Source organism: Shewanella hanedai, from assembly GCF_007197645.1.
Classification (GTDB): Bacteria; Pseudomonadota; Gammaproteobacteria; order Enterobacterales; family Shewanellaceae; genus Shewanella; species Shewanella hanedai.
Genome location: NZ_VKGK01000013.1, coordinates 1 through 115,343 on the forward strand (window position 1 = coordinate 1; position 115,343 = coordinate 115,343).

At 43.2% G+C, this 115,343-nt stretch carries 93 protein-coding genes (1 of these 93 running past the window's edge); 66 read left to right on the top strand and 27 right to left on the bottom strand.

Annotated features, from left to right (window positions below; all coding sequences use genetic code 11):
• The first annotated feature begins 815 nt into the window (after positions 1-815).
• Positions 816-3,440, top strand: coding sequence for a TonB-dependent receptor plug domain-containing protein (locus FN961_RS11890; RefSeq protein ID WP_144040397.1), 2,625 nt, complete (start codon positions 816-818; stop codon positions 3,438-3,440).
• 96 nt (positions 3,441-3,536) lie between these two features.
• On the opposite strand, the gene FN961_RS11895 is transcribed toward FN961_RS11890, so the two are convergent.
• The gene (locus tag FN961_RS11895; protein WP_144040398.1) at positions 3,537-3,893 is read right to left on the bottom strand and encodes a TraR/DksA C4-type zinc finger protein; all 357 of its coding nucleotides are present in this window, start codon (positions 3,891-3,893) and stop codon (positions 3,537-3,539) included.
• Positions 3,894-4,055: 162 nt separating this feature from the next.
• The gene (gene dusC / locus FN961_RS11900) at positions 4,056-4,994 is read right to left on the bottom strand and encodes a tRNA dihydrouridine(16) synthase DusC (protein WP_144040399.1); all 939 of its coding nucleotides are present in this window, start codon (positions 4,992-4,994) and stop codon (positions 4,056-4,058) included.
• Between the two features lie 296 nt (positions 4,995-5,290).
• On the opposite strand from dusC, the gene FN961_RS11905 reads away from it, so the two are divergent.
• The 12 genes from FN961_RS11905 to FN961_RS11960 all read left to right on the top strand — a co-directional run bounded on the left by FN961_RS11905 (position 5,291) and on the right by FN961_RS11960 (position 18,304).
• Positions 5,291-5,707, top strand: coding sequence for an HvfA family oxazolone/thioamide-modified RiPP metallophore (locus FN961_RS11905; RefSeq protein ID WP_144040400.1), 417 nt, complete (start codon positions 5,291-5,293; stop codon positions 5,705-5,707).
• Positions 5,708-5,850: 143 nt separating this feature from the next.
• Positions 5,851-6,687, top strand: a complete 837-nt coding sequence (locus FN961_RS11910) for an HvfB family MNIO-type RiPP peptide maturase (RefSeq protein ID WP_144040401.1) — start codon at positions 5,851-5,853, stop codon at positions 6,685-6,687.
• Positions 6,687-7,448, top strand: coding sequence for an HvfC family RiPP maturation protein (locus FN961_RS11915; RefSeq protein ID WP_144040491.1), 762 nt, complete (start codon positions 6,687-6,689; stop codon positions 7,446-7,448). The genes FN961_RS11910 and FN961_RS11915 overlap by 1 nt, the downstream gene beginning before the upstream one ends.
• A gap of 353 nt (positions 7,449-7,801) precedes the next feature.
• Entirely contained in the window at positions 7,802-8,170 is a 369-nt protein-coding gene (locus FN961_RS11920; protein ID WP_144040402.1) for a YbaN family protein, read from the top strand.
• A 186-nt stretch (positions 8,171-8,356) separates the two neighbouring features.
• Complete coding sequence (gene apt / locus FN961_RS11925) at positions 8,357-8,902, top strand: adenine phosphoribosyltransferase (RefSeq protein WP_144040403.1); 546 nt, start codon at positions 8,357-8,359, stop codon at positions 8,900-8,902.
• Positions 8,903-9,011: 109 nt separating this feature from the next.
• A complete protein-coding gene (dnaX, locus tag FN961_RS11930; RefSeq protein ID WP_144040404.1) occupies positions 9,012-11,741 on the top strand; it encodes a DNA polymerase III subunit gamma/tau in 2,730 nt (909 codons plus the stop codon).
• An 84-nt stretch (positions 11,742-11,825) separates the two neighbouring features.
• A complete protein-coding gene (locus FN961_RS11935) occupies positions 11,826-12,155 on the top strand; it encodes a YbaB/EbfC family nucleoid-associated protein (RefSeq protein WP_144040405.1) in 330 nt (109 codons plus the stop codon).
• A gap of 12 nt (positions 12,156-12,167) precedes the next feature.
• On the top strand, positions 12,168-12,767 hold the full coding sequence (recR, locus tag FN961_RS11940) for a recombination mediator RecR (RefSeq protein WP_144040406.1): 600 nt from the start codon (positions 12,168-12,170) through the stop codon (positions 12,765-12,767).
• Positions 12,768-12,963: 196 nt separating this feature from the next.
• Positions 12,964-14,880 (top strand): molecular chaperone HtpG, encoded by a 1,917-nt coding sequence (htpG, locus tag FN961_RS11945; RefSeq protein WP_144040407.1) that lies wholly within the window; start codon positions 12,964-12,966, stop codon positions 14,878-14,880.
• Positions 14,881-14,963: 83 nt separating this feature from the next.
• Positions 14,964-15,809, top strand: a complete 846-nt coding sequence (locus FN961_RS11950) for a tetratricopeptide repeat protein (protein WP_144040408.1) — start codon at positions 14,964-14,966, stop codon at positions 15,807-15,809.
• 197 nt (positions 15,810-16,006) lie between these two features.
• Positions 16,007-16,651 (top strand): adenylate kinase, encoded by a 645-nt coding sequence (gene adk, locus FN961_RS11955; protein ID WP_144040409.1) that lies wholly within the window; start codon positions 16,007-16,009, stop codon positions 16,649-16,651.
• 348 nt (positions 16,652-16,999) lie between these two features.
• A complete protein-coding gene (locus FN961_RS11960; protein ID WP_144040410.1) occupies positions 17,000-18,304 on the top strand; it encodes an inosine/guanosine kinase in 1,305 nt (434 codons plus the stop codon).
• A 79-nt stretch (positions 18,305-18,383) separates the two neighbouring features.
• Here the strand turns inward: FN961_RS11960 and FN961_RS11965 are convergent, their stop codons facing one another.
• Positions 18,384-19,694, bottom strand: a complete 1,311-nt coding sequence (locus FN961_RS11965) for a dicarboxylate/amino acid:cation symporter (RefSeq protein WP_144040411.1) — start codon at positions 19,692-19,694, stop codon at positions 18,384-18,386.
• Between the two features lie 215 nt (positions 19,695-19,909).
• Here FN961_RS11965 and FN961_RS11970 point away from each other — a divergent pair, with 215 nt between their 5' ends.
• Complete coding sequence (locus FN961_RS11970; protein WP_144040412.1) at positions 19,910-22,336, top strand: Ig-like domain-containing protein; 2,427 nt, start codon at positions 19,910-19,912, stop codon at positions 22,334-22,336.
• A gap of 93 nt (positions 22,337-22,429) precedes the next feature.
• Here the strand turns inward: FN961_RS11970 and astB are convergent, their stop codons facing one another.
• Entirely contained in the window at positions 22,430-23,767 is a 1,338-nt protein-coding gene (astB, locus tag FN961_RS11975) for an N-succinylarginine dihydrolase (protein ID WP_144040413.1), read from the bottom strand.
• Between the two features lie 390 nt (positions 23,768-24,157).
• On the opposite strand from astB, the gene topA reads away from it, so the two are divergent.
• The gene (gene topA / locus FN961_RS11980) at positions 24,158-26,854 is read left to right on the top strand and encodes a type I DNA topoisomerase (RefSeq protein ID WP_144040414.1); all 2,697 of its coding nucleotides are present in this window, start codon (positions 24,158-24,160) and stop codon (positions 26,852-26,854) included.
• Positions 26,855-27,122: 268 nt separating this feature from the next.
• Here topA and FN961_RS11985 read toward each other — a convergent pair whose 3' ends face one another.
• Positions 27,123-27,902, bottom strand: a complete 780-nt coding sequence (locus FN961_RS11985) for a hypothetical protein (RefSeq protein WP_144040415.1) — start codon at positions 27,900-27,902, stop codon at positions 27,123-27,125.
• Positions 27,903-28,128: 226 nt separating this feature from the next.
• On the opposite strand from FN961_RS11985, the gene cysB reads away from it, so the two are divergent.
• Complete coding sequence (gene cysB / locus FN961_RS11990) at positions 28,129-29,103, top strand: HTH-type transcriptional regulator CysB (protein WP_144040416.1); 975 nt, start codon at positions 28,129-28,131, stop codon at positions 29,101-29,103.
• Positions 29,104-29,179: 76 nt separating this feature from the next.
• Here cysB and FN961_RS11995 read toward each other — a convergent pair whose 3' ends face one another.
• A complete protein-coding gene (locus FN961_RS11995; protein ID WP_144040417.1) occupies positions 29,180-30,556 on the bottom strand; it encodes an L-serine ammonia-lyase in 1,377 nt (458 codons plus the stop codon).
• A gap of 328 nt (positions 30,557-30,884) precedes the next feature.
• On the opposite strand from FN961_RS11995, the gene nagZ reads away from it, so the two are divergent.
• The 3 genes from nagZ to FN961_RS12010 all read left to right on the top strand — a co-directional run bounded on the left by nagZ (position 30,885) and on the right by FN961_RS12010 (position 33,303).
• Complete coding sequence (gene nagZ, locus FN961_RS12000) at positions 30,885-31,898, top strand: beta-N-acetylhexosaminidase (protein ID WP_144040418.1); 1,014 nt, start codon at positions 30,885-30,887, stop codon at positions 31,896-31,898.
• Between the two features lie 92 nt (positions 31,899-31,990).
• The gene (gene ycfP, locus FN961_RS12005) at positions 31,991-32,530 is read left to right on the top strand and encodes an alpha/beta hydrolase YcfP (protein ID WP_144040419.1); all 540 of its coding nucleotides are present in this window, start codon (positions 31,991-31,993) and stop codon (positions 32,528-32,530) included.
• 497 nt (positions 32,531-33,027) lie between these two features.
• Complete coding sequence (locus FN961_RS12010) at positions 33,028-33,303, top strand: acylphosphatase (protein WP_144040492.1); 276 nt, start codon at positions 33,028-33,030, stop codon at positions 33,301-33,303.
• Here FN961_RS12010 and FN961_RS12015 read toward each other — a convergent pair.
• From FN961_RS12015 to FN961_RS12025, 3 genes are all read right to left on the bottom strand, one after another.
• Positions 33,300-34,226 carry a peptidoglycan binding protein CsiV gene (locus tag FN961_RS12015; protein ID WP_144040420.1) on the bottom strand — a complete coding sequence of 309 codons (927 nt, stop codon included), beginning with the start codon at positions 34,224-34,226 and terminating at the stop codon, positions 33,300-33,302. The genes FN961_RS12010 and FN961_RS12015 overlap by 4 nt on opposite strands.
• Before the next feature lies 1 nt (position 34,227).
• Positions 34,228-37,701, bottom strand: a complete 3,474-nt coding sequence (gene mfd / locus FN961_RS12020; protein WP_144040421.1) for a transcription-repair coupling factor — start codon at positions 37,699-37,701, stop codon at positions 34,228-34,230.
• A 75-nt stretch (positions 37,702-37,776) separates the two neighbouring features.
• Positions 37,777-38,358: a hypothetical protein gene (locus FN961_RS12025; protein ID WP_144040422.1), complete on the bottom strand. Its 582-nt coding sequence runs from the start codon at positions 38,356-38,358 to the stop codon at positions 37,777-37,779.
• Positions 38,359-38,455: 97 nt separating this feature from the next.
• On the opposite strand from FN961_RS12025, the gene FN961_RS12030 reads away from it, so the two are divergent.
• The 4 genes from FN961_RS12030 (at position 38,456) to FN961_RS12045 (ending at position 42,298) form a co-directional block, all read left to right on the top strand.
• Complete coding sequence (locus tag FN961_RS12030; protein WP_144040493.1) at positions 38,456-39,688, top strand: lipoprotein-releasing ABC transporter permease subunit; 1,233 nt, start codon at positions 38,456-38,458, stop codon at positions 39,686-39,688.
• A 95-nt stretch (positions 39,689-39,783) separates the two neighbouring features.
• On the top strand, positions 39,784-40,494 hold the full coding sequence (lolD, locus tag FN961_RS12035; RefSeq protein ID WP_144040423.1) for a lipoprotein-releasing ABC transporter ATP-binding protein LolD: 711 nt from the start codon (positions 39,784-39,786) through the stop codon (positions 40,492-40,494).
• On the top strand, positions 40,491-41,747 hold the full coding sequence (lolE, locus tag FN961_RS12040) for a lipoprotein-releasing ABC transporter permease subunit LolE (protein WP_144040424.1): 1,257 nt from the start codon (positions 40,491-40,493) through the stop codon (positions 41,745-41,747). The genes lolD and lolE overlap by 4 nt, the downstream gene beginning before the upstream one ends.
• Positions 41,748-41,797: 50 nt before the next feature.
• Positions 41,798-42,298, top strand: a complete 501-nt coding sequence (locus tag FN961_RS12045; protein WP_144040425.1) for a YdcF family protein — start codon at positions 41,798-41,800, stop codon at positions 42,296-42,298.
• A 78-nt stretch (positions 42,299-42,376) separates the two neighbouring features.
• Here FN961_RS12045 and FN961_RS12050 read toward each other — a convergent pair whose 3' ends face one another.
• A complete protein-coding gene (locus FN961_RS12050; RefSeq protein WP_144040426.1) occupies positions 42,377-42,883 on the bottom strand; it encodes a DUF2062 domain-containing protein in 507 nt (168 codons plus the stop codon).
• Between the two features lie 43 nt (positions 42,884-42,926).
• Between FN961_RS12050 and FN961_RS12055 the strand changes: the two genes are divergently transcribed.
• The 8 genes from FN961_RS12055 (at position 42,927) to atcC (ending at position 51,144) form a co-directional block, all read left to right on the top strand.
• Complete coding sequence (locus FN961_RS12055; protein ID WP_342353810.1) at positions 42,927-45,215, top strand: DNA internalization-related competence protein ComEC/Rec2; 2,289 nt, start codon at positions 42,927-42,929, stop codon at positions 45,213-45,215.
• A 34-nt stretch (positions 45,216-45,249) separates the two neighbouring features.
• Positions 45,250-47,064, top strand: coding sequence for a lipid A export permease/ATP-binding protein MsbA (msbA, locus tag FN961_RS12060; RefSeq protein WP_144040428.1), 1,815 nt, complete (start codon positions 45,250-45,252; stop codon positions 47,062-47,064).
• A gap of 3 nt (positions 47,065-47,067) precedes the next feature.
• Entirely contained in the window at positions 47,068-48,081 is a 1,014-nt protein-coding gene (lpxK, locus tag FN961_RS12065) for a tetraacyldisaccharide 4'-kinase (RefSeq protein WP_144040429.1), read from the top strand.
• Between the two features lies 1 nt (position 48,082).
• Positions 48,083-48,259 (top strand): Trm112 family protein, encoded by a 177-nt coding sequence (locus tag FN961_RS12070; protein ID WP_144040430.1) that lies wholly within the window; start codon positions 48,083-48,085, stop codon positions 48,257-48,259.
• A 418-nt stretch (positions 48,260-48,677) separates the two neighbouring features.
• A complete protein-coding gene (gene atcJ, locus FN961_RS12075; protein WP_144040431.1) occupies positions 48,678-48,962 on the top strand; it encodes a cold adaptation protein ActJcold adaptation protein ActJ in 285 nt (94 codons plus the stop codon).
• Positions 48,963-48,980: 18 nt separating this feature from the next.
• The gene (atcA, locus tag FN961_RS12080) at positions 48,981-49,478 is read left to right on the top strand and encodes a cold adaptation protein AtcA (RefSeq protein ID WP_144040432.1); all 498 of its coding nucleotides are present in this window, start codon (positions 48,981-48,983) and stop codon (positions 49,476-49,478) included.
• Entirely contained in the window at positions 49,478-50,239 is a 762-nt protein-coding gene (gene atcB, locus FN961_RS12085; protein ID WP_144040433.1) for a cold adaptation protein AtcB, read from the top strand. The genes atcA and atcB overlap by 1 nt, the downstream gene beginning before the upstream one ends.
• Positions 50,240-50,250: 11 nt before the next feature.
• A complete protein-coding gene (atcC, locus tag FN961_RS12090) occupies positions 50,251-51,144 on the top strand; it encodes a cold adaptation protein AtcC (protein ID WP_144040434.1) in 894 nt (297 codons plus the stop codon).
• A gap of 67 nt (positions 51,145-51,211) precedes the next feature.
• Here atcC and FN961_RS12095 read toward each other — a convergent pair whose 3' ends face one another.
• From FN961_RS12095 to FN961_RS12110, 4 genes are all read right to left on the bottom strand, one after another.
• On the bottom strand, positions 51,212-52,078 hold the full coding sequence (locus FN961_RS12095) for an MBL fold metallo-hydrolase (RefSeq protein ID WP_144040435.1): 867 nt from the start codon (positions 52,076-52,078) through the stop codon (positions 51,212-51,214).
• A gap of 149 nt (positions 52,079-52,227) precedes the next feature.
• The gene (locus tag FN961_RS12100; RefSeq protein WP_144040436.1) at positions 52,228-55,305 is read right to left on the bottom strand and encodes an efflux RND transporter permease subunit; all 3,078 of its coding nucleotides are present in this window, start codon (positions 55,303-55,305) and stop codon (positions 52,228-52,230) included.
• Positions 55,302-58,568 (bottom strand): efflux RND transporter permease subunit, encoded by a 3,267-nt coding sequence (locus FN961_RS12105; RefSeq protein ID WP_144040437.1) that lies wholly within the window; start codon positions 58,566-58,568, stop codon positions 55,302-55,304. The genes FN961_RS12100 and FN961_RS12105 overlap by 4 nt, the downstream gene beginning before the upstream one ends.
• Positions 58,569-58,581: 13 nt before the next feature.
• Positions 58,582-59,661: an efflux RND transporter periplasmic adaptor subunit gene (locus FN961_RS12110; protein ID WP_144040438.1), complete on the bottom strand. Its 1,080-nt coding sequence runs from the start codon at positions 59,659-59,661 to the stop codon at positions 58,582-58,584.
• A gap of 291 nt (positions 59,662-59,952) precedes the next feature.
• Between FN961_RS12110 and FN961_RS12115 the strand changes: the two genes are divergently transcribed.
• On the top strand, positions 59,953-60,435 hold the full coding sequence (locus tag FN961_RS12115) for a GNAT family N-acetyltransferase (protein WP_185972782.1): 483 nt from the start codon (positions 59,953-59,955) through the stop codon (positions 60,433-60,435).
• Positions 60,436-60,528: 93 nt separating this feature from the next.
• Here FN961_RS12115 and FN961_RS12120 read toward each other — a convergent pair whose 3' ends face one another.
• On the bottom strand, positions 60,529-61,821 hold the full coding sequence (locus tag FN961_RS12120) for a citrate synthase (protein ID WP_144040439.1): 1,293 nt from the start codon (positions 61,819-61,821) through the stop codon (positions 60,529-60,531).
• A gap of 410 nt (positions 61,822-62,231) precedes the next feature.
• On the opposite strand from FN961_RS12120, the gene sdhC reads away from it, so the two are divergent.
• From sdhC to sucD, 8 genes are all read left to right on the top strand, one after another.
• Positions 62,232-62,627, top strand: coding sequence for a succinate dehydrogenase, cytochrome b556 subunit (sdhC, locus tag FN961_RS12125; protein ID WP_144040440.1), 396 nt, complete (start codon positions 62,232-62,234; stop codon positions 62,625-62,627).
• Positions 62,621-62,968, top strand: coding sequence for a succinate dehydrogenase, hydrophobic membrane anchor protein (gene sdhD, locus FN961_RS12130; protein ID WP_144040441.1), 348 nt, complete (start codon positions 62,621-62,623; stop codon positions 62,966-62,968). Before sdhC ends, sdhD begins: the two co-directional genes overlap by 7 nt.
• Positions 62,969-64,735: a succinate dehydrogenase flavoprotein subunit gene (gene sdhA, locus FN961_RS12135; RefSeq protein WP_144040442.1), complete on the top strand. Its 1,767-nt coding sequence runs from the start codon at positions 62,969-62,971 to the stop codon at positions 64,733-64,735.
• Positions 64,736-64,745: 10 nt separating this feature from the next.
• Positions 64,746-65,453, top strand: a complete 708-nt coding sequence (locus FN961_RS12140; RefSeq protein WP_144040443.1) for a succinate dehydrogenase iron-sulfur subunit — start codon at positions 64,746-64,748, stop codon at positions 65,451-65,453.
• 220 nt (positions 65,454-65,673) lie between these two features.
• A complete protein-coding gene (sucA, locus tag FN961_RS12145; RefSeq protein WP_144040444.1) occupies positions 65,674-68,496 on the top strand; it encodes a 2-oxoglutarate dehydrogenase E1 component in 2,823 nt (940 codons plus the stop codon).
• Positions 68,497-68,525: 29 nt separating this feature from the next.
• Positions 68,526-69,719 carry a 2-oxoglutarate dehydrogenase complex dihydrolipoyllysine-residue succinyltransferase gene (gene odhB, locus FN961_RS12150; RefSeq protein WP_144040445.1) on the top strand — a complete coding sequence of 398 codons (1,194 nt, stop codon included), beginning with the start codon at positions 68,526-68,528 and terminating at the stop codon, positions 69,717-69,719.
• 110 nt (positions 69,720-69,829) lie between these two features.
• Positions 69,830-70,996: an ADP-forming succinate--CoA ligase subunit beta gene (gene sucC, locus FN961_RS12155; RefSeq protein WP_144040446.1), complete on the top strand. Its 1,167-nt coding sequence runs from the start codon at positions 69,830-69,832 to the stop codon at positions 70,994-70,996.
• Positions 70,996-71,868, top strand: a complete 873-nt coding sequence (gene sucD / locus FN961_RS12160; protein WP_144040447.1) for a succinate--CoA ligase subunit alpha — start codon at positions 70,996-70,998, stop codon at positions 71,866-71,868. The genes sucC and sucD overlap by 1 nt, the downstream gene beginning before the upstream one ends.
• 117 nt (positions 71,869-71,985) lie before the next feature.
• On the opposite strand, the gene FN961_RS12165 is transcribed toward sucD, so the two are convergent.
• Together FN961_RS12165 and fur are read right to left on the bottom strand one after the other, a co-directional pair.
• Positions 71,986-73,629, bottom strand: a complete 1,644-nt coding sequence (locus FN961_RS12165; protein WP_144040448.1) for an FMN-binding glutamate synthase family protein — start codon at positions 73,627-73,629, stop codon at positions 71,986-71,988.
• Positions 73,630-73,872: 243 nt separating this feature from the next.
• Positions 73,873-74,304: a ferric iron uptake transcriptional regulator gene (gene fur, locus FN961_RS12170; protein WP_144040449.1), complete on the bottom strand. Its 432-nt coding sequence runs from the start codon at positions 74,302-74,304 to the stop codon at positions 73,873-73,875.
• Positions 74,305-74,589: 285 nt separating this feature from the next.
• Between fur and cobB the strand changes: the two genes are divergently transcribed.
• The 6 genes from cobB to FN961_RS12200 all read left to right on the top strand — a co-directional run bounded on the left by cobB (position 74,590) and on the right by FN961_RS12200 (position 80,655).
• Positions 74,590-75,354, top strand: coding sequence for a Sir2 family NAD+-dependent deacetylase (gene cobB / locus FN961_RS12175; protein WP_144040495.1), 765 nt, complete (start codon positions 74,590-74,592; stop codon positions 75,352-75,354).
• A 53-nt stretch (positions 75,355-75,407) separates the two neighbouring features.
• The gene (locus tag FN961_RS12180) at positions 75,408-75,857 is read left to right on the top strand and encodes an ATP-binding protein (protein ID WP_144040496.1); all 450 of its coding nucleotides are present in this window, start codon (positions 75,408-75,410) and stop codon (positions 75,855-75,857) included.
• A 320-nt stretch (positions 75,858-76,177) separates the two neighbouring features.
• Positions 76,178-77,182: an ABC transporter substrate-binding protein gene (locus FN961_RS12185; protein WP_144040450.1), complete on the top strand. Its 1,005-nt coding sequence runs from the start codon at positions 76,178-76,180 to the stop codon at positions 77,180-77,182.
• A 103-nt stretch (positions 77,183-77,285) separates the two neighbouring features.
• Positions 77,286-78,185, top strand: a complete 900-nt coding sequence (locus FN961_RS12190) for an ABC transporter permease (protein ID WP_144040451.1) — start codon at positions 77,286-77,288, stop codon at positions 78,183-78,185.
• Positions 78,178-79,422 (top strand): quaternary amine ABC transporter ATP-binding protein, encoded by a 1,245-nt coding sequence (locus FN961_RS12195; protein WP_144040452.1) that lies wholly within the window; start codon positions 78,178-78,180, stop codon positions 79,420-79,422. Before FN961_RS12190 ends, FN961_RS12195 begins: the two co-directional genes overlap by 8 nt.
• 12 nt (positions 79,423-79,434) lie before the next feature.
• Positions 79,435-80,655, top strand: a complete 1,221-nt coding sequence (locus FN961_RS12200; RefSeq protein WP_144040453.1) for a carbohydrate porin — start codon at positions 79,435-79,437, stop codon at positions 80,653-80,655.
• A gap of 78 nt (positions 80,656-80,733) precedes the next feature.
• On the opposite strand, the gene FN961_RS12205 is transcribed toward FN961_RS12200, so the two are convergent.
• The 5 genes from FN961_RS12205 to eco form a co-directional block, all read right to left on the bottom strand.
• Positions 80,734-80,982 carry a hypothetical protein gene (locus FN961_RS12205; RefSeq protein ID WP_144040454.1) on the bottom strand — a complete coding sequence of 83 codons (249 nt, stop codon included), beginning with the start codon at positions 80,980-80,982 and terminating at the stop codon, positions 80,734-80,736.
• A gap of 114 nt (positions 80,983-81,096) precedes the next feature.
• Complete coding sequence (locus tag FN961_RS12210) at positions 81,097-81,588, bottom strand: GNAT family N-acetyltransferase (RefSeq protein WP_144040455.1); 492 nt, start codon at positions 81,586-81,588, stop codon at positions 81,097-81,099.
• 214 nt (positions 81,589-81,802) lie between these two features.
• The gene (locus FN961_RS12215; protein WP_144040456.1) at positions 81,803-83,101 is read right to left on the bottom strand and encodes a cytosine deaminase; all 1,299 of its coding nucleotides are present in this window, start codon (positions 83,099-83,101) and stop codon (positions 81,803-81,805) included.
• Between the two features lie 10 nt (positions 83,102-83,111).
• On the bottom strand, positions 83,112-84,377 hold the full coding sequence (gene codB, locus FN961_RS12220) for a cytosine permease (RefSeq protein ID WP_144040457.1): 1,266 nt from the start codon (positions 84,375-84,377) through the stop codon (positions 83,112-83,114).
• A 525-nt stretch (positions 84,378-84,902) separates the two neighbouring features.
• Positions 84,903-85,484, bottom strand: coding sequence for a serine protease inhibitor ecotin (eco, locus tag FN961_RS12225; protein WP_144040458.1), 582 nt, complete (start codon positions 85,482-85,484; stop codon positions 84,903-84,905).
• Positions 85,485-85,744: 260 nt separating this feature from the next.
• On the opposite strand from eco, the gene FN961_RS12230 reads away from it, so the two are divergent.
• Positions 85,745-85,951 (top strand): hypothetical protein, encoded by a 207-nt coding sequence (locus FN961_RS12230; protein WP_144040459.1) that lies wholly within the window; start codon positions 85,745-85,747, stop codon positions 85,949-85,951.
• Positions 85,952-86,062: 111 nt separating this feature from the next.
• Here FN961_RS12230 and FN961_RS12235 read toward each other — a convergent pair whose 3' ends face one another.
• On the bottom strand, positions 86,063-86,254 hold the full coding sequence (locus FN961_RS12235; protein WP_144040460.1) for a hypothetical protein: 192 nt from the start codon (positions 86,252-86,254) through the stop codon (positions 86,063-86,065).
• A gap of 422 nt (positions 86,255-86,676) precedes the next feature.
• Between FN961_RS12235 and FN961_RS12240 the strand changes: the two genes are divergently transcribed.
• Positions 86,677-87,276, top strand: coding sequence for a hypothetical protein (locus FN961_RS12240; protein ID WP_144040461.1), 600 nt, complete (start codon positions 86,677-86,679; stop codon positions 87,274-87,276).
• A gap of 16 nt (positions 87,277-87,292) precedes the next feature.
• On the opposite strand, the gene FN961_RS12245 is transcribed toward FN961_RS12240, so the two are convergent.
• Together FN961_RS12245 and FN961_RS12250 are read right to left on the bottom strand one after the other, a co-directional pair.
• Positions 87,293-90,007, bottom strand: coding sequence for a serine/threonine-protein kinase (locus FN961_RS12245; RefSeq protein ID WP_144040462.1), 2,715 nt, complete (start codon positions 90,005-90,007; stop codon positions 87,293-87,295).
• 30 nt (positions 90,008-90,037) lie between these two features.
• The gene (locus FN961_RS12250; protein WP_144040463.1) at positions 90,038-91,069 is read right to left on the bottom strand and encodes an FHA domain-containing protein; all 1,032 of its coding nucleotides are present in this window, start codon (positions 91,067-91,069) and stop codon (positions 90,038-90,040) included.
• 368 nt (positions 91,070-91,437) lie between these two features.
• Here FN961_RS12250 and FN961_RS12255 point away from each other — a divergent pair, with 368 nt between their 5' ends.
• The 5 genes from FN961_RS12255 to bluB all read left to right on the top strand — a co-directional run bounded on the left by FN961_RS12255 (position 91,438) and on the right by bluB (position 98,053).
• Positions 91,438-93,642, top strand: coding sequence for a molybdopterin oxidoreductase family protein (locus FN961_RS12255; protein ID WP_144040464.1), 2,205 nt, complete (start codon positions 91,438-91,440; stop codon positions 93,640-93,642).
• 47 nt (positions 93,643-93,689) lie between these two features.
• On the top strand, positions 93,690-95,708 hold the full coding sequence (locus FN961_RS12260; protein ID WP_229814694.1) for a DmsC/YnfH family molybdoenzyme membrane anchor subunit: 2,019 nt from the start codon (positions 93,690-93,692) through the stop codon (positions 95,706-95,708).
• A 58-nt stretch (positions 95,709-95,766) separates the two neighbouring features.
• The gene (locus tag FN961_RS12265) at positions 95,767-96,213 is read left to right on the top strand and encodes a hypothetical protein (RefSeq protein ID WP_144040465.1); all 447 of its coding nucleotides are present in this window, start codon (positions 95,767-95,769) and stop codon (positions 96,211-96,213) included.
• A 182-nt stretch (positions 96,214-96,395) separates the two neighbouring features.
• Positions 96,396-96,884, top strand: a complete 489-nt coding sequence (locus FN961_RS12270; protein ID WP_144040466.1) for a hypothetical protein — start codon at positions 96,396-96,398, stop codon at positions 96,882-96,884.
• Between the two features lie 467 nt (positions 96,885-97,351).
• Positions 97,352-98,053, top strand: coding sequence for a 5,6-dimethylbenzimidazole synthase (gene bluB, locus FN961_RS12275; protein ID WP_308426222.1), 702 nt, complete (start codon positions 97,352-97,354; stop codon positions 98,051-98,053).
• A gap of 2 nt (positions 98,054-98,055) precedes the next feature.
• Here the strand turns inward: bluB and FN961_RS12280 are convergent, their stop codons facing one another.
• Together FN961_RS12280 and bioA are read right to left on the bottom strand one after the other, a co-directional pair.
• On the bottom strand, positions 98,056-98,769 hold the full coding sequence (locus FN961_RS12280; protein ID WP_144040467.1) for an SDR family NAD(P)-dependent oxidoreductase: 714 nt from the start codon (positions 98,767-98,769) through the stop codon (positions 98,056-98,058).
• Positions 98,770-98,835: 66 nt separating this feature from the next.
• On the bottom strand, positions 98,836-100,170 hold the full coding sequence (gene bioA / locus FN961_RS12285) for an adenosylmethionine--8-amino-7-oxononanoate transaminase (RefSeq protein WP_144040468.1): 1,335 nt from the start codon (positions 100,168-100,170) through the stop codon (positions 98,836-98,838).
• Positions 100,171-100,280: 110 nt separating this feature from the next.
• Between bioA and bioB the strand changes: the two genes are divergently transcribed.
• The 13 genes from bioB to FN961_RS12350 form a co-directional block, all read left to right on the top strand.
• On the top strand, positions 100,281-101,345 hold the full coding sequence (gene bioB, locus FN961_RS12290; protein WP_144040469.1) for a biotin synthase BioB: 1,065 nt from the start codon (positions 100,281-100,283) through the stop codon (positions 101,343-101,345).
• 14 nt (positions 101,346-101,359) lie between these two features.
• A complete protein-coding gene (locus FN961_RS12295; protein WP_144040470.1) occupies positions 101,360-102,601 on the top strand; it encodes an aminotransferase class I/II-fold pyridoxal phosphate-dependent enzyme in 1,242 nt (413 codons plus the stop codon).
• A 10-nt stretch (positions 102,602-102,611) separates the two neighbouring features.
• Positions 102,612-103,412 (top strand): methyltransferase domain-containing protein, encoded by an 801-nt coding sequence (locus FN961_RS12300; protein WP_144040471.1) that lies wholly within the window; start codon positions 102,612-102,614, stop codon positions 103,410-103,412.
• A 6-nt stretch (positions 103,413-103,418) separates the two neighbouring features.
• Positions 103,419-104,084: a dethiobiotin synthase gene (bioD, locus tag FN961_RS12305; RefSeq protein WP_144040499.1), complete on the top strand. Its 666-nt coding sequence runs from the start codon at positions 103,419-103,421 to the stop codon at positions 104,082-104,084.
• A 312-nt stretch (positions 104,085-104,396) separates the two neighbouring features.
• Positions 104,397-105,257, top strand: a complete 861-nt coding sequence (htpX, locus tag FN961_RS12310; RefSeq protein ID WP_144040472.1) for a protease HtpX — start codon at positions 104,397-104,399, stop codon at positions 105,255-105,257.
• 323 nt (positions 105,258-105,580) lie between these two features.
• A complete protein-coding gene (gene cctA, locus FN961_RS12315) occupies positions 105,581-105,928 on the top strand; it encodes a tetraheme c-type cytochrome CctA (protein ID WP_144040473.1) in 348 nt (115 codons plus the stop codon).
• Between the two features lie 313 nt (positions 105,929-106,241).
• On the top strand, positions 106,242-107,120 hold the full coding sequence (gene cobA, locus FN961_RS12320) for a uroporphyrinogen-III C-methyltransferase (RefSeq protein WP_144040474.1): 879 nt from the start codon (positions 106,242-106,244) through the stop codon (positions 107,118-107,120).
• Complete coding sequence (locus tag FN961_RS12325) at positions 107,120-108,271, top strand: glycosyl transferase (protein ID WP_229814693.1); 1,152 nt, start codon at positions 107,120-107,122, stop codon at positions 108,269-108,271. The genes cobA and FN961_RS12325 overlap by 1 nt, the downstream gene beginning before the upstream one ends.
• Complete coding sequence (locus tag FN961_RS12330; RefSeq protein ID WP_144040475.1) at positions 108,272-108,817, top strand: ANTAR domain-containing protein; 546 nt, start codon at positions 108,272-108,274, stop codon at positions 108,815-108,817.
• Positions 108,818-109,122: 305 nt separating this feature from the next.
• Positions 109,123-111,765 (top strand): nitrite reductase large subunit NirB, encoded by a 2,643-nt coding sequence (nirB, locus tag FN961_RS12335; protein ID WP_144040476.1) that lies wholly within the window; start codon positions 109,123-109,125, stop codon positions 111,763-111,765.
• Between the two features lie 32 nt (positions 111,766-111,797).
• The gene (gene nirD, locus FN961_RS12340) at positions 111,798-112,154 is read left to right on the top strand and encodes a nitrite reductase small subunit NirD (RefSeq protein ID WP_144040477.1); all 357 of its coding nucleotides are present in this window, start codon (positions 111,798-111,800) and stop codon (positions 112,152-112,154) included.
• 2 nt (positions 112,155-112,156) lie between these two features.
• Positions 112,157-113,623, top strand: coding sequence for a NarK family nitrate/nitrite MFS transporter (locus FN961_RS12345; protein ID WP_144040501.1), 1,467 nt, complete (start codon positions 112,157-112,159; stop codon positions 113,621-113,623).
• Positions 113,624-113,760: 137 nt separating this feature from the next.
• Positions 113,761-115,343 carry the 5' portion of a bifunctional protein-serine/threonine kinase/phosphatase gene (locus FN961_RS12350; protein WP_373293408.1) on the top strand. The gene runs 79 nt beyond the window's last position, so the window shows 1,583 of its 1,662 coding nt (coding positions 1-1,583); the start codon lies at positions 113,761-113,763; its stop codon lies off the right edge, out of view.

The following is a 115,343-nucleotide window of genomic DNA, read 5'->3' on the forward strand; positions in this document are numbered from 1 at the left end:
GCGGTTCTGATCCTGTGTTAACGAGCTTAACCGTAGAATAACTATGCTCTTCACTCGTTGCCTTGCCTCAGGACCGCTAAACTCTCGCTGAGCGATCAAATCTTTATACTGATTGGTATAAGAGGCCAGAATACAATGCTTAAGCTTATTTCTATCGATGGATTGAAACAGGGTTTGTACTCATCAATTCCTTAATATCTCCTCATATTCTCCATATTTTGCTTAGATCACTTCACATCTAATCTGCACATTTCGTTTTTCAACTACTAAGTGTAGGGCACTCAATACAAAAAGTTATTACAACTATTTCGAACGGTAATAAATATATGTTGAGATCGTGTAATAAATGAACTTTATCATAGTGTATAGATTTATTTATTTAGCTTTAGTAATCACTGGTTGGATACATTTTAATACATAGGTTTTGTGTTTGTTAAATTAAACCTGCGCTGAACTATATTTAATATTCAATTAACTAACGCAACTAATTGTATCAATTGTTTATTTATTAAATAATATCTATTGCACATATGGCTAATAACTTGATTTTATATATCTCGCTGTTTTTAAACGATGAATTGATTTGTTTTTCAGTTATCTTTCGATCGGTTGTATCAATTGGTCTCATTGTCGTTATTTAAATGTAATAACTGTTGACTTGGTTGTGTGAATTTAACATTATTAATTCAGAAGGTTGTCACCTTTGTTTAATGTTAATAATAAAATGAATTATAAATAAAATAATATAACAATAATTATCATCAACGTTATTACCTGTTAATTAAGCGGGTAATAATAATGATGAAGGAGAATATATGAACTCTTTGACCTTAACAGCCAAAGCCGTACGTAATAGTGTTATCGCAGTAGCAGCATCAACCGTCGCGTTTTCTGGTTTAGCCTTTGCAGAAGAGCAGGCTGATGGAGCGAAAGTAGAAAGAATCTCTGTAACAGGTTCGCGAATTAAAAGAACTGATTTAGAGGGGTCTTCGCCTGTAACAACTATTAGTGCTGCAGATATTGAAAAAACTGGTGAAATGTCTGTTGCTGATGTGCTTCGTCGAAGTAACTTGAATACTTTTGGCTCTTTTGCTGAATCATCTGGTAGTACATGGCAGAGTCAGGCTAATATTTCATTAAGAGGAGCTGGTGCAGATAGAACATTAGTTTTACTCAATGGTAAGCGTATGCCTGGTTCTCCAACTATGGGTGGTACAGCCGTCAACTTGAACACAATTCCTACAGCGGCTATTGAAAGAATTGAGGTGCTAACTGATGGTGCTTCTGCTGTTTATGGTTCTGATGCTGTTGCTGGTGTTGTAAATATTATTCTTAAGAAAGGTTTTGAAGGATTGGAAGTTTCAGCTACTGGATCGAACCCTGAACAACCTGGTGGAGAAGAGTGGAAGGTTAGTGCTGTTGGTGGGACAACAAGTGATAAAGGAAGTTTAACGTTTTCATTCGAACACCAAAACCGTGAAATTATATATCAAAAAGATCGTTGGTTTTCAAGTTCCACAAATACATTAGCTGAAAAGTATTCAGACACTACTGGCGTGTCTGCTTATGCTCGAAATTTCCTAGACATGACTACATTCCAATTCAAACCAATGGAAGCGTGTAATAATGACAAAATGGTTGGTGGTGGTCATGTATATGATTACGGTGATGGGGATTTCATTTGTGGTTATGATTATACCTCAGAAGCCGCAGATCATGCTGCTAGACAATATACAGCTGGTTACGTGACAGCTGACTATGAACTATCAGATGAAGTCAGGTTTGAGGGACAGGGGTTATTTAGTCGTAATGAGACTTTTGGCCGTTATGCTCCTGCTGCTGGTTGGTTTAATGTCGAAGCTGGACAGATGGATGTGCAGAATTATGATGAAGATGGTAATTATATAAATACCACTAAGAATGAAAATGCTGGTCGTGCTTACTATAGATTTACAGATGTTGGCACTCGTGATTCAACCACGATCGATTACAGTACCGATCTGCAAGTTGGACTTATTGGAGAGCATGAAAATTTTGGTTGGGATGCTACATATCATTACAATTTAGCTGAGAATAGTAACTATGGAACAGGATATGTACACCGTCCAACAGTTGAAAATCTAGTTGCAAGTGGTGATTTTAACTTTGGGCCTAGTGGTAATAGTGATGAGGTTGTTGCTGCTATTTCACATGATACTTTAGCACAAGATATCATGGAGTTTCAGAGCCTAAACGCAGGTGTCAATTTTGAGGCTTTTGAACTACCAGGTGGATTAGTTGGTTGGTATTTTGGTACGGAATTTACTGAGTACAAATACACTTCTAAAGTTGATGCCGAGTCAGCTGCGGGTGAAGTTATAGGCTCTTCAGGAAGTGGTTCTGGTGGTGAACGTGAAGTTTTTGCTGTATTTGGTGAATCAATTTTACCCGTTACGGATGATTTAGAACTTAACGTTGCTTTCCGTTATGACAAATACTCAGATTTTGGTTCAGCGACAACCCCAAAAATTGCGCTTTGTTATCAGTTACTAGAAGATGTCGTGTTAAGGGCTTCATGGGGACAAGGTTTTAGGGCTCCATCTCTTTCAGATTTATATGCTGCAGATTCATTTAGTGCTGATTCAGCAACAGATTATCGTTTATGTGATTTACAGGGTATTGAACCTTCAAAATGTACTTCATCACAATATGATGTTACCAGACAAGCCAACGAAGGGTTAAGCCCTGAGACTTCTGATTTTTATAATCTTGGAGCCATTTGGAATATTACAGATAAACTAAGTACAAAAGTAGAATATTATAATTTATCAATTGACGATGTTATCACTTTCATTTCACTTGACTCCCTCTTAAAAGAAGAAGCTAAAGTTGGTTACGGTAATCTATCTGAAGGTGAAATTGTACGTGCAGGTAATAACCCTGATGGAAAGATTCTTGAAGCTACCACTCCTTTAGTTAATGGTAACGGCTTCGACACTTCTGGTATAGATTTCAATCTTACATATTCTGGTTTAGAAACTACAGTTGGTGATTTCGGCTCTACTTTTGACTTAACTTATGTGCTGACTTACGAGGACGAAGAGTATTTTGATGGTCCTGTTAACAATATGGTTGGCCGAAATGGTTTACCTGAGTATCGATTCACTTGGGTTGTTGATTGGTCTTTAGGTGATCATGGTGCATCTTTGTTAACTCAGCATATTACTGGTCAGGCAGAAACAACCGATCCTACGACGTTTGAAAAGACTGGTAGCCTCCCATCACAAACTACGTTTGATTTTAGTTACCATTATTTGGCTTCTTGGAACGGAAAGTTCGCAGTTGGTGTTCGTAATATAACGAATGAGGATCCTGTACTAGATTCTAATTTAGCCTATGATGATTCTTTGTATAATCTATATGGTAGAACTTATACGGCAACTTATACTCAAAGGTTTTAAAGAGTAGTTTTGAGGAAGGCCTTCTTTTGAGGAGGGCCTTTTTTTATTCAGTGTTCAGTTAGCATATTTTTACAAGAAATATGTAGTTATTATTTTTTAATAACTCAACCTCAACTCTTGTCTGTGTTGATGTTCATATTTATCAGCGCAATTTGTACATCTTTGCTCAAGCATATCGCGAGCCAGGCGTTCAGGCTCAATTTCATTTTCGCAATCAGAACACAAACCATAAAGGTCTATGTCTAGCTGACAAAATGCGGCATCAAGTTTCGTGAGCTTCATAAACAGTGGCTCGTCACATAACTTAGCTTGAGTTAATACCTCAATAATGTCACAGAGATTGACTTGTTCATTGTCGAGTACAAGATGATTTTTGCCGACAAGTTCACCTATCTCTTTCCTGAGTTGAGTTTCAAGCTTCGACAGTTCATGCCTAATGTGTGATCTGCTCACGAGAATATGCCTAAGTTATGTTTCTAACGGACACTAAGTCTAAACAGGTGGTGATTGATAGTTATGACTGAGATCAAATCTCAGTCATATATACATTTTTTATCATCATTATCAGTTGATGTGAATGAGCTGGAAACGGTTTTCTTTGTATTTTGAAGCGGATTAATAATTAGCTTCACTTCTTAGTAGGGCCAAAATATCTTGAGTTTGCCTCATGACACGAACTTGGGCAAAGAGGGCATCGGCTTCAGGATAATGTTTGACCATAAATTTGAGCCACTGCTTTATTCTAGCGGGGTAGTATTTCTCTTTTACGCTGACTATCTCGTAGTCAGAATATTGCAGCAGTAACTGCATAACATCATACCAAGGCATCATCGTTTGGTTGGTTTTGATGACATGGGCTAAGTTTGGTACGGCTAAAGCACCTCGTCCTATCATGACGTCATCACAGCCACTGGCAGCCTTACAGTTTAGGTAATCTTGGTGTGACCAGACTTCGCCATTAGCAATGACTGGGATTGATATGGCTTCACGTATAAGATTGATATATTCCCAATGTGCTGGCGGTCGATAACCCTCTTCTTTGGTTCTTGCATGAACCGTCAGTTCAGTCGCTCCAGCAGATTCAATTGCTTGGGCTATTTCAACACAGCGGCTTTTATCATCCCAACCTAATCTGATTTTGGCTGAAACGGGGTGAGTTAAAGGAACGGCATCTCTTACCGCTTTGGTGACTTTATGGATAGTCTCGGGTTCTTTGAGTAATGCAGCGCCGCCGTTGCTTCTGTTTACCATGGGAGCCGGGCAGCCATAATTGAGATCTACACCCTGTGAGCCTAATTCGATGGCTCTTACTGCATTCTCTGCCATCCAATTGGGATGTTGACCCAAAAGCTGCAATCTGACAGGCGTACCTGCTTTCGTTTTACTGCCATAAGCAAGTTCAGCACACAGGCGATAAAACACTTTTTCAGGCAGAAGTTGGTCAACAACACGAATGAATTCGCTGATCACAAGATCATAACCGCCTACGCCGGTAAGTAGTGAACGCATAGGATCATCGGCAACGCCTTCCATTGGAGCAAGTATTACGCGCATTATATATTTCTTATCTTAATAGCAGAGGTGGAGAAGACTAAATGATGAGGCATAGAGTTTGGCTCCCAGTAATGACTATTTTACCTCAAGGCGTTAATGGATACAAAATCTATGCCTGTTGATTTACTGACAATTTGTTTAAGCAGTTGCTAAGATTGAATTAATGATGCATAAATGTGATCGTCATACAAAAAATGAAATAAAATTGAAGTGTGTCAGGTCTATTATTGCAAGCCAGCTGACAACAATGTCGTTGGCATCAAAAACAACTTAAATTAATACGGAAGGAAATTATTATGAATTTAGTTAAAAAAACTGTTGTTGCTGCTGCTTTAGGTACTGTTGTTGTCGGTTCTGCGTTTGCCGCTCAAGCACAAGCTAACCCGTTTGGATATAGCCAAATGGAGTCTGGTTATCAACTTGTTGATGGCGAAGGCAAGTGTGGCGGTGATATGAAGAAAGGCAAAGAGGGCAAGTGTGGCGAAGGTAAATGTGGCGGCGACATGAAGAAAGCCAAAGAAGGTAAGTGTGGCGAAGGTAAATGTGGCGGCGACATGAAGAAAGCCAAAGAAGGTAAGTGTGGCGAAGGCAAATGTGGCGGCGACATGAAGAAAGCCAAAGAAGGTAAGTGTGGCGAAGGCAAGTGCGGCGGCGACATGAAGAAAGCCAAAGAAGGTAAGTGTGGCGAAGGCAAATGTGGCGGCGATAAGTAATCTAACCTTAGGGTAAGATACACACTGCTATATGAGATGATGCATTTGATGCAGATGCTCTATGGTAAATCTAAGGCCAGTTTAACTGGCCTTAATTGTCTTTGTTTATACCAATATTTGAACATGAGTGAGTAGGAGAGGGCATGAGTGAGCATGCAAAAGTTGGACTCGGTCTTAGACGAGAGATGCTCGACGAATTTTGTCAGGGTTCTCCTGAAGAGATAAATTTTTTTGAAGTCGCCCCTGAAAACTGGATGACGTTAGGCGGTAAATATGGCCGTCAGTTTAAACAGTTAACTGAACAGCATGAGTTTTTTTGTCATGGTCTGTCGCTTTCTATTGGTGGGCCAGCAGAATTAGATGTGCAGTTTGTGAAGAATATTAAATCCTTTATGGATGAGCATAATATTTCTGTTTATTCGGAGCATTTAAGTTACTGCTCTGGGACTGGGCATATGTATGATTTGATGCCGATCCCGTTCACGGAAGAGGCCGTACACTACGTCGCAAATCGTGTTAAGCAGGTCGAGGATATTTTAGAAAGGCCGTTAATTCTCGAAAATGTCTCTTTCTATGCCGCTCCGGGCGCACAGATGTCTGAAGTGGAGTTTGTGACTGCAGTATTAAACGAAGCAAACTGTAAGATGCTACTGGATGTGAACAATATCTATGTGAACTCAGTTAATCATCAATATGACGCAAGCCAATTTTTACGAGCAATGCCAACAGAGCGGATCGCGTACTTGCACATCGCTGGTCACTATGAAGAGGACAAAGATCTGATTGTAGATACTCATGGTGCTGATGTTGTTTCACCTGTATGGGATCTACTGGCTGAGTGTTATGACGTTCATGGCGTTTTTCCAACGTTATTAGAGCGAGATTTTAATATTCCAAAGACTCATATTCTACTCAATGAGATCAATAAAATTTCTCAATACCAACAAACAGCAATAGGCGCTATTTCTAGGAGGGCATGATGAGTTTTTTACAGATCCAGCAATCTTTTATCGATCATATTAAACAGCCCTCATCAAGTTTACCTGAAGGGACTGATGCGCGAAGAATGAAAGTGTATCGAGAGTTATTCTTTAATAACATGGAAGGCTTTATCTCTAGCGCTTTTCCAGTATTAAAGACCTTATACACCAAAGACAATTGGTTGGCGTTGGTACAGACATTCTTTGTTGAGCATGACTGTGAAACTCCGATTTTTATTGAGATCGCTCAAGAGTTTTTAGTTTTTCTACAGACAGAGTATAAATTTAACGAGAGCGATCCAGCCTTCATGTTAGAGCTGGCACATTATGAGTATATGGAGTTAGTTGTTGCAGTCGCAAAAGACAATCCGCTACACAAACAGATAGACACTCCCATCATCAATCAAGCACTTTGTCTGTCTGATACTGCAAAAGTGTTGCAGTATTCATTTGATGTGCAACGTATTAGTGATGAATACCGTCCTGAGTCGCCAAGTGATTCGCCGCAGTTTTTTTGTCTCTATCGTGATGATGAAGATGAGGTGATATTTTTACAGTTAACGCCTTTATCGGCGCAATTATTGGGATTTTTGTCACAATACGAAGCTGTAAATTTCGATGATTTAAAAGAGTGGTTGGTGAGCGTTTATTCGAACATGGACCAAAACGTTTTAGTGCAAGGGGCGTTACAGCTCCTAGAAGATCTTGCCACTAAAGGGGTGGTGAAGGATTTATCTCTAATTAAGCATGCCGGAATCTAGCTATTTAGATATAAACAAAGGCACTAAACAGTCTTCCTATATGCCTAGCTTCACACTATAATGGATAGATAAATTGATCTAGATCAAAAAAGCATTCATCTATTATTGTGAGGAAGTCATGAGCCAGCCGTTTAAAGATGTATTTAATATTTACTACTTAATTGGTTTTATTCTTGTTTTATTAATACCTACATTACCAGCAACATTGTCGTGGTTAAAGGTTGCTGGTGTGCTTTAATTATCAGTAACTCATGTATACTAGCCACTCTTTTGAGTGGTTTTTTTGTTTATGCTTCCAGTGTTTGTAGTTAAGACTACGAGATTAGAAATAGCTTGGTATATTGAGGGGCGTGATGGTAATTAAGCGTGGGTTATATCTTATTTGTGGATTGTGTAGCTTAGCGTTAGGTTTACTTGGGATACCGCTCCCTATCCTACCAACGGTGCCATTTATTTTATTAGCCGCTTTTTGTTTTGCACGTTCGAGCGAGCGTTTACATCAGTGGTTAATGAACCATCCTTGGTTTTCAGAAGCACTTGCTGATTGGGATAAAAAACGGGCGATACGTAAAGGATTAAAGAGAAAAGCATACATTGTTAGCGGCTTAAGTTTTGCTGTTAGCATTGCTCTCGTTCCACTTATTTGGGTTAAAGTGATGCTGGTATGTTGTGCTATTGGGCTGGGTCTATACTTAAGGCAAATCCCCGAATTGGAAGATTAACTGAGTATTACTCGTCTATTTCAATTGCGCAGTAGTACTAGTAAAGAGCTTATATTTTGTGAGTTCTTCGTCAAAATAACCTCATTAGCACCACCACTAGTTGCAACTCACAGTAAAGCGGCTTAAGCTTTAGCCCGATTTTTAAAAGTCAGCTAATAGCAGCGGACAAAACCAAAAGATGATGGTATGAATAACGAAAGTTTAGCGCTAATAAAACAGAGTATTAAAACGATTCCGGATTATCCAAAAGCTGGAATTTTATTTAGAGATGTGACAAGTCTACTTGAAGACCCTGTTGCCTATAGAGCAACGATCGATCTCTTAGCTCAGCACTATAAAGACCATGGTTTTACTAAGATAGTGGGCACTGAAGCTCGCGGCTTCTTATTCGGTGCTCCATTGGCACTTGCATTAGGTGTGGGTTTTGTTCCTGTTCGTAAACCAGGCAAGCTACCTCGCGAAACCATTTCTGAAAGCTATGAGCTTGAGTATGGTCATGATGTATTAGAACTTCATATTGATGCCATCAACGAAAATGATAAAGTACTTGTGGTAGATGATCTGTTAGCGACTGGCGGCACAATTGAAGCGACGGTAAAACTTATTCGCAAACTTGGTGGTGAAGTTAAGCACGCTGCCTTTGTGATCTCTCTACCTGATTTAGGTGGTGAAAAACGTCTTCAAGAGATGGATCTTGAGCTAGTGACACTTTGTGTATTTGAAGGCGAATAAACCAGCGTAAAAATGTTCCTCGGTAGCGAGTTTTAGTATGGCATGCTATTGTGCCACAATCCGAGGAGCATGCTCCCGAAATTGATAAAGAAACACTTTGGGGAGTTCCATGTCATATCAGGTGTTGGCCAGAAAATGGCGCCCTGCCACTTTCGAGCAAATGGTTGGCCAGTCTCATGTTTTACATGCGTTAACCAACGCGCTTACTCAGCAAAGATTGCATCATGCCTATCTGTTTTCTGGCACTCGTGGGGTTGGAAAAACCAGCTTAGCACGACTCTTTGCGAAAGGCCTGAATTGTGAGCAAGGTGTCACCGCGACACCCTGCGGTAAATGCTCAAGCTGTATTGAAATATCTGAAGGTCGCTTTGTCGATCTTATCGAAGTGGACGCAGCCTCAAGAACAAAAGTCGACGATACCCGTGAACTGCTCGATAACGTGCAGTACCGCCCTAGTCGTGGCCGTTTTAAAGTCTACTTAATCGATGAAGTGCACATGCTGTCACGCAGCAGTTTTAATGCGCTGCTCAAGACGTTGGAAGAGCCTCCTGAACATGTAAAGTTTTTACTTGCGACAACCGATCCACAGAGGCTTCCAGTCACTGTGTTATCTCGTTGTTTGCAATTTAACCTTAAGAGTCTGACTCAAGAAGAAATTACACAGCAGCTTGACCATGTGTTAACTCAAGAAGTATTACCCTTTGACGAACAGGCATTAAGCTTATTGGCTAAAGCGGCTAATGGCAGTATGCGTGATGCGTTAAGCCTCACAGATCAAGCGATAGCGTTTGGTGGTGGTGAAGTTAGACTGACCCAAGTGCAGACCATGTTAGGCAGCATTGACGAGCGACACGTTATCACCCTGTTTAACGCGCTAACCCAAGGTGATATTGGGCAACTGATGCAGGTGACGTCTCAAGTGCTCTCATTTGGTGCCGATCCGCAAGAAGTGCTGCGTAGTTTACTCGAACTCTTACACCAAATTACCTTAAGCCAATTTGCTCCTGCAGCGGCACAGCTCTCCATTCATAGTGAGCAGATAAAATCGTTTGCTGAGCAGCTAAATCCAGAGCAAGTACAGCTTTATTATCAATTGTTGCTGACTGGCCGTAAAGATCTCCCTCATGCACCAGATCCAAAATCAGGTCTTGAGATGGCGCTGCTCAGAGCGGTGTCATTTGTACCTGAGGCGCCCGTTAAGCGTTGGATTGTTGATAAGCCTGCGAGTGTATCTGTACCAGCTCTTAATAAGGTTATTTCAACGGATCCAGTTGCAAGCACTGCGCATGCAAGTACGCCTCTAACTGATGAGTTAACAGCATCACCAGAACAAGTTGTTGAACATCAAAGTGATGTTGTGACGTTGAAAAGTGAGCCAACAAACGCGGTGACAATTGATTCAAGTGAAGAACAGCTTTCTTCGCTAGAAGCTGTTGATGATGAAGACGCAGCACTTGATAGTTTAAACAGTGAACAGACGTTAATACTAAGTCAGGCTGCAAGTCATGGGATGGAGCAAGAGACGGCTCAATTATCAGCTCAGGCAAGCCAAGCTGATGAGGTTGAAGCATTGACTTCTCAAGCAGTTGACCAACATTCTGAGACGACTAGCATCAACGAGACGGTAGTATCGACTACAGACGATGAACCGACCAAAAAGATGTCTGCGCTTGATGCGCCAGTGGCTGAAAAGAGCAATGTGGTGAATGAGTCACAGCAGTCAGATCCCAATGCTGTGCCCGATGAATATTATGCACAAGCGGCGCAGTTTGATGTTGAACAGGACTATCAAGAACAGTTCCAAGAAGAGGATGCTTACCCGTATCCAGAATCTTCTGGTGATAACGCATATTCGCCAGTAGCACAACAGAGTGAAACAACAGATTCAGCCCCAGCAAGTACACCTGAAGAAGATGACATACTCGATGCAGTATTAGCAGCGCGAGATAGTTTGCTGACTCAACTTAGCGCTGAAGAGCCTAAGGAGAGTGGTGGAAAAAAGTCTGAAGCGCAACGTAAAGATTTTGTCCCGCCAAAACGGCCTCCTTCAACAGAGCAACCTCAAGAGGTAACGCCTGCAAAAGAGAGTAAGGTGCTTGATGAGCAATCCTCGACAGAGGCTGAGTTCGATGCTGCAGCGTTAGAAGATAGGCCCCCTTGGGAAGAGCCTGTTACGCCTATTTTGGCTGAGGAGACTGTTGATGATACAGAACTTAATCAGCCTGTTGAGCAGACAAACTCGGCAGCTGAAGAGGAATTTGTTCCTGCAAACAATGCGGTTCCCAAAGAAAGCTCAGCTCAATTGGTTGAAGTTCCTGCGCCGGTATTACATTCGACGCCACTTGAGGTTGTGCCAACCCATGATGGCGCAGTGACAGGAAATGACATCGATCTGAAATGGTATCGTTTGATGTCAGCACTGGATGTTGGAGGGCGGGTACGTCAGCTGGCGGTCAATTCAGTGTGCCATCATTTTGTCGAGCCGCTTGCGCTCTTGTTGAAACCGAATCAGAAACATTTGTCTGCCGATGTTGCCATCGTGCAGTTAGAAGAAGCGTTAAGCAGAGCCTTAGATAAAGAGGTGCATGTTACGGTTTCTGTGGGGGTTGATGCTACGCGTGAAACACCACTTGAAATACGTCAGCGTTTCCATAAAGAGTTATTATCACAGGCCCATAACGGTTTAATGAATGACAGTCATGTTCAGTGGTTAATTGCGGAGATGGATGCTGAGTTTGAAACGGATAGTTTAAGTTACAGCCCTGAATTGTTGAGTTTGAAAGGAAATACCATCGAGCTTGTCGATAAGTCGAACTTTAAGACGTTGTCTGAGTCATAAGTTTGTGCGGCTTTGATTGATTATCACTAATTTTTAAGTAAGATGAGCCAACTTTATTAGCCCCTTAATTGAAGAGATATAGCTATGTTTGGAAAAGGCGGTATGGGTAACCTGATGAAACAGGCCCAGATGATGCAAGATAAAATGGCCAAAGTACAGGAAGAGATTGCACGTATGGAAGTCACCGGTGAAGCGGGTGCAGGTCTTGTAAAAGTGACCATGACAGGTTCTCACAGTGTACGTAAAGTGGATATTGATCCTAGCCTGTTAGAAGATGACAAAGAGATGCTTGAAGATCTTATCGCTGCGGCGTGTAACGATGCTGCTCGTCGTGTTGAAGAGAATCAAAAAGAGAGAATGGCTGAAGTTACAGGTGGTATGCAACTACCACCTGGCATGAAGATGCCGTTCTAATCAGGGTCAAAAATGAAATTTAGTCCTCTGGTTGATGAACTTATCCAATCATTAAAGTGTTTGCCCGGTGTTGGTCCAAAGTCTGCTCAGCGTATGGCGTTTCAGCTTTTGGAGCGGGATCGCAAAGCGGGACAATCTTTGGCTTCTGCATTAGCGAGTGCGATGAGTGATGTAGGACATTGCCAAGCTTGCCGTACTTTTACCGAAGAGAAGTTATGCCCCATTTGTGCCAGTCACAAACGAGGCCACTCTGAGGTTATTTGCGTTGTTGAAACGCCTGCTGACGTGCTGGCAATTGAAGCGGGAGGACATTTCTCCGGTCGATATTTCGTGTTGTTAGGCCATCTTTCTCCACTTGATGGAGTCGGGCCAGACGAACTTGGTTTGTCACTGCTTGAAGCACATTTGGCTTCCGGTGATGTCTCTGAGCTTATTCTGGCTACTAATCCGACAGTGGAAGGGGATGCAACAGCACACTTTATTGCTGATATGGCCAAAAATCATCAAGTTGTGGTTAGTCGGATTGCTCATGGCGTTCCGGTTGGCGGCGAACTTGAATATGTTGACAGTACAACATTAGCACTCTCATTTAATGGGCGTTTACCTTTGTAAAGTGGAAGCGTTAAAGCGCTAGTGCGCTACATCCTTGTCTTCAAAATCAAATAACCCAGAGTCTACATGTTAGATTCTGGGTTTTTTTTAATCATTTGAAAGGTTAAAAAACTTTTTCCCTTGAAAAGGTAAATTCCAGCCCCATCTCTTAATGCATAGAGAAACAGTTTTTGTGAAACACATAAAGGAACAATCCATGTCCCAACAAGAAACTCATGGCTTTCAAACTGAAGTCAAGCAACTCCTTAACTTGATGATCCACTCTTTGTATTCAAACAAAGAGATTTTCTTGCGTGAATTGGTGTCCAATGCAGCCGACGCCGCAGATAAACTTCGTTATGAAGCACTGACTAACGATGCACTTTATGAAGGTGACGGTGAGCTCAGAGTTCGCATTAGCACAGATAAAGAGAAAGGTACTGTTACCATAGAGGATAACGGTATCGGTATGACTCGTGACAGTGTTATAGAGCACTTAGGTACAATTGCAAAATCAGGTACTGCAGACTTCTTTAAAAATCTTTCGGGTGATGAATCGAAAGATTCACAGTTAATCGGTCAATTCGGTGTGGGTTTCTACTCTTCATTTATCGTTGCCGATAAAGTGACTGTGCGTACTCGTGCAGCTGGCCATAGCAGTGACGAAGGTGTTTTATGGGAATCAGCTGGCGAAGGCGACTTCACCGTAGAAAGCATTGTAAAAGAAAGCCGTGGTACAGAAATTGTGCTTCATTTGCGCGAAGAGGAGAAGGAGTTTGCTGATGACTTCCGTCTGCGTTCAATTATTACTAAATACTCAGATCATATCTCTGTGCCTGTTGAGATGTTCGAAGCCGGTACACCTGCGGTTGAAGCAAGTGATGATCAAGAAGCGGTAGCGGCGACTGAAGGTCAGTGGAAGCCGATGAACAAGGCGACAGCTTTGTGGACTCGTAACAAGAGCGACGTTTCTAAAGAGGAATATCAAGAGTTCTATAAGCATATCTCTCATGATTTTACCGATCCACTTATCTGGAGTCATAATCGTGTTGAAGGTAAGCAAGAGTACACTAGTTTACTGTACATCCCTGCGAAAGCACCTTGGGATATGTGGAACCGTGACCGTAAGCATGGGCTAAAACTCTTCGTGCAACGTGTTTTCGTTATGGATGATGCTGAGCAGTTTATGCCTAGCTACCTACGTTTTGTACAAGGTTTGATTGACTCAAATGATCTGCCGTTAAACGTGTCTCGTGAAATTTTACAAGACAACAAGGTAACGACAGCGCTTCGTACTGCTGTGACTAAACGCGTTTTAGGCATGCTTGAGAAGCTAGCGAAAAATGATGCTGAAAAATATCAATCTTTTTGGGCTGAATTTGGTCAGGTGTTAAAAGAAGGACCTGCTGAAGATTTCGCAAATAAAGAACGTATTGCTGGTTTGCTACGTTTTGCATCGACTCACACTGAAGATGCGACTCCAACAGTGTCACTTGCTGATTACATTAGCCGTATGAAGGAAGGGCAAGACAAGATTTACTATATCGTTGCCGATAGCTATGAAGCGGCTGCAAACAGCCCGCACTTAGAGCTACTTCGTAAGAAGGGCATCGAAGTCTTGTTGATGTCAGAGCGAATCGATGAGTGGTTGATTAATCACTTAACTGAGTTTGATGGTAAGCAACTGCATTCTGTGACTCGTGGCGACCTTGAACTGGGTTCTCTTGAAGATGCCAGCGAGAAAGAGGCACAAGAGAAGTTAGAAACAGAATCTGAAGGCCTAGTTAAGCGTGTTAAAGATGCACTGGGTGACAAAGTCTCTACGGTTAAAGTGACGACCCGTTTAACAGATACGCCAGCGTGTGTGGTTGCTGGTGACGGTGAAATGTCGACTCAGATGATCAAGCTAATGGAAGCGGCTGGTCAATCAGTCCCTGAAAGTAAGCCTACTTTTGAGCTTAACCCTGAGCATCCTCTTGTGGCACGTTTAAACGATGAACAAGATGAAGAGTTATTTGCTCAGTGGAGTGACTTACTTCTTCAACAAGCTCAGCTTTCTGAGAAAGGCAGTTTGGCAGATCCATCAGCATTCATTAAGTTGATGAACCAAATGCTTTTAGCTCAGTTAAAGTAATGATGAGTTAATTGAAATGACAAGAGGCATGACTTGTTTTTATTAAGAGTCTGCCTCTTTTTGCTTTTAAATTTAGGATTGTTATGGAAGCTGTTTTAGAACTGACTAAAGATAATATTCAAGATGTGGTTGATGCATCGATGAAGCAAATTGTTGTCTTAGCTTTTTGGTCGCAACAAAGTCCTGAAAGTGTTGCGCTGTCTCAGACGTTGACGGGGATGGCACAAAAGCAATTTGGTCGTTTTGTATTGGCGAAAGTAGATTGCGATAAAGAGATTGAAATCGCCAACTATTTTCAAATTCAAAATATGCCGACCACGTTAGTGTTAAGTGAAGGAAAACCCATTGATGGTTTTGCAGGGCTGCAAGAGGAGGAGCAAATAGCAGCGATGCTGGATAAGCATCTTCCTGCTCAGTGGCAGTTACAGCTAAATGAAGCAAAAAATTTATTAGCGTTACAAGACGCAGAACCTGCTTTAGTGCTATTAAAGCAAGCGTACACAGAGTCACCTAATGCAGAAATAGCCTTGGTGTATGCCGATGCTTGTTTAATGCTGGATGATTTTGAGTTCGCCGCAGAATTGTTAGCCACTGTTGGGCTTGCTGATCAAGACAGTTATTATCAAAGCTTGAAAGCTAAATTGGCTTTGGCATTAGATGCCGCTGACAGTCCTGAAATTAGGCAGTTACAACAGCTCGTTGATAATGAGCCTGATAATATCACCCAATTACTCTTGCTCGTAAAAGCCTTACATCAAGCAAAACGTAATGAAGAAGCATTAGCCATTTTATTTAGCCCACTATCGAAAGATATTGGCGTGGCAAATGGAGATGCTAAGCAATTATTTTTAGAGATCCTCACGGCGCTAGGTCAGGGGAATACACTGGCAAACCAGTATCGTCGTAAGTTATACAGTCTTTTGTACTAACGTGAAGGCTGAAAACTGATAAGAATATTGAAAGAAGAGATCAATAAATGTCTTTATTTTGATTTCTTCCTTAGTACATGGGGCTAAAGTCTAATGATTATCTGGCTTAAAACCCATATCAGCCCCTTCAAAATAGCGGCCAAATGTGCGAAGATCGCGGCCTAATGAAATCTATGTCAAATAAAAGGACAATCGAGATGCGCATCATGTTATTAGGTGCCCCAGGTGCCGGCAAAGGCACTCAGGCACAATTCATCATGGAAAAATATGGTATCCCGCAAATTTCTACAGGCGATATGTTACGCGCTGCAGTTAAAGCAGGTACGCCACTAGGCTTAGAAGCTAAAAAAGTGATGGATGCTGGTCAATTGGTTTCAGATGAATTGATTATTGGCCTAGTAAAAGAGCGTGTTGCTCAAGCCGATTGTGAAAATGGCTTCTTGCTAGATGGTTTCCCTCGTACCATTCCTCAAGCTGATGCGATGGCGGAAGGTGGCATTGCTATTGATCATGTTGTTGAGATTGATGTGCCAGACGAAGAGATTGTTAAGCGTATGAGTGGCCGTCGAGTCCATCCTGGTTCAGGGCGTGTTTACCATCTTATTTTTAATCAACCTAAGGTTGAAGGTAAAGATGATGTCACTGGTGAAGATTTAGCTATTCGTCCAGATGATGAAGAGAGCACAGTGCGTAAGCGTCTAGAGATCTATCATGAGCAAACTAAGCCGCTTGTCGCTTATTACGGTAAAGTTGCTGATAGTGGTCAGGCTAAGTACAGCAAGTTTGATGGCACACAAAGTGTTGCAGCTGTTAGCGAAGAGATTGTTGTCGCGTTAAGTTAAGACTGAATAAGTCACTTTGCGATTAAAAGCCCACTTAGGTGGGTTTTTTTATGGGAAAAATCTAGCTTGGAGAGTATTGATTTCTAATCATGAAGCACAATAGATAAAAAAGTGACTTAGCTTATGGTGAATTTTGCTGTTTGTGTTAGTATCTGCCGCCATTTATATTAGCGCTCAGGCATCGAAGCTGATATAAAAAAATAGTTAATTGTCATAATGCCCGATGCTTTTCTTATCAGGCATTAAATCCAAGCCACATCAGAGATGTTCTCTTTTGCCTTCTGTCATGGGCTTAGTGAGTGTATTGTGGCTTTGGGTGAACCCGTCACCATTTAATGAGAGCATTACATGAAGTTTCCAGGTCAACGAAAGTCAAAGCATTACTTTCCCGTACAAAATCGTGACCCATTGTTGGCGCAACTTACTCAGCAGCCTAAACGATTTCCAACGTACGTTACTGGTATAGATCAAACTCTGGTGGATATTGAAGCCAAAGTGGCTGATGAAATGCTCGCTCGCTATCAATTACCTAAAGGTAATTCAACGTTAATTGACGATGAGACTGCTCACGCCCTATATTCAGAGCTTAAAAGTCAGCAGTTGATCAGTGATGAATTCGCTGGTGGTACGATTGGTAATACCGTTCATAACTACTCGATCCTTGCTGATGATAGATCTGTGTTGTTTGGCGTGATGAGCAATAATATCGAAGTGGGCAGTTATGCTTATCGTTATCTTTGTAACACATCTTCTAAAGTTGACCTTAACTATTTACAGCCAGTAGAAGGCCCAATAGGCCGCTGCTTTACACTTATCTCTGAGTGCGGTGAGCGTACTTTTGCGATTAGTAAAGGTTCGATGGATAAGTTGAGTCCTGAGTTTATTAATAAAGAGGTGGTACAAGGCGCTTCTGCTCTGGTTTTGACTGCTTATTTAATGAGAGCCAGCGACGGCGATCAGATCACTGAAGCTGCACTCAAAGCGATTGAGTACGCTAAAGAAGCGGATGTACCAGTGGTATTAACCTTAGGTACACGTTTTTTAATTGAGAGCGATCCTCAGTGGTGGATGAACTTCATTAAAGAAAATGTCACCATTCTTGCGATGAATGAAGATGAAGGTGAAGCGTTAACGGGTTTTAAAGACCCACTTCAGGCAAGCGAAACCGCACTTGAGTTATGTGACTTGGTATTAACGACCGCTGGCGCGCTGGGTTTATACATGGCAGGTTACACGGAAGAGTCTGAAAAGCGTGAAACGTCTCATACATTATTACCTGGTATGATCCCAGAGTTTAACCGCTATGAATTTTCTCGTCCTAAATTAAAGTCTGCATGTGATACTCCGATTAAGGTGTACGCTCATATTTCCCCTTACATGGGTGGTCCGGAGAAAATACGTAACACCAACGGCGCTGGTGATGGTGCCTTGGCTGCATTACTTCATGACTTAGCCTCTAATACTTTCCATAAGGCTAACGTACCGGGCTCAAGCAAACATAAACGTGATGGTCTATGTTACTCATCATTCTCTCAAGTGTGTAAGTACGCTAATCGAGTGGCTTATGAAGTATTAGCTCAACATAGCCCACGTTTATCAAGTGGCTTGCCAGAGCGTGAAGACAGCTTAGAAGAAGCATACTGGGAAAGATAAACCCCATAATGCATTCAAATAAAAAGGCGTCCATTTGGACGCCTTTTTATTGCTTCAAATCAAGCGTGTGATTGTTATCTTATTTCGCGTGAAGTTGTGCGTTAAAACTGCCAGCCGTTTTACCCGCTTGAGTATCATTATAAACCACTTCATTGAACTCATTTTCTGACTTTGCAATGATAACTGTTGCAACAGTATCACCGGTGACATTCACTGCTGTTCTGACCATATCCAGTAGTCTGTCGACACCGATAATCAGTGCTATACCTTCTACAGGTAAGCCAACTTGATTAAGTACCATTGCCAGCATAATAAGACCTACACCAGGAACACCAGCAGTGCCAATTGAGGCTAATGTGGCGGTAACAACGACCATGGTATAGTCGGTTATTGTCAAATCCACACCATAAACCTGTGCGATAAATACCGTCGCAACACCTTGCATGATGGCAGTACCATCCATGTTGATTGTCGCTCCTAAAGGCAGAGTGAAAGAGGCAACTTTGTTATCAACTCCTAATCTGTGCTCTGCAGCTTCAATAGTAACCGGTAATGTCGCGTTAGAACTGGCAGTGCTGAATGCAAATAGCTGTACGTCTCTCATCTTGCGGATAAAGGTAAAGGGATTTAATCCGGTAAAGATTTTCAGTAGAGATGGGTAAACAATAAACCCATGGATCAATAACACACCTAAGACCACGAAGAAGTATTTAACGACACTGCTGAAGGTTTCTAGCCCTAGTGTCAGTGCCAACTTTGCCATCAGGGCAAAGACACCGTAGGGCGCCAACTGCATGATCAGCGTAACGACTCGCATAATCACTTCGTTAAGGTCGTTAAACAAGGCTGCTACGCGCTTTCCTCGTTCACCAATATGTGAGATAGCAAAACCGAAAATGACCGCAAACAGGATGATTTGAAGCATGTTGCCTTCGCTCATCGCTTGTAGAGGGTTGGTTGGGACAATATTGATCAACACTTCAGATAAACTTGGGGCTTCTTTTGCGTTAAAGCTCAGTCCTTCACTCACTAATGATGCATTGCCTGGATGGATAAGAATCGCAACTGAAATAGCAACTGTGATCGCGATAGCGGTAGTGAAAAGATAGAAAGCGATGGTTTTGCCGCCGAGTCGTCCTAGTTTAGAAGGATCGCTCAGTGAGCTTGTTCCACAAACAAGGGAAATAAAGACCAGAGGAACAACCAGCATTTTAAGGCCTGAAACGAAAACCGTACCAATTACGTGTAAAAATCCCTCAGTGATATATTCATTTATAAAACTGCTATCGGGAAATAAATTCCTTAAAAGTAACCCTAATATGATACCGGCTCCCATACCGATAAGTATTTTACTCGTTAAACCGAGCTTCTTTGATTGAGTTAATGCCATTGTGATTCCTGTATAATTATTATGCTTTCAATTTGCGCAATAAGCCTAGCATGCAAAATTCGGCGAGGATATGGGTAAAAAGTTAAACTTTATTACTGTTTTGGGTAAATAAATCAAGATAGTTATGGAAAGGTGATAGGAAAATTATGTAATGTTGTCCTATAAGTAATAAGCGTATTGCTAAAAATTACATTTTGAGTAACAGGGAGCCTGACATGCAGTCAGCATATAAATTGTCTATCGCATTCTTTTTGTCTTTTTTTATTATTGCATGTAGTGGTGGTGGGGGCATTTCAGATACGACAGATCCAGAGCCTGAACCTGATAAAGGCACCATATCTATTACATTATCTACTTCAAATACAGATATTAATGCAGCCGCACCCGCCACACTGACAGCCACCGTGTCTAATTCAAAAACGGGTGCAATGAACGATACCTTAGTGACGTTTACATTAAGTGACAACACTTTGGGGGCTTTTAATCCAGCGACTGGTACAGCTTTAACAAATTCAGAGGGGAAGGCTCAAATTGAGCTAGTAACTTCTAATATCCCTGGAGCGGCTAGCGTGTCTGCTAGTGTTGCAGGTTTTACCGGTACCTCACCCACTGTTGGCGCTAATATGGCCGGTGATGGTGGTGATACTAGTGGGGGAGCAGTCGTTGTACTGACATTAACCGATTCTGATGGTAATGCTACAGATACAATATCGACAACTAAGCCCGGAAAACTCGTTGCAACTGTTTCAGGGGTTAATAAACCTGTAATTGTGACATTTACATCGGCTAAAGGTGAAATCCCTGTTGATGCAGCAGTTACTGTAGAAGGTGTTGCTGTGGTCGACATCTATGCGGGAACGGATTTAGGTGCGGGTAAAGCCGTTGCTTTATTAGAAACTGGTGAAAAAGGGGAAGTCATTGTTGTAGTCGGTGCTACAAACGTACTTATGGGAAGTGGTGAGCCTTTTGTTTCAGGGGTTGCTTCTATTTCGACTGAGCAGTTATCTGCAGGTGGTACTGCAACTGTGAGTGTGACACTTCAAGATGGTGATAATAATCCATTTACTCAACCTGTTGAAGTTAACTTTACATCTACTTGTGCGTCTTTTTCGACACCTCAAGCTATCTTAAGTACACCAGTTACTGCCGTCAATGGTGTGGCATCTAGCACATATCTAGCACAAGGCTGTAGTGGTGATGATCAGATAAACGTAACTGCTAACGCAGGGGGCCAGAGTTTATCCGCCAGTGCGAGTATTACTATTTTGCCTGCCAGTATAGGCAGCATTGTTTATGTTTCGGCAACACCAGAAAAAATAGGAATTGTTGGTACTGGTTTACCTGAATCATCTACGGTTATTTTTAAGGTACTTGATACAAATGGCTTACCTGTTAGCAATCAGCTAGTCGATTTTAGTCTCAATACTGATGTTGGTGATATTCAACTAAACCCTTCGGCGGCAACAACAAATGAGCAAGGTTTTGTTCAAACCGTAGTTGGTTCAGGTTCTGTTGCAACTGTCATACGTGTAACGGGGACAATTAACGGCTCTGATCCTGCTATTTCAAGCCAATCAAGTCAGTTAGTCGTTACAACAGGAATACCAGATCAAGATAGCTTTTCACTCTCAGCTTCAAACTTCAATCCGGAAGGGTGGAGTGAGGAAGGTACGCTGGTTCAGATTACTGCGAAGCTATCAGATGCATTTAATAATCGAGTACCAGATGGAACATCAGTGACGTTTAGAACCGAAGGTGGTGACATTGTTGACTCATGTTTGACGACTAATGGTGATTGTACTGTAGATTGGCAGAGTAAAAACCCTCGTCCTTTTGGCGCGACAGTTCAGCCGTTGGCGTTAGATGGGCAAGGACGTCAATATTGGGATGTTCGTCAGAATTATTACCTTGGGCAACCTATGGGAGGAAGGACGACAGTAACGGCTACAGCTGTTGGAGAGGAGTCTTTTGCTGATACGAATGGCAATGGAAGATTTGATGCTAATGAAGTTGCAGCTTTTTTAGGTAAAAATACAGCCGGCGATGACTTTGATCTAGATGAGCCTTTTGAAGATTTTAATGAGGATGGTTTATTTAATCCTGAACAAGGTGCTGGTGCTGGTGGCGGCAGTTTAGAGGAACTCATTGATTTTGATTCTGATGGCAATTTTGACACAAAAGATACCTTATATAATGGGGTGTTATGTGCAGAGCCTGTTCATGCTGGATGCGCATCTTTTACGGCTCAAAGCACCAGTACTTTCGTTAGACAAGATCTTGTTTTGGTTATGTCTGGCAGTGCTGCTATTGCTTCACAACCTATAGTTACGGATAGCGCAACAGATACTGGGGTACATGTATTAGATCTAGCACCTAAATCGATAGGCTATGTTTCCCTTTGTATTTCTGATTTACATAATCAGCAAATGCCTTCAGGCAGTGAGATTAACGCAGTGTCTTCAGCAGGTAGTGTTGCGACTACGAATCCTATTATATGGCCTAATACTAACTTTAATGGTGCACGATGTGACACATTTGCAGTGAAAGCCCCTGATGAACCTGAGGATGGTGTGTTGACGATAAACGTGACAACTCCTGGCGGAGTCATCTCAACCGTTGCTGTAGTTGACATCAATATGTGATGAAAACAGTTCGTCAGCATTAATATAAAGTTTGGCTGCATAAAAAAACCACCTGCGAAGGTGGTTTTTTTGTGCAGGAAAGTAAGTCGTTAACTACTTCTGAAACTGATACACACTTCCTAGCTTCATTATCTGTGTGAGTTCATCTAATGCCGTTCTAGATTCGATAAGCAACTGTGGGTCTGCCAAGTCATCGACACTGAGACGGTCACGGTAATGCGTATCTACCCAAGCGTTCAAGCGAGTGAATAATGCCTCATTCATTAAGGTGTTTTGGTTCACAGCTGCAAGCTCCATGTCATTCATGGCCACTCGTAGACGAAGACAAGCGGGTCCACCGCCATTTTGCATGCTTTGCTTAACGTCAAAGTAGTTGACCTGTGTTATTGGGGTTCCTAATGTCACAAGTTCATTGAGGTAAGCGAAAACCGCTGGGTTTTCTTGGCAGTTAGTGGGAGCAATGATCGTCATTTCACCAGAGGGAAGGGTGATTATTTGAGTATTGAACAGGTACGTTTTGACGGCATCCTGAATACTGACCTTTGATGTTGGTACTTCGATAAAGTGGACGTCTGATCTGCCAAACTTACGCTGTATTTCATCGAGCTTATTCTGTGTATTCAGGAATGCTTGCTGGTGATAGAAGAGTACATTTTGGTTTCCAACAGCAATCACATCATTATGAAATACACCTTGGTCAATCACATCTGGGTTTTGAGAGATGTATACCGTGTTGTCTTCACTTAACCCGTGGAGACGAGCAATGGCTTGAGAGGCTTCTATGGTTTGCCTTGCTGGATACTTTTTCGGTTTAGGTGCCGCTGGATTTGTCGCTTCTTGTCCATAAACAAATAGCTCAACTCCTTTATCACCATAGTTTCCACACAGACGAGTGTGATTCGCTGCGCCTTCATCGCCAAAATTTGCCTGCTCAGGAAGGTGTTGATGATGACTGAAGTAGCGAGGATCATTAAAGGTTGCTGCTAGAATATTCCCAGTCGTGGTTGGTTCAATACTGCGGTGCAGCTTATCGACTAAGTTTGCTGGAGTGAAATGCAATTTACCATCTCGAGTATCAGCACTCGGTGAGACTGTTGCGGCATTGGCCGTCCACATACTTGATGCACTACAACATGCACGTAAGAGCGCAGGAGCTTCTTTAGCGGCTTTATTTAGTATTTCAGCATCTGTGCCAGAAAAACCAATTCGGCGCAGTGTATGGAGGTCTGGTCTCTCCTGAGGGGCTAGCATGCCTTGAACCATTCCCATATCAGCGAGTGCCTTTGCTTTTTTTAATCCTTGTTTGGCTGCTGATTTGGGATCGGATACTGCTGATGCATTACTAAAAGAGGCTACATTGCCAAAAGAGAGACCTGCGTAGTTATGGGTGGGTCCCACGAGTCCATCAAAGTTCGCTTCAAAATGCTTCATTTATTATCCTTGTTAGGTTAGCAATAGGGTTACTTATGGAATGCCACTGGCAGTAACAGCTAGTTAATTTGAGGTTGTTAGGGGCTGTCTAGTTTTTAAACGTACTTAATTTTGGCTCAGTATACGTGAGCTTTTTGGGTTAACAAGTTGTAGATAAAGGCTGAAATGACCATATATGCATTGAAATTCACAATATAACCTCGCTAGCCGACTATTAATGAAATATTAGTTTTTAAATAAGCAAAAAATTATTTTCCATTTTTTTGCTTTGTGCTTAAAAATTGGCTGAACGATACAAAAAAAAGAGGGATTAACTTGAAACTATCGAGACAACCCTCTATATATGGAGCCAATTAACAAATTTTTGAGACTTTTGGCGCAGATCATTCTATGGGTAAATCGCTAGTTATTGTCGAATCACCGGCCAAAGCCAAGACTATTAATAAATATCTCGGCAAAGATTACATCGTGAAATCGAGTGTGGGTCACATACGTGATCTACCAACATCATCAACCGCTGAAGCTAATGTGGCGACTAAAACGCCGGCTGAAGTTAAGAAGATGTCTCCTGAAGAAAAAGCAATTTATAAGAGTAAAAGAGCGAAACAAGCGCTCGTTACTCGTATGGGGGTTGATCCTGAAAATGGCTGGAAAGCTAAGTATCAGACACTCCCAGGTAAAGAGAAAGTGGTCAAGGAGTTGCAGGCTTTAGCTGAAGACGCAGATCATATCTTTCTCGCAACGGATTTGGATAGAGAGGGGGAGGCCATTGCTTGGCATCTCCAAGAAGTTATTGGAGGGGATGCATCTCGTTATCAACGTGTTGTGTTCAACGAAATTACTAAATCTGCTATTCAAGATGCGTTTAGTAAACCTTCAACGTTAGACACGAATATGGTTAACGCGCAACAAGCGCGTCGATTCCTTGATCGCGTCGTTGGCTTTATGGTGTCTCCGCTGCTTTGGAAAAAAGTGGCACGAGGACTTTCAGCGGGTCGTGTGCAGTCAGTAGCGACTCGTCTAGTGGTTGAGAAAGAAGGTGAAATTAAAGCGTTTGTACCAGAAGAGTTCTGGGACATTCATGCAAATTTAAATACTTTAGCTAATGACCTGCTAAAAATGGAAGTGGTTAAATTCCAAGATAAGGCATTTAATCCAGTTAACGAGCTGCAAGCTCAAACGGCTGTGGACGCATTAGCACAGTCAAGTTTTGTGGTTGCTGCGCGTGACGATAGAGCGACATCGAGTAAACCTTCAGCGCCTTACATCACCTCGACATTGCAGCAGGCTGCAAGTACTCGATTGGGTTTTGGTGTTAAGAAAACCATGATGATGGCTCAACGCCTCTATGAAGCGGGTCATATTACTTATATGCGTACGGACTCGACTAACTTGAGTCAAGAAGCGGTAGAGAATGTCCGCGAGATGATCAGCAAAGAGTACGGTGATAAGTACTTGCCTGCTGAGCCATTACGTTATGGCAGCAAAGAGGGAGCTCAAGAAGCTCACGAAGCAATCCGTCCTTCAGATGTATCTGTTCATGCTGCAAGTATGAGTGATATGGAACGTGACGCTCAGCGCCTTTATGAATTGATTTGGCGTCAGTTTGTTTCTTGTCAGATGACACCTGCAAAATACGATGCAACTCGCTTGACTGTTAAAGCGGGCGAATATGAGCTTAAGGCAACAGGTCGAACATTACGATTCGATGGTTGGACACGCGTTCAAACCGCAGTTAAAAAGAAAAATGAAGAAGAGAGTACCTTGCCTGTTGTGGCTAAAGGGGACGTGCTTTCTTTAGATGAGTTACTGCATAAACAGCACTTTACTAAGCCGCCAGCAAGATACAGTGAAGCGTCTTTAGTCAAAGAGCTTGAGAAGCGTGGTATTGGTCGTCCATCTACCTATGCAACGATTATCTCAACGATTCAAGATCGTGGCTATGTGAAGGTCGAAAACCGTCGTTTCTACGCAGAAAAGATGGGTGAGATCGTCAGTGAGAGTTTAGTCGGTAGCTTTAAAGAGTTAATGAGTTATGACTTCACCGCCAGCATGGAGCAAACACTTGATGATGTTGCTCATGGTGAGCTTGAGTGGAAAAAGGTCCTTGATGGTTTCTATCAAGACCTGACTAAGCAATTGGATCAAGCTGAGTTGGCACCGGAAGAGGGCGGAATGCGTCCTAACGAAATGGTGTTAACGGATATCAAATGTCCAACGTGTGAAAGACCTATGGGGATCCGAACAGGTACCACAGGTGTATTCCTTGGTTGTTCAGGCTATGCGCTGCCACCAAAAGAGCGTTGTAAGACAACGATGAACTTGACCTCTGGTGAAGAGGCGATAAGTGAGAATAGCGAGGATGCAGAAACTGATGCATTGCGTGCTAAACATCGTTGTAATGTCTGCGGCACTGCGATGGACAGTTATTTAATCGACGAGACTCGTAAGCTGCATGTCTGTGGTAATAACCCAATTTGCGGTGGATATGAAGTTGAGTTAGGCCAGTTTAAGATTAAAGGCTATGAAGGACCACTCATTGAATGCGATCGTTGCGGCAATGATATGGAACTGAAAAACGGTCGTTTCGGTAAATATTTTGGTTGCACCAATTCTGAGTGTAAGAATACGCGTAAGCTGCTGAAAAGCGGTGAAGCTGCACCACCAAAAGAAGATCCTATTCACCTTCCTGAGCTCAAATGTACTAAGTCAGATGGTTACTTCGTACTCAGAGATGGTGCTGCCGGTATATTTATGGCCGCAAGCACTTTCCCTAAGTCGCGAGAGACACGTCCACCACTCGTTGAAGAACTGGTGAGATATCGTGAACTGTTGTGGCCTAAGTATGCTTATTTAGCTGATGCGCCTGTTGAAGATGATGAAGGTAACAAAGCTACTGTCCGCTTTAGTCGTAAGACCAAAGAGCAATATGTAGCAACCGACATTGATGGTAAAGCGAGTGGTTGGACATCTAAGTTTATCGACGGTAAGTGGGTAACAGAGGCCAAGAAAAAAGCCAAACCTAAAGCGGCGGCAAAACCTAAAGCAACTAAGGCTAAAGTGACTAAGGCTAAAGTCAAAGAGTAAATAGCCTAAGCCTTTACTATATTTTACTGGTACTAAGCCTCGATATTTGTCGGGGCTTTTTTATGTCTGACTTTTTCGCTTCAATGTGTTTGTAAGTGTTAAATCTGCACTTTCGACGGGTTTCTTTGCGTATTCATTGTCGTCACTCTACATTGCTTTCAGTACTTGAATATAGGGACTACATTACAAGAAGCATTAGACATAAAAAAACCAGCGGTTAGGCTGGCTTGATTATTTAGAAGCTAGTTAAAGAGGGTGTGAAAGGGGATCACCACTTCTTTTTAGGTTGGAACAAGACATCAATATCTTCTTCCTCTTTACCGTTATCTTGTTGTGCTACCGGTTCAGCTTCTTTTTGCGCGCTCATGACTTCTTCCAATAATGCTTTGGCTTCATCGACTTTACGGCCGATAAATGGGTCATTCGGTGTCTGTGCTTTGATCGCGTGTAGTGTAGAAAGCGCTTTGCTTACCATCTGCTTTGCTGAACCATATTGTTGAGTCTGACAGGCTGCTCGAGCTCTTGAAAGCATTGACTCAACGTTAATACGTAGCTGAAGGCTGTCTATTCTGCTTTCCTCTTCCGTAAATACGGCTGTATTGACTTTCCCCTTGTTATGCTCAGCTCTCAAGATAGCTTTTAACTTCTTGAGCACCTGTACTAAGGCCAATATTTGCTTATCATTATCCGGAAGTCTAAAGCCTTCAATTGCTGGTGCATTTTTAGGAGCTGCGCTTAAGCTTGTGACTTGGTTAGTCATATCATTTAAACGGCGTTCATAATCGGCAGCCTGACTCCCAGCCATGCTTTTTGCCAGTTTTAACGCGTCTTGGACACGTTTATAAACGACTAAAACCATTTGTGAGGAACAAGGAAACATGCCTGTAAGTGACAAGACCTCTTCGCTCTCATCAATTATAGCTCGTTGTCTAGCTAGCTCTGCTCTTCGTTCTGTTTCAACACGTTCTTTTTGCTGCTGAACGACATTGACACCAATAACGAGAAATAAAAGAGCACCAATAAGGACAAGAACCAAAGTAAATATCATAGGTCTACCATCAAATAATCAATTCTTTTAATGCTACTATAAATCAAGAGTCTAGCATAGTTATCTTAGTCTAGGGTTTTGCTAATGTCGTGTAATTCTCGTGAACTCTATGTTATATTCCATATTGATTTAATTTTTACCATAAACTATAACTAATTCTTATACTCATTGACCATACAGACCTAATGAACTACGCATTGAATTAGGTCAAATTGAAGGATAAAAGATGAAGCTGCAGCAACTCAGGTATATTGCCGAAGTGGTTAATCATAACCTCAATGTGTCGGCAACTGCTGAAAACCTCTATACGTCTCAACCAGGGATCAGTAAGCAGGTTCGAATGCTTGAAGACGAGTTAGGTATCCAAATTTTTGGTCGTAGCGGAAAACATTTAACTCATGTAACTCCTGCAGGCGAGCAGGTCATAAGCATCGCAAATAGCATCTTAGGTAAAGTCGAAAGTATCAAAAAAGTGGCTGAAGAGTACACTAAGCCTGATCAAGGCGAGTTGAATATTGCCACAACTGATACACAAGCTAGGTATGCATTACCCAATATTATTCGTGGATTTATTGATCGTTATCCAAAAGTAAATCTGCATATGCATCAAGGCACTCCTTCTCAGATCAGTGAACTTGCAGCGCGTGGCGATGCTGACTTTGCCATTGCGACAGAGGGGATGCACCTCTATTCAGATTTGATTATGTTGCCGTGTTATCACTGGAATCGCTCGATTGTGGTTAAACGTGATCATCCGCTGGCATCTCGCAGTAACATTAGTATCGAAGATTTAGGCCGTTTCCCGTTAGTGACTTATGTATTTGGTTTCGACCGTGAGTCAGAGATTGAAAAATCGTTTAATAGCGCAGGACTGGAGCCAAGAGTTGTATTTAGTGCAACCAGTGCAGATGTGTTAAAAACCTATGTACGCTTAGGGCTAGGAGTTGGGGTTATCGCATCCATGGCGATCGATCCGATCATAGATAGAGATCTTGTTGCCATTGATGCCAGTCATCTGTTTGGTCACAGTACTACCAAGATAGGTTTTAGGAAGGGTAATTTCTTACGAACTTACATGTATGAGTTTATCGAACATTTCGCCCCTCATCTTACTAAAGAAGTGGTTGAGAAAGCGGTAGGGCTAAGAGACCCGCAGTTGATTGAAAATATGTTCTCTAATATTGAACTGCCGGTTCGTTAGTCACAATGAGCTTGCTACACCCCAAATAAAAAACTCGCCAGATGGCGAGTTTTTTGTTTTAGCTAATGAGATTAAATTAACACTCTACGATATTAACGGCTAAACCACCTTTGGCGGTTTCTTTATACTTGCTGCGCATATCTTTACCTGTGTCCATCATGGTCTTAATCACTTTATCGAGTGAGACTTTGTGATTACCATCGCCATGTAATGCCATTCTTGAGGCGTTAATCGCTTTTACTGCGCCCATCGCATTACGCTCGATACAAGGAACCTGCACTAAGCCTCCTACTGGGTCGCATGTGAGTCCTAAATTATGTTCCATTCCAATTTCAGCTGCATTCTCAACTTGTTCAATAGTGCCACCCATGATTTCAGTGAGTGCACCAGCGGCCATAGAGCAGGCAACGCCAACTTCTCCCTGACAACCGACTTCGGCACCAGAAATTGAGGCATTTTTCTTATAAAGGATACCGATGGCGGCAGAGGTTAACAAATAACGACAACAGACATCGATATCGACTTCTTGAACAAACATGTCGTAGTAACTGAGCACTGCAGGAATAATTCCTGCTGCACCATTGGTGGGGGCGGTGACAACACGATCACCTGCCGCATTTTGTTCATTTACAGAAAGTGCAAATAGATCAACCCAATCAAGAGCGGTAAGTGGATCAACACTGTTTTTGCCTTCAGCTTTGAGTCGACGATACATGGCTGGGGCACGACGTCTCAGTTTAAGTCCGCCAGGTAATATTCCCTCTTTTTGATAACCACGTTCAACGCAGGTTTTCATGGTTTGCCAGATGCCCCATAATTTTTGCTTTATTTCAGCTTCTGAAGCAACACTGAGCTCGTTCTCCATCATCAAGGTTGAGATGCTTAAGCCATTTTCGGTACAAAGTGCTAAGAGCTCAGTGGCACTGCCAAAATCATAAGGGGCTGATTCGATAGGGGCTGCAGGTGAGGCATTTTGCGCTAGGATCTCATCTTGATCTAAGATAAATCCTCCACCGACAGAGTAATATGTTCTATCGAAAATACATTGACCTTCTTTATAGGCGTAAAGTGTCATGGCATTAGCGTGGGCTGGAAGGCTCTTGCGTCTGTGATAGGTGATTCCTGCTTCACGAGTGAAGATGACCTTGTTACCATTTGCCATTAGCAGTTGTTCACTTTGACTCACTTCGTCTAAGATCCCATCGATGGTGTCAGTCTCTACGGTATCAGGAGCTTCTCCCATTAAGCCTAAGATAACGGCTTTACCTGTGCCGTGCCCTTTACCTGTTTGACCTAATGATCCAAATAATTCTGATCGCAGCTCATCAGTTGAGTTTAAAAGACCTGCTTTCTCGAGATCGCGAATAAAAATATTACCCGCTTTCATTGGGCCGACAGTGTGTGAACTTGAAGGGCCAATGCCTATTTTGAACATGTCAAATACACTAATCATGTTTAAAACCTTATTTGTTTTCGTTGTTGTATCAACACTAGATTTTATACTAGATTAAATTTCCCAGAGGTCAGTAAATAAAAAGGGAAAGAAGCCATGATATGTTAATCTACAAAAATAGTGTGGTTATATTTTTTGAAAGTATCCCACATTTTTACATCGGACTTAGCATGAGTTTTTTTAATTTCGATTTTCAGATTAGATAAGCTAAGCCATTGTAGAATAAAATCACCTATAATCAGTGGTTGTTTTTACTTCGATTTATCAGAGGTAAAACTTAATACACTCATTCATTTTAATCGTTTCATTTTTATAATTAAGGGTAATTGTGAGTTACTTAATGCTTGATCTGCTTTCGACCCAAGCTTCTGAAGAGGAGCTAATACAACTGACACATCCTATGGTAGGAGGGGTCATATTGTTCAGTCGAAATTTTTCCGATCGCCCACAACTAATTTCATTAATACAGTCGATTCGCAGTATAAGGCCTGATGTTATTATTGCAGTGGATCAAGAAGGGGGGAGAGTACAACGATTTAGAGAGGGATTCAGTCTCATCCCTGCTATGGGGGATATTCTTCCGTTTGCTTCTGGTGATATGGAGCTGGCAAAATCATGGGCCGTTGAGTTAGGTTTTCTTATGGCAATAGAGCTACTTGCTTGTGATATTGACTTGAGTTTTGCTCCTGTGCTTGACCTCAATCGAGTCAGTGAAGTGATAGGGAAACGTTCGTTTAGCTCAGAGCCAAGTGAAGTGATTGAGCTTGCAGGAAGCTTTATTAAAGGGATGCATCAAGCTGGCATGGCATCGGTGGGCAAACACTTCCCTGGACATGGCAGTGTGGTTGCTGACTCTCATGTGGCTCAACCTTATGATGAACGTAGTAAGGAGGAGATATTTGAGATTGATATGCAACCGTTTAAGCATCTGATTGCGTGTGGACAACTGCAGGGCGTAATGCCTGCCCATGTCATCTATCCAAGAGTCGATCCTAATCCTGCTGGTTTCTCTTCATTTTGGTTGCAGGACATATTAAGGAAAGCGCTCAACTTCAATGGCGTGATCTTCTCAGATGATCTAGGCATGAAGGGAGCTGGAGTAGTTGGTGGCTATAAAGCCAGAGCTCAGGCTGCACTGGAAGCCGGATGCAATATGATTTTAATCTGTAATGATGCCAAAGGGGCGACTGAAGTACTTGAAGAGCTTGTTTGGCCTGAAAGTAAGCCTGAGTTTCCAGCTCAACTTCTAAAACCTGATGAGCAGGCGGTTACATTAGCACTACAGAACAGTGAAAGATGGCAGCAAGCGAAAGAACTTGCGCTGACATTCATTAAAGATTAATGAGTGCTAACTTTTGGAATCTTGATTCACCTCAATATTCCAAAATCTTAACTTGGTTAAGGTTAAACTTCTATTTTTTGATAGGTGACAAGATGATCCTCTATTTACATGGCTTTGATGCAACCAGTCCGGGTAACCACGAAAAAATTCGTCAGTTACAATTTATTGATAAAGATGTGCGCTTGCTTAGTTATAGTACTCTACATCCAAAACATGACATGCAGTACTTACTTAATGAAGTCAGTAAACAGTTGAAGCTCAGTGATGATCCTCAACCAATCATTATTGGTGTTGGCTTGGGCGGATATTGGGCTGAACGGATAGGTTTCTTAAATGGTTTGAAATCTGTACTTGTTAACCCTAATTTAACACCTCAAGACAATATGGTTGGTAAATTAGATAGACCCGAAGAATATGCTGACATTGCTAATAAATGTGTGGCAGATTTTAGAGATGAAAATAGAAATAAATCTTTGGTTATACTGTCAAGAAATGATGAAGTGTTTGATAATCAAGCCGTGAGTGATGAGCTTAGTGATTTTTATCAGATCTGTTGGGATGAGGAGCAACCACACAAGCTCCCAGTGCTGGCAAGTCATCTTCCTATTATTCAAGCATTCAAAAATACATGACATGGACGCCGTAATATTACGGCGTGCTAACTTCAGCGTTCCCCTAAATATATCTAGTGTTCTAAATAGTGAGCACTCGATATACGTCCAAACCCCCCTTCTTATAATACTCATACTCAGTAAGAGTTTAAATATTAATCAAATAACTTCGTATCAATAAAGTCATTCTTATTATTCCAAAAGCAAGTCATGCAGAGTAAGAAACTAATTAAAGTTGCATTGTAAGTACTTAAAAATGTGCTTTGTTATTTTTTTAGTTGAAAAGTCTATTTTTTGTTTTAAAATTGTATTTTGCAGTGTAAAGTAGCGCCCATAATCAATTCGTTACACAATGATACATTATAGAATTTTGGTCTAAGCCTGACCATACCTTTTTGCGTATGTCGCCCGATGCAGCTAATCACTTTTTGTTAGCTGTTTTTTTTTGGCTGTTTTTTGCCCAATGAGATGGTTTGGGTTATCTTCAAGGGAAGGCATTAAGTGATAATGGGCTTATGATGAAGAGAGTATTAATCAATGTGACTGGTAAAGTTCAGGGTGTTTGCTTTAGACGTTTTACACAATCTAAAGCCAATGAACTGGGTATTACTGGTTATGTGATGAATAATGAAAATGGCTCGGTTAATATCTTAGCTCAAGGCGCATTTCCTTCAGTGGATAACCTGATTGAATGGTGCAGTGTCGGTGCACCGCAGGCTCAAGTTGATAAAGTGTACGTGCAAGAAGACGAGGAGGATGAAATCTACCTCGACTTCTCTATTTTACCCTATTAAAGCTCGTTGAGCCTGTCTTTAGGTTGCTCCATCTTTCTGATCTGTAAAATCATGCCCATCTTTGGGTGATCAAAATAATGAATTTCATCACTTCGCACTCTGCGGTTCTGCGTTAAAGGAAAAGCGTAAAGAAACGGCGTGATTTTGTCATTTTTTACTAATGTTTCATCAAACGAGTCTGATGAAATATCAAGACTTTTTATTCCTTCCTCTCTCAAATTCAATGCTGTTTCTACATAAAGAAAATGATCCAGATAGATGTTGAGTGTGCCATCTATTTCCCAAACAGGCTTATGGGCTTTGGAAGTCAGGCCGACATCTAGAAAATCGAATTGTGGAATGACTACATCCGATTGATAAGTTTGAACTGTTTGACCATTGAGCTCGAATCGGTCAGAAAAATCCTGTCCAGAGAAGAGCCTTACGGGCTTAGCTTTATGGCGCGGCAGCATAGATTGTTGCCATGTCATATGCAGTAAGCTTTTATTTCCAGGCTCTCTGCTTATTTTAGCCATTATCTCGCTAAACTGATTCTGCTCCATTGAGAGCAAAGTTGGCGGTCCGCCGGGTACACCATATTGCTCTGTTGATGCAGCAATATTAACCGGGATCTGACTGACATGGCTCACCTGAGTCGATTCTAACTGCTCGTTGCACTTATTAGCATCCGTAGCCCAATCGGTGGACGAACAACCGTCTAAGCCTAAAGTGGCACCTGTTATGTCCGTACTAAACAGTGGAGAAATAAGATCTACCGCTTTGGTTGTTTTCGTCACAGGGACTTGATCTGGTGCACGTTCCTGACTATGGCTAGCGTCTCGCTCAAATAAGTAGACCTCGACTTCAAACCAGCGCTCTTCTTGAGCGACAGCTTGAGTTATCCAGAGCATTCCCATTAGGGGTAATAAGGTTTTCTTTAACACATTAGTCTCCAAGACGATGTTGTGATAATTGCCCCAATAGCAATTTGACCAAAGCCAGCCTGTCTGCATGAGATTCGGCAGGAATAATGAATTTTAACTTACTCGGGCCATCCATTCGATAGTTTTGTGGTTGGCTTTGCAGTAAACCGATAATAAAGCCAGGATCGATGCAGTGATCGTCATTGAACTCTATGCTGCCCCCCTTAGCGTGCATCTCAAGCTTTTTGATCCCCAAAGCCGTGGCTTGATGTTTGTAAAGCGTCAACTCCATTAGGTTTTTGGTGGAGGAGGGAAGAAGACCGAAGCGGTCGATTAGCTCTACCTTCAATTCATCCAGTGTTTGCTCTGTTTCACAGTTTGCGATGCGCTTGTACAGAGATAGCCTTATATTAACGTCGTGAACAAAATCTTCTGGTAGCAGTGCCGGAATACGAAGTTCAATTTCACATTGACGTCTTAACATCTGACTTAATGACGGTTCTTTACCTTCTTTTAGGGATTTGACCGCATCTTCAAGCATTTCCATATAGAGGGTAAAACCAATTTTCGAAATATGACCACTTTGTTCGTCACCTAAAAGCTCACCTGCGCCACGGATCTCTAAATCTTGAGTCGCTAACATGAAACCAGCACCGAGATCTTCTAGAGCGCCAATGGCTTCAAGACGCTTTCTTGCATCTTTTGTCATACTTTTCGTGTGTGGTGTCATCAAGTAGGCATAAGCTTGATGATGAGAGCGTCCTACGCGTCCTCTGAGTTGGTGTAGCTGAGCCAAACCAAACTTGTCGGCTCGCTCAATCACAATAGTGTTAGCCGATGGAACATCAATGCCCGTCTCTATGATCGTCGTACAGACTAAGACATTAAATTTTTGATGATAAAAGTCGGACATGACTTTTTCAAGTTCACGTTCTCGCATCTGACCGTGAGCGGTCACTACCCGTGCCTCTGGCAACAGTTCACTGATCTCAGCTGCGCGTTTCTCTATGGTCTCGACGGTATTATGCAGAAAGTAAACTTGGCCCCCACGCAATATTTCACGCAGTAAAGCTTCTCTGATTGCTGCACTATCGTATTCTCTTACAAAGGTTTTTACCGCTAGGCGCTTAGCGGGAGGGGTGGCAATGATGGACAGATCTCGCATACCAGACATCGCCATATTCAGGGTACGCGGTATTGGCGTTGCTGTTAGCGTTAAGATATCAACATTGGCTCTTAATGCTTTAATTTTCTCTTTTTGGCGAACCCCAAATCGATGCTCTTCATCGATGACCAACAAACCAAGGTTTTCAAATTTGGCGTCCGATTGCAGTAACTTATGCGTACCAATAACAATATCGACCTTGCCGTTACTGAGCTCTTCCATGACTCCTTTTTGCTCTTTGGCGGTTTTAAAGCGCGATATGACTTCAATTTTCACCGGCCAATCGGCAAATCTGTCTTTGAAATTTTCAAAGTGTTGTTGAGCCAGTAGGGTGGTAGGGACTAGAATTGCGACTTGTTTTCCATCATTTACCGCTACAAATGCCGCGCGCATGGCCACTTCAGTTTTACCAAAACCAACATCACCACAAACTAATCTATCCATCGCGATAGGCGAGCTCATGTCTGTTATTACCGCATTAATCGAGGTTTCTTGATCAACGGTTTCTTCGAATGGAAAGCTGTTACAAAACTGAGCATATTCCTCTTGGTCAATATGGCAAGCATCGCCCGGTCTTGCTTGTCTTCTCGCGTAGACGTCAAGTAGCTCAACCGCGACATCGCATATCTTCTCTATGGCCTTTTTCTTGGCTTTAGCCCAGGTTTCATTACCGAGTTTATTGAGATGAGCCTCTTCATCCGGGCCCACGCTGTATCGACTGATAAGGTGGAGTGAAGAGACTGGCACATAAAGTTTGTCGCCACCGGCATACTCAAGTTTTAAGTACTCAGCAACTAATCCGCCAGTGTCTAAGGTTTCAAGGCCTTGATAACGGGCCACACCATGATCTAAGTGGACGATGGGCTGTCCGACTTTGAGTTCAGCGAGGTTTTTAACCAGCGCATCACTACTTATTTGTCTCTGTTTATCACGTCGACGTTTCTGTGAGATACGGTGACCAAAGAGTTCGGTTTCACAAATAAGGCTGAACTTCGAGCCTCTGGCTTTCTCAACAATACACCCCTTAGAAAGAGGGGAAACGATGAGGCCAAGTTTTGCTTTCGAGTCAATGAATTCATCTAAGTGGCCAAATATTTGAGGTTTGAGATCTATCTTGCTAAAGAGATCCAATAGGGCTTCACGTCGACCTTCAGATTCGGCACTGAACAGTATTCTCTCACCACCAGTAACATACTCTTGCAGTAGAGTTAACGGTTGCTTGAGTTTATGATTGGCGGTTAACTCTGGCAGTGCTTCAAGTTTCGCGCTCTGACCTTGTTCCTGCGCATCACCTATTCTTAACAGAGTTCTAGGCCTTTTCTTAAAGGCTGAAAAAAGCTGTTCTGTGAGAAGATAAAGGTCTTTTGGTGGCAATAAAGGACGCAGTGGATCAACTCGCCTGTTTTCATAGCGAAGTTCGACTTCCGCTAAATGAGCCTTTGAAGCTGTTTCAAGATCGCCCATATTGACCAGTTGCGTATGCTCTGGCAGATAATCGAATAGGCTGGCGGTTTCATCGAAGAAAAGTGGCAGGTAGTTTTCTATTCCTGCCGGAATGATGTTACGGCTGACCATTTGATAGACAGACTCTGGCTCTTTAACTAAAACGTCAAACTGACGTCGATATCTCTGCCTAAAGCCCTCGATGGCGGCACTATCTGTGGGGAACTCTTTTGCTGGCAATAAGCGTATTGAATCAATCGTGCCACTGGATCTTTGTGTCTCAGGATCGAAATGCCTAATCGACTCCACTTCATCATCAAACAATTCAATGCGGTATGGTTGACTTGATCCCATCGGGAAAAGATCAATAATCGATCCTCTGACGGCAAATTCGCCATGCTCATAAACTTGCTCAACAAGGTGATAGCCTGTATCAACCAGTTGTTGCCTGACATCTTGAAGGCAATAATTATCGCCCTTGGCGAGGATGAGTACGTTACCCGCTAAATATGACTTAGGCGGCAGTAAAACCATTAAGGTACTGACTGGTACTATGACTACTCCACGAGCGGCATTGGGGATCTGCGACAGCGTTTCTAGACGTTGTGAAACAAGATCTTGATGGGGAGAGAAGCTGTCATATGGCAAGGTTTCTCTATCTGGAAAAAGCCAAACAGGAAGAGATGTATCTTGAAGCAGATAACCTAATTCATTCTCTAATAAAAGGGCTGTTGGCGTGTCACTGGTAACTGCCAGTGTGAGTCCGTCATGATTCTTGACTAAATTAGCTAAGGTAATCGCTTGTGATGCACCACCTAAGGTAAACAGAGTTTGGGCTCTAGTGGCACTTTTGACAACGGGCGGCGTTAATATGGAAAATGCTTTCATTGAGAGGTGACTGGGGATCAGCGACAAAGATGCCTGTCATTGTAGTGGGATACAGGCACTTGTGCTAGTGAAAACTTATGTCGATTTTCTAGTCAGCTTTCGTTGTTTTAATTGCTTTTGTTGCACACTTAAACTGGCTTTTACCAACTGTTCAATGTCGGCATCTGTGATTTGCGAAAACTCAATATCGATTAAGTGGCTGGTGTCATTTCCCTTAATAGCTTGAGAGGCCGTGACTTGCCCAAAGCAGAGCAGAACAACTAATTCCTCTTTTATATGGCACGTTATCTTAAATTGAGCTCCAATCTCTAATGGGTTAGCACTTGTGATACGCAGTCCACTGCCACCAAAAAATAACCCTCGATGTAACTCACCTTCATGGGATTCCTGCTCAAGCACATACTGGAGAACCAGATCGACTTTTTTGGATTGCAGCTTAAGGTACTCAACAACGGTTTTAGCTTCATCGTCTAAGTTTCTTAATTGCAATAAACAGCCTGCCTCTAAGGATTTCACATCGTTAATGAGTTGCAGACCAAGAGGAAGCATTAGGGTTAACTCACTTTCAGATGGAATTGGCATGTTGTCTGGCCAAGGTGTTAAGTAGGCCTTAAAATCGTGCTTGACACTAAAATAGTCGCTTGAGTCAGTGATCAAAGGATTTCCTCTTGTTTTTATATAGCTATTACCCCTATTATCGTGCGCATCTTAATGATTTGGCAAGGCTCTATATTTAATGAGTCGTTGGGCAACTATGAATTTTGCGTTATCAGCACATATAGGCTTTCGTTATTGGCGCGCAAGAAAGGCCAATGCGTTTGCTTCATTCATCACATTTTTTGCGGTTTCGGGCATTTTATTAGGAGTCGCAGCGCTGATTGTCGTCAGCTCAGTAATGAATGGTCTCGAAGGGCAACTAAAGCAACGTATTTTAGGGGCTGTGCCTCAGTTAACGGTTCATAGTGAGCAAGCATTAACTGACTGGGAGGCCAATGTTACCGATCTCACCCGTTTACCTGGTGTACTGGCTGCCACGCCGAGTATTTCAACTCAAGCCATGGTGCAGTCCCCTTCAAATATCAGCGCTATTCAAGTGTATGGTATCTATCCTGAATATGAAAAAGTGCTCGAGGGCAAGATGCAAGGCATGTTAAATACCCATTTTGGCGAACTCGAAGCGGGGAAATATCGTGTCATTTTAGGCTCTGAACTTGCTCGGCGTTTGGGGGTTTCTATTGGAGATAAAGTCAGAATCCTCAGTGTTGAAGGTGTGGTTTACTCACCGCTTGGACCAGTACCAAGTCAGCGTAAATTTGTCGTTGCTGGAATATTTGAGATGGGGTCACAGGTTGATGCTAGCTTGGCTTACGTCCATTACGAAGATGCACAACGCTTGATGAGACAAGCACCGGGCGAGATAAAACATCTGCGTCTTTATCTTGCCGATCCCTTTAATGCCGAGAACTTAAATACAAAAGTAGAATCTCAGTTTACGTCACATGGGATTAAAGTCAGCACATCGGATTGGCGAGACACTTATGGTCATCTGTTCAGTGCTGTGAAGATGGAAAAAAACATGATGTCGTTGATGTTGAGTCTTATCATCGCCGTTGCTGCATTTAATATTGTGTCGGCTTTAGTCATGATGGTGGTCGATAAAACTACCGACGTGGCAGTGTTAAAAACTCAAGGGTTGAGTACATCAAGTGTGATGGGGCTCTTTATTTTTCAAGGGTCTCTTAATGCCATCATAGGCCTGATTTTAGGGCTCGTGATTGGAATTGGATTAACCCTGAATTTAAACACCATGATGAACTCGGTAGGAATTTCTATTTTAGGCGCGGGTCAGTCTTTGCCGGTGCAGCTTGAATGGAGCCAGATGGGCTGGATAGTACTGGGTACTTTAGTGATCACTTTCTGCGCGACAATATACCCAGCGCTTAGGGCTGCCAAGGTGCAACCCGCCACTGCATTGAGATATGAGTGATCTGCCTAACTGATGAAAGAGCGGGATAATACAGTGTCGAAATAGGAATACAATTTCCTGTTTGAGCCAGTAAAGAATATAAGAGTGATCAAGATATGCCAGAGTTATTATTAGAAGTAAAAAATGTCAGTAAGCGTTTTCAAGAGGGGAGTATTGATACTCAGGTCCTCAAAGATGTCGATCTGCAAGTGTTTAAAGGTGAGCAGCTTGCCATTGTAGGTACTTCAGGCTCTGGTAAGAGCACGTTACTGCACATTATGGGAACCTTAGATCGCCCAACAAGTGGCAGCGTTATCATGTTAGGTGAAGATCTTTATAGTTTGTCAGCTCGCCGTCAGTCTGAGGTGAGAAATCAAGATTTAGGTTTTATCTACCAGTTTCATCATCTATTGCCTGAGTTTACGGCACTTGAAAATGTATCAATGCCAGCTTTGATTCAAGGGCGTAATCGTAAAGAGGTTGAGGCTGAAGCTACGGCGCTGTTAGAGCGTGTCGGTCTTGGACACCGATTGACCCATACTCCGGCTGAAATGTCTGGAGGTGAGCGTCAGCGCACGGCAATAGCAAGGGCGCTTATCAACAAACCTAAACTGGTATTGGCTGATGAACCAACCGGAAACCTTGATGCCAGCAGCGGAGAGGCGGTTTATGAGCTAATTCAAGAGCTGGCTAATCAATTAGGCACTGCGTTTGTGGTGGTTACACACGATACAAAGCTTGCGGCGAGAATGGACAGACAAGTACAGATGAAAGATGGTTACCTGCAACCACAAGAGCGTGCGAGTGTTGAAGGGAATGTTTCATGAACCAACTCCTCTCGATATGGGTTGGCTGGCGTTTTTATATGGCGCGTCAATCAAATAACCTTATCAGCTTTATCTCTTTTGCATCAACAGCTGGTATCGCGCTAGGCGTGGCGGTATTAATCGTGGTGCTCTCGGCCATGAATGGCTTTGAAAGTGAACTTGAAAACAGAATGCTTGGAGTCGTGGCTCACGGTGAACTCAGTGGTGTAGAACAGCCCGTGCATGACTGGGAGGGCATCATTGATGATGCTAAGAAAATCCCCGGTATTCTTGCCGCAGCACCCTATATTCGTTTACAAGGTTTAGTGCAAAAGCCTGGTGGATTTCAAGGCTTGACCATATTGGGCGTAGATCCTCTTTATGAGGAAAAGGTGTCGAATATCTCGCAGTTTATGTCGCAAGATACGTGGTCTGAACTGGCAGTGAAAGATAAAAATAGCATCGTGCTGGGTAAAGGCTTAGCCAACAGTTTGGGCTTAGGGGTGGGGGACTCTTTAAGCCTGTATATGCCAAACGTTAATGCTGATCCTAAAACCAAGCGCATAGGCTCTGCTAAGAGTTATCGTTTTACCGTGGTCGGTGTGTTTGAGCTTGGCGGGGAGCTGGATCTCTCAACGGCGTATGTGCCAATGCAATACGCTGCTTCCATTTTGAATATGGGCGAGCAAGTCTCAGGAGTTCGCATTAAAACGGCAAACGTTTTTCAAGCTCCGCGTCTTATTCGTGAGCTGGGTTTCAGTCAAGATCAATATCTCTATATTACCGATTGGACACGCACTCAAGGGCATCTCTACCAAGATATACAGTTGGTTCGCAGTGTTATGTACTTAGTACTCGCCTTGGTGATCGCTGTGGCCTGTTTTAACATCGTCTCGACGTTAGTGATGGCTGTGCGTGATAAACAAGCTGAGATCGCTATTTTACTGACAATGGGGATGAAACGTAGTGGCATCATGATCATCTTTATTGTGCAAGGCGCATTAAATGGCTTGCTCGGTTGCTTACTTGGTGGTTTGTTTGGGGTTTTGATTGCTGAGAACTTGAGTTTAATTGCTAAAGGAATAGAGAATATCTTCGGCGTGCAACTTCTTTCAGCAGATATCTACTTCATCGATTTCTTACCATCAGAATTACATCTATCTGATGTCGGTTTGGTGTTGCTGTTGGCCTTTGTGATGAGCTTGATTTCGACCTTATATCCAGCATGGAAAGCAAGTAAAACTGCACCAGCGAGCGCTTTAGCAGGTAGATAGGTGTAGATTAAACACAGCATGTTGGGTTGAATATTTTGGGAGTAGCTATTGTGAGTATCGCGATAGTGGTATTAGGTTCGCCGAATGACTGTGATGGCAAGTTATCAGTGATTGCACACTCACGTTGCGAGGCCGTGTTAACTGAATGGAGAAAAACTCCTGCACTTAAAGTGATTTGTACTGGAGGTGTAGGGGAACATTTCAATACTACATCAACTCCTCATGCCCAATACGTAAAACATTACCTGATGAGTAAAGGAATACCCAAAGCTAGTTTCCTACCTATTGTGGAAAGTCGATTCACTTTCGAAGACGCCACTTTATCTCGAAGCGTTATTAAAGAGCATGGAATAACCTCTGTGCTTTTAGTCACCTCTGAATTTCATCTTCCCAGAGCTAAATTAGTTTTCAGTGGTGTGTTTCCAACACTCAGCTTTCGCTACATCACCGCGGTGACGCCACTTTCTGAGGAGGAGTTGCTTGAGCTTGAAAAACATGAACTTGCAGTGATGGAAAGGGAGAGGCGTAATCTGCTTACGTTAACTAGCTAGGATGCTACACCAAATCTCAAATATGCCATGAGATTTGGTGGTATAAAATTCAAGTTCTCCTAAATCAGGCTGATCAGTTTAGTTTTTGCGCTTGTTCCACTTCAACAGTATTGAGTACTTCCATAATACTTTGATCAACAAGAAACCTACAACTGAAAAAATAGTTCCCATCACCAGACAACCTAATAGAAAGGGAGGCCCTATGGTCGAAAGGGAGGCTTCTATCCACGCCCATGTGGCTTCAAATGCAAAATTTTGTGGTGGATGATTGAGAATTTTAGCCCCTAACATATAAGCCGCATAGAACATAAATGGCATTGTAATTGGGTTCGTAATCCAAACTAATGCAACAGATATGGGAAGGTTACAGTTAAAGATGATGGCTAGCGCTGCGGCGAGAACCATTTGAAATGGCATCGGGATCCAAGCAACAAAAAGACCGACGGCAAATGCGGCTGGCGCAGATCGTCTGTTAAGGCTCCATAAATTGGGTTTATGTAACAACTTCCCGAACATCCGCAAATGTTTGTGATTTCGCAGTGTTTCAGGTTTTGGCATAAATCTTTCAATAATTTTTTTTGGCATAAATTGTTATTGCTGTCTTAACTTGTTCAGTATGAATCGATTTATGTTTGGCTATAGCGCCACAATACTCTCTGCGATGTTATGGCCGTCATTGCCATCAGCTCTCCTAACTCCCATGTTGGTCGTAATAGGCATAGTGATATTTAAACGTGCTCCATTATTGGCAGGAGTGGTGCTAGCTGTGGCATGGATATCGATCTACGCTCAACTGGTATTGAGGTGGGAGCCTGACAATATTGACCCCCAGGAACCCGTAATTGGGGAAATCATAGCACTAGTAAGCCAAAACAGCGACTGGGTAAGTATGGATTTTCGGCTGTTGAGTCATGATTCAACAGAAATGTGGCCAAAAAAAATACGCTTGAGTTGGAGAAAAGCCCCTGAACTTGAAATTGGTGAAATTTGGGCGCTAACCATAAGGCCAAAGCCCATCACTAGCGTGCTTAATCAAGGTGGTTACAACCAACAGAAAATGCTACTCAGTCGTCACATTGTGAGTAAAGGAGCAGTCACTTCGGGTCAGCGGCTTGAGGCGAGTGACTCGCCAAGAAATGCGATTTTGCAAAGACTCAAACCCGTTTTGCAAACATTCAACAATGGGGATCTTATTTTAGCCCTATTGTTAGGTGATAGAAGTCTCATTGATAGTGAGCGTTGGCACTCACTTAGGGTGACAGGTGCGGGGCACCTCATTGCTATTTCTGGCTTGCACCTTTCAGTGGTGGCCGCTTGGGTATTTACATCCGTTTTTACGCTTCTGTGTTATATGTCACTTCCCTTAGGAAGGCGAAACTTAGTCTTGGCTGCTCTTATATCTGCCATTGCCTGCTGTTTCTATGCTTATCTAGCTGGATTTTCATTGCCGACACAACGTGCATTAATCATGTTGCTGTTATTGATTTTATTGACCATGTCAGATAGGTACTCATCACCTTGGGAACGACTCTTGTTCGCGCTCTTTATCGTGTTGGTTATCGATCCTGTTAGTTGCTTAAGCGCAGGGTTTTGGCTGTCGTTTTCTGCCCTGTCTATTATCTTGTTGACGTTGCAAAGCAGGCCGTTAACGATGGAGGGCCAGGGTGGGCAAACTCGCTGGCATCAATTGGTACAGAAATTAGCGCTATTTTGGGCAATTCAGTGGAGACTCAGTTTAGGGCTTGGTCTGTTGCAAGCGCTGTTTTTTGGCGGATTAACCGTCTACGGTATTTTGTTTAATTTTCTGTTTGTTCCTTGGTTCAGTTTAGTGGTTATCCCTGCCGCTATTTTAGCCTTTACTGCTTGGGGGTTATGTTGGGCTGTGGGAGTCGATGCTTCATCTTTGTTTTATCTTGTTGATCTCACGCTATGGCCTGCAGACCAAGCCTTAAAAGCTTTTGCTCACTTACCCTGGGCTTGGGTTCCAACCTCTGAAGCCATGATGCTTGGCATTGCATTTCTCCTACCTGGGTTATGGTTGATGGTTAAGTTGAAAGCTCCAAGGTGGAAATTAATGACATCGATGTTGTTGCTGCCTTTCGTGCTTAACATCTTTTTCAAATTTTACCCTTTATCAGAAGATCGGTGGCAAGTGCACTTATTGGATGTTGGCCAAGGATTATCTGTCGTCATTGAAAAAGATCAACATGGTTTGGTTTACGATACTGGAGCGAAATACGGCAACACTTTTAGTTATGCCGAACGGGTCGTTGTTCCCTTTATTCAGGCAAGAGAAATAACACAGATAGATTATTTAGTCTTGAGCCATAGTGATAACGATCATGCTGGTGGCACATCAGTGATTCTTTCTGCGTTTCTTGAAGTCAAAGTGATTAGCGATATGGAGGACTATGCCGATATTAACTGCAGGTTTAAGACGCTTTTTTGGCAAGGTCTGACCATTGAGGTGTTGGCACCGAGAGAGATTGAAGAGGGGAATAATGGCTCTTGTGTGATCAAAGTTAGTGATAAGAATCATCAAGTACTGTTAACCGGTGATATTGAGAAAGAGGCTGAGCAAGCTTTGTCTCATTTTGGCAGCGCACTTAACAGTGAGGTGTTAGTTGTTCCTCATCATGGAAGCCGCACTTCTTCAACACTCGACTTCATTCAACAGGTTTCACCTGAGCTAGTATTGTTTCCGTCTGGCTTTAATAATCGTTATGGTTTCCCTAAGCCAGATGTATTAAAAAGGTATATCGATCATGGAAGTGAGTATCGTATTTCAGGTCGAGAGGGGCAGGTTAGTGTGATTTTTAATCGAGATGAGCGTGATATTCGTACATATCGTCATAATTTGGCCCCTTTTTGGTACAACCGATTGTTTGAATTTGGACAGAATGATAATCCAGAGTAGAATGCTTTTTTTGAATTAAGAATAGATTTGGTTAATGACAACATCTTCAAATCAAGAAGTCTGGACAGTATTTAAGCGTCTGATGGTTTATATCAAACCGCTTAAAGGCGTGTTTTTTCTGGCTGTTGTGGGCTTGGTGCTATATGGCCTGGTGGACATGACATTTATCGCCATTATTAAACCATTCATTGATGGCGGCTTCGGTGGTCAAGCGAGTCAAATTCCCTCCGCTGCCAGTGGTATCGATTTAGGCACCAGTGATGGATTCAACTCCTCAAGCAATGTCCTTACGATGGCGCCTTTTGTCGTTATAGGTCTTTTCACTCTTCGTGGCCTAGCAAACTTCCTGTCGACGTATTGTGTTTCATACATGAGTGCCAGACTCATTATGGATATGCGCCAACAAGTGTTTGATCACTACCTCACATTGCCTGTGAGCTATATGGACAGAGAAAATACTGGCAGTTTAATATCACGGGTGACTTACGATACTGAACAGATTGCACGAGCGACAGGTAGTGCGTTGATCTCTATAGTACGAGACAGCATCACCGTGATAGGTATGCTAGTAGTGATGTTTTATTATTCTTGGAAACTTTCTCTTTGTATTTTAATCATTGGCCCCATTATTGGGCTAATTATTACCGTTGTAAGTCGACGTTTTCGTAAGATTTCTAAGCGAATTCAAACTGCTATGGGCGGTGTGACAACGGCAACCGAACAGATGATAACGGGCCATAAGAATGTACTCTCATTTGGTGGTCAGAAAACGGAATCACAACGATTTGGTGTTGTTAACGAGCAAAATCGTTACCAAACGATGAAACTGGCTATGGCGCAATCTGTAAGTCAGCCTTTGGTGATGGTGATTGGATCGTTTGCTTTGGCGTTTGTCCTTTATGCAGCCAGTTTAGAAAGCCTACAGTCAGAGCTGACAGCGGGTACGTTTGCTACCATCTTAGGGGCAATGTTGGCCCTGCTTAATCCGATTAAGAGTCTCACACGGGTTAATGCTGAATTTCAGCGCGGTATTGCGGCTTGTACCACAGTATTTGAATTGTTAGATATTGAGCCTGAGACAGATAACGGAACCCATACTGTTGACAGAGTAAAAGGGGAACTGAGCTTTAATAACGTCAGCTTTAGTTATCCAGGACAAGAGGGACTAGCGTTAGACAAGATCGATTTTTCTGTCAAGCAAGGTCAGACAATCGCATTGGTTGGTCGCTCTGGCTCTGGAAAATCTACCATTGCTAGCTTAATCACTCGTTTTTATACTGGCTTGAGTGAAGGTGAGATTCAGCTTGATGGCATCAATATCAATGACTACACCATCAAGTGCTTACGCAGCCAAGTGGCACTCGTATCACAACAAGTCACACTGTTTAATGACAGCATAGCCAATAACATTGCTTATGCCTACTCTGGTGAAGCGACACCTGAACAGATCATGGAGGCTGCACGTTCAGCCCATGCGATGGAGTTTATTGATCAGCTTCCTGAAGGTATGGACACTCAGATAGGCGAAAACGGTGTGATGCTATCAGGTGGTCAAAGACAGCGCATTGCCATCGCTAGAGCGATATTGCGTAACTCGCCGGTACTGATTTTAGATGAAGCGACATCTGCCTTAGACACTGAATCCGAGAAGGCTATCCAACAGGGATTAGACAATCTTAGATTAAACAGAACCTCTATCGTTATTGCACATCGCTTGTCGACTATTGAGTCAGCCGATATGATCTTAGTTATTGATCAAGGCAAGGTCGTTGAACGTGGAAACCATGCCAGTTTGTTAGAGCAAGGTGGTGTGTACTCAAACCTTTATCAGATGCAGTTTGGCAGTTAATTAATGCAAGATTTTGTCAATAAACTGTGGTATTTCAAGGCCGGTAATCATATCGGCTTTATCGGCTTAAAGTGGCTATTAAGCCCCTTGAGTCTGCTGTTTTGGCTCATTAGTAGCATACGTAGATTGCTGTTTACATTTAACGTGAAAGCATCCGTTTCGATGCCAGTTCCTGTTATTGTTGTTGGCAACATTACGGTGGGGGGAAGTGGCAAGACACCAACAGTTATCTACCTTATCGAATTGTTAAGGCGTCAGGGGTTTAAACCAGGTGTGATTAGCCGCGGTTATGGCGTCAAGTTTGATGGCGTTAAGCGGGTTGAACTTGGCATGGATGCAGCGCTTGTGGGCGATGAGCCAGCCATGATCGTTGCCAGAACTCAAGTGCCCATGGTGATAGGTAGTGATCGTGTCAAAGCGGCGACAGCATTAATAGCCGCTGATGATGTCGATATCATCATAAGTGACGATGGATTACAGCATTACAGATTAGCGCGAGATATCGAGCTGCTGATCTTAGATGGCGAGCGTCGATTTGGTAATGGTTTACTGTTACCTGCAGGGCCGCTTAGGGAGCTTACAGGTAGACAACAACTTGTCGACTTCACTATCGTTAATGGAGAAGCTCAGGAGGGAGAGTTTCAGATGATACTGAAGCCGACTCAATTTATTCCTGTATCTCCTTCATCGAAACAGGTTTTCGACCTGTCAAAGCCTGTTGTTGCCATTGCGGGGATCGGCAATCCGGAACGATTTTTTACCACTTTGCGTCAATCTTCTGTAAAAGTGATGAAAACAAAAGCGTTTGATGACCACCAAGCATTCAGCTTAGCGGCTATTACTCAAGTATCCGAAAGCTCATCGGTGTTGATGACAGAAAAAGATGCGGTTAAATGTCGCGATTTTGCAAAAGATAACTGGTGGTATCTGGCAGTAGATGCCAAGCTAGCAGAAAAATTTGATCAACAATTGATGGAGAAAGTCCATCAGGTGATGAGTGTAAAACAAGGAAATTGAGATGTCGTTTGATAAGAAGTTATTAGAGATTGTCGCCTGCCCTGTATGCAAGGGAAAGTTGGAGTACGATAAAGCTAAACAGCAATTGATCTGTAAAGCTGATCGTTTAGCTTATCCAATTAATGATGGGATACCGGTTTTACTTGAGAATAAAGCCGAGAGCTGGCAAGAGGCTTAATTCCCTGAAGTGACCGTTTAAAAGCGCTTTTATAGCGCTTTTTTGCTTTCTATAGTTCCCTTTTTCTGAGTTTTATTTTACTTCTAACTTTAGCTCTATCTATTGGCTGCTATGGTTTTTAAAGTCAGTAACTTAATCTGATCGCTTTTGGGCTTAACCTGAACGCATTTTATTGTTATCGTTGATGTTGGCCTGAGTTTTTGAAAAGATAGTAGGGTAGGTGTAGGCCCACAGGGGCAGATTTTGTATTGTGCTCTGGCCTTTCTGCCGTTAGACTCTCGCCTCCAAAATTATTGGTTGGGTTTAAGATTTGTAGTTATAGGTCCTCAATGCAGGACTTCGTCGGTAAATGTTTCACTATTGGATTTACCTTTTATATCACTTGAAATGAAAGAATAATCGCCCACAGGTAAATAGCATGATTAACCACTTTAGTGTGCTTGGTATTAAACCGAACGCAAATGAAGACGACATTAAAAAAGCATATAAACGCTTATCGAACCGATTTCACCCTGATAAGTTACTCGGCGCATCTGATGATGAGAAAGTGCAAGCTGAAGCTCAGCTGCAGAGAGTAAAAAATGCGTATGAGGTGCTTTCGAATCCCAAGCTCAAAAGCGCGTTTATTAAAGATTTCAATAACGTTATTGTAACTGATCCTGCTGCCGCGATGCGCGAGCTGTGGGACCAATTTTATTCTTAAGTTAATTTCTGAGCACTCATGGCCACATCACTTAATCTCTCACGCATTGATGAGTTAAAAGAAAATGCATATAGCAATATCGAGTCTTATAACGATCCCGATACCCCAAAGGCACTAGAGCAGTTTACCAGTCAAATTAAAACAATTTTATTGGCAGACCCAAAGCTACTTAACTCTGTGCCTGAATACCTGCCCATAGCGCTGTATGGTAAGGTCAAATTTCCACCTGAGGCAAAACTCAAGTGGTCTAATTGGATAGAGGAAGGGATCCAGCCTGAGTGGAATGATTTTAAAACCACTGTTGCTTTTAATAATGCTGACTTACCACTTGTTTTAGCCGTTCGAGGCTATTCTGAAAGCTTGTTGATAGAGAGTTGTGCAGTCCTATATCTATTGGCAAATGATAACAAAGCCCCTGCAGAGGGCAAAGAAAAGGACCACGATGATAATGATGACTACGTCGAAGAAGATGATGAAGATGGTTATTACGATCAGTATGATGATGAGGAGCAGTGATGAATAATTTAATTGAAATTGCTGCGGCAGAAATCAAACAACTGGCCGATATCGAGCCGAAACAGGCGAGTAAGAAATTTGAGTTGATGGCTAACACTATGACTGATGAAGTCCTAGTTGAAGTGATCGAACATATGGACATCGTGACATTAACTCAAATCAATAGTCATCATGATATCTCTTGTCCCTCGATTATGTCTGAGTTGATGAGCCCGGAGCAGATCCGCGATATCGTTTGCCAGCAGCCTCTGTACTGGGAAGAGAAGATCAAGAGTAATGCTGATGAGTTAATTCAGCACACGTTTGATTTTTTAACCTATCTTATCCGTATTCAAGATAGTGAAGCCAAGCAAACCCGAATTTTGGAGTGCATTGCAGAAGATCCAGCAGGTCTTTTCTATCTGTCAATCCCCTTTATCGAATACATCTTAGGCCCGTCGACAGAGAACGATAATCACAGTCACATCAACGATAACTATGATGATGAAGATGACGGTGAGACGGTCGGTTTCAATAACCGAAGCGCCGAAGAGGAAGCACACAGTTTAAGCATTGATGATCCGCGTAGTTTGTTAGCACTTATCCGTGAACTTGCGCCAGATGTAGAAAAAGCGATTAAAAATCTGCTTCGCAGTGAAAACTCAAGCTGGCTGACAATCATCAACAAGTTTGTCAGTGAATTGGTTATTCAAGCAAAAGAGAAAAACCAAGTAACAGACGAGTATGCAGAAGTTGATGACATGTTTAGCTTTCTTGATTAAGGGATCGACGAATGCAAGTAGTACTACGCGATAACGATCAAGGGCCATTTCTAAGTAAAGTGTTAGCTTATGGCCAAGCAGAAGCGCTATTAGATGAAGCACAACTTGCTCAAATTAAAGCTAAAGCAGTGTTGATGAGCCTTAAACTTGCTGATAAATTCTATAACAAGTACAAGATGCATCTGTTAGAGCATGCCGCTTTCGATGTGATCGGTGTGGCAAGCTTAGGATTAATGGCGTTAAGCGAACGGGATCTTAATCGTGCACTGACGTTATTGATGACACCCGATGGTATTGTAAAGTCGTTTCAGAAAGGCTGGAGCATGCTGAGTACGGTCAGTAAATATAAGATCAGTGGTAAGTCTGTGTATGGCGACATTGATAATATATTACTTGATCGCGTATCGAGCCCAAGTGATGCTGATGAATGGATGGGCTGGCAAGCATATCAAGAGGCGCTGTTGGATTTTAATCGACAGGAGTCAGTAGCTTGCTTATTAAAGCAGTTTTACTCCCAAGCAAGCTATGATCCTTTGGATTGTTTAGGTCTAGAAAGTGTTTTTGCAGAAGTTGTTTTATATCGCATGTTTTTCGGACCGGTTAAGATTAAACAAGATCTTAAGCAGCGTCTGGCGCACATTGAGCTGCAAGATAGCTGGTTTACGGTTGAACATTTTGAACTGCAAGTTAAGAACACTTTAGCTGAATTGCCGACAGATTTAGCCGAGACAATTAGTGTCGATTTAGGTAAGTATTTTTCACCTGGCTTACTGCGCACGTTAACGTTTGCTAAAAGCTACCGTGAGCAGTTGCTTAAAGGTGTCAGTCCTGAGCGTCTTGAGCGATTAGAGTACAAAGAAGGGTTATCAGGCTTGTTAGGCTGGCCTATCTATATCGTGATGTGATGTATCACACCAAAGCGTAAAGCGATGAAAGCGGAAATATCAATTTGATATTTCCGCTTTTTTATTGTTAGGGTTTCTTAAGCCCGTTATAGAGGGTATCTATCCACTTCTCTTCTGAGATAAAGGACCATTCCCAAGAGGCAAACTCCACAGGCATACCCTCGGTCTGGATCTCCTTAAGGGTCATTCCCGATGATAATTTGTTTTTCATCCAGTTAATTGAATCATCCAGCATGTGTTTAAATCGAATAAGATCATCTTTATTCGCAAGTGAACCATGGCCAGGGATCACTTTGGTTTTGTCATCAATTTTATGGATCATTGCAGCGACATTATTACGGTAACCCTTTACTGACCCGCCAGCTTTTAAGTCGATGTAGGGAAAAGTGTCTTTAAAGAAAAGATCGCCCATATGCACTACACTTTTATCCTGCCACAGCACGACGCTGTCACCATCTGTATGACCAGGTCCCATGTGTAAGAGTTGCAGATTATCACCGTTAAAGTGGATGTTTATCCCTTCATGATAAGTGATAGAAGGTAAGCCGGCCGGTGTGTAGCTCTTGTTGTTGGAGAGTCGAGATAGGACATTATGGTGAGCTAAAATAACACCTGATATACCAAACAGGTTATTCCCTCCAGTGTGATCGCCATGGTAATGAGTATTGACGACATACTTAGGCTTACCAGCTTGTATTTTAGACAGTGCAGCTGCAATTTTATCAGCCAGAGGTGCAAACTGATTGTCGATGATGAGAATACCGTCATTACCCGCAGAGACACCAATATTACCACCTGCACCAGCGAACATGTAACTTGTCGGCGTGAGTTGCTCAGGCATTATCTCCACATGATTAAATCTATCATCACTGGCGACAGTTGATGCGGTAAGTAGATAACTTAGTGATAAACTAAGCAGTAGGCGTATGTTCATTTATTGGTCCATATGATGCTTATTATCATTGTTACTAAAGATAACCTTGAGTGCGCCATCACGCAACAAATTGGGTAAAAACAATAACAAAGACTACTTATGTAGCCTTTGTGTTCTCAGGATAGTTGGTCTTCTTTGTTGGTTTAGACTTAATTTGCCCAAGGTATTAAGCGATTCGAGACTCTATTGGCTTGACCTAATTTGACTGCAGCTTGGAAACGCATTCTATAGAGTGCTTGGTAACAGAGAGGCACCAAGTAGAGGCTGGTGACTGTTGAGAAAGTCAGTCCGCCTATAATTGCGATGGCCATTGGGGAATACGAAGGGCCTCCACCTCCCAGTTGTGTGTCACCCATTGCCAAAGGGACAAGTCCGAGCACCGTGGTTCCGACCGTCATCAATACCGGACGTAAGCGTGAGTTACACACCAAACTGATGGTCTCTGATAATTTATCAAGATCCGGTGAAAGTTGATTTATCTGGTCAACTAAAACAATGCCGTTATTGACCACAATTCCCATTAAAATAAGAATGCCAATCATGGTCATAATTCCCATGGGTGTGCCAGTAAATAACAGTGCCCAGAAAACACCTGTGATGGAGAATAAAATCGATGTAATGATGGCAGTTGGTAATAACAATGACTCAAACAGGGCTGCCATGACAATATAGATCATGGCGATTGCTAAAATCATGTTAGTTGCCATTATCGCCTCGTCTTCATCCTGTTTCTCAAACCCTCCTCGCAGCGAGTAGCCATATCCTGATGGGAAGTTGACGGTTTTCATTATGTTGGTGATCTGTTCCTGCGCTTCCTCCATTGTTAGCTCATCGAGATTTGCGCCGATAGAAAGCGCCGTTTGTCTGTCATAGTGCCTGATAGTATCGAATCTGGGTTGGAAGGTGATGTCAGCTAAACTCTCCAAGGTATAAACTCGATTGTCGATACGTACAACAGGTAGCTGTTTAAGCTTTTCTAACGATAAACGCCACTCTTGTTCAAACGCCAACTCAATACGAAGCTCACCATTAGGATCGTGACGAAATGATCTAAGCTGAGTGCCACGCAGTGCCATAGAGATGTTCGATGCAACCTCGTTGAGCTTAAGATCAAGACGTGCTGCCATTTCACGGTCGATATGGATAATGACCTCTTGCTGAGCGCCGCTTATTTCAGAGCGCACATCAGTGAGCCCTTCGATAGAGGAGAGCAGAGGGATCACTTGTTCACTTAATCTGATGAGTTCGCTAGTAGAGCGGCCAGTTAAAGAGACTCTGAGTCCATTATCGTCATTTCCCCAACCAAATTGAGGAGCCGCAATGGAGAACTTAGGGAAATTTTCACGTATTTTTTTCTTGAGCACTTTCATATCAACCTCAATATCTTCATTGAGAATAAGGGTTGATTGACCTCGGTCAGCGGCAAAGTAGCTGTAAACAGAGTCGATCTGGAATGCCTCTTTATTCGCATAAAGGTAGGTTTCCATCTTATTGATCATGGCTTCGGTCACATCTAAACTATGGCGTCCTTCAACTTGATAGTTGATATAGAGACGGTTATTCCCTTCGCCATCTGATTGATCTTGATTAACCATGTTTATCGGTAGTGCGGTTGACGCCAATATAACCAAGGCTATTACACCGGATGTTTTAGAATGAGATAAAATCCAATTCAGGCTCCGCTGGTAATAGTGACGCAGCTTACTCTCTTTTTGCTCTGCTTCTATTTCAAAATTCATTTTGCTCAGCATGAGAGGCAATAGTGTCTTTGCTACCAACAGCGACGCAGCAAGTGAGATACAGATGGCGATAGCCACATGCTCTAAGAAGATCGTCAATTGGACTTTAACTCCAAAGATGTTAGGCAGGAATACGATAGCTGTGGTGAGAGTGCCAGCCAAAACTGCTAATGAGACCTTGTTGACCCCCGTTAATATCGCATTATCATTCTGCTCTTCTGTATCTACTTTTTCCGATGTTGCTGCACTTTTTTGCGCTTGTTTCTCCTGCAGTACACTTTCAGTGACCACGACGGCATTATCAATCAGCATACCGACAGCCAAAAGTAATCCCATCATAGACAAAATGTTCAAGCTGTAACCCAATAGGTACATGGCTGCTAATGTCATACAAATCGAAATGGGAACGGAAGTCACTATCACTAACGTCATTTTTAGATTTCGTAAAAACAAGTACAACACGGCAAAAGAGAGTAGGGCGCCGAGGAGACCTGCGGTAAGCAGATCTTCAAGTGATGATGTCACCCCATACGCTTGATCTTCCATGACGAATAATTGGACCCCTTTAAATTGTGGATCCTGTTTGGCGCTTTCAATCACTTTCATCACGCGCTCAGACACGTCGACTAAGTTAGCACCGGACTCCTTAAATACATCCAGACCAACCGCATACTTTTGATCTAAATGGCGACCATCTAGGCGTTCAGGCAGTGAGAAGCTAATGGTGGCAATATCGCCTAAGGTCACCCCAGGTGCTAATACCAAGGCATTTATCTCGTCGAGGTTTCTAAATTCTCCCTTTGGAGATACTTGATAAACACCTGTCCCAGTTCGAAGTGTACCTGCGCTGACAACAAAGTTTTCCTGTTGTAAGCGGCGATTTAACGTTTGGATAGAGATATTGCTCGCCGACAACTTATCTGCATTTAAGCGTATCTCTATCTGTTTTTTTTCAACGCCATATAGCGTCACTTGCGATACGCCAGCAACACGTTCAAGAGGACGCTTAAGCTGTTTATCGAGAAGGTCAAAAGCACCTGATAGCTCTCGGTCGCTTGATATTCTCAAGTTGAGTACCGGCATATCGGCAGTTGAGAATTGACGAATGAGCACCCGTTCGACATCTTTGGGTAGCAGGTGCCTCACGGCGTCTATTTTTTCTCTTGCTTCTAAGCTTTTAGTGGCAACATTTTGTCCCCACTTCATTCTAAGATCTATTTCAGCCCCATTTTGTGAAGAGTTAGATCGCATCTCCTCGATGCCACTCATGGTGGCAAGTGACTCTTCAAGTACTCGGGTGATATCACGTTCCACTTCCGCAGGAGTTGAGCCCTTATAGGGCACGTTTATCATTACCTGCGGGATATCTATTCCTGGGAACATCTCCAGTGGCAGTAAACGACTGGAGGCCAAACCAAAGAGCAGTATCGCAACGAAAAACATGCTGGTCGTAACGGGCCTTTTGATGGCTAAACGAGTGATGTTCATGCCTGACCTCCTATGCTCTCTAGCGTACTGCTTGTTTCACTGCTTTGTTTTACCTTAAATTTTTTACGGTCAAAAAGCGCATACAGTGCTGGGATCACCACGAGTGTGAGTAAGGTCGAGAGGCAAAGACCAAATATAACAGTGATGGCCATCGGCGCTCTTACTTCTGAGCCATCTCCCAAACCAAATGCCATTGGTGATAAACCTAACGCTGTGGTCAGCGTTGTCATAATAATAGGACGCAGGCGAGATTTAGCCGCTTGTGATATTGCGGTGAGTTTTTCAACCCCATTTTGGCGAAGTTGATTGATCCTATCGACCAATACAATGGCGTTATTCACAACTATTCCTGCCAGCATGATTAAGCCGATAAACACCACAACACTTAAATGAGTTTGGGTAATATACAAGCCTAAAATACTGCCGCCGACGGCCATTGGCACTGCGATAAGGATAAGCAGTGGATGGAGCAGGGATTCAAATTGACTCGCCATAACGAGATAAACTAAGAACACGGCAAGCACGAGCGCGATTTGTAATGATTGGAATGAGTGCTCCATCTCCTCATTTTGGCCACCAAACCTTACTTGAATAGAAGTCGGCAGCGTTTGTTGACCCAATATCGTCCTTGCTTCAAGTACCGCTTCATTAAGATCGCCATAAGCGAGGTTTGCAGACACTATCGCGACACGTTGTTGACTGATACGGTTAATCGCCGATGGACCCAGTTTGAGAGTGACATCCGCAACGGCACTTAGCGAAATAGGATAGCTGCTGTTAGGGTTAATAATCATGGAGTCGATATCGCTGATTTGATCACGCTCTTCAATCTCGCTTCTGACCAGAATATCTATCTTGCGGTCTCTGACTGTATATTGACTGGCGATAGTGCCACCGATGCGCTGGGCAATACGATTAGCAACTGTTGGTGCATCCATACCCAGCTTAGCGAGGCGTTCATGATCGAAACGTATGCTGAGCTCAGGTTGGCCATCCCTTAGGCTAGTATTGATATCAGCAAATCGATCTGAATCTGACAGTGCATCAACTAAACTGTCGGCGGTATTTTTAAGCTGAGCTAAATCATAACCAATGAGTTCAATCTCTAAAGGGGTCTTAAAGCTAAACAGTTCAGGATGCTGAATTTTAGCTTCAAGTTCAGGGATCCTCATCGCCGTGCCTCGCAGCACATTCGCCACAGTATCAAAAGCACTATGATCAGCTAATACAACTTGTAAACGGCCCCAGTTTTCGCCTCCACGTGAGGTATCGGAAGTCATTAGTCCACCGCTACCAGCTTGACTATATGCGTGTTTTACATCTTCTCTATCTTTAATCGACAATGCGAGTTTTCGCAGGACCTTATCGGTTTCTGATACTTCAGTTCCAGGTGGAAGCAGTATCTCTACATAAAACTCACCTTGATTCATTGGAGGAATAAGTTCCATACCCAGTTTAGGGATTAAAGAGGCGGCACCTAAGGTTACTAATAGTGCGATAGAGATGGTTAGGACTTTAAATTTGAGAGCAAGCGCGAGTAGAGCATGATAAATGATCTCTAACTTATGGTAGACCCAGTTGAAACCTGAACTGAGCGGTCTCATAAATAGGCCCGTAAACCATGAGAGGATACGCATTAACATTATCGCTAAGGTTAATAATGCACTGGGTAGATAGCTGAAGAATAAGATGAACGGAAAGGAAAACACTGTGGCACTGTAATGCTTAAATTTTCCCATTTTTGTTTCAGGCTTAGCTTTTTTTGCTTTTGCGATAAGTGGCGGTAAAGCTTTAAATCCTTCCCGTGATGCAAGCATAGGGATCGTGGTTAGTGCTACTAACAAAGAGGCGAGCAGTGCAAAGGCGACGGTTAAGGCTTGGTCTGAAAATAGAGCTCCAGCAACACCATCGACAAACACAAGGGGAACAAATACAGCCAAAGTGGTTAACGTCGACGCAAAAATGGCGCCAGCGACCTCCTTGGTACCCGTTACGGCGGCATCAAGTTTACTCATGCCCAGAGATTTGCACCTATCGATATTTTCGAGCACCACAATGGCGTTATCAACCAGTAAGCCCACCGCGAGCGCAATTCCTCCTAGCGACATGATGTTTAGACTAATATCAGCGAAATACATCATATTAAATGTGGCAATGACGGAGAAAGGAATAGAGATTGAGATAATTAAGGTCGGGATAATATCCCTCAGAAATAGATAGATGACCAACATCGAAAGTAAGCTGCCCATTAATGCCGCAGAAGTAACTTCACTGACTGCACTTTCAATAAATTCAGATTGATCGTAAATCACCTTAAGTTCTGTTTTGCTGTTTCCTTCATTTAACTTGTCGAGTTCAGCTGTCACTTTTCGAGCTACTGCAACAGTATTGGCATCTCCCTCTTTGTAGATGGCCAGTTCAATCGACTCTTGATCACTTATCCGAGTCACATCATTACGCTCTTTATGAGCATCGACAATTTCAGCGACCTCAAATAACCTGACTAAGGTTTGCCCGTCACGATAAACAACTATTTGCCCCAGTTCTTCAAGCGAGTCGAACTGGTTAAGTGTTCTTACTAAGTACTCTTTCTCGCCTTGAATGACTTTACCCGCGGAGAGGTTAATATTTTCTTCTGCAATACGACTACGAATAAGATCGGCGTTGAGATTGAGTTGAGTTAGCTTCTGTTGGTTGAGCAGTATGTGTACTTCCTGCTCTAAACCGCCAGAAAGTCGAACCGCAGCAACCCCAGTCAAGGATTCAAGCTGGCGTTTCAGCTCCTCTTCCGCGTAGGTTCTCATCTGTTTAAGATCGTTGTTACTGGCATCAGGAACCGATAGTGCCAGACGGAGAATGGGGTCAAGATTTGGGTTAAATCGGAGCAATAAAGGTTTTTTAACATCTAAGGGGAGCTCAATAGTGTCGAGCTTTTCGCGGACATCCAAACTTGCCATGTCCATATCTGTCCCCCATTCGAATTCAAGTACGACATCTGATGTACCTGAACGGGAGATTGAGCTGATTTCACGTAAGCCTTTTACAATACCAGCGGCCTCTTCTATCGGTTTTGATACCAATTGTTCAACTTCTACCGGCGCAGCGCCGATATACTGTGTCCTGATAGTGATGGTGGGATAACTTAGGTCGGGCAGTAACTTTACTGCTAACCGAGAAAAGCCCACCATACCGAACAAGATAATGGCAAACATGAACATCCAAACTGTGACAGGTCGGTTTACAGATGTTTTTATAATAGACATAGACCTGGCTCCTTTATTTGTTTGCTGACGCTAGATCAAGAGAGCTGATCACTTCAACCAGAGATTGGTCTTTGAGATTTTGATGACCGCGGATCACGATCTGCTCACCAGGTTCAATGCCTGACAATACTTCTACAGTGTCTGCTTCACGGTAGCCTAGAGATATTGAACGGCGGTTAACACTTGTTCCGTCAATGACATAAAGAGCAAACTCATTATCTTGATTGACGACGGCGTTATAGGGAACGGTGATCACATTGTTGTGAGTGTCGTATCTGAGTTCGACACGTGTAAACATGCCAGCTTTTAATTTTGCGTCACTATTGGGGACTGAGAGTGTGACTTTAAAGGTGCCACTTTTAGCATCAACCACTGGACTAATACGCAGTACTTTTGCATGAACGGTGTCTAAGGTTTGTTTATTGGCAAATATTTGTGCATCCTGACCGATTTTAAGGCTTTCAAGTTGCTGTTCGGGAAGGTGCACGATGCCGTACAATTCATCTTGGTTGACCACGTAAAACAATTTATCAAACTCTTTTGCCATATTACCTGCTTTGACAAATCGGGTTGCAATGACACCTTCTATGGGGGAACGGATCAGACTTTCTTGAACTTGAAGTGCTGCCAAATCACGTTTTGCGATAGCTGCTTGCAGGTTATACTCAAGTTTCGCCATCGAGTCGGCGCTGAAGAACTCTTGATTACTCATCTTTTTAAGGCGATTTAGCTCCTGCTCAATAATTTCAACTTCGGCTTGAGAGCGGGCAAGTTCATATTTTTGTCTCTTGGCATCGATTACGGCAAGAAGTTGGCCTTTAACCACTCTATCTCCCTCCTCAACCTTAATATTTTCGATTAAACCTGAGATCCGTGTAACGACATTTGCTTCCTGCGGTGCCTCTAAGGTTGCTGTCGTGCTGTAAAATGAGGAAACATCGCCCTGAATAACAGTCGTGGTTTCGACTGGTACTGCATATTTCTCCTCTTCCTTTATTTCCTCTTCAGCGCCACAGGCACTTAATACGCCAACTAATACCAAGGGAAGGGCAAGTTTGAAATAGTTATTAGGGCGTTTATGTAGAGAGTCCATGTAATATTACCTATATTTTTTGTTCCAATTAACGTTGATAAAGCACAAGTTGTGCCATATTTTAATTCATATCTTAATCAATGACTTATGCTTATTCGTTGTGGGGGCATTAACTAAGATGCAAACTATGTAGCGATAATGTATAAAAATTGATGGTTTTGACTATAGGGTTATTCTAAATAAAATGGGTGACTGAATTGATTCTAATTGCAACAAAATGTAGCTCAGAATAATGGAGTAGAAAATCACAGCGACTAGAGTGATAAAATTTTGTTTAATAGAGGAAAACTTTTGATCAAGATAAGAGGAATTAACAAGAACAGATTCAGCTCTGATATTGATGTGCTTTGGAAGCTTAAATTTAACACCATCAGAGAAGTAAACAGTCAAGGTTATACCCAATCACAAGTGATGGCATGGGCACCTGATCATTATGATCGAGAAGGTTGGTTTAAAAGGGTAATAGGGATGGATCCTTTTATCGCGGAGCTGGAGAACCTTGTTGTGGTTTTTGCCGACCTGCAGGCCGATGGCTACATAGAACACTTTTATTGTCATTTGGATTTTCAAGGTAAAGGTGTAGGTAAAGCTCTGATGCAGGCATTAATGGATAAAGGCGAATTGATAGGAATAGAGCGTTATTATTCCCATGTCAGTATTACCGCGAAGCCCTTTTTCGAACATTTTGGTTTCACAAGTGTAAAACAACAAAGTGTTGAGGTGAGGGGAGAGGGGCTAACCAACTTTGTGATGGAAAAGAGAGTCGCTAAGTGAAGGGCTTTTATTCAAATTGTTGGAAGATAATTGATACCAATAAAAAAGGCACTCGATGAGTGCCTTTTCAGTGTCAGTTATATAAAACTAATCTTAAGCGCCACGTTTATCCTGTGGAATGAACGTACGTTCTTCATCACCAGTATAAAGCTGACGAGGACGACTGATCTTATGACCAGGTTGATCTAGCATCTCTTTCCAATGTGCAATCCAACCGACTGTGCGTGCAAGCGCAAACAATACAGTGAACATGCTTGTTGGAATACCGATAGCTTTCATGATGATACCTGAATAGAAATCAACATTCGGGTAAAGTTTCTTAGAGACGAAATATTCATCTTCAAGCGCAATACGCTCAAGTTCCATGGCAACATCAAGCAATGGATCGTTGACTTTAAGCTCACTAAGAACTTCATGACAAGTCTCACGCATCACTTTAGCACGAGGGTCAAAGTTCTTGTAAACGCGGTGTCCGAAGCCCATTAGACGGAAAGGATCATCTTTATCCTTAGCACGAGCAATGAATTCAGGAATACGGTCAACGGTGCCAATCTCTTCAAGCATATTGAGACAAGCTTCGTTAGCACCACCATGAGCAGGTCCCCAAAGTGATGCAATACCCGCTGCGATACACGCAAATGGGTTAGCACCAGAAGAGCCGGCTAAACGCACTGTAGAAGTTGAAGCATTTTGTTCGTGATCTGCATGTAAAATGAAGATACGATCCATAGCGCGTTCTACAATAGGGTTAACTTTATATTCTTCACATGGAACAGCAAACATCATGTGGAGGAAGTTACCTGCATAACTAAGCTCATTTTTTGGATACACGAAAGGCTGACCAATTGAGTACTTGTAGCACATGGCAGCGATTGTCGGCATCTTAGAGACTAAACGGAATGCTGCTATTTCACGATGGCGCTCATCATTGACATCTAGTGAGTCTTGGTAAAATGCGGATAACGCACCAGTAACGCCACATAACATGGCCATCGGATGAGCATCACGACGGAAGCCCCTAAAGAAAAATGCTAACTGATCATTAACCATAGTGTGGTTTTTGACAGTGTGAACAAACTTCTCATATTGAGTCTTAGATGGAAGCTCTCCGTATAAAAGCAGATAACATAGATCTAAGTAATCTGAATCAACGGCTAATTCGCTAATTGGGTAACCACGGTGAAGTAGTATTCCCTTTTCGCCATCGATATAGGTAATTGCTGATTCACAGGATGCCGTAGCGAGAAATCCTGGATCGAAAGTAAAGTGACCTTTGCTACCTAGCTTACTAATGTCTATCACATCGAAACCAGCGGTGCCTTCCATTACCGGCAATTCGATAGATTCATTCCCTGGTAGTTCTAATGTGGCTATTTTGTCAGCCATACCCTTCTCCTTACTTCATTCATATGTGAGTGCGGCTTATCAATCGCCAATACTTTACAGTGAATATAGATCACATTTCAATTTAAATAAGTGTTTAAATTTGTTAGACCATGGTCTTATTTTGATTAAAGCGTATATCAGAACAGGAACTTGGCAGTTTTTTTTACCAAAAAAACTAAATTTGCATAATGTGATGTTTGTATTTGACATTTGCCCCGCGTATACTTGCCTCGGCTCTTGTGAGCGACTTACATTGCCACTTAGTTACTACTTATTTGCATACTTAATTAGTGTTTACTAAAATGGTTAATAGTTTGTTTAAACTTTTCTTTTGTGGCGATTAGAATTGTGATTTAGATCACAGCTCAACATTTAAGCAAAAGCGGTTCGTATAACAAAAATATAGCTCAATAGAGCAGAGTGAGCAGAACGTGAAAAAGAAAAGACCTGTCCATTTAGATCTGCAGACCATTCGCTTTCCTGCAACAGCGATTGCGTCCATTCTTCATCGTATATCCGGTGTCATCATGCTATTTGCTGTCGGTATTCTTATTTGGTTGTTAAATGAATCTTTAGCATCCCCTGAGAGTTTCGCGGGCATCCAATCTCTTTTTGATAATTTGTTGGTTAAATTTGTCATGTGGGGAATTCTTACTGCACTTGGTTATCACCTCATCGTTGGCATACGCCATCTGATAATGGATACCGGTCGCTGGGAAGAGTTAACCTCTGGCATTGCTTCAGCAAAAGTCGCGTTTGCCTTGTCAGCCGCGTTTTCAATCATTGTGGGGATTTGGGTATGGTAACTAACGCAGCAAGTCTTGGTCGCAGCGGTGTCCATGACTTTATTCTTATACGCGCAAGTGCAATAGTACTGGCTGTCTACACCATTTTCTTGGTTGGATTTATTGCATGTAGCTCTCCACTAACTTACGACATTTGGCATGGCTTATTTAGCGCATTGCCTATGAAAGTATTTACCCTACTCGCACTCGTAGCAGTTTTGATCCATGCTTGGGTTGGTGTTTGGCAGGTACTTACAGACTATGTACATCACCTCGCTTTACGTGGTGTGCTTCAGTTCGTTTTTGTCGTCGCTGCCTTCTCCTATATGGCTGCCGGTATTTTGATAGTGTGGGGTGTTTAAGTGAGTATTCCAGTTCGCGAGTTTGATGCGATTGTTATTGGCGCTGGTGGCGCTGGTATGCGAGCAGCATTACAAATATCTAAAGAAGGTAAAAGCTGTGCGCTTTTATCTAAAGTATTTCCTACACGTTCTCATACTGTATCTGCGCAGGGTGGTATCACCGTTGCTCTGGGTAATGCCCATGAAGATCATTGGGAACAACATATGTACGATACCGTTAAAGGTTCCGATTTTATCGGTGATCAAGAAGCGATTGAGTTCATGTGTAAGACTGGACCTGAAGCGGTTATCGAATTAGAGCAAATGGGCTTACCATTCTCACGTTTCGAAAATGGCACTATTTACCAACGTCCGTTTGGTGGTCAGTCAAAGAATTTTGGTGGTGAACAAGCTGCACGTACCGCAGCAGCGGCTGACCGAACAGGTCACGCACTTTTACATTGCCTTTACCAGCAAAACGTAAAACATAAAACTGAAGTGTTTTCTGAGTGGTATGCGCTTGATTTAGTGAAAAATGAAGACGGTGCTATCGTTGGTTGTACTGCAATCGATATCGAAAGCGGCGAAATCGTTTATTTTAAAGCTAAGGCAACAGTGCTGGCGACTGGTGGTGCTGGACGTATCTTTGCTTCAACCACAAATGCCCATATAAATACCGGTGACGGTGTTGGTATGGCAATGCGTGCTGGTGTACAGATGCAAGACATGGAAATGTGGCAGTTCCACCCAACCGGTATCGCTGGTGCGGGTGTACTTGTGACTGAAGGTTGTCGTGGTGAAGGCGGATATCTGCTTAACAAAGACGGCGAACGTTTCATGGAGCGTTATGCACCAAATGCGAAAGATTTAGCATCACGTGATGTTGTTGCTCGCTCTATGATGACTGAAATTCGTGAAGGTCGCGGCCTTGATGGTCCTCTTGGTCCACATTTATTACTTAAATTGGATCACCTCGGTAAAGAGACGCTAGAAGCACGTCTTCCTGGTGTATGTGAATTGTCTCGCACATTCGCACATATCGACCCAGCCGATGGCCCAATCCCTGTACTGCCGACTTGTCACTACATGATGGGCGGTTTGCCAGCTAAAGTGAGTGGTCAAGTACTACGTAAGAATACTGATGGTTCAGAGACTGACGTTATTGGTCTATTCGCCGTAGGTGAAATCGCTTGTGTATCAGTGCACGGTGCTAACCGTTTAGGTGGTAATTCACTGCTTGATTTAGTGGTCTTTGGTCGTGCAGCAGGTCAACATCTAGGTAAAGCATTGGACGAAACTGCTACGCCTAAAGATGCAACTGATGCCGATATCGCGAAATCACTTGAGCGTCTAAATCGTTGGGAAAGCAACAAAGACGGTGAAGATCCAGTACAAATTCGTAAAGACTTGCAGCTTTGCATGCAGCTTAACTTCTCTGTATTCCGTAGTGGTGATGCCATGGCTGAAGGCTTGAAAGAGCTTAAAGTCATCCGTGAACGTCTAGCGAATGCTAAGCTTTCGGATAACTCTTCTGAATTTAATACTCAACGTATTGAATGTTTGGAGTTGGATAACTTGATGGCGACAGCTATTGCGACAGCTTATGCTGCCAACTACCGTACTGAAAGTCGTGGTGCGCATTCACGTGAAGATTATCTTGAACGTGATGATGAGAACTGGTTATGTCATAGCTTGTTTGACCCTGCAACTGAAGAGATGGACCGCCGAGCTGTGAACATGGAGCCTAAGCTTCGTGCTGCATTTCCGCCGATCAAGCGTACTTACTAAGGAATTTTAGATGAATTTGAATATAGCTGTTTATCGCTATAATCCTGATGTAGACGCTAAGCCTTACATGAAGGATTACACATTAGAAGTGGAAGAAGGTACCGATATGATGGTCCTTGATGCACTGATACTTCTAAAAGAAAAAGATTCAACATTGGCATTTCGTCGTTCATGCCGTGAAGGTGTTTGTGGCAGTGATGGCCTGAACATGAATGGTAAAAATGGGTTGGCCTGTATCACACCAATCTCTAGTTTTAAAGGAAAAAAACTAGAGATCAGACCACTGCCAGGTATGCCTGTTGTACGTGATGTTATTGTGGACTTAAGTCAATTCTACAAGCAATATGAAAAGATTAAGCCTTATTTGATTAATGATGAAAAAACGCCTGCGCGTGAACATCTGCAATCTCCTGAGGAACGTGAGCATTTAGACGGTTTGTATGAATGTATCATGTGCGCTTGTTGTTCAACTGCTTGCCCATCTTTCTGGTGGAACCCAGACAAGTTTATTGGTCCAAGTGGCCTGTTACACGCTTATCGTTTCTTAATCGATAGCCGTGATACAGCGACAGAAGAGCGTCTATCTGAGCTTGATGATGCATACAGCGTATTCCGTTGTCATGGCATCATGAACTGTGTGGATGTGTGTCCTAAGGGGCTCAATCCAACTAAAGCGATTGGACATATCAAGTCCATGTTGCTGAAGCGAGCAGTATAAATGCAAGACCAAGAGCTGAAATCAATAATTATATAGCTCGAATTGAGTCACTTTTCATTTGAGAAGTGGCTCTTTTGTGTAATGGAACTACAATTTGCTGTGAAATGAAGTAAATATCAATTTCTCGAAATAGAATGATTGTGTATTTCTTGTTTTTATCACAATGAATACATACTTAAGACTTGGCTAAATTCGTGTATAAAGTTTGAAAGGAATAGAAATGCACCAAGGCATCATGAAAGCCTGGCTCGAATCATCACACCTTAGTGGTGCAAATTCGACCTACGTAGAAGAGATGTATGAAGCCTATCAAGAAGACCCTCAATCTGTTGCAGCAGATTGGCAAGCGGTGTTTGATAACCTACCTTACGCAAATGGTGCATCGAAAGATGTTCCTGAAGCAGCACACTCTAAAGTACGTGATTATTTTCGTAGTTTAGCGTTAGAAGGACGTCAGAAGGGCTCAGCCCGAGTGACCGATCCTGAAGTTGATGCTAAGCAAGTTAAAGTCCTACAGATGATTAACGCTCATCGTTTTCGTGGCCACCAGAATGCTAATTTAGACCCTCTGGAACTGTGGAAACGTGATAACGTCTCTGAGCTGGACCCTGCCTTCCATGGTTTAACTAGCGAAGATATGGAACGTGAATTCAATACAGGTTCCTTTGCTTATAGTGGTGACACTATGCAGCTTGGTGATCTTGTTAAAGCCTTGAAGGCCACTTACTGTGGTTCAATTGGTTCTGAATACATGCATATCACCGATACCGATGAGAAACGCTGGATTCAGCAAAGGTTAGAGCCTTCTTTAGGTAGAGCTAATTACGACAAATCAGCTAAAACCCGTATTTTGGCAGGCTTAAATGCCGCTGAAGGTATAGAAAAATATCTCGGTGCCAAGTTTCCTGGCGCAAAACGTTTCTCACTGGAAGGTGGCGATGCGTTAGTGCCTATGATGCGAGAGATCTTGTATCGTGCAGGCGAAGCTGGTACTAAAGAGGTCGTTGTGGGCATGGCTCACCGTGGTCGCTTAAACTTACTCGTTAACATCCTAGGTAAAAAACCTTCTGAATTATTTGATGAATTTGCTGGTAAACACAGTGATGAACTTAATGGTTCTGGTGACGTTAAATATCACCAAGGTTTCTCTTCTGATTTCCAAACACCTGGTGGCAACATTCACCTAGCATTGGCTTTTAATCCTTCTCATCTTGAGATTGTTAATCCTGTGGTGATGGGCTCAGTTCGTGCGCGTTTAGATCGTCGTGGTTGTGATTCAGGCCTGTTAGTTTTGCCTATTACTATTCATGGTGATTCAGCCATTACCGGTCAAGGTATTGTCCAAGAGACATTTAATATGTCTCAAACTCGCGGTTTCACCGTGGGTGGTAGCATCCGAATCGTGATTAATAACCAAGTTGGCTTTACGACTTCAGCAACCGAAGATGTACGCTCAACTGAATACTGTACTGATATTGCTAAGATGGTACAGGCACCTATTTTCCACGTGAATGCAGATGATCCAGAAGCGGTTGCTTTTGTCTCTCAGCTTGCGGTTGATTACCGTAATGAATTTAAGCGTGATGTGGTTATCGATCTGGTTTGTTATCGTCGTCATGGTCACAATGAAGCCGATGAGCCTAGTGCTACTCAGCCTTTGATGTATGCCAAAATCAAGAAACATCCAACACCACGTAAAATTTATGCAGATAGGTTGATTGCAGAAAATACTTTTGCTGCGGGTGATGTGACAGCGATGATCAATGATTACCGTGATGCACTTGATCATGGTGATTGTGTGGTTGAAGAGTGGCGCCCAATGACGCTACATTCTGTTGATTGGTCTCCCTACATCAATAAAGATTGGGATGATCCATACGACGCTCATATGTCGATGGAACGTATCAATAACTTAGCCGCAAAAATCAGTTATATTCCTGAAAATCATAAGCTTCAATCTCGTGTTGCTAAGATCTATAAAGATCGTGCCTTGATGGCAACGGGTGAAAAACCGCTCGATTGGGGTTTTGCTGAGACGTTAGCTTACGCTTCGATTGTTGAAGACAAAAAACGTATCCGTATTACAGGTCAAGATTCTGGACGTGGAACCTTCTTCCATCGTCACGCGGTCTTACATAATCAAAATGATGCGACGGCGTATTTGCCACTGCGTAACATTGCTGATGAGCAAGGTCCAATTGATATTACTGACTCTGTGTTGTCTGAAGCTTCAGTACTTGCATTTGAGTACGGTTATGCCACTGCTGAACCTAGTGGACTAACACTTTGGGAAGCTCAGTTTGGTGATTTTGCCAACTGTGCTCAAGTCGTTATCGATCAATTCCTGTCATCAGGTGAGCAGAAGTGGGGCCGCCTATGTGGTCTAACGATGCTATTACCTCACGGTTATGAAGGTCAGGGGCCTGAGCATTCTAGTGCACGTTTGGAGCGTTTCTTACAACTTTGTGCAAACCACAATATGCAGGTGTGTGTTCCTTCAACACCAGCACAGGTTTACCACATGCTTCGCCGTCAGGTTGTTAGACCTATGCGTCGCCCATTGGTTGTTATGTCTCCTAAGTCTTTGTTACGTCATCCATTAGCGGTATCGTCAATGGAAGAGCTCGCTCAGGGAACATTCCAAAATGTGATTCCTGAAATCGACAGTTTAGACAGTAGTAAGGTCGATAGAGTCGTATTCTGTAGTGGTAAGGTATATTTCGAACTACTTGAGAAGCGACGCAAAGAGAATGTCACTAATGTTGCCTTGATTCGTTTGGAGCAGTTATATCCGTTCCCACACGATGATATGGACAAGATGTTATCAGAATATCAGCATGTTAAAGATTTTGTTTGGTGTCAGGAAGAGCCTCAAAACCAAGGCGCTTGGTATTGCAGTCAGCACCACTTCTGGACCTCTATTCCAGCTGGTGCTCAGTTAACCTATGCCGGTCGTGAAGCGTCAGCTGCACCCGCCTGTGGTTACCCATCACTGCATGCGAAAGAGCAAGAATCTTTGATTAAAAGCGCATTAAAACTGTAGTAATAGACAATAAAAAAGGATAGCTCCTCATGAGTATCGAAATTAAGGTACCCGTACTACCAGAATCTGTTGCTGATGCAACTATTGCTACATGGCATGTTCAACCTGGTGAGCACGTTACACGTGATCAAAACTTGGTTGATATTGAAACTGACAAAGTTGTTCTTGAAGTGGTTGCACCTGAAGATGGTTCAATTGCCGAATTCCTAGCGAATGAAGGCGATACTGTTCTTGGTGAAGCTGTTATCGCGATGTTTACTGCCGGTGCTGTTGCAGGTCAGGAAGTGACTAAAGCAGAAGCAGAAGCAAGCGTGCCAGAAGCTGCTGATGATTCAAGTGATGCTCTTAGTCCATCTGTTCGTCGCTTACTTGGTGAGCATGGTGTTGATGCTGGTCAAGTTAAAGGCACTGGTGCTGGTGGCCGTATTACGAAAGAAGACGTTGAGGCTTTCGTTAAAAATAAGTCAGCAGCTCCAGCTCCTGCAGCATCGAGCGCTCCTGTTGCTGTAGCACCGTTAGCAGATAGAAGTCAGAAACGTGTTCCTATGTCACGCCTGCGTAAAACGATTGCTAATCGTTTGCTTGAAGCTAAAAACTCTACCGCCATGTTGACAACGTTTAATGAAGTTAACATGAAGCCAATCATGGACATTCGTAAGCAGTATCAAGAAGTTTTTGAGAAGCGACACGGGATCCGTTTAGGCTTTATGTCTTTCTACATTAAGGCCGTTACAGAAGCATTGAAACGCTTCCCTGAAGTGAACGCATCTATCGATGGTGATGAGATCGTGTATCATAACTACTTCGATATCAGCATTGCAGTTTCGACACCTCGTGGACTTGTCACTCCTGTTCTTCGTGATACAGACACCATGAGTCTGGCTGATATCGAGCGTAATGTTCGTGAATTAGCGCTTAAAGGCCGTGATGGTAAGTTGACTGTTGATGACATGACTGGCGGTAACTTCACTGTGACCAACGGTGGTGTTTTTGGCTCACTGATGTCAACACCAATTCTTAACCTGCCACAAAGTGCTATCCTAGGCATGCATGCCATCAAGGATCGCCCAATGGCAGTGAATGGTCAGGTTGAAATCCTACCTATGATGTACCTGGCATTATCTTACGATCACCGTATTGTCGATGGTCGTGAGTCAGTTGGTTACTTGGTTGCCATTAAGGACTTCCTCGAAGACCCAACTCGTCTACTGCTCGACTTATAATTAGCAGTGACAACTTACCAGTTGCTTCACTTGAAGCAGCTGGTAAATACCCTCGTTACTGACCCATAGAGGTCAGTTGAATTTGATAAGAAGTATACGGATAGATCATCATGAATTTGCATGAGTATCAGGCGAAATCTTTATTTGCCGAATATGGTTTACCAGTGTCAGAAGGTTTTGCATGTGATACGGCTCAAGAAGCAGTTGAAGCAGCAGGCCATATTGGCGGTGATATGTGGGTTGTTAAGTGTCAAGTACACGCAGGCGGCCGTGGTAAAGCAGGTGGCGTAAAAGTTACTGGCGATAAGAACGAAATCAGAGCATTTGCTGAACATTGGTTAGGTAAGAACCTAGTTACTTACCAAACAGATGAGAAAGGGCAGCCAGTTGCTAAGATTTTAGTTGAAAGCTGTACAGATATCGCTAATGAGTTGTACTTAGGCGCAGTTATTGATCGTGCTTCACGTCGCGTTGTATTTATGGCATCTACCGAAGGTGGTGTTGATATTGAGACTGTGGCTGAAGAAACGCCAGAGTTGATTCACAAAGCAATTATCGATCCGCTAACGGGTCCTCAGCCTTACCAGGCTCGCGATCTTGGCTTTAAGTTGGGTCTAAACCCGACTCAATTGAAGCAGTTCACTAAAGTCTTCATGGGCTTAGCGAAAATGTTTGAAGATCACGATTTCGCGCTACTTGAAATCAATCCACTTGTGATCACGACAGAAGGTAACATTCACTGTCTAGATGGCAAGATTGGCATCGATGGTAATGCACTTTACCGTCAGCCAAAAATCCGTGAAATGCATGATCCATCGCAAGATGACGCTCGTGAAGCGCATGCAGCTAAGTTTGAATTGAACTATGTTGCTCTTGATGGAAATGTTGGTTGTATGGTCAACGGTGCAGGCCTAGCAATGGGCACTATGGATATCGTTAATCTACACGGCGGCAAGCCAGCTAACTTCCTAGATGTTGGCGGCGGGGCGACTAAAGAGCGTGTTGCTGAAGCATTTAAAATCATCTTATCAGATGACAATGTTAAAGCTGTACTCGTAAACATTTTCGGTGGAATTGTTCGTTGTGACATGATTGCTGAAGGTATTATCGGTGCCGTTAAAGAGGTCGGTGTAACCGTACCTGTTGTCGTTCGTCTTGAAGGTACTAATGCTGATCTTGGCCGTGAAGTACTAGCAAGTTCTGGTCTAGATATCATCGCAGCTACAAGTCTAACTGACGCAGCTGAGCAAGTTGTTAAAGCTGCGGAGGGCAAATAATGTCTGTCTTAATCAATAAAGATACTAAAGTTATCTGTCAGGGTTTTACTGGTGGACAAGGTACTTTCCACTCTGAGCAAGCTATCGAGTACGGAACTCAGATGGTTGGCGGCGTTTCTCCAGGAAAAGGCGGTCAGGTTCATTTAGGTCTTCCAGTATTTAATACTGTTAAAGACGCAGTGGCAGAAACTGGTGCTACAGCATCTGTTATCTACGTACCAGCACCTTTCTGTAAAGATGCGATTCTTGAAGCGATTGATGCTGGCATTGAGCTTATCGTCTGTATCACTGAAGGCATCCCAACTTTAGATATGCTTCAGGTTAAAGTTAAACTTGAAGAGACTGGCGTTCGCATGATCGGTCCTAACTGCCCAGGTGTTATTACTCCGGGTGAGTGTAAGATTGGTATCATGCCAGGTCACATCCATAAGCCTGGTAAAGTTGGTATTGTTTCTCGCTCTGGTACGCTTACGTACGAAGCGGTTAAGCAGACTACTGATGAAGGTTTTGGTCAGTCTACTTGTGTTGGTATTGGTGGAGATCCAATTCCTGGTACTAACTTCATCGACGTATTGGAAATGTTCCAAAACGATCCACAAACTGAAGCAATTGTCATGATTGGTGAAATTGGTGGTACAGCTGAAGAAGAAGCTGCTGATTACATCAAGGCTAACGTCACTAAGCCAGTTGTTTCATACATTGCCGGTGTAACTGCACCTGAAGGTAAGCGTATGGGTCATGCTGGTGCGATTATCGCTGGTGGTAAAGGAACAGCTGAAGATAAGTTTGCCGCTCTTGAAGCTGCAGGCGTAACTACAGTTCGTTCACTTGCCGATATCGGTAAAGCGCTGCGTACTCGAACTGGTTGGTAATTACCCTTCCAGTTTAAAAAAGGCGCCTATGGCGCTTTTTTTGTGTCTGGAACACTTATGAAGATTTACCATGGATGGTACAAAATCTTCGTTGTGACCAACTTAACTTAGGTATGCTCACTTCATTGAAGCGCTAAACTCGGCGGGTTTGAGAAAATATAGATCTTCAACGTAAAACTGCTCCGCACTGCACGACTCCCACCAATTTGACCAAGCCTCATCACACCTATTCTCAATTAATGCGTTATTGTCTAATGGTCTGATTAAGCTGCCTGTTGATATTAATAATCCGTAAGGAGAGCGACGTTTTATCATCTGCGGGGTAAGAGAGGCTGGGTCTGTTAGTCCCATACTGCCTACGAGCTCATAGAAACTCTTTAAAGTATTATGGTGGAAATTCTTAACCCTTATGCTTTTATCCTTAACATTTAAGGCTTTTGAACGCGCAGGGTCTTGAGTGGCTATCCCTGTAGGGCAGTGGTTGGTATTACAGTGGCGTGATTGAATACAGCCTAGTGCCATCATCATTGTTCGGGCTGCGTTTACAGTATCTGCGCCCATAGCGATTTTAGAAAGCAGATCGAAGCTTGAGGCGGTCTTACCCGATGCAATGATGCGGATTTTATCTCTCAAGGCCACGCCGACGAGAGCATTGTGGACGAAATAAACCCCCTCCAAGCACACCATTCCTAAGCGGTTAGTGAATTCTACTGGTGCAGCGCCCGTTCCTCCTTCTGCGCCATCAACGGTAATAAAGTCAGGTGTTATTCCTGTTATGAGCATGGCCTTACAAATACTTAAAAACTCTGCTGGGTTACCGATACAGAGTTTAAAGCCTACAGGTTTTCCGCCGCTGAGCTCTCTCAATCTTTTTAGAAAGTTAAGCAGTGCAATAGGGGTAGTGCATTCAGGATTAATGGCAGGAGACACACAATCTCGATCCATCGGTACATGTCTGATAGCTGCAATCTCTGGAGTTATTTTTGCTTTAGGTAATACTCCCCCGTGTCCGGGCTTGGCACCTTGGCTGAGCTTTATCTCAATCATTTTTATTTGTGGACGTGTTGCCATAGCTTTAAAAGAATCTGGGTTAAAATTACCGTCATCATCTCGACAACCAAATAAACCAGAACCGATTTGCCAAACGATATCACCACCATGCTTTAGATGATAAGGGCTTGCTCCACCTTCACCTGTGTTATGAGAGCAGCCTGCTAACTTAGCCCCTAAGTTCATCGCTTCGATTGCATTTGAACTGAGTGAACCGAAACTCATGGCTGAAATGTTCAAGTAAGAGGCATCGTAGGGCTGAGTGCAATCTGGTCCACCAAAACGGATTCGTTTAACGTCATCCTTAATTTCCCGTGGAGAAAGTGAATGCCATAGGCTTAAATAGTTTTCCTCTGTTAAATCACGCTGAGTACCAAAAGCGATGGTGTCACGGACGTTTTTGGCTCTTTGATAAACAAGGGAACGTTGTTCTCTATTGAACGGTTTTTCTTCTGTGTCGTTTGCAATAAAGTACTGCTGGATTTCGGTACGATAAGATTCCAGAAAATAACGCAGATAAGCAACAACAGGATAAAGACGATTTAAGGTGTGCGGGCTGTATTTTATATCGTAGAAACCGATCGCTGAATAACCTAAGGTAAACACCAGTAAAAGGCTCGAGAGCAGATTCATTTCAAGGTTTAATATATAGAGAGCGAATAGGTTGCCCAAAGTGGCAACCAGCCAGTATACAATTTGCATTACAGTCATGAAGCATCCTTAATCTTGGTGTAGGCGAAAGGCTTATCTGAGTTTAAATGGATGGAGATTGTTAAAGCAATGTCGTATTGGCTAAGATGCTGGGTGATTTTTGTTCTACCTTAACCTAATACGCCTATTGCTAAGGATAGAAGACCGAGGTTGAGGTTAATTTATGACATAAAAAAACCAGCTATCAGCTGGTTTTATATTCAATTTGTCTTTTCAATAAACGTATTCATCGTTAGCGGAGTGTTATGCTTCGCCGTGATTACATTCATCGTTAGTACAAACACCATATAGATATAAACTATGATTGGTTAGTTTTATGTTGTGCTTCATTGCAATCTCATCTTGGCGAGATTCGATAACGTCATCAGAAAATTCAATGACCTTACCGCAAGAAAGGCACACAAGGTGATCATGGTGGTGCTGGCTTGCTAGTTCAAAAACAGCTTTCCCGCTTTCAAAGTGGTGACGAGTAACCATACCTGCGTCATCAAATTGATTTAATACACGATAGACAGTTGCCAACCCTATCTCTTCACCTAAGTCGAGTAGTCTCTTGTACAGATCTTCTGCACTGATGTGTTGATTTTCTGGTCCGTGCATCAGTTCTAGGATCTTGACTCGTGGTAAGGTAACTTTCAAACCCGCTTTTTTTAGCGCTTGATTTCCATCTGTCATTTCTTATCTCTTGATTGCAGAACCTAAGCCAATATCGGTTCAATTGTGTATATTGAAAGTCATTATATGTGCACTAACAGAAAACATAAACCTTTGATCTTGCTTTATGGTGCGATAAATAAATAAATTGCTGAATTCAGACATTAATAACGATATTTGGTGCGATTTAAGCACAATTTTTGTATTGTTATTAGGGTTTATACTAACGCCTAATACCAATTGACCTTGTTTTTTGACAGGGTACTTGTGTTAATTATAAAGATAATAATAAAAGAAGGATTGATGATGTATCGGCAGATAGTGATATTAACTGGCGCTGGAATTTCAGCTGAGTCAGGCTTAAGAACTTTCAGAGATCAAGATGGTTTGTGGGAAGAACATAAAATTGAAGATGTTGCTACTCCTGAGGGATATGCCAGAGATCCAGAGTTTGTTGAGGCGTTTTATAACACTCGTTGGAGCCAGCTACATAACGGAAATGTCGAACCTAACGAAGGTCACTACGCATTAGCTCAACTTGAAAAAGAGTTTGACGGTGACCTTTTAGTCGTAACCCAGAACATTGATGATCTGCATGAACGTGCAGGTTCTCGTCGCTTGCTTCATATGCACGGTGAATTATCGAAAGGTCGTTGTCCACGATCGCAACAAACATTTATTTTAAAAGACCCATTTGGACCAGAGCACACATGTACCTGCTGTATTCCTGCTCAGCGTTTACGTCCGCACGTGGTTTGGTTTGGTGAAATGCCTATCGGTTTGGATAGAATTCAACATGCACTAGACACGTGTGATCTGTTTATCGCAATTGGCACGTCAGGAACGGTTTATCCAGCGGCAGGCTTTGTGGACACCGCCAATCATCATGGCGCGCAAACGATAGAAGTAAACCTCGTTGCAGCAGATCGACATAGTCAGTTTCAATACCATCTACAAGGTAAAGCCAGTGAAGTTCTACCTGAATTGGTGAACAATATTCTTCAGGGAAAAATCATCAGTAATTCAAGCTGTGAGATCACCGAAGAATTAGTGCTAAAAGGTACTAACTAATGTCAGAGCAGAGTGCTGATGTTTCTTCTACTGAAGTGTTAGATAAAGCTCAAATGTCCCCAAGGCTCGCTATTATCATGCGGGGACTGCCAGGTAGTGGAAAGTCTCATTGGGTGGAGGAGTTTGTTGCAAGTCAGCCAATTGAGATCCGGAGTCGTGTATTCGGCTCCGGTTACTTCTCGACAGATAACTATTTTTATCGAAATGGTCAATATCAATTCGATGCTAGAAGACTGTCTGAATATCATCAGAAAAATTTAGCGGGTTTTATCCAAGCTCTTTCTGAGCGTGAACCTCTGGTTATCTGTGATAATACGAATCTAGCTAAATGGGAATCAATAGCCTATGAAACTGCAGCCAGATCACATGGCTATCAAGTACGATTGGTGTTAATTGGCTCACCAGAAAGTCCTGATCATCAAGCACTATGTGCTAAACGTAATCGTCATGGCGTGCCATTAGCGCAGATAGAAAGAATGGCGAATCAGTTTGAAGATTTTTAGCCTGTTATCTGTGTTTGGAAAAAGTGCATGCACCTTGAAAATGCTTCGAGTTCTAATCTTTTTGACTCTTTAAACCTACCATGACTTCTACTTACCTAATCATTGATGTCTATTTTCACTAAAGTAATTCCATTCTAAAAATTAATGATGTTCACATTAACTCCATTAATCATGAGCGTTTACCCATAAAGCTTCAATATTAACAAGCGATGTTACAAGAAATGATAATGCCAAGTTGATTTAAAGTGAACCAACTTGAACACTAATGGTTGTTTGTGTAGTCTTGCGGTTACATAATCACCGCTTCAAGCAGGAGTTCTATGAAACAAATCACTTTAGCCGTTGGTTTACTAAGCAGTTTATTTTTACCACAGGCAATTGCCAGTGATCAGTGTGGCAAGGTTTCGATTGCAGATATGAATTGGAGTTCAGCTTCACTTATTGCTAACGTCGATCGCTTTATTCTTGAACATGGTTTTGGTTGCGAGGCTGAGTTGCTGCCTGGTGACACAATGCCAACCAGTACTTCAATGATTGAGAAAGGTGAGCCTGATATTGCGCCGGAAATGTGGAGCAATAGCGTAAAAGAGCTTATTGAAAAAGGGGTGAGTGAGAAGCGAATCGTTATTGCTGGTCAATCTCTCTCTGATGGTGGCGAAGAGGGTTTTTGGGTTCCTCAATATATGGTTGATAAGGATCCAAGCCTGAGCACGATTGAAGGGGTTATCGCTAAAGTTAGTGAGTTTAAACACCCTGAAGATCCTGAACGTGGTGCCTTTTATGGTTGTCCGGCAGGATGGGGATGTCAGCTTTCGGCTGAAAACCTTTATCGCGCACTCAAATTGAGTGATGCAGGTTTTGATCTTATTGATCCCGGTTCAGGAGCTGGTCTAGCGGGTTCTATTGCTCGTGCTTATGAACGTGAAAAGTCATGGTTTGGCTATTACTGGTCGCCGACGGCTGTTTTGGGTAAATACAAAATGGTTAAGGTTGATTTTGGCTCTGGAATTGATGAGGAACATTTCAAAAATTGTACCTCCCAAGCCGAGTGTGCTGATCCTAAAGTCACCATGTATCCCAAAGCCTTAGTTCAAACTGTGACGACTTCTGATTTCGCTAAAAAGTCGGCTCAAGGGTTTGATTACCTTAGTAAGCGTGCTTTTACTAATGCTCAGATGAACGGTTTGCTGGCTTGGATGGAAGATAATCAAGCCGATGGTGATACCGCTGCCGAATACTTCTTAACTAATTATGAGGATGTATGGACGCAGTGGGTTGCCGCTGATGTTGCTATGAAAGTGAAAAAAGCAGTTAAAGCGCGTTAGACAAACTCAGCAGCTCACATGCCTAATAGAGCTTTAAATAACGCGAGGTTATTCGACCTCGCGTCTCTCCCTATTCCCAAGGGTAATCACGATAGAGGTATTCATGGCCGACTCTTCTTGGCTTAACACATTTCCTAAGATGGATCGTGTCGATCTGTTAGAGATCCGAAAATATTTAGACGGTGCATTCCGTGATTTTTCCCGCGAGTACGGCGATGATTTAGAAGTATTTTTCAGTCCGTTACTCGATTTCCTGATTTGGTTCGAAAAATTGTTGGTGCAATCACCATGGTGGGCAGTGCTACTGTCGATCACCGCTTTAGTCTACGTTGCTAGCCGCTCTTGGAAACTATCATTAAGTGTGGTTGTTTCGTTTATGCTAATTGGTTATTTCGGCATGTGGGAGGATACGATGCGCACGCTAAGTATCATCACGGTGTGCACCATGTTAGCTATCATATTAGGGGTTCCTATCGGCATTTTGATGTCTCGCAGTGATCGTACTCAATCGGTGGTAACCCCGGTTCTAGATGTGATGCAAACAATGCCAGCCTTTGTTTACCTTATCCCAGTGGTCATGTTACTCGGTATTGGTAAAGTACCCGGTGTCATTGCTGTTGTTATCTACGCTATTCCCCCTGTTATTCGACTCACCAATCTTGGGATCCGTTTGGTTGATAAAGAGGTGCTAGAAGCTGCGACGGCCTATGGTGCCAACAAAATGCAGCGATTATTGGGCGTGCAGTTACCCCTTGCTTCACCAACGATAATGGCTGGGATTAACCAGACCATTATGATGGCGCTGGGGATGGTTGTGATTGCATCAATGATCGGTGTTAAGGGGTTAGGTCAACCTGTACTTAAGTCCATTACCAATCAATATTTTACTTTAGGTCTCTTTAACGGTTTAGCTATTGTTGCTTTAGCCATCATTTTTGATAGAGCCTCGCAGGCATATGCGAAACGCTCTCAGAAACATTTGCAGGATGGACACAATGGCTAGTGAAACCAACAAAAAACCTTTAATTCAGATTAAAGATCTCTACAAGGTCTTTGGAAAAAAGTCGGAAAGTGTGATGCCTTTGGTGCGCGAGGGATTGTCTAAGGATGATATTTTGGCCAAAACTGGCCATACGGTGGGCCTTAAAGCCATTAACCTTGATATCAACAAGGGGGAGATATTTGTCATTATGGGGCTGTCTGGCTCCGGTAAATCGACATTGATCCGTCATTTTAACCGTCTTATCGATCCCTCTGAAGGCCAGATCCTTGTTGAGGGTATAGATGTAATGAAGCTGAACACCAAGGAGTTGGAAATATTTCGCCGTAAGAAAATGGCAATGGTTTTTCAACGTTTTGGTTTGATGCCCCACCGTAACGTACAAGATAACGTTGCTTATGGTCTCAGTGTCCAGGGCGTGGATAAAGCCACTAGAGCAGAGAAAGCGAAACAATGGTTAGAAACGGTTGGGCTTGCTGGCTATGAGAAACAATATCCATCGCAGCTTTCTGGCGGTCAACAACAACGCGTCGGTTTGGCGAGAGCCTTGTGTACGGATGCTGAAATTCTGTTGATGGATGAAGCTTTTTCAGCATTAGATCCATTGATCCGCAGTGAAATGCAAGATCAGCTGGTGGAACTGCAAAAAGAGCTCAACAAAACCATTATATTTATTACCCATGATTTGGATGAAGCGTTGAGGATAGGAGATCGCATTGCAATATTGAAAGATGGTGAGCTTATACAGCTTGGTGAACCCGTTGATATTTTGCTTAACCCTGCCGATGACTATGTCGAAGCTTTCGTAAAAGATGTTAACCGTCCCCGTGCCTTAACGGTATCCACCGTGATGAAACCACCTGCATATCGCCTTACTGCGGAGACAATTGGTGGCGCACTTGAAGAGATGCGACGTATTCCAGCTAATTATGCTTACTACATGACTGACGATGGTTTTCAAGGTGTTGTCTGTGAGAAAGCATTGGAAAATGCAGCTCAATCTGACGAAGAGGGGCTGATGGAGGAATTTAAAGTCGAGGACATGAGTTCTTTATCTCCTGATGCACCTTTAGAAAGCATTATTCCAGAGACCATGAAATCAAAGTTTCCATTACCGGTTGTCGATGATGACGGTGATTTGCAAGGTGTCCTTTCAAGGGAAGATCTTGCGGAAGTCCTATCAGGGTTCAACAGAGTTGAAACTGATGGTGAAACACAGATTGAAAACAATGATAAGTAAAAAGGATAAATGATGATCCGTAAGACACTATTAACCTCTTGTATCGCGCTGATATTAAGCGCTAACGCAAATGCTGCTTCGGTAGATGAAGAAATATTGGCTCTAAAGAATCGTATAGATCAACTAGAGTCTGGCAAAGCTTCATCTGAAACTATAGTAGAGGAAGAAAAGGAGAACTCCATTGAGTTTGGAGGAGCTGCTCGTTTTCAATACAGCTACGAAGATTATGCTGACAGCAACAAAGATCGCGGCGGAGATTTAGATTTTGATCTATTTCGTATCGACGTTGATGGCAATATCGGCGACATTCTATTTTCAGCTCAGTATCGCTGGTTCCAGTACATGAACGTGATACACCATGCGTGGGTTGGTTATGATTTTGATGAGAGCCAGCAGGGTAAAATTGGTGTTACTCAGGTGCCTTTTGGTATTTTGACATATGCATCGAATAGTTATTTCTTCAGTTCTAATTTCTATTTAGGGCTTGAAGATGATTATGATCTGGGTTTGAACTACACCTATAAAACTGATGATAATCGATTAGATTTGGCTTTTTATAAAAATGATGAATTGGGCGGCTTAGACGGTTATGTGTCTGATCGTAGTGACCGTTACGCCTATGATGTTGTGGGTGTACGCCTTGCCGGGGAGGGCACATATGATGCGCCTACCTTGGAAGCGGCGGAATCTAATACATTCAATGCTCGTTATGTTCATAATTTAACGTTTAGTGATGTTGCTGTTGAACTTGGCGCATCGGTTCAGTCGGGTCAATTGGACATTGCGGGCGATCAAGATGGTGACCGATTCGCTGCTGCAATGCATGGCGTCGTAAATTATGACCGCTGGAACCTTAAACTTCAGGTTACCGGTTATGAGTATGATGTTGATGGTATGGATGTTGAGCAGATGGTCGTCGGTGCTTATCACTTCTATGACTCTATTCCTGCTGAAGCAACCACGTATATTGCCAATGTGGCGTACAGTTTACCTGTGAGCATAGGACCAATATCAAATCTGACTTTCTATAACGATTATTCTCTTGTTGCTGATAAGTCAGCGGATCTAGAAGATACCTTTATGAATGTTACCGGTATGGCGATCACAGCAGGTGGCCTTTATACCTATGTCGATTTTGTTGTTGCTGAGAATCAGCCGTTTATTGGTGGTTCAATGGTGGGTAATGGCGAAGTGAATAAGCGCGTTAATATCAACTTTGGCTACTATTTCTAATCGATAAAAGAAAGCCTCTGTCGGGGTCAGTGTAGGCTCCGATAAAATAAACAAGATGAGTTTGATCTATGGTTGAACTCATCTTGTTTGTAAATGAAGTAACACCTCATCATTTAATTCATCCAGTAACACCTTGGTTTTCGATTGCGTTAAATCCAAAGCTACCCAACCATCTGTGCTCATGATATCTAAAGTTAATATCAGTAGTGCATTGTCTGTCATGGTTAAAGAGGATGGAGCCCATTCGCCCGTTGCTTTGATGATGCCCTGAGTCGTATTGAGTCGAGTGATAATAAAAGCGTTCTTTTCGGTATTAGACTTCTTCATCGTTAACTTCCTCAACTAACAGTAATGACATGGATACTGATGCCAACTCGAAACCAGCTGGGTGTTGCCAATTGGTTTCTGCTAAGACTTCAAACCCTATTGATTGATAGAAAGCTATTTTGCTAATCTGGCCATCAGATAAGAATCGACATATTTACCATCTCTGAAAGCATAGTCTTTAGCTGTCCCTTCCATGACAAAGCCTACTTTTTCATAAAGTGCGATTGCTGCATCATTGTCTGTGTAGACCTCAAGCTCGATACGTCTTATTGCTAGCCAGTTGTCGGCTAAGTCAATCATGGCCGTTAACAATTGAGTGCCAATACCTAGATTCTGTTGTTGATGACTGACAGCCATACCCATATTGGCCACATGTTTTCTACGCGGAGAGTCCATAATTATCATCCCAATTTGCCCCACGATCTGGTTATCAATAAGGGCGACTAAGTTGTAATGATTTTTATCCAAATTGGCGAGTCTGGCCTGCCAATTTGATAATGATGGGTAGGGAAGTTGCAGGGTGCCTGAATAACATGAAGGTTGAGTATAAAGTGATTGTACTCCCTCAAAATCGCTAGGCTCAGTGTGTCTTATTATTACTTCCATCTCTACTCCCCTTACATCCTATAAATTACCAATAATTCAGTTATCTATTTAATGTATATGAAGTAAATTCTCATGGCTAATGGTTTTTAAACTGGGGTAATTAAAGGGACTACTCGTGACTCTATGTGATTGTTATCTCGGTGGGTATTCAGTAGCAAAAGGCCTGCAATGACGATGAGTCATTGCAGGCCTTAGTTGTTCTTATTTGGAAAGGTTAGCGACGAAATGTGACGCTTTCAGCTTCAGCTAAATGAATTTGCGTGGTCGCAATTTGGGTTTCAGCTAAGATTTTTCCATGACGGACAGAGTAACGAACAGGCACTTGGCGGCGAACAGCATCAAAACCATTATCAGCAGGAAGAATTAGCAAGCTGCCTGGTTTGCCTATCTCTATCCCATAGCGGTCTTGAATATTCAGCGTACGTGCTGATTTGCTGCTAATCAGTGCAAGGGAGTCGTTTATCTGATCGTAACCCATGATCTGACACACATGCAGACCCATGTGCAAGACTTGCAGCATGTTCGCAGTGCCCAGTGGATACCAGGGATCGAAAATATCATCATGACCAAAACAGACATTAATGTTGGCTGCCAGCATCTCTTTGACACGTGTTATTCCGCGGCGCTTAGGATAGTCATCGAAACGACCTTGCAGGTGTATATTCACTAGCGGGTTGGCGACAAAGTTTATTCCTGACATCTTAAGCAGGCGAAACAGACGTGATGCATAAGCACCATTATAAGAGTGCATCGCAGTGGTATGGCTGGCGGTAACGCGCTCACCCATATCAAATTTATGCGCTAGCGCCGCAACGGTTTCCACAAAGCGTGATTGTTCATCATCAATTTCATCACAGTGAACATCGATAAGACGATCATATTTACGAGCAAGTTCGAACACAAAATGCAGGGATTCTACGCCGTATTCACGCGTGAATTCGAAGTGGGGGATAGCGCCAATCACATCAGCACCCAACTTGACCGCTTCTTCGAGTAACTCCTTACCATTGGGGTAAGATAAAATACCCTCTTGGGGGAAGGCTACAATTTGAATGTCTACCCACTGCTTCATCTCTTCTTTGACTTCAAGCATCGCTTTTAACGCGATAAGAGTTGGATCGGATACATCAACATGGGTACGTACATGTTGAATACCATTGGCAATCTGCCACTTTAGAGTCTGCTTTGCTCGGTTTTTAACATCTTCGATAGAGAGCATCGCTTTACGCTCAGACCAACGCTCAATACCCTCGAACAGAGTGCCCGAAATATTCCAGCTTGGCTCACCAGCTGTTTGTGTGGTGTCTAAGTGCACATGAGGTTCACAGAAGGGAGCGATGGCCATGCCACCTTCACCGTCAAGCAAAGCGCCAGAGATGATAGCATCGCTGAAACTCAAGCTGTCAGCCATGGAGGCGATTGCTTGAAACTTCCCATCTTCAATTAGGATCTGATGCAGGCCTTGTTTGCCTTGGAGTGTAACGTTTTGGATCAGCATATTTGCAGCTGGCATCGTGTTTTCCTTATGCATTGGTTGCATTCTTACAAGTTGATTTAACAAATTTTTTGTTGGTATTACGCTTGACCAGCGTATCTAGGATTAGAAAGCTGATCGCTCCAGCGAATACCGCGTTGAGTGGGACAATACCTGGCAGCATATGACCTGCAATGACCCCGATAGCTACACCCAGAATGGCAGCCCAGTTAATGGTGTCGAATTTAGCGTTAGCAAAGTCTCTGTATTTTTCACGATTTCTTAAGAAATCAGCGATGATGATCCCGCCTATAGGTGGGATCGCGGCGGATAAAAAGGTGAGCCATCCGACAAAGTTATTATAGAGCCAAAGTGCGCAAAGAGTACCAATGATACCGTTAAAGATAGACAAGTACTTGCTAGGTAGACCTGTGATATTAGAAAAGCCTAAGCCTGAGGCGTAGAGCGCATTGTCATTGGTTGTCCAAATATTTAAGCCTAAGATAATAATGGCTGGAATTAACAATCCTTGTGCAATCATCACTTCAGATATATCAGCTTGGCCAGTGGCAGCAGCGCCTGCAGCACCAAAGATGAACATCAGTGAATTACCGATGAAGAAAGCGAACATGGTCACGAACACGGCGCTTCTTGGTTTCTTACCGAATCGAACAAAGTCGGCAGTCAATGTGCCTGCTGAGATAAATGAACCGACGACTAACACCAATGCGGTTGAGAACTCCATGGGGTTTTCTGGCGTGAAGGCTATCAAGCTATCCATGCCTCCCATGCTGTCCACGGCTTGAAATACTGAGAAACCGCCAAATAGGGCGATGGCTGGTACGGCGATGGCTGAAAGGATCATGATGGCGGCAATGCCGAAGTAAACGGTGGCGGTCATCAGTAGACCAGAGATAAGAATGAGAAGGTTAGTGTCTATGCCCGTCGCTTTATGGACTGGAATAGCAAACATAGCGACACCAACGCCGAACCAACCAACTTGTGTACCACCGAGGAGAAGCGAGGGAAGCCAAGAACCTTTTAAACCAAAAGAGTAACGCGCGAGGAGATGAGTGGAGAGGCCAGTTTGAGCGCCGATATAACCAAGAAATGAAGTGTAAATACCGAGAATTAAATTACCAATGAGTACTGCAAGAATAAAATCATTAAAGGAGAGTCCGACTCCGAGTGTGCCTCCTGTCCACATACTTGCTGAAAAGAAGGTTAATCCCAGCATCACCATAGTGAGAGAGAAAATGCCTTTACGTGCCGATTGTGGCACCGGCCCTAAACTGTAATTATTATCGCTTGCCATCTGTTACCCCTACACCATATGAATAAAATGTGCGGCTTACCTAAAGTAGCACTAACCCGATATTAGAATCATTGTCAGTTTTACTGCTTCTCTGGCAAACGGCGCGTATTCTAGTTATTTCAAATACGGTGTCAAGCGTATTTCAGTGGATACTCAATTTTTCAGTTTTACGGTGACAAATTGCCAATAAATCGTGAGTTGTGTAGGTAAAACGTTGCCCGTTATTGGTCAGTTATGAGCGGTTTAAGTATAGAAATATCATGCTTATTGTTATGCACTCAAGTCTGATGAGCCTTAAGCTATCAGCCCTGAGTTCGCGAGTTTATGAGGCACTGTTTCCCTTACTATAAAATATGAGGATGCTATGCAGCTGTCTTTTATGCTTAGGCGTGAGCCAATCGAGCTCATAGAGATGGATAATCGCTGCTGCCAAAGTTAATGGTTTATTTAAGTTTTTTTAAACAAAAGTACATACAGGACTTTATGACCTGCATGTACTCTGTATTTCTATTTATTAGAAAAGGATTAGCTTTTGACTGTTGCTTTTGATGAACTGAATTGGCTTTCAACACGCCAAGTGCGGTACCTGATCTCACTGCCTTCAGGTAAGTAAAATACCTTAGCTAAACGGCTATCATAGCTAAGCTTTAGATCATCTTGGATTGGTACAAACACCGTATTAGGTTCTCCTCTGCGCATGCAGGCCATCAGGGTACTCGGGCCTTCGCTGATACTGTCTACTTGATAGTAATTATATCCCCAGCCTTTTATTGAGTGTTGCGTGAGCTTGCCCGAGAGCACCTGCCGATTACAGTTCTCCACTTTAGTTTGCCCAATTTGAATCTCCACCATGTAGTTGGACTCATCCGCTAAAGTTGGCAGGGTTAAAATGTGCTGCACCATGCCAGCAGTCGGCGCTGGGTACATCTTTGTTGCCACCTGAGTTTGGTGAGCTGCAGATGTAAATGATTGAGTGGTGATCCCTGTGTCGTTATGGAGATTTCGCTGTACTGGGCTGGTGGCCTGAGCGTTGAAAGATAGCAGTGAAATGGCAAGGGCTGTGGCAGTGATAGCGTGTTTAGCAGCGTTAAGGGTCGATGAATTCATATAATCTCCGAGAAGCAATGTACTTAGTTAATGACTCTATTAACGGCTCGGAAAATAAAAAGGGTTAAAAGATATTATTTTTTATCGGAAGATTGGCAATGTGTGCTAATTTCATTAATGCTAGGTAGACATGCTTGATTAGGAAGACTGTGTGCGGTGTCTGTGTTCCTGTGATAGTAATAGTTACCTATTGTTTTATTTCAATATTACCTTTCACGGGTAATCATTTGTATTTTCACAACTAAATTAATGGAATAATTATGTTAAAAAAATCATATTGTGCTGTTTTGCTAACGTCTTTACTTATCTCTACATCAACAATGGCTGGGGATGTTGAACGAGGCAATAGCACCCACCTTTCTAATATCAATGCCCACAGTGTTGCTGATATAGACCTAAAAAGCCTATTGTCTCCCACGACACTCAACCTTCGTCCTCAGGTTGGCGTGAGACGTCCTAGGGGGTAGTTAATAACCTTCAAACCAATTATTTAAGCAGGCAACGCTAAGTTTGCCAGCTTTCTGTATTCATAAGTCAAATTTAAATATGCAGGTTTTACGAGTTGATTCCCTAACATTTTATTGATTAATGCTGGATTGACTAACGTTTGATTGCCAAAGTTTGATTAACCAATCTTGAGAGTAATAATCTCCAGACAGAGCATGGTTGAGTTGCTTGATAAGGTCGTTATCTCTTTGCTTCCCAGTTAACCAGTCGTATAAACGGTTCAGACTCCATACTTCCATGTTCGTTAGCTCTGTATTATTCATATCAGAAAAGCTTACCAAAGATGATAAAAATTCTGTATTACGCCATATAACAGCAATTATTCACTCATTCGAAAAGATATTCTCATTCTGTATTTAAATTAATTAGTTATCTTATTCTTAGGTATAAATCTGAGCTGAATGTCATTATGGAACCTGTATTCACAATTTGTTACGGGATGGACGTTATTTTCTATAGCAAGGGCTTGTAAGTCTTTGGTTTGTGCTGTATTAATTTGTGTTGCTGAATTAAATATTCTGATAGGTAAATGATTAATAACTTAGGTTATTATTGATATGACTCATCGAGTCAGTTTTTCTTTAATCGTATGCAAATAGGCATTGTTATAGGTATTTATCATGATGAGAATGTTATTTCAGCAAAACCCTGAGAGATACTTTATTACATGGAAGGAATATTAATCATGAGCATAGCCGAGAATATGACAAACGAACTTGCAGACGCTGTTGAGATCATTGTTCCTGCGCCCGCGTTCGAAGGGAACAGTATGAACGTGAGCACTGCCGTTAATTACTTTTCTATTACACCGAATGAAAGTTACCCTTGGAGCACTGAAATTTATCGAGTCGATAATGGAGTGTTATCGCCAACACCGAGTTCGTGTAGTGCATTAAACATTACCTTTGAGCCTTATAGGTCAAAAGAGATGAATTCTGTGGTGATTAAGGAAGAGTTACAACTGCTTCAACGCGCTGTACTCATCGGTAAAATGAGTGATAAAGCCATCGCGGCAGGCTGGCGTTTCTATAACAATGGAATCGTCTTTGATGAAGTGCAAAATGCAATATCCTACAATGTCACGAGTCAAGTGGCTGATGATGGTCTGCAAGTCATATTGACCATAGAGCAAGTGGAAGGAACGCCTGTCGGAGGAGATACCATTTCTTTCAGATATGTAGCCTCAAAAGATCTGCCGACTCCACCATTTACAGATGCGCAAGGGCAGTTCACAGTTCATTACTCTCAAGACCCTCAGATTGGTGTCAGGCGTCCTATGGGGTAGGTTCATAACCGTCAAATTAATTTTTAAGCTGGCAACGCTCAAGCTTGCCAGCTTCCTCGAGTAATTGATTGAACTTAGATATTTCACAGAGTGAGTCAAACCAAGGTAAATTAAACCAGACTGCGCCTATGTTGGCATTGAGTGCTTCTTCGACCTGAGAGAGAGCTGAGATATACTCACCGATTCGTGCGTATATGAGCGCAGCGGCAAAAGATACTTCACCATCAATTGTGGACATTTTTTTTAATTGATTTAACGCTTTAATTGCCGCTTCGTGATCGCCTATATGAACATAGGCTTGTGCTCTTTGCAGCCAAGCACTTCGACTTTCTAGTCCCTGATTTAAATTCAACACCTGTCGGTAGTGGGCATGGGCTTGGCTTTTTTTACCTAAGATCAACTGAATATCGGCCAGGTTTAATATCCAGTTAGGATGGTTTGGACTGGTATCGACCGCCAGCTGAGCCATCTCCAATGCTTGCTGGTATTGTCCTGATAGTGCATAGCTGAGTCCAAGGTTACTGATATCAATACTTTGCTTGTTTGTAGTCACTAAAGGACGATAAAGTGCTATGGCTTGCTCTAAGTCTCCTTCGGAAAGAGAAATATCTGCCAAAAGTTGATTGGCAAAATAATGTTCTGGATTGATTGCAAGTAAAGTATTTAAGACCTGTTTACTCTTTTCTGCATTCACTTGCCACCAATAACTCAGTGCTAAGTTATATAACAGTTTTGTACTTGGCCTTAGAGATAGTGCTTTTTGGTAAGTCATTATAGCGAGTTCTAATTGATTACTGGCTAAGAAAAAATAGGCTTGGAATTCAATTAAAGTGGCGTCATCGGCACCACGTTGTTTCGCTATATTTAGTTGAGAATTAGCTTTGTCGAATGCATTGGTAGACACATAAATAGTGAACTTATCTATAGCCTGTTCAACACTGTATCGGTATTCAGGAGGAGATTGATCCAATATCTCCTCAAAAATGCGTATAAATTTCTCATCATTAGTACTGGTATAAAAACTCAATGCACTCTCTCTATATAACGAATAGGCGGAATAGAGGTGAGGGGCTTTCTGAATTAATTTGGCTAAAGATTGCATTAATTCTGGCGTCACTTTCCCTGCGAGTAACATTGTTGAATAAAGCTCAATATAAGCCAGGTAGTCTTTTTCACTAACCTGCTGATTTATCTGCTCTCTGGCCTGATTATCTGAAAATAGCTTAGCTACTTTTAGCTGAGTGTCGTTATGAGTGGCGTAGAAGTTCTGCAATATAGCAGGCCAGTTATCCTGATCTGTTACTGTCCAGCGCTGAGAGTTAGGACTCTTATTTAATCGTGAAAGCGTGATATTACAGCGGGTGGTATTACAGCTTATTTCACTGGTGAGGATATCCGTGGCCCCAGTTTGATTACTTATGGCATTGATATCCCCATCAATAGCCTTGACCTCTGAGCTGGAGATCAACTGCATCGTGTCATTGCGTATGATGTACTGCCTAATGGCATCGTCCATGGTCGCCATTAGAAGATTGGATTCAGCTGTATCGGCCTGATTTTTGCTTTCAAGCGTTGGTGGAATAACCACCACTTGATGTTTAATCGTCGCGCTTGGTGGTGCGCTATTCATTAAGGCTAATAGTGATGGGTAATTTGTCAGAAGTAATAGGGTCAGTACGCTGATAGCTGTGGTGATTAAGACGATACCTCTCTTTGACACCCGATTGAATACATTCGCTATAACCGTTGAGTTTAGCGCTACTTTATTTGCAATCGTTGAATCGTATATTGCTGCATTGGCAACGGTTTGTTGCAGTAATATCTCTTCTTGAGTTAGGGCTACCATTATTTGCTGAATTTTATCAGCAAGCTGTTTTGCGCTTTGAACTCTGTCTGCTGGCTGTTTTTGCAAAAGCTGATTGAGTAGGTCTGCTAATTCTGCTGGTATCTTAGGGATAATCTCAGATGCATCACTGGGAGCTTGGTTAATGATTCTGTCACTTATCTGATTGGCTGAGCCAGCACCGAAGGGGTGGTGACCTGAGATCAAGTGGTATGCTAACAACCCAAAAGAGAATAGATCACTTAAATGGTTTATTGGCAGTCCGTTTAACTGCTCTGGCGACATGGCTATTTTACAGCCTTGGCTGACCGGCAAATTGGCTACATCAGCGTTAGGATTTGGATTCTGAGTCTCTTGGACCTTTCGTTGAGTTTGCGAAATGCCAAAATCAACAATTTTAGCGCATACATTGCTGCCATCAACATGAGAAGTAATAACGATGTTAGACGCTTTGAGATCGCAATGAACGATTCCAACCTGATGGGCCGCGTCGAGACCTAGGCTTATCTGGTGCAAAATCTGCAGTTTTTGAATGAGAGTAGTGATCTGTTCATTTTGAAACTGTTGCAGTGTTTTACCGCTTAAAAACTCCATCACCAGTGCCACTTGTTCTTGGTGCTCCAGCACGTCATATATCTGAACAATATTAGGGTGGTTCACCTTAGCCAGTGCTCGGGCTTCATCTAACGCTTGAATTTGTGGCGATGTCAGTGCCTGCTGCTCAGGAATACGATGCAGCACCTTGATGGCGACAGTTCTGTGTAGCCGAGTATCTTGTGCTAGATAGACGGTTCCCATGCCTCCCTCACCGAGCATCTCGGTGAGCGTATAATTGTCTGAGATAAATTCAGGCAGTTTAGGCGGGAGTGAGGGAACGTTGTGCTTCAAGAGATTAATATTCCTTAATTATTTAATGGATTATTGGAGTTTCGTTTCATATTGCACTTGAGTATCTACTGATGACATCTTATTCGTTTGATGCAGGCCACATTCAAGTTTATGCCCCTTATAAATATTGAAATTAGTACTACCAAAGCGAATTTTTCCTGCCTGTCTTTGAATAATATATTCGGCATCATTAACTTTTATGCTGTCACTGAACTGTTTTCTGGCCCTGTGGATCTGAATATTAAGATGACGGATCTCTATTCCCAGGTCTTTCACAAGCTGCTCAGCATATACCCAGCCCTGTTCTGACTCATCCAACCCTTGCTCGGCACTTAATGAACGGTATCTGGCTAAGTTCAGCGTTAAATAGTGATGACTGCGAACATGGAGATCTAAGATGGACTCAGGTGTGTGCACTTTCAGCTGTGATACCTCTTCATCTAAACTCAGATAGAAATCGAAAGTGATATCTTCAAGGGTTAACTGTGTCGCTTGCAGCGCTTGGGTTAATGGTTCCAAATGGCTGAGATGCAGTTGCCACTTCTGTTGTCGGAACTCAATGATCCCCCCCTCTTCGAGTATGCTGCCGTCATCGGTTTCACTGTCAATCGATGCGACTTTCCATGTCTCCATTTTACCGTCGCGAAATAGTGCCAGTTCAGGGTTTTCTTGAGGAAGAAGGTTATACTCTTCGAGTGTGATGGCATGATCAAGATGCTGGCTATCTTGGTCTGTGGTCGGGCAGGGGATAAGAAGATCGGCTGGAGCGTCAAGATTTTCTAAGCGATATTCTGGATTATCTGGAGAGGCAAAATTGATGCTATCTCCTGCTTTGAGAGGATATCGTTTATTACTAAAGATTTTTATCTTATTTAACCAACAGCCGTTAGTGCTGATATCCCTAATGGACCAAATGCCATTATTCCATTCGATGATGGCATGGATTTTTGAGATATCAGATTGACTGATTAACGTATTAACGGAATAAGCTAGGCGCCCGAAACTGTGGTGGGCATAAAGATAAATTTTTGATTTTGATATTGGATCAATAATATACGCCATAAAACGACTCCCTTTTATTTTTAAATAAAGTCCGATTTTATTTAAAATAAAGGCTAACCCTGAATAACCTTTACACCTTGAAATTATAGCTATCTATTTTACGGATCTCTAATTATAGATAATGTCTTATTATTTCAAATACTCATCTTAGCGCGTTAAAAAATTCAAGGCTAGTGTTTGAAACTACAGTGAAAGAATTAATTATTATATTAAATTGTAAATTTGCACCAAAACAAAGCGATAGCACTTTAATTGCTCATATAACTCTCAAGCAATATCTTCATCTATTTGATTTTTAACAATTAAACTTTTGGCATGACTGCTGCAACATGACAAACAGAGAAATAATTGTTAGTGATGAGGTACATATGTTGTTTGGTCGCAAAAATAGAAAACCGATTGCTATACCAAGCAAGAAAGTCAAAGAGTGGAAATACACCACGTGTAACTACTGTTCTACGGGCTGTTCGATAGAGATAGGTTTAGATGAGCAGCAAAAAATTGTCACGACTCGGGGACATGCTGGCGCTGATGTAAACCGAGGCAAATTGTGCATTAAAGGCATACTTGAGCATGAGTTATTCGAAAGTCCTGGTCGAGGCACTGAGCCACTTATCCGAGATAAGCATTTCGATAGTTTCAAACCCACCTCTTGGGATCATGCGTTAGACACTACGGCAGCACAGATAAAGCAAATTCAACAAACATATGGCCGTGACGCTTTTGCCATTGTGTCGTCGGGACAGCTGTTAACCGAGGAGTTTTATACCTTAGGAAAGCTGGCTCGAGGCGTGATTGGCACTAATAACTATGACGGTAACACCACTTTGTGCATGGCGTCAGCGGTGAGCGGATATAAACGTTCGTTCGGGGCGGACGGACCACCGGGTTGCTATGATGATTTCGAACACACTCATTGTCTAATGGCCTTTGGTTCAAACCTACCAGAGCAGCATCCTATTATTTATTGGCGGCTGAAAGAAGCGCTGGAAAAACGCCACTTCCCCTTAATCGTTGTCGATCCTCGTGTGACCATGTTGGCGCAGTTTGCCGATATCCACCTGCCAATCACTCCCGGTACAGATTGCGTGTTAATCAATGCCATGATGTATGTGATTATCAATGAAGGCTTACAAGATCAAGCCTATATAGATGCTCATACCCAAGGGTTTAATGAAGTAAAGGCGTTAGTTCAAGACTACAACCCAAAATCAGCACAGCATATATGCGGTATAGATGAAGATACTATACGTAATGTGGCACGAATTTATGCGAAAGCCCCCACGGCGATGAGTATCTGGACCATGGGCATCAATCAGTCAACGCACGGTTCAGATGGCGTTGCCAACATCAACAATCTAAATATGGTGACCGGTAATATTGGTAAACCGGGTGGAACCAGCTTGTCGATAACAGGGCAGTGTAATGCCATGGGGACACGTGAATGGTCGTCGTGTTCGGGCTTACCTGGTTATCGGTATCTTGAAAATGAGCAGGACAGAAATGAGATTGCCGACTTTTGGGGCATTGACCCTGAGTTCCTGCCTAAAAAACGCGGCTTGTCTCAGACTGATATTTTCCCTGCCATCGAAACCGGTGAAATCAAAGGTCTGTGGATAGTGGCAACTAATCCCATGACCTCAATGCCCAACACTGCGCGTATTCGTAAAGCGTTGGAGAAGCTAGATTTTCTGGTGATCCAAGATGTTTATCAAGATGTGGAGACCAATCAATATTCTCATGTTTATTTTCCTGCATCGGTATGGGCGGAAAAAGAGGGGGTACACACCAATACTGAGCGCCGGGTTAATCTCATTAGTAACGTTTTACCTCCCTATAAGAATTCGAAACCAGATTTTTGGATCTTTAATCAGATGGCTAAGCGTTTTGATCAGGGGCAAACAGTTCACTTTCCTGAGTCGCCGGAAGAGGCATTTGAGGAGATGAAATATCTCTCTAAGGGCAAGATGGCCAATGGCGAGCCAAGGAACTTGGATATTTCAGGGATGACCTACGACAAAATCTTAGCCGCGAAAGGGATCCAGTGGCCATACAGAGAGGAGGATGTTGGGCTAAAAGGTCAAGCCAGATTGTACAGTGACGGTGTTTTTCCAACTGCCAATGGTAAAGCCAATCTTCTGCCTATCCATTTCTACAATAACAATGAGCAGCCCTGTGCTGAATATCCTTTTTGGCTTAACAGTGGTCGAGTGGTCGAGCATTTTCACACTCGAACCCGCACGGGAAAAATTGGGAATTGTAACAAGTTCAGCCCCACGGCTTACATGGAGATGAACCCAGATGCGGCCATGGCTTTAGGGGTTAAACATCAGAGCTACGTGCGTTTAACCAGCCGTCGTGGTGATGCGGTAGTTCTTGTGCAGTTAACCCAACGCGTGCCGCGAAACATGGTGTTTATCCCGTTTCACTTTCATGACTGCGTTAATCGCTTGACTCTTGGATTACTCGATCCCTACTCAAGGCAGCCCGCCTTTAAACAATGCAGCACGCGAATTGAACCCATTGACCAAGCTGAAGCTGCCCGCATAAATGCAGAACGACGTACTTTTTAAACTATTGAAACCATATTGTAATTTAAAGGGCTAACGCTAAGGACTAGATGATGAGATCCCCGGTTATTGAACCAGAAAAGCCCCAAACATCAGCACTGGATGTTGGCGTGTTTACGCCCGACATATCAGCTAAGACTAGTATCCCTGAAGTAGGGCAAGAACAAGTTGGGCGTTCTAACCACTGGGAGGTGCGCAGTGAAGAACAAGCCTATGCCTACTTGCCTGAAACCCCAAGTGAAGTAGAGAACCGCTACGGTAAACGTATCGATTTAGTTGAACTCACCGATAATCCGGTTGGGCGTTCGCTGTTTATTAATGGTAATCCAGAGGTCGGTAGTAATCCCGATCGTAACAAGCAACATGGGTTCTTCTTCACCGCTGATAACTGTATTGGTTGCCACGCCTGCGAATCTGCATGTTCAGAGAAAAATGATAACCCAGCCCACTTAGCGTTTCGCTCGGTTGGGTATGTTGAAGGTGGCTCATACCCAGATTATAAGCGGATGAATATCTCCATGGCGTGTAATCATTGTGATGACCCCGTGTGTCTCAAGGGGTGTCCGACTCGGGCATACACTAAACACGCTGAATATGGCGCCGTATTACAAGATCCTGACACCTGTTTTGGTTGTGGATACTGCACTTGGGTTTGTCCATACAATGCGCCGCAGTTAGATCCGGTTAAAGGCCAAGTATCTAAATGCAATATGTGTGTCGATCGTCTCGAAGTGGGGCTCAAACCTGCGTGTGTATCTGCCTGTGTGGGTAATGCTCTGGATTTTGGTGTGATAGAAAACACCCCAGAGAATCGCCAGCAATGTAAAACGAGTATCCCAGGTTTTCCATCGCCTGAGATCACTCAGCCCAATATACGCTTTCAGCAAACTAAATCCCTGCCTGAAGAGATGACCAGAACCGATGACATGCCGGTTAAGTATCACAAGGATGAGAATGGCGAGTATTTACCTGTGGTGGATCAAAAAGTGGGTAAGCAAAGGCATTGGAACCTATCAAAGCTGAACAGCCGTGAAAACCCACTGGTGTTATTCACCTTATTGGCACAAGGGGCGTTGGGGACATTTATGATCCCGTTTATAGGTGCGTTAGCAGGCATTGAGATGTTCACGCAATTTACCGAGTCTAACTTCTTTTTACCTCTGGTCATTCTTTCGATTGGCATGACCTCTCTAGGCTTATTTATGAGCGTGACACACTTAGGAAAACCGTTTCGCTTCTACCGTGGTTTTAATAATTTACGTTACTCGCCTATGAGCCGAGAAGGTTTAGGCTTAGCCCTGTTCTCTGCATTCATGGGACTGACCGCGCTATTTTTGGTGCCGAGCAATGAATGGGTGATGTCAATTTTGCAAGGTGCAGGGGTCGATAGCCTCATGCTTAACACTCATTTTCCTTGGGCTAGTGTTGTTGAAGTGAGTGGAGTGCTTGCCTCTGTTTCGGGAGCGACGGGTTTGTATTATATGAATCAATGCTACCAAATTAAAGCCAGACCTTTTTGGCATCATTGGCAGACAGCTAGCAGTTTTGTGGGCAATAGTTTGTCTATCGGTGCGATGGTAAGTGGGGTGCTGGTCTTGATATTTTTTAATGCTGAATCACTCCCTAACCAAGTTGCACTTGAGATATTGGGTGCGATCTTTTTACTGGGCTTAGTCCTCGAAGCACTCGGCTTAAAAGCTCATAACCACACACTTAATCGCAGCGAAAATGAAGGCGGTGCAGCGCATTATGTGCAGTGCACTACCTTTGGTAAAACCTACCTGCTACGTAATGCACTGCTTGGTTTCAATATACTCGCCGCGAGTGGATTGTTGATTTATGCCAATGTATTTACCGTGAATGAGCCACTTTATCTTGCTGCTTGGATAGGTATTAGCCTGATGAATATTGTTACCGCTCTTATAGGCAGAGCCTTGTTTTATAACTTGGTGATCCCGACGACCATGCCCGGCGCTTTTTTCTGGAAAAATAAAGGGTTTGAGCAACATGCACGGGATGTGGGACTCGCTGACAACCCAGCTTGCGGTGTGGCTCCTTTGTCTCATTAAAGAGTGCCATTAAAAATAGAACAAAAATAGTAAAGCAGCAGACTTAGGAGAGATAACTATGTTGACACCTGAAACCATGATAGAGAAAACCTGTTTGATTGGACTTACCTATTTTACTGCCGAAGGGGAGATGCTTAAGCAATCTCTTTTGGCAGGAAAAGTCACTGCCTATGATACCGAAAAAGGCATTGTGGTAAATCTGTTTGAGCAGACAAGAGTGGAGGGGAGGGATGTGGAGATAAAAAGTAAAAAACACTCAGGAATATCAGTTAAAGAGTTTCTGCTCCCAACAGATCTGTCTTGCTGGTTTAATGCCCCCAAAGGCCAATTCCACACAAGTGTGGATGGAGTTAAAGTGACAAACCCTGATTATCTTATTACCTGGGATATATACCAGAGTCGCTCTTACAAGCAACAAGTGGATAAAATTCATAAGCATGGCGCTGATGAACAGATGCAGTGGTGGGAATGGAAACCCAGAGTTCAGCTACCTGTAGTGAGTTAATCTCAAACGCATTTAGTTTATTACGGATTAAGTCGAACATTTTTCACTCGATAGGTGAGGTTAAATCAGGTATCTTTTAATATATCTAAGCTTTATAACCTGTTATCAGTTAATAAATAGACGACAAGATGCTTAATTGGGTCTATTTTTAATTGATAAGCTCAATCGCCAAGGATAAATGAATGAACATAGAGTTAATCGGAAACTTTGTTGGGCTCACGTTGGCTCATACTGGCTTTATTGGCAGTGGCCAAGACGGTGAGTTAATGGTGCCGTATCTTATTTTACAATCCGGCGCTAAAAGGGAAGTCCAGAACTTTGAGGCTGCAACCCAGCAAGAAGCCATTGAACTTGCACATAAAGCGATCGAGGATCAGCAATCGTCGGTAGATGCTTGGGCATATGCTCAAGAAGGTGTTGTCGAGTTAGAAGATGGCACTAAGCAAGATGTTTATCTGATTAAGGCTTGGTCAAATGATTTAGCTGAGCCTATTCAGCTTTATCAAATGTTTCAATCAAGCCCTTTTAAGTTGATTGGTAATATTCAGATGCTAAATTTTGAACAAGCAGGCTTTGATATGGAGCAGGCTGAAACCTTTATGAACGCGCTTAATTCTGGGATTTTGTCTCATAAAAGTGCTAATGAAAATTGGCAAAGTTGGTTCGAATGATCGAAAGGTAACCGCTTATTATACCCAAGCGACCTCAAGATGCTCGTTTCAGAGCCCCCGTAGGATAGCTGAACAAGGCAGTGATTGAGGATAATGGTTGTTCCCTTGTCGATATCACTAACGCAGTGCAGGGATTCTACGGGAGCTCCCGAAGGGCATGGCGAGAAGCAACATTTTCCTGTGTTATGAAATATTGAATTACGACTGCATGGATGCAGAAGATATGGCGAAGCAGGATGCCAGAGCCGAGAATAACTAGTCCTACTATTTCATGCCTTGAACTCTGTCACTTCTCGACATGCTGAATCCTGCATCTTGAAGTTGTTTGGGTATAGACATCACTTGGGGCTACCATCTGACGCTCTGACTATCGTCGTTAGTCCCAAGTTAGCTTTGTTGAATCTTGTTAATATTATTTAGGGATAAAGTCCTCGCGCTCTTGCTCCACTCGTTAGATAATCCGCTCAATGTCTCCTGACCACTCTTCCTTACTGATGAAAATAACAGAAAATGAACGCGATGCTGTCTATAAAACCATTTTTTCCCGACGAGATGTTCGTGGCGAATTCTCCCCTGAACCGATCCCTGAAGATGTACTGCATCGAGTATTAACTGCCGCTCATCACGCGCCGAGTGTTGGATTTATGCAACCTTGGGACTTTGTGCTAGTGCAAGATGATCACACAAAGGGGAAGATAAAAGCGGGTTTTGATATCGCCAACTCCACTTCAGCGGCTCAGTTTGATGGCGATAGAGCGGAGCAATACAGCAAGCTAAAATTGGAAGGGATTTTAGAGGCCCCACTTGGGATCTGTGTGACATGTGATCGCAATCGCAATGGTCCGGTCGTATTAGGTCGCACGATTAAAGCTGAAATGGATCTGTTTAGCAGTGTGTGTGCGGTGCAAAATCTTTGGCTGGCGGCGAGAGCTGAAAACTTAGGCGTGGGATGGGTGAGTATCATTCATGACTCTGTATTACGCCAAGCACTTAATATTCCAGAAGAGATAGAGATTATTGCTTACCTATGTGTCGGCTACGTCTCTTATTTTAAGGATAAACCTGAGCTGGAAACATTAGGTTGGCAGCCCAGACGTGACGTCAATTCGGCAATCCATTACGGCAGTTGGTCGAAAACGATGCCGACCAATACCGATAAAGAGAAATAGCGTTAAAGCTGAGCTAAGGCTATGGGGGTGCAATCAATATCGAGTTGAGGTAGCTGTGCGCCTTTACCCAGTGACAGTATAAAAATGACGGCATTGACGATTTCTTCTGTCTGTATTTTATCTTGGTTTGCTATCCGGCCATCATTGGTCATCTCGGTATTCACCACACTAGGGCTGAGGCAAGACACTTTGACATCATGGGGCAGCAGGCTTTTATACAAGCTTTCACTGTAACTGATAAGCGCTGCTTTCGTTGCTGCATATGCGCCAATTTTGGGTAGATGAGTTTTCCCAGCTAAAGAAGCGATATTAATGATATGACCAGTGCGGCTTCTCTTCATCTGCGCTGCAATGGCATTTGTGAGCACCATGGTCGAGATACAGTTAATGGAAAATAGAGATGTGAGTGTGGCGGCAGAAGCATGCTCAAACTCAATACTAAGAACACCAGCACTGTTGACCAGTATGTCTATTTGAGGATGATTTTGAGTCAATGTTAGGGCAGCTATTTCTACCGCAGCGCTATCGGCAAAATCCACGGCGACGGTATCGACACGTATATTCGGATTACTTTGCAGTAAATCATGCTTTGCAGACAACAAGTTAGTGTCAGTCTTGGCTATTAAGATCAGGTTAAACCCCATCTGCGCAAGCTTTTCAGCGATTGCGTAGCCGATCCCGCGGCTACCTCCAGTGACGAGTGCTAATTTTGACATTGAAACCCCAAATATTTTTCGCCACCATTGCTGGTGGCATAAGCTGTGTGGTTAATAACTGTGGTATTACCCATGGCTAATAAAACTGGCTTGATGATCTGAAACGATGATGTTTTTTGCAACCGTTTTCATCGCGCTGGTTAACTGGCTAAGCTGCTCTTTTGAAATCACATAAGGCGGCATAATGTAGATAAGGTTCGAGAAGGGTCTGATCCAGACTCCTAAATCGACAAACTGCTGCTGCAACTCCGCAGTGTTAACGGTTGAATTCATCTCTATGACGCCAATCGCACCTAACACTCGCACATCTTTGACCTCTGGGAAATGAATCGCTTCAGCAAGCTCATCGTTTAATTGAGATTCAATGGCGCTGACTTGGGCTTGCCATTCATTTTCTGCAAGGAGATCTAAACTGGCACAGGCGGCAGCGCAAGCCAATGGATTGCCCATAAAGGTAGGGCCATGCATAAAGACGCCAGCAGGTGAGTCACTGATCCCTTTTGCGACTTCATCACTGCACATGGTGACCGCAAGGGAGATATAACCGCCCGTTAACGCTTTGCCTAAACAGAGAATATCGGCTTCTACAATTTGGTCATGACGTTGTGTGTGTTCATAAGCAAACAGCTTACCTGTACGACCAAACCCTGTGGCAATTTCATCAAGAATAAGCAGTACATTAAACTCATCACACAGTTTACGCAGACCAATCAGATATTCGGGACTGTAAAAGCGCATGCCGCCAGCACCTTGTAGAACAGGTTCGAGAATGATGGCGGCGATAGTGTGATGCTTAGATTCGAGCTTAGCGCGCATCTCATCGAGTTCGCTGGTATCGAAGGTTTGGTCAAATTTGGTTTGCGGGGCACTCACAAATTCATGTTGTGTGACCGAGTCACCGAACATAGTATGCATGCCGCCTTCGGGATCGCAGACGCTCATGGCAGCAAATGTGTCACCGTGATAGCCAGACTTAACCGTCAGAATACGCTGCTTTTGAGGTTGATTTCGTCCTTGCCAATACTGCAACGCCATTTTAAGCGCCACTTCGACGGCGATAGAGCCTGAGTCAGCTAAGAACACTTTTGTCAGTTTAGGACTGGTGATCGCGACTAGCTTTTTAGAGAGTTCAATTGCAGGCTGGTGAGTGATGCCGCCAAACATGACATGGCTTAACGTGCTGAGTTGGTGTTGCATCGCTTGGATAATCGTCGGGTGACTGTAACCATGAACGCAGGCCCACCAAGAACTGGTGCCATCGATAAGTTGGCGACCATCATCGAGAGTGAGCAGACACTCTTTTGCTGACGCCACACCAAATGCAGGTAGCGCATTATTCATCGAAGTGTAAGGATGCCAGATATGCTGTTTATCAAATTCGAAGTCAATAGAGTTGTTCATAAAGTAACCGTTAGTAAACCTTGTAAGCGGAATGGCATTGACAGATTACGGCCTACAGGTATCCTAGGCAAGATAAAAACTAACTATATTAAGCTGAAAGGGTAGGAATAATGTCAGATATACAACTGCGTCATGATTGGGAACGTGATGAAATAGAAGCACTTTTTTCTTTGCCAATGAATGATCTGTTGTTCAAGGCACATTCTCTACACCGTCAGGTTTATGATCCGAACGAAATTCAAATCAGTCGTTTGCTATCAATTAAAACCGGAGCTTGTCCGGAAGATTGCAAATACTGCCCGCAAAGTGCACGTTACGATACCGGTCTTGAAAAAGAGCGTTTGATAGAGATTGATAAGGTATTGACCGAGGCTCGCAGCGCTAAAGCCGCTGGTGCATCACGTTTCTGTATGGGTGCCGCTTGGCGTAATCCCCATGCGCGTGACATGCCCTACCTGAAAGACATGGTCCGGGAAGTCAAGTCGATGGGGATGGAGACCTGCATGACGTTAGGGATGCTGTCACCCGATCAGGCTGGAGAGCTTGCCGAAGCTGGCTTAGATTACTACAACCATAACTTAGATACGTCACCAGAATATTACGGTGACATCATCACCACACGTACTTATCAAGACAGACTTGATACCTTGTCTAATGTGCGCGCGTCAGGCATGAAAGTCTGCTCTGGCGGCATTGTAGGTATGGGCGAGCAAGCCAGTGACCGTTCTGGTTTACTGCAACAGTTGGCAAATATGGAGCAGCATCCAGATTCTGTGCCGATTAACATGCTTGTTAAAGTGGCGGGTACGCCATTTGAGAATATTGATGATCTTGATCCGCTGGTTTTTGTTAGAACCATTGCTGTCGCGCGTATCTTGATGCCATTGTCTCGGGTTCGCCTGTCGGCTGGCCGCGAAAAAATGAGCGATGAGATGCAAGCCATGTGTTTCTTTGCAGGTGCTAACTCGATTTTCTACGGCTGTAAATTATTGACCACCAACAACCCTGAAGAAAATGAAGACATGAGTCTGTTTAAGCGTCTTGGTCTTCATCCTGAACAGGGTAAGTATGCAACGGTAGAAGACGATAAAGCGGTATTTGAGAAAGCAGTGGCTAAGTCTAATGCGATTAAAGATAAGCAAAGCGCCGCTTTTTATGACGCAGCAGCCCTGTAACAGGTCAACTTTTTGTGACGAATGAATCTGCTGATAAACGTGAAGTTGGGCGAGTCTCTTTGGCTGAAAAAATCCAAGGCAGACAAGCTCAGCTTAAACAAGCTGGATTGTTGAGACGAAGACAAAAACTGGATTCCGTGCAAGTTGAACCCACGAAAGCATCGATGCATTTTGTGGTTGATGGTGTTGATTATCTCAACTTCAGCAGTAATGATTATTTAGGGTTAACTCAAGAGCCAGAACTATTAACAGCACTGAATCTTAGCGCGCAAGAGTATGGCGTCGGCAGTGGTTCATCGCCTTTAGTGACGGGTTATAGTCAAGCTCATCAGTTACTTGAACAACAGCTTTGTAAAGTGACCGGCCACGAAGCTGGTCTGCTTTTTTGTTCAGGCTTTAGCGCCAATACTGCTTTAATGAAAACCTTGTTCGACAGCAGTGATTGCGTGGTGGCCGATAAATTAGTTCACGCCTCAATCATCGATGGTCTGGTTGACAGTAAGGCCAGTCTTAAGCGTTTTTTGCATAATGATCTTGTCAGTGCACGTCGATTACTTGAGAAACACAAGCCACAGGCGCTGGTCACTGAAAGCATTTTCAGTATGGATGGGGATAGTGCGCCGCTAGCGTCATTGTCCCGTTTATGTCGGGAACAGGGGGCTTGGTTGATTGTCGATGATGCGCATGGCTTCGGTATTCAGTCGGCTTTGCCATCAAATACAGTGCCAGCCAATGCTGACGTCGCTGATATTCAAGTGGTGACATTCGGTAAAGCCTTAGGGTGTCAGGGAGCTGCCATTCTTGGCAGTCAGGTACTTATCGATTTTCTGGTGTCTAACGCCCGCGAATACATCTATTCAACTGCGCTATCACCAACCAGTGCCAGCCTTGCGTTAGCGGCGGTGAAACTGACTCAAGGCGTATCGCCGAAGGCGTTAACCTTGGCGGGCAATATCGCTTATTTTAAACAAGCTTGTGTAAGTGCCAAGGTGGTGTTGAGTGAGTCAATGACGCCAATTCAGCCTCTGATCATCGGTGATGCAGATAAAACCGTCGAGGTTGCGCAGCAATTAAAGGCGTTAGGTGTCTGGGTCGGTGCAATTCGACCACCAACTGTGCCTAAAGGAAGTGCAAGATTAAGGATCACTATCACAGCGTTGCACACAAAGAGCGACATTGACAAATTAGTGAGCGCGTTAGCATCCATGAATATTGAAGTTTTAGCATCGTTAGTTATTAGACCTGTTGTTAGATGAGAGTGTAGAGATGAGACCCGAAGTAGTGAGTGATGGGGTTAAACATAATATGAAAGCCAGTATCGTTGCCGAACGTTTTTCAGCGGCGGCTACAACCTACGCCCAGCATAATAGTTTACAGAAAATGTCTGCACAGAAGCTGCTTAACGAGATGGCCCCAAGTGGTGTATTACTCGATATCGGTTGTGGGCCTGGTACAGATTTTAGTGATTTTACCCATCTAGATAACGTCATTGCACTTGATATTGCCCAAGGAATGCTTGAGCAAGTGTCGAGTCAGTTCCCCTCATATCAAATTCTATGTGCTGATGCTAAAGCCATTCCTCTTCCTGCTAATACTGTTGATGCCGTGTATTCAAATTTGGCGTTGCAATGGTGTGATGATCTTAAACAATCTTTCTCAAGCACCGCGTCGGTATTAAAGTCTGGCGGTGATTATCATTTAGCCATGGTGGCTGAGGGCAGCTTACCTGAGTTAACAGCGCTGGGATTTAGGGCTAACGCCTTTAGAGGTTTGAGTGACATCGTTTCACAGTTTGATCCCGAGGTTTGGTTGATTAAGGTGGCTAAGCTTGAGGCGAACACTGTGTATTTTGACGATTTAAAAGCACTGCTTTATTCAATTAAGGGCGTTGGTGCGTCTATCAATGCGGACGCTTCGGCATCAAATTTGAGTCAATCTGTATCAAATCAAGGGATCCGTGGCCGAGGTGATTGGCTAAAGCTGCTAGAAAAAGCTGAAAGTATACGACAGGAAAAAGGGTTACCTTTGACCTATCAAATTGCACGATTACATATTGAGAAAAGGTAACAGATGATCTATTTCGTCACGGGTACGGATACTGACTGTGGTAAAACCTTGGTTTCATCGGCGCTGCTTTGTCAGGCGAAGAATCAAGGTAAAAAGACCTTGGGCTTAAAACCTATCGCTTCAGGCTGTGAACAGACGGCTTCAGGACTCAGAAATTCAGATGCGCTGAGTTTAATATCACAGTCGAGTATTGAGCTCGCTTATTCGCAAGTGAACCCGATTTCATTTCAACCTGCCATTGCACCGCATATTGCAGCCGCGCAAACAGGGACTGATATCTCTGTGCAAGGGGTGAGCAATCAGCTGACGCCTACGTTATCTTTGCTTGATGAACATGACTTTTGTCTTGTGGAAGGGGCTGGAGGATGGCGTTTGCCACTGGGCGATGGCGATTACTTATCGCAAGTCGTGCAGCAACTCTCTTTACCAGTGATTCTGGTTGTGGGCATCAAATTAGGCTGCTTAAACCATGCAGTTTTAACCCAAGAGGCTATTTTAGCTGACGGTGTAAAGATTGTAGGTTGGGTGGGAAATATCGTCGACCCTGACACCGCATGTATTGAAGATAATATTGCTAGTCTGCATCAAATGATGTCATCCCCCTGTTTAGGCATCGTGCCACATTTAAGCCATGCTTCAGCAGACGTGGCGGCAAAATATCTGAGTCTTTAATTTACAAGCTAAGCCCTGATTTTATAAATCAGGGCTTTTTCCCTCTCAAATTAACAAATATTAATGCGCAATAATCGCCATGATTTCATCGTGGGGCGTTTTTTAATATTGGCTTAATAGAATCCTTCTAGACTGCATCCTCTCTAACTTTCACGAGTTTAAAGCAAGCCCGAAGTGAGTCGATTTTATGACCATCTAAGCTTCAGTCGACACTGTATTTTACTTTTCTCTCTTGAATTATCTCTTTTAGGACATATTATGTCTTTCAGAACGCAAAACCCGGTACTCAAGTACCCAACTGGAGCTTAATTAATGCGTATATTTTTACTGATTGCAACTAACATGGCAATCTTACTGGTGGCCTCAATAGTGATGACACTACTGGGCGTAAACACGTCAACCATGGGTGGACTGTTAATGTTTGCCGCTATTTTTGGTTTTGGTGGCGCCTTCCTCAGCTTAGCCATCTCTAAGTGGATGGCGAAGAAAACCATGGGCTGTGAAGTGATCACAACGCCTCGTGATAATACTGAACGATGGTTAGTTGAAACTGTGGCTCGTCAAGCCAAGCAAGTTGGTATCAAGATGCCAGAAGTGGCTATCTATCAATCTGCAGAGTTGAATGCTTTTGCCACTGGCCCAAGCAAAAATAACGCGTTAGTTGCCGTCAGTAGTGGATTGCTTTACGGCATGACGCAAGATGAGATTGAGGGCGTACTTGCCCATGAAGTCAGCCATGTAGCCAACGGTGACATGGTTACCCTGACGTTAATTCAAGGTGTGGTAAACACGTTTGTTATTTTTGCGGCGCGCGTTGTCGCGGGTATTATCGATAACTTCATTTCAAGTAATGATGAAGAGGGCGAAGGTCTAGGTGTGTTCGCCTACATGGGCGTAGTCATCGTACTTGATATGCTATTTGGTATTCTCGCTTCTATAATCGTGGCGTACTTCTCACGTATTCGTGAGTTCAAGGCCGATGAAGGTGCTGCTAAACTTGCAGGCAAAGAGAAGATGATTGCCGCACTTGAGCGTTTACGTCAAGGCCCTGAAACTGGCGCTTTACCTGCGCAAATGTCAGCACTTGGTATCACAGGCAAGCGATCTATGTCTGAATTAATAATGAGCCATCCACCGCTAGAGAAGCGTATCGCTGCTTTACGTAATAGCTAATGCGTAATCGTTAAAACTCATCGATGTATCGATAGAAGCGGGAGCCTAGGCTCCCGTTTTTTATGTTTGGCTAACAATCAATATTGTTGCATAAGCTTAGTGCGACCTTTGCACCTTCAGTCGTGGGACAGTCATTTATCCAATATTTCTTTGATATAGTGCACATTTTATTAAAGTAGAAGTTGCTAAGGTTCTTTAAGCGGAAGTTGCGACTTTGCATTGGTTTGGTTACTTTATGTAATGTCGTGCGATGACTCTAGACATCAAGATGAAGTGGAAAATAATAAAACTTCACTATGCTGTCTTATAAAAGGATTATTATTGTGAGCAATAAAATATTAAGTGCGTTATTCGGCGCAGGCTTGGCAGCGTTAGCTCTGTCTCCTACTGCGATGGCAGAACCTCAAGAACTTGCTGAAATGCATGCAGAGATGGATGGCTGTGAAGCGTGTCATGCTGATGGTGAGCCATCAGAAGATGGTGCATATGAGTTTGAGCAGTGCCAAAGTTGTCACGGTACTCTAGCAGAGATGGACGCAATTCATCAGCCACATGATGGCAACCTGATGTGTGCTGATTGTCATGCTCCACATGACATGAGTGTAGGTGAAAAGCCAACTTGTGATAGCTGTCATGATGACGGTCGTACATCAGAGGCTTTACTAAAGTAGTGGTTGTGATGTAATCATTACATTTGAAAAATGCCAGCGTTTGCTGGCATTTTTGTATCTGCATATTTTAGTCTGCTTACTTCCTTATTCATTACTGACTTTTATTTTTCTGTGATCTTTTTTGGTGCAAAAGACTGCACTCTTGCTGTTCAAACTCTCCTTTATAGATACATTAATTAAATTATCTCCTTTAAAATCACGCGGTTAATTAGTGGCGTGAGGGTTGCAATACTTTTTAACTATCGTGCTAAAAGCATTGTAGATAAGCGTGATGTATAGATTGACTACCCTATGGATTTTTAGGAGCTGTGGTGTGAAAACGACAAACGTGATTGAGCTCGGTTTAAATCAATTTGCTGGCACTCCATCAAAGGTGGCGATAGTGGGTGCTGGTTGCGGCAATGTGGAATTACTGACACTCAAAGCGGCGCGGTATATTAGCAATGCCGATGTCATTATCTATGACAGCTTGGTGTGTGAGGATATTTTAACATTGGCATCAAATCGATGTGTGATGCACTTTGTGGGAAAGCGCTGCGGTCAGCCAAGCGCTAAGCAAGATGAGATTAATGCACTGCTCGTTAACTCGGCCAAAAAAGGAGGAGATGTTGTCCGTCTTAAAGGAGGGGATCCCAATGTATTTGGTCGTGGTTGTGAAGAGGCGATATACCTTGCAGAGCATGGCATTAAGAGTGAGTTTGTTCCTGGCGTGACAGCGGCCCTTGGCTGTGCTGCGAGCGCTGGTATTCCGTTAACACATCGAGGTGTTGCGCGCTCTGTGACCATAGTTACGGGCAGGGTGTTCGATAACACGGGTCACAGTTGGCGTTCGCTGTTGATGGCCGAAACGACCTTGGTTTTCTATATGGGCAAAGAGCAGTCAGAGAGCATTGCACAAGGTTTACTTGATGGGGGCGCTAGCGTTGAGTTGCCGATGGCGTTTATCAGTAATGGGGCGAGAGAAAATCAACAAGTGACCTATGCAAGTCTTGGCACTATGGGGGAGATAGCTAGGCGTATTCAAGCCGATGGTCCGACCTTGATGATTGTGGGAGAGGTAGTGAATGTTGGACTGGCATTATCTGAACTGATAGAGGGAATTGGAGAGGCGAACTCGCTAATCACAACAACTACTGTTGAAACACTTAGTTTTAAAGCAAATGCGCTAAGTTTCGCGAAGTCACTATTTTGATGAATTCTCTTAGCGGAACAGAACTCGATAAAACGACATTGATGCAACGAGAGTACCAACAGCTCGTTAAAGCGTTAGGGCGAGGCGCAAAAGGTGCGCGAAGCTTGACGCTTGAGGAAGCCAGATTTTTAGTGACAGGTTTTCATCATGGTTACGGTACGCGGGCTCAATTAGCGGCATCACTGATGTTAATGCGAGTTAGGGGTGAGAGTATTGCCGAAATTGCTGGGGTCGCCTTAGGTATTCAATCGACGATGGATCCTCTGTGGCAAACGGTTGGTGCTAGCATCGATTGGCCCTGCTATGCAGGAAAGCGAGACATGCTCCCTTGGTTACTGTTAGCTGCGAAGGTGCTGGCAGGTGAAGGAGAACGGGTTTTACTCCATGGGGATCCGCATTCGCTGTCCCATCGTCGTCATATTGGTAATTTTGTTGCATCACTTGGGATCCCGATAGTCACATCCCCCGAAAGCGCTAAACTGGCATTGGACCGGGTTGGGATCTGTTATCTTGATGCTGATTGTTTAACGCCTGTAGTGGCAAAGTTCCGTGCTCTGCATCAGGAGCTTGGACTGCGAAGTTTATTTCAAACAGCCATACGTTGCTGTAATCCATCCTCTGCTCCAATGAGTCTACGCAGTTATTTTCATCCTGGACTCGATGATGTGCACGCTCAGGTTGCCAAAGCAATGATGGGGAGTTCTACAGAACATCAGAGTGAACATAATATAGGTATTTTTAAGGGCGTGCAGGGGGAAACTGAGGTTAACCCGCGGATAGCGACTGAGCTATTGATTGTTACTGCAAAAACTCAACAACGCTTACTGATTTCTACACGTCTAATCGGCATGGTTGGAGTTAACTCTCTCGTATCTAAGGCAAGATGTGATGCTGAGCAAGCAGAAATACTGTTGAACGATCTTTGGTGTTTAGGGGAGCTTGAACCATTAAATGCTGAGCAGAAAGAGGATTGTAATAAACTCAGTCAATTGGCTACCGCAAGTGTGTTAAGCACTTTATCGATGATATATCTGCTTAAAGGACGCAGCCGGTGTGTGGAGGAGTCCGATAAGCTAGCTTTGAATGCGTGGCAAGGAAGAGTTCGTCAAGTAACAGAAACAAGTAAAAACATTGAGTTAGGGGGGAGTTAGATGCGGCTCATAGTATTATCTGAAAGTGACTCGTTTGATACAGATGAATGTGTCTCAATTTTTGGTCGCGAAACTGAATTGGCTGTTGTTAATTGCTTCAGTGAGGTTGAACGTATGAGCCTTACTGCCAATGAGGATGTTTTACTTCTGTTGACTTCTCGCTTAACAGACTCAGCGTTAGCTTTTATGCAAAGACTGATGAGGTACTCGGCTATTCCCTTGTTGGTGAGCGCACAAGAGTGGCAACATGAAGATCTTAAGTGTTTGCTTGAGTGTGGTCGGGTGACATTTGTGCCGGGACAATTAGATCTGAAGCGTTTAAGGAGTGTGGTTGAGTTGGCAAGGTTGCGGTTTGAAGGTGCTGGCACGCAGCTTGAAAAAATTAGCACTCTTGAGAACGCTTTACGAGCCCAAAAGCAGATGGCAAAAGTGAAAGCTAAATTACAAGCCGAAGGGTTAACTGAATCACAAGCCCACGAGCTATTACGGTCGCAAGCCATGAAGCAAGGGGTCTCATTAGATCAATTTGTCGGACAACTCGCTTAACCTCTATTTAACCATCTCTTTCGATCTTTCCTTCCTTTCACTTCTTTAATATCTGCTCACTTCTGGTGCATAGGAGCCTCACTTGTGCAAAAAAGCCTTACCTCTTTATATATAGTGATAATTAAAGTTATTTAAAATCAATGATTTAAATCAAGTTAATTGTTGGCACACGCTTAGCATTCTGTGTTGTAGAGCTTTATTTTTGTAATAAAAATGAAAATTGATTGGCAATGGCGCCATGTTCCCCTCGAGGGAGCATGGCGCTTTTTGTTTTTAGCGTAGCAATGAAGAGTGGAGACGGGTCGATGGGATGCATACAAACAACTCAAGTGCTAAACAGAGAATGTAGCGGAGATGATGGTGATCTAAGGCCTAAATTATTGATCGTGGGTAATGGCATGGTAGGTCACCATTTTATAGAGCAGCTCTGTGAACAAGGCCTACATGAGATATATCAAGTTGAGGTATTCGGTGCTGAAAGCTTGCCTGCTTATGACAGGGTACAGCTTTCAAAATATTTTGAATCAGGCAGCGCCGATGCCTTGATGCTGGCGAGTGTTGAGGCTTATCAAGCTAAGGGGATTCGTCTTCATTTAGACAAAGAAGTGATTCGCTTGGACGTTGATAATAAATGCCTACATACATCAGATGGTGACTTTTGGTTTTATGACAAGCTGCTTCTTTCTACCGGATCTTATCCCTTTGTGCCTCCGATTGAGGGAAAGGACCGTCAGCGATGTATGGTTTATCGCACCATTGATGATCTGCAGCAAATCCAAGCTGCGGCAGAAAATGCCACCTCTGGTGTTGTTGTTGGTGGCGGTTTGTTGGGACTTGAAGCGGCTAACGCGCTACTGACGTTAGGGCTTGATACTCATGTTGTCGAGTTTGCTCCTCAGTTGATGCCTGTTCAATTGAACGATAAGGCAGGGGAGCTTCTTTGTCATAAAATTGAAGCGTTAGGCGTCTCAGTGCATACCAGTAAAGCGACCACGGCCATTATTGATGGTGAACATGCATTTCATCGTATGACTTTCAATGATGATAGCCACTTAGAAACTGACTTAATCGTCTTTTCAGCCGGAATACGTCCCCAGGATAGTTTAGCCAGAGCCAGTGGTATTGAGGTCGGTGAACGAGGCGGGATAGTGATTGATGATCATTGCCTAACCTCTGATGGTGATGTTTACGCTATCGGTGAATGTGCACTCTGGCAACAACAGATTTTTGGTCTGGTCGCCCCAGGTTATCAGATGGCGCGTACAGCCATTTCTCACCTCTCAGCCAAAGTATCAGGTAAAGAAGTGGCACCATTCAAAGGCGCGGATATGAGCACCAAGCTTAAGTTGCTTGGGGTGGATGTGGCCTCTATCGGCCAGAGCCGAGGTGTTGAAAATGCCCAATATGTTGAGCTCAGTGACAATCAAGCGGGAACGTATAAAAAGCTGTGGCTCGATGAAACTGGCCGTTTTCTAACAGGTGCAGTGTTGGTCGGTGATGTCACTGATTACAGTCTGCTACTTCATCAGTATCTTTCAGGCGATGCATTAACGGCACCGGCCATTGAGCTATTACAGCAGGAAGCTGGGACTGGCATCGAACTTAAAGATGAGTCGATTATTTGCTCATGCCATCAGGTGACGAAAGCGGACATCGTTGTGCGAGTGTTGGAGGGCGATCATAGCTTAGCCGCCATAAAAGGATGCACTAAAGCGGCGTCCGGATGTGGTGGTTGCAGTGCGTTAGTGCAACAAGTTATCACCCAGACCATGGAATCTCAGGGATTAGAAACGTCTAAAGGGATCTGTTGTCATTTTGAACACGATAGACAATCTCTGTTTCACCTCTGTCAGGTTGAAGATATCCGAGATTTCCCCAGCTTAATTAAGATTCATGGAAAGAGCGAAGTCAGTCAATTTGGATTGGGATGTGATATCTGCAAGCCGGTTGCCGCATCGATTTTTGCCACACTAGAAAATGAATACGTCCTCAATGTACAGCATGCCAATCTGCAAGACAGTAACGATGCATACCTTGGCAACTTACAAAAAGATGGCTCTTATTCTGTCGTGCCTCGTATCGCAGGGGGAGAGATCACACCGGATAAACTCATTGCGTTAGGAGAGATAGCCAAACGCCATGATCTTTATACCAAGATCACGGGCGGACAACGCATTGATCTCTTTGGGGCACAGCTCTCAGATCTGCCAATGATCTGGCAAGAGTTGGTTGATCAAGGTTTTGAAACAGGTCACGCCTACGGTAAATCACTCCGTACGGTCAAATCTTGTGTGGGCAGTACTTGGTGTCGTTATGGGGTACAGGATTCTGTGGGGTTAGCGATAGATCTGGAGAATCGTTATAAGGGTTTACGTGCGCCTCATAAAATTAAGTTTGCGGTGTCGGGCTGCACTCGAGAGTGCGCAGAAGCACAAAGCAAAGATATCGGGGTGATAGCCAGTGATAAAGGTTGGAACCTCTATGTTGGCGGTAATGGCGGTATGAGACCTAGACATGGAGATCTGTTTGCAACGGATCTGTCGACCAAGGAGCTAGTGATCTATATCGATAGGATCTTAATGTTCTACACCAAAACCGCTGCACGTCTGCAACGCACTTCCGTTTGGTTAGAGTCGCTTGAGGGGGGATTAGCATATCTGCAATCCGTGGTGATTGAAGACAGTTTAGGTCTGGCTGCAGAGCTTGAAACTCACATGGATAAGTTAGTTTCAACCTATCAATGTGAATGGAAAACCAGTTTAGACAACCCTACATTTCTATCCCGATTCAGTGAGTTCGTTAACCCTGAATCAATGCCAATTTTAGCGGTTGAACAATACGGATACAGCCGTGGGCAACGCTTCCCTATCGCGCCATCAAGCAAGATTAACGTGATTAATTTACCTGTCGATGAAGTTGTTCAATCAACTGAACTTAATGAAGTTTAATACTAGTTTCGCGAAATATAAGGAGAGCGAATATGAGTTGGATCAACATTTGTGATGAGAAAGCGCTCCCCAGTTTTGGGGGCATAGCAGCATGGATTGAGAATAGGGCGATAGCCATTTTCAACTTGAAAGAACAGGGATTATTTGCGATTTGCAACACGGATCCAGCAACGGGAGTCAGCCTACTTTCTCGAGGACTTATCTGCGAGCTTGAGGGGGACATTTTTGTCGCTTCTCCGCTGCATAAACAGCACTACAGCTTAACTAATGGTCAGTGTATTGAGGATGCCAATTTGAGTGTTCTGCTATATCGGGTTCGCTGTGAAAATGGAAGGGTGTGGGTTCAACCTACATCAGAAGCAATTGATTCACTGAGTTCAGGGAGCTAATGATGAACAGAGACAAATTTAATCTATTTTCATTTTCAGGGAAGATGAAAATCATGCACATGAGCTGGATGGCCTTCTTTATTACGTTTGTGGTTTGGTTTAATGCCGCCCCCTTGATGAGTGTTATTGCTGACAGTTTAGGGTTAACGAAAGATCAGATAAAAACCTTACTGATACTCAATGTCGCTCTAACCATTCCTGCCCGTATTATTATTGGCATGGTCACAGATAAGATAGGGCCTAGGCTGACTTACTCGGGGTTACTGATTCTGTGTAGTATTCCCTGTTTCATGTTTGCATTGGGCAATAGTTTTGAGCAGCTTGCTTTAGCTCGATTCCTGCTTGGGTTTATCGGTGCTGGGTTTGTTATTGGGATCCGCATGGTCAGTGAATGGTTTCCCGCCAATGAGCTAGGGACTGCCGAGGGTATATACGGTGGTTGGGGTAATTTCGGCTCAGCTGCTGCGGCCTTTACCCTACCTGTGGTTGCATTGGCTTTTGGTGGTGAAGATGGCTGGCGATATGCTATTGCTGCCACAGGCATACTCAGCTTTCTCTTTGGTGTTATCTATTATGTTAATGTTAGCGATACCCCAAAAGGGTCAACCTATTTTAAGCCTAAAAAAGCGGGGGCATTAGAGGTTACGAGTAAAGGCGATCTTGCGCTGCTCGTTGTGATGAAACTGCCTATGTACGCCACGTTAGCGCTGCTGGGATGGAAGCTGTCGCCCTCCGGTGTGAGTATGTTTAGTCAAAATGGTACCGAGCTTATCTATGGAGTATTGATATTAATATTGGCTGTCGATTTATACCTGACCTATCAGGTGAATAAGCATCTGTTTGATGGGCCGGTACCTGAGTTTGAGCGTTATCCCTTTAAGCAGGTTGCCGTACTTAATGTACTCTATTTTTCCACTTTTGGTTCTGAGCTTGCGGTGGTCTCTATGCTCCCGTTATATTTTGCTGAAACCTTTGAGCTTGGATTAGCACAAGCGGGCATGTTGGCATCGAGCTATGCTTTTATGAATTTAGTATCTCGCCCTGGTGGCGGTTGGATAAGTGATAGATGTGGGCGTAAACCGACCTTGATGATCTTAACTGCAGGCTTAGCGCTGGGATATTTAGGCATGGCGCAGATAAGTGGTGATTGGTCACTACCTTTGGCTGTGCTTATGGTGATGACGTGCTCTTTCTTTGTTCAAGGTGGTGAAGGTGCTGTTTTTGCTGCGGTACCTTTGATTAAGCGCAGATTAACTGGGCAAATTGCTGGTATGACTGGGGCTTATGGCAATGTTGGGGCAGTATTTTTCTTAACGGTTTATTCTGTGGTGTCAACCCAGGTGTTTTTCTATGTCATTGCAGCAAGTGCGGTACTTGGACTGATTAGCTTACTATTTTTATCTGAGCCTAAGGGGCACATGACTGAAGTCAATGAGGATGGCGAAGTCACCATGATAAGCGTGAGCTAGTGGGAACCTCAGCAGAAGGGCTTGATATTGCACTGCCATTAAACGGCAAACTTGAGATTAATGCTGGGCAATATTCAAGCTGTGGATGTAAGCCGACAAATGAAGATGCGGTGGGGATCCGTATTCCTGATGGGTTAATGTTAACCACAAAAGGAGCTGTGTCGGTGATCTGTGATGGAGTGAGCGCTGCTGAAGCGGCCGAAAAGGCCAGCCATATCAGTGTGACCAACTTCATCTCTGATTACTATTCGACGCCAGATACCTGGGGGGTGAAAAAGTCTAGCTCGCAGGTATTGACGGCACTAAACCGTTGGCTGTTTGGTTTAGGGCAAGATTACCGTGATGCAAGAAGAGGGTATGTTTGTACTTTCACTGCACTTATCTTTAAGTCCTGCAGTGTTCATCTTCTGCATGTTGGAGATTCCCGTGCTTATCGCTTTCGAGATGGTAAATTGGCGAGATTAAGCCGAGATCATGTCAGTATATTGAGCCCCACTAAGCGCTATCTTGCCCGAGCATTAGGCTTGGATGTCAAGCTTGATGTGGATTATCGTCAGTTGGATCTTGAAGTGAATGATCTTTATCTACTGACCACAGATGGTATTCATGATGTGTTTACAGATATCGAGCTCTGCGATGAGCTGGAACAGTGGCTGAGCGACATGAGAGCCACAGTGAGTTCGGTCTCGAATCTCGCTCTCACAGAGTTAGATTTATTTTGTCAAAAGATCTGCAAACTCGCGATTGAAAAGGGCAGTGACGATAACGTCAGTTGTCAGCTGCTTTCGATTGACTCTCTGCCTTCGCAAAATATCAATGACATCTATCAGCAATTGTCAGAGCAGCCTTTTCCACCCCCTTTATCAGTCGGCATGAAATTAGACGGCTATCGGGTTGACCAAGTCTTACACCAGAGCCAACGCAGCCAAGTCTACTTAGTGAGCGATGAAGCGGGCAATAAAGTGTGCCTCAAGACACCTTCTGTTAACTATCTCGATGATGCAGCCTATATTGAACGATTTATACTTGAGAGCTGGATTGGCCATCGGATCCATAGCCCAAATGTGGTGAAGTTACTTGATAGAGATAAACCAAAATCTGCACTCTATTACGTCACTGAACACTTAAATGGAATGCCGCTTAATTTATGGATAAGCCGCAACCCTAGCGCGTCGGTGCAAGAGGTGCTGATGCTACTTAAACAAATAGAGTCAGGAGTCAGGGCTTTCCATCGAAAGGAGACACTGCACCAAGACCTTAAGCCCGATAACATCTTTCTCACTTATGAAGGTCAGATTAAAATTATTGATTTTGGATCTTGTTATATCAAAGGCGTGGCTGAAATCGAGACGCCACTGCAACGGGATAGGATATTAGGGACTGCAGATTACTCAGCGCCAGAAAGCGTGCTTGGTTATCGAGTAGGTAACAAGGCTGATTTGTTTTCATTAGCGGTGGTCGCATTTGAGATGTTTACAGGTCAATTACCTTTTAAGGGGAGGTTGGCTCAATGCCGAACCAAGGCAGATTACCAAAACCTTCTCTATATACCCTGTTATGAGCTAAATCCGTTAATCCCACTCTGGATAGATAAACCATTGAAGAAAGCGCTCAGTTTAGATCCCGAACATAGACAAGGCGATACCTCTGAGTTTATCTATGAGTTGCATCAACCCATAACAGATAAGGATAAGCCTCAACTCAGGCTCTCTGTGCTAGA

Bases quoted from the DNA above. Each gene is read 5' to 3' on its own strand.
- FN961_RS11890 (WP_144040397.1), top strand. From the start codon at position 816: ATGAACTCTTTGACCTTAACAGCCAAAGCCGTACGTAATAGTGTTATC.
- dusC (WP_144040399.1), bottom strand. From the start codon at position 4,994: ATGCGCGTAATACTTGCTCCAATGGAAGGCGTTGCCGATGATCCTATG.
- FN961_RS11905 (WP_144040400.1), top strand. From the start codon at position 5,291: ATGAATTTAGTTAAAAAAACTGTTGTTGCTGCTGCTTTAGGTACTGTT.
- FN961_RS11910 (WP_144040401.1), top strand. From the start codon at position 5,851: ATGAGTGAGCATGCAAAAGTTGGACTCGGTCTTAGACGAGAGATGCTC.
- FN961_RS11915 (WP_144040491.1), top strand. From the start codon at position 6,687: ATGAGTTTTTTACAGATCCAGCAATCTTTTATCGATCATATTAAACAG.
- FN961_RS11920 (WP_144040402.1), top strand. From the start codon at position 7,802: ATGGTAATTAAGCGTGGGTTATATCTTATTTGTGGATTGTGTAGCTTA.
- apt (WP_144040403.1), top strand. From the start codon at position 8,357: ATGAATAACGAAAGTTTAGCGCTAATAAAACAGAGTATTAAAACGATT.
- dnaX (WP_144040404.1), top strand. From the start codon at position 9,012: ATGTCATATCAGGTGTTGGCCAGAAAATGGCGCCCTGCCACTTTCGAG.
- FN961_RS11935 (WP_144040405.1), top strand. From the start codon at position 11,826: ATGTTTGGAAAAGGCGGTATGGGTAACCTGATGAAACAGGCCCAGATG.
- recR (WP_144040406.1), top strand. From the start codon at position 12,168: ATGAAATTTAGTCCTCTGGTTGATGAACTTATCCAATCATTAAAGTGT.
- htpG (WP_144040407.1), top strand. From the start codon at position 12,964: ATGTCCCAACAAGAAACTCATGGCTTTCAAACTGAAGTCAAGCAACTC.
- FN961_RS11950 (WP_144040408.1), top strand. From the start codon at position 14,964: ATGGAAGCTGTTTTAGAACTGACTAAAGATAATATTCAAGATGTGGTT.
- adk (WP_144040409.1), top strand. From the start codon at position 16,007: ATGCGCATCATGTTATTAGGTGCCCCAGGTGCCGGCAAAGGCACTCAG.
- FN961_RS11960 (WP_144040410.1), top strand. From the start codon at position 17,000: ATGAAGTTTCCAGGTCAACGAAAGTCAAAGCATTACTTTCCCGTACAA.
- FN961_RS11965 (WP_144040411.1), bottom strand. From the start codon at position 19,694: ATGGCATTAACTCAATCAAAGAAGCTCGGTTTAACGAGTAAAATACTT.
- FN961_RS11970 (WP_144040412.1), top strand. From the start codon at position 19,910: ATGCAGTCAGCATATAAATTGTCTATCGCATTCTTTTTGTCTTTTTTT.
- astB (WP_144040413.1), bottom strand. From the start codon at position 23,767: ATGAAGCATTTTGAAGCGAACTTTGATGGACTCGTGGGACCCACCCAT.
- topA (WP_144040414.1), top strand. From the start codon at position 24,158: ATGGGTAAATCGCTAGTTATTGTCGAATCACCGGCCAAAGCCAAGACT.
- FN961_RS11985 (WP_144040415.1), bottom strand. From the start codon at position 27,902: ATGATATTTACTTTGGTTCTTGTCCTTATTGGTGCTCTTTTATTTCTC.
- cysB (WP_144040416.1), top strand. From the start codon at position 28,129: ATGAAGCTGCAGCAACTCAGGTATATTGCCGAAGTGGTTAATCATAAC.
- FN961_RS11995 (WP_144040417.1), bottom strand. From the start codon at position 30,556: ATGATTAGTGTATTTGACATGTTCAAAATAGGCATTGGCCCTTCAAGT.
- ycfP (WP_144040419.1), top strand. From the start codon at position 31,991: ATGATCCTCTATTTACATGGCTTTGATGCAACCAGTCCGGGTAACCAC.
- FN961_RS12010 (WP_144040492.1), top strand. From the start codon at position 33,028: ATGAAGAGAGTATTAATCAATGTGACTGGTAAAGTTCAGGGTGTTTGC.
- mfd (WP_144040421.1), bottom strand. From the start codon at position 37,701: ATGAAAGCATTTTCCATATTAACGCCGCCCGTTGTCAAAAGTGCCACT.
- FN961_RS12030 (WP_144040493.1), top strand. From the start codon at position 38,456: ATGAATTTTGCGTTATCAGCACATATAGGCTTTCGTTATTGGCGCGCA.
- lolD (WP_144040423.1), top strand. From the start codon at position 39,784: ATGCCAGAGTTATTATTAGAAGTAAAAAATGTCAGTAAGCGTTTTCAA.
- lolE (WP_144040424.1), top strand. From the start codon at position 40,491: ATGAACCAACTCCTCTCGATATGGGTTGGCTGGCGTTTTTATATGGCG.
- FN961_RS12050 (WP_144040426.1), bottom strand. From the start codon at position 42,883: ATGCCAAAAAAAATTATTGAAAGATTTATGCCAAAACCTGAAACACTG.
- FN961_RS12055 (WP_342353810.1), top strand. From the start codon at position 42,927: ATGTTTGGCTATAGCGCCACAATACTCTCTGCGATGTTATGGCCGTCA.
- msbA (WP_144040428.1), top strand. From the start codon at position 45,250: ATGACAACATCTTCAAATCAAGAAGTCTGGACAGTATTTAAGCGTCTG.
- lpxK (WP_144040429.1), top strand. From the start codon at position 47,068: ATGCAAGATTTTGTCAATAAACTGTGGTATTTCAAGGCCGGTAATCAT.
- FN961_RS12070 (WP_144040430.1), top strand. From the start codon at position 48,083: ATGTCGTTTGATAAGAAGTTATTAGAGATTGTCGCCTGCCCTGTATGC.
- atcJ (WP_144040431.1), top strand. From the start codon at position 48,678: ATGATTAACCACTTTAGTGTGCTTGGTATTAAACCGAACGCAAATGAA.
- atcA (WP_144040432.1), top strand. From the start codon at position 48,981: ATGGCCACATCACTTAATCTCTCACGCATTGATGAGTTAAAAGAAAAT.
- atcB (WP_144040433.1), top strand. From the start codon at position 49,478: ATGAATAATTTAATTGAAATTGCTGCGGCAGAAATCAAACAACTGGCC.
- atcC (WP_144040434.1), top strand. From the start codon at position 50,251: ATGCAAGTAGTACTACGCGATAACGATCAAGGGCCATTTCTAAGTAAA.
- FN961_RS12095 (WP_144040435.1), bottom strand. From the start codon at position 52,078: ATGAACATACGCCTACTGCTTAGTTTATCACTAAGTTATCTACTTACC.
- FN961_RS12100 (WP_144040436.1), bottom strand. From the start codon at position 55,305: ATGAACATCACTCGTTTAGCCATCAAAAGGCCCGTTACGACCAGCATG.
- FN961_RS12105 (WP_144040437.1), bottom strand. From the start codon at position 58,568: ATGTCTATTATAAAAACATCTGTAAACCGACCTGTCACAGTTTGGATG.
- FN961_RS12110 (WP_144040438.1), bottom strand. From the start codon at position 59,661: ATGGACTCTCTACATAAACGCCCTAATAACTATTTCAAACTTGCCCTT.
- FN961_RS12120 (WP_144040439.1), bottom strand. From the start codon at position 61,821: ATGGCTGACAAAATAGCCACATTAGAACTACCAGGGAATGAATCTATC.
- sdhD (WP_144040441.1), top strand. From the start codon at position 62,621: ATGGTAACTAACGCAGCAAGTCTTGGTCGCAGCGGTGTCCATGACTTT.
- FN961_RS12140 (WP_144040443.1), top strand. From the start codon at position 64,746: ATGAATTTGAATATAGCTGTTTATCGCTATAATCCTGATGTAGACGCT.
- sucA (WP_144040444.1), top strand. From the start codon at position 65,674: ATGCACCAAGGCATCATGAAAGCCTGGCTCGAATCATCACACCTTAGT.
- odhB (WP_144040445.1), top strand. From the start codon at position 68,526: ATGAGTATCGAAATTAAGGTACCCGTACTACCAGAATCTGTTGCTGAT.
- sucC (WP_144040446.1), top strand. From the start codon at position 69,830: ATGAATTTGCATGAGTATCAGGCGAAATCTTTATTTGCCGAATATGGT.
- sucD (WP_144040447.1), top strand. From the start codon at position 70,996: ATGTCTGTCTTAATCAATAAAGATACTAAAGTTATCTGTCAGGGTTTT.
- FN961_RS12165 (WP_144040448.1), bottom strand. From the start codon at position 73,629: ATGACTGTAATGCAAATTGTATACTGGCTGGTTGCCACTTTGGGCAAC.
- fur (WP_144040449.1), bottom strand. From the start codon at position 74,304: ATGACAGATGGAAATCAAGCGCTAAAAAAAGCGGGTTTGAAAGTTACC.
- cobB (WP_144040495.1), top strand. From the start codon at position 74,590: ATGTATCGGCAGATAGTGATATTAACTGGCGCTGGAATTTCAGCTGAG.
- FN961_RS12180 (WP_144040496.1), top strand. From the start codon at position 75,408: ATGTCCCCAAGGCTCGCTATTATCATGCGGGGACTGCCAGGTAGTGGA.
- FN961_RS12185 (WP_144040450.1), top strand. From the start codon at position 76,178: ATGAAACAAATCACTTTAGCCGTTGGTTTACTAAGCAGTTTATTTTTA.
- FN961_RS12190 (WP_144040451.1), top strand. From the start codon at position 77,286: ATGGCCGACTCTTCTTGGCTTAACACATTTCCTAAGATGGATCGTGTC.
- FN961_RS12195 (WP_144040452.1), top strand. From the start codon at position 78,178: ATGGCTAGTGAAACCAACAAAAAACCTTTAATTCAGATTAAAGATCTC.
- FN961_RS12200 (WP_144040453.1), top strand. From the start codon at position 79,435: ATGATCCGTAAGACACTATTAACCTCTTGTATCGCGCTGATATTAAGC.
- FN961_RS12205 (WP_144040454.1), bottom strand. From the start codon at position 80,982: ATGAAGAAGTCTAATACCGAAAAGAACGCTTTTATTATCACTCGACTC.
- FN961_RS12210 (WP_144040455.1), bottom strand. From the start codon at position 81,588: ATGGAAGTAATAATAAGACACACTGAGCCTAGCGATTTTGAGGGAGTA.
- FN961_RS12215 (WP_144040456.1), bottom strand. From the start codon at position 83,101: ATGCCAGCTGCAAATATGCTGATCCAAAACGTTACACTCCAAGGCAAA.
- codB (WP_144040457.1), bottom strand. From the start codon at position 84,377: ATGGCAAGCGATAATAATTACAGTTTAGGGCCGGTGCCACAATCGGCA.
- eco (WP_144040458.1), bottom strand. From the start codon at position 85,484: ATGAATTCATCGACCCTTAACGCTGCTAAACACGCTATCACTGCCACA.
- FN961_RS12230 (WP_144040459.1), top strand. From the start codon at position 85,745: ATGTTAAAAAAATCATATTGTGCTGTTTTGCTAACGTCTTTACTTATC.
- FN961_RS12235 (WP_144040460.1), bottom strand. From the start codon at position 86,254: ATGAATAATACAGAGCTAACGAACATGGAAGTATGGAGTCTGAACCGT.
- FN961_RS12240 (WP_144040461.1), top strand. From the start codon at position 86,677: ATGAGCATAGCCGAGAATATGACAAACGAACTTGCAGACGCTGTTGAG.
- FN961_RS12250 (WP_144040463.1), bottom strand. From the start codon at position 91,069: ATGGCGTATATTATTGATCCAATATCAAAATCAAAAATTTATCTTTAT.
- FN961_RS12255 (WP_144040464.1), top strand. From the start codon at position 91,438: ATGTTGTTTGGTCGCAAAAATAGAAAACCGATTGCTATACCAAGCAAG.
- FN961_RS12260 (WP_229814694.1), top strand. From the start codon at position 93,690: ATGATGAGATCCCCGGTTATTGAACCAGAAAAGCCCCAAACATCAGCA.
- FN961_RS12265 (WP_144040465.1), top strand. From the start codon at position 95,767: ATGTTGACACCTGAAACCATGATAGAGAAAACCTGTTTGATTGGACTT.
- FN961_RS12270 (WP_144040466.1), top strand. From the start codon at position 96,396: ATGAACATAGAGTTAATCGGAAACTTTGTTGGGCTCACGTTGGCTCAT.
- bluB (WP_308426222.1), top strand. From the start codon at position 97,352: ATGTCTCCTGACCACTCTTCCTTACTGATGAAAATAACAGAAAATGAA.
- FN961_RS12280 (WP_144040467.1), bottom strand. From the start codon at position 98,769: ATGTCAAAATTAGCACTCGTCACTGGAGGTAGCCGCGGGATCGGCTAC.
- bioA (WP_144040468.1), bottom strand. From the start codon at position 100,170: ATGAACAACTCTATTGACTTCGAATTTGATAAACAGCATATCTGGCAT.
- bioB (WP_144040469.1), top strand. From the start codon at position 100,281: ATGTCAGATATACAACTGCGTCATGATTGGGAACGTGATGAAATAGAA.
- FN961_RS12300 (WP_144040471.1), top strand. From the start codon at position 102,612: ATGAGACCCGAAGTAGTGAGTGATGGGGTTAAACATAATATGAAAGCC.
- htpX (WP_144040472.1), top strand. From the start codon at position 104,397: ATGCGTATATTTTTACTGATTGCAACTAACATGGCAATCTTACTGGTG.
- FN961_RS12325 (WP_229814693.1), top strand. From the start codon at position 107,120: ATGAATTCTCTTAGCGGAACAGAACTCGATAAAACGACATTGATGCAA.
- FN961_RS12330 (WP_144040475.1), top strand. From the start codon at position 108,272: ATGCGGCTCATAGTATTATCTGAAAGTGACTCGTTTGATACAGATGAA.
- nirB (WP_144040476.1), top strand. From the start codon at position 109,123: ATGGGATGCATACAAACAACTCAAGTGCTAAACAGAGAATGTAGCGGA.
- nirD (WP_144040477.1), top strand. From the start codon at position 111,798: ATGAGTTGGATCAACATTTGTGATGAGAAAGCGCTCCCCAGTTTTGGG.
- FN961_RS12345 (WP_144040501.1), top strand. From the start codon at position 112,157: ATGAACAGAGACAAATTTAATCTATTTTCATTTTCAGGGAAGATGAAA.